Source organism: Pseudomonas sp. LB3P14 (assembly GCF_054898045.1).
Genome location: NZ_CM142714.1, coordinates 5030398 through 5142531, shown reverse-complemented (window position 1 = coordinate 5142531; position 112134 = coordinate 5030398). Strand labels below are relative to the sequence as shown.

Genomic DNA, 112134 nt, shown 5'->3' with positions numbered 1-112134 from the left:
ATGGTGATGCCAATGGTGCCGAACAGCAGCAGGTCGATGACGCCCATGATCGCCACGCCCAGCAGCGGAAAGCGGCTGTACAGGTTGCGTTCGATCCAGTCTTCGGGGCAGTTCTTGCCGTAGATGCGCAGGGTCTCGGGGTTTTCCGCTTCGGCGCGGTACAGCTCGGCGCCTTTGCGCAGAACGGTGGAGAGACCCTTGATGACCGGGCTGTGCGGGTCATCGACGGTTTCGCATTTGGCGTGGTGTTTGCGGTGGATAGCGGTCCACTCACGGGTGTTCTGCGCCGTGGTCAGCCACAGCCAGAAGCGGAAGAAATGTTTCAGGCCAGCATTGAGCTCCAGGGAGCGATGGGCTGAATAACGATGCAGATAGACCGTGACGCCAACGATCGTCACGTGGGTCATCAGCAGGGTGACTGCCACCAGTGACCAGGGCGACAAGCCGAGAAAACCTTCGTACCACATAGGCTATTGGGCCCTCGATAAAGAAAAAAACAGCCGTTGCATTATCACTAAGCCCACAGATAAAACCAGTCGCCCTTTCAGATAAGAGTGGCTGGATGTGTCTTTAAACTATAATTCCATCCTTCTTGAAGGGACATGGACGGCCGAATGTCTGCTACCTATCGCGATGCTCTGCGCGCAGCACTGCTCTACCTCCTGGTTTCCGTAGCTTGGCTGCAGTTCAGTGGCCATTTATTGAACAGTTTCTTCGATAGCTCTGCAGCGCTAATGCGATGGCAACTGATCAACGGTTATGCCTGGGTGGTGTTCAGCGCCGGGTTGATTTTCCTCGCTCGGGTGCGATTGTTCCGTTGCCTGGGGATCGGCGCAACGTTGCGTGAACGCACCGAAGACCGCGAGCGTTTGCGTCAGGCGGCCGCGGTATTCGATTGCACCCGTGAAGGGGTGCTGGTCACTGATTGCAAAGGCTTGATCGTTCATGTGAACCGGGCTTTTATGGAAATCACCGGCTATCAGCGTGAGGAGGTGCTGGGTCAGCTACCCAGTTTGTTCAAGTCCGGTCATCACCCGCCGGGTTTCTACCAGGCGATGTTCGCGACACTCGGCAGCACTGGCGAGTGGAGCGGGGAAATCTGGAACCGCCGCAAAAGCGGCGAGATTTACCCGCAATGGCAAACCATCCGCATCATTCACGACGACCGGCGGCGGGTTAGCCATTACGTCGCGGTGTTTTCCGACATCAGCGCGATCAAGAACTCCGAGCACGAACTGACGCACCTGGCCCATCACGATCCACTGACCGATCTGCCCAATCGACTGTTGTTCACCGATCGTGCCGAGCAGGCCCTGGCGTCGGCGCAGACTCACAAGCGCGGCTGCGCGTTGCTGATGATCGATCTGGATCACTTCAAGATGATCAATGACAGCCTCGGACACACCATCGGCGATCAACTGCTCAAGGCCGTCGCCGAACGCTTGAAAGCCATGTTCGGATCGGGGATCACCCTGGCGCGGCTGGGCGGTGATGAGTTCGCCGTGCTGGCTGAAAGCTGCCCGCAGTTGGTGCATGCCGCGGCGCTGGCTCAGCGGATCATCGAGGGTCTCAAAGAACCGTTCAAGATTGACGGGCATCAGTTGTTTATCAACACCAGCATCGGTATCAGCCTGTTCCCCAGCGATGCTTTGAATGCCGAACAATTGTTGCGCAACGCCGACTCTGCACTGTTCAAGGCTAAAAGTGCTGGCCGCGACGGCTACGCCCTCTACACCGAAGAATTGACCGCCCATGCCCAGCAACGGGTCGAGACCGCATTCGAATTGCGCCGTGCGCTGGAACAGCAGGAATTACGGGTTTATTACCAGCCGGTTCACGACCTCAAGAGCAGTCGCCTGATTGGCGTCGAAGCGCTGGTGCGCTGGGAGCATCCGCAGCGCGGGCTGGTGTCGCCGGCGGAATTCATCCCCATCGCCGAACGCACCGGTTTGATTGCCGAAATCGATGCCTGGGTCATGCAGCAGGCGTGTCAGCAGATGTGCCAATGGCAGGCGGCGGGTGTGCTGTTGTCGTTCGTCGCAGTGAATGTTTCGTCTCGTTTGTTTGCTCGTCGCGAGCTTTACCAGCAGGTGGCGCAGGTGCTGCACGACACCGGGCTGGATCCGGCGTATCTGGAGCTGGAAGTCACTGAAAGTGCGGTGATGGAAGACCCGGAAGTGGCGCTGGAGCAAATGCATCGGCTGCGGGAGCTGGGCGTTCGGCTGGCCATCGATGACTTCGGCACGGGGTATTCGTCGCTGCTGCGCCTCAAGCGATTGCCGGTACAGAAACTCAAGATCGATCAGGGCTTCGTTGCCGGGTTGCCGTGGGATGAGGATGACGCGGCGATTGTGCGGGTGATCATTGCGCTGGCCCAGAGCATGGGAATGCAGGTTCATGCCGAGGGGATCGAGCAGGTCGAGCAGGCGAGTTTCCTGCTCGAACACAGCTGCGATCTGGGGCAGGGGTACTGGTTTGGGCGGCCGGTGCCGGCCGGGCAGCTTGATTGGGATCGTGTTCCACAGATTCTCCAGCACTGATCATTCCCACGCTCTGCGTCACTAGTGTCCGGTAAACATGCTTCATAGCGGAAGGCTGCCTTGGGCAGCCTTCAACTTTTCTCGCTCCTGCCTTCGTCGATCCCTCAATACTGGGGTTTCGGGTCGTTCAAACAGGACATGAACTATGCGAACCGTCAGCTCGAACAACGAGCCGGTAAATCCTGAGCGACGATGGAATATTTGCAGTAACAGATAGCTGATCAAGGCACTGTAAATCTGCAAACGCACCGCATTTTCGGAGTAGGCATAAAAGCGTTTGAGCTTCAGATGTTGTTTGATCCACTTGAAAAATAGCTCGATCTGCCAACGATCTTTGTACAAGGACGCGATTTCTTCAGCTGTCCTCGTGAAGTCGTTGGTCACCAGAACTAATGGGGTCGCATGCCCCTCGCGCTCAACCACGACGCGTCTTACCGACTTTTCCCAGTAGTCGTTCAGGCGTTTGCCGGCCAAATGTTTTTTGCCAAACTGGACAACTTCATCGGTCATGACCGAGCTTTGCTCAGTCACGGTCGAGTGCTCATGCAGCACTTTGATATTGGCGTTTTTCTTCAGGCGGGTGACGAAAAAAGCACCTTTGGTCTGCAACTTGTGCCACCAGTTGTAATCGCAGTAGCCCTTGTCGAAAACATACGTCATGCCGGCCTGGATCGGCATTTCCAGTGCATCGCTCAGGTCGTTGACGTTGGCAGGCGTAATGTTCACGTACACCGGGGCCAGTTGCGCCAGATCCAGCCCGACATGCACTTTGAGGCCTTGGGTGATGCGGGTTTTCGTCGCGGCTGTCCAGCCATCGAAGTGAGGTCCGCGCAAGCTGATCGACGTGGAGTCAATCAGGCTAACCATAGCCCCGACCTCCTTGCGCTGCTGGCGGCTGACGGCGCTCATCAGGTACCCGCAAAGGTCCTGTAATGGCCGGTAGTCACGCTTGTTCAAGGCATCGGACATTGTCGAGCGGGCAATAGGGCCGGCTTTGAGATGGTAGCTATGCGGGCCGAAATTTTCGGAGATAGTCGCCAAGGACCGCAGGCTTGAGGCTTGGGTCAAATGGCCGCTGATCAGTGTTACCAGCAATTGCCAGGTCGTGCAGCGTTTGACGTAGCGATCAGCTTGGTGTGTTTCGATGGATTGCTGGAAAAACTGGCGCGGGATCGCACTGAGTAGTTGGGTTAAACGGGTGCTGGAAAACATAAGTCAAAATCGAGTCTGAAAAGTCCGATTATGCCTCACAGCCGCCAACAGCAAGGGGGAGCAAGCTCCCCCCTCGTGTTTTACCGGACACTAGTGACGCTCTGCGTGGGAATGCATCCTCTGACGCTCTGCCTCACAGGCATGGACGCAGAGCGTCCCGGGCGGCATTCCCACGCAGAGCGTGGGAACGATCAACCTACGATCAGTCTTCTGGTTATATAAACATTCTTAAATAGTCTTTTTAAGAATATCCGCGCTTATCTACTATTGCTCTCACGCCGCAAGCAGTCCCGCCACTGCCAGGCATCTCTAGTCGAAGGAGCAGCACCATGAGCGCATCCCTACGTAGCGTTGACGGCCAGGACGAAGCAACCATTTTGCGTGAGATCCAGAGCGCCTTGCGCGATCTGCGTTTTGGCGCAGTGGAGATCACCGTGCACAACGCCCAAGTGGTCCAGATCGAACGCAAAGAGAAATTCCGTTTGCAGAATCCAAGCAACAAACCAAGTTAAAAAACCGGCAACCCGATTCCAGCACACCATAAGAAAAAGCCAACACAATCAGAATTCCAGGAGCTTTCACCATGTCGTCGATTCGTCATTTCGCTTTGGCCGCCCTGGCCAGTGCCCTTTTTGCTGGTTCCGCGGTTGCCAAGGATTACGAACTGCTCAACGTGTCGTACGACCCGACTCGCGAGCTGTATCAGGACTACAACGCTGAATTCGTCAAGTTCTGGCAGAAAGACCATGCTGGCGACAGCGTGAAAATCCAGCAGTCCCACGGTGGTTCGGGCAAGCAGGGCCGGGCGGTGATCGACGGTCTGCGCGCCGACGTGGTGACCTTGGCCCTGGCCGGTGACATTGACGAAATCGCCAAGCTCGGCAAGACCCTGCCGGCGGATTGGCAGAAGCGTTTGCCGGAGGCGAGCACGCCGTACACCTCGACCATCGTGTTCCTGGTGCGCAAGGGCAACCCTAAAGGCATCAAGGACTGGGGCGACCTGGTCAAGAACGACGTGTCGGTCATCACCCCGAACCCGAAAACCTCTGGCGGTGCACGCTGGAACTTCCTCGCGGCCTGGGCCTATGGCCTGAAAGCCAATGGCGGTGACGAGGCCAAGGCAAAAGAATACATACAAACCCTGTTCAAGCACGTGCCTGTGCTGGACACCGGTGCTCGCGGTTCGACCATCACCTTCGTCAACAACGGTCAGGGCGACGTGTTGCTGGCCTGGGAAAACGAAGCCTTCCTGGCGCTGAAAGAAGACGGCGGCGCTGACAAGTTCGAAATCGTCGTGCCTTCGCTGTCGATCCTCGCCGAACCACCGGTGGCTGTGGTCGACAAGAATGCCGAGAAAAAGGGCAACGAGCAGATCGCCGAAGCCTACCTCAAGCACCTTTACAGCCCGGCCGGTCAGGAAATCGCGGCGAAAAACTTCTATCGTCCACGTGACAAGGATGTTGCGGCCAAGTACGCCAAGCAGTTCCCGACACTGGACCTGGTGACCATCGACAAGGACTTCGGCGGCTGGAAAACGGCCCAACCGAAATTCTTCAACGACGGTGGCGTATTCGACCAGATTTATCAGGCGCAATAATCTGAAATAAGCCATAAAACGAGCCTCGAATTGCGATTCGAGGCTTTGCGCGTTCTCAACCAGGGACTTTTATGTCGCGTCGTATCTCCCCCGTCATACCCGGCTTCGGGCTGACGCTGGGCTACACCTTGGTGTACCTCAGCTTGATTGTGCTCATTCCACTGGCGGCAATGTTCGTCCATGCCGCTCAACTCACCTGGGATCAGTTCTGGGCAATTATCTCGGCGCCACGGGTGCTGGCGGCGTTGAAGCTGAGCTTCGGCACCGCGCTGTACGCCGCGATCATCAACGGCATCATCGGCACGCTGCTGGCCTGGGTGCTGGTGCGCTACACCTTCCCGGGACGCAAGATCATCGATGCGATGATCGACCTGCCGTTCGCGCTACCCACTGCCGTGGCCGGTATCGCACTCACCGCGTTGTACACCCCTACCGGTTTGGTCGGTCAGTTCGCTGCGGACCTGGGTTTCAAGATCGCGTATACCCCCCTCGGCATCACCCTCGCCCTCACTTTTGTGACGCTTCCATTCGTAGTACGTACGGTACAGCCAGTATTGGCCGATATCCCGCGTGAAGTGGAAGAAGCGGCGGCGTGCCTCGGTGCAAAACCGTTGCAGGTATTTCGCCATATTCTGGTACCCGCGTTGTTGCCAGCGTGGCTGACCGGTTTCGCTTTGGCCTTTGCCCGCGGGGTCGGCGAGTACGGTTCGGTGATTTTCATCGCCGGCAACATGCCGATGAAAACCGAGATCCTGCCGCTGCTGATCATGGTCAAACTCGACCAATACGATTACACCGGCGCCACGTCCATTGGTGTACTGATGCTGGTGGTTTCTTTCGTCCTGTTGCTGCTGATCAACTTGCTGCAGCGGCGCATCGAAACCCCATAAGGAGGCGCGAAAATGTCCCAATCGTCTATTAGCGCCGCTTCCTCGGCCAACGCTGCCCGCCGTGGCAGTGCCACTTCGCGGCGAATCCTGATCAGCCTTGGCTGGCTGATTTTTGCGTTGTTTCTGTTTTTGCCGCTATTCATCGTGGTGTCCCAGGGCCTGAAGAACGGCCTCGGTGCGTTCTTCACCGCGATCTTCGAACCCGACGCTTTGTCGGCCCTGAAACTCACGGTGATCGCCGTGCTGATTTCAGTGCCGCTGAACCTGGTGTTCGGTGTCAGCGCCGCGTGGTGCGTGAGCAAGTACTCGTTCCGCGGCAAGAGCATGCTGGTGACCCTGATCGACCTGCCGTTTTCGGTATCGCCGGTGATCGCCGGTCTGGTCTACGTGCTGATGTTCGGCGCCCAGGGCATTTTTGGGCCTTGGCTGCAGGACCACGACATCCAGATCGTCTTCGCCTTGCCGGGCATTGTGCTGGCGACGATTTTCGTCACCGTACCTTTTGTGGCGCGTGAGCTGATCCCGTTGATGCAGGAACAAGGCACTCAGGAAGAAGAGGCCGCGCGCCTGCTCGGGGCTAATGGCTGGCAGATGTTCTGGCACGTCACTGTTCCCAACATCAAGTGGGGCCTGATCTACGGCGTGGTGCTGTGTACGGCGCGGGCCATGGGTGAGTTTGGTGCGGTGTCGGTGGTTTCCGGGCACATTCGCGGGGTGACCAACACCCTGCCGCTGCACGTCGAGATCCTCTACAACGAATACAACCACGTGGCCGCGTTCGCCGTGGCGAGCCTGTTGCTGATCCTGGCGCTCTTCATCCTGCTGCTCAAGCAGTGGAGCGAAAACCGTATTAACCGCCTGCGCGCCAGCGCCGCGGAGGAATAAGTCATGTCGATCGAAGTGCGTAACGTCAGCAAGAATTTTCACGCGTTCAAGGCGCTGGACAACATCAGCCTGGACATTCACAGCGGCGAACTCGTGGCGCTGCTTGGCCCGTCCGGTTGCGGCAAAACCACGCTGTTGCGGATCATCGCCGGTCTCGAAACGCCGGATCAGGGCAACATCTTGTTCCACGGTGAAGATGTCTCCGGCCACGACGTGCGTGATCGCAACGTCGGTTTCGTGTTCCAGCACTACGCGCTGTTCCGCCACATGACGGTGTTCGACAACGTCGCGTTCGGCCTGCGCATGAAGCCGAAAAACCAGCGCCCGAGCGAAAGCCAGATCGCGGTGAAAGTCCACGAACTGCTGAACATGGTGCAACTGGATTGGCTGTCGGATCGCTACCCGGAACAACTCTCCGGCGGTCAGCGTCAACGTATTGCCTTGGCTCGTGCCTTGGCGGTTGAACCGAAAGTCTTGCTGCTCGACGAACCCTTCGGTGCCCTCGACGCCAAGGTCCGTAAAGAACTGCGTCGCTGGCTCGCGCGCCTGCACGAAGACATCAACCTGACCTCGGTGTTTGTGACCCACGACCAGGAAGAAGCGATGGAAGTCGCCGACCGCATCGTGGTGATGAACAAGGGGGTGATCGAGCAGATTGGCTCACCGGGCGACGTCTACGAAAACCCGGCCAGCGATTTTGTTTATCACTTCCTGGGCGATTCGAACCGGCTGCATCTGGGTGAAGACAATCACGTGCTGTTCCGTCCGCACGAAGTGTCGCTGTCACGTCATGAGATGGAGGATCACCACGCGGCCGAAGTGCGGGATATTCGTCCATTGGGCGCGACGACGCGAGTGACGTTGAAGGTCGAAGGCCAGAGTGAATTGATCGAAGCTGAAGTGGTGAAGGATCACGACAGCCTGATCGGGCTGGCGAAGGGCGAGACGCTGTTCTTCAAGCCGAAGGTCTGGCAGAAAGTCCCCAACATCTAAGATCAAAAGCATCGCGGGCAAGCTCGCTCCCACAGTGGACCGGCGTTGAACACAAAATATGTGGCTAACCGGAAACCCTGTGGGAGCAAGCCTGCTCGCGAAAGCGTCCTACACCGCAGCGTTTTTCTGACGTAAACGCACACCACCCACCCGCGCCTCGATCTGCTCTTTGAGGTCATGCCGCAACCCCAGCAAAAACGCCAACTCAACCACCACAAACAACGGCCCGACAATCAACCCCGTCACATCATCGACAAAAGCCGGTTTTCGTCCTTCGTAATGATGACCGACAAACTGAATCGCCCAACCCACCACAAACATCCCGATGCCGCTCGCAAGCCAAACCAGCGTGCTTTGCTGCGCGAGCGCATGACCCAGCCAAACGCAAAGGCCCAGCAACACGGTCATCAGTACGCCCAACCGTAGCTCCAATCGCAGATAAAACCACGCCGAAGCCAGCGCCAAAAGCACCGCCGGTGACACCCAAACGCCGGCCAGCGACCACTCGGGCCGTGACAGCAGCACCGCCACCGCGACGACGATCAGCGGAATACCGATAAAGTGGCTGGCAATATTGCGTGGGTCACGGTGGTAAGCGGCGTATTGACTGAGATGGTCGACGAGGCTTTTCATTGTTGTTCCTCCTGTAGGGTGATGGATCATGCCCCGGGTCCACCTCTCGCTCTGTCAGCCAGGCGACAGTCTTTAGGAGTTTTCATGGATAAGCAGGTCTGGCGTCCACGCCTGATGAGCGGCCAGTGGTTCAGCCATTTACCTGTTCCCTTACAGGATAGTCTGCTGGCCGCCGCCAGGGTGCGGCGGTTGTCGCCGGGCCAGCGGCTGTTCAAGCGCGGCGATCCTGCGTGCGGCCTGTACGCGGTGCTCGAAGGTTCGGTGCGCATCGGCGCGGTGAGCGAGCAGGGCAAGGAGGCGTTGCTGAGCCTGGTGGAATCGCCCCACTGGTTCGGCGAAATCTGCCTGTTCGACGGTCAGCCGCGCACTCATGATGCATTCGGTCTGGGCCATTGCATCCTGTTGCACATCCCTCAAACCGTGCTGCTGGCGTTGCTTGATGAACAACCGGTGTACTGGCGGCAACTGGCATTGTTGATGAGCCAGAAACTGCGCCTGACGTTCATCAATCTCGAACAGCTGAGCCTCATGCCAGCCGCTGCTCGACTGGCTCATCGCTTGCTGATGATCGCCGAAGGTTATGGCGAGATCGATCCGCCACGACGAGTGCTGCAACTGCCTCAGGAACAATTGGCGTCGATGCTGTCGCTGTCGCGCCAGACCACCAACCAGATTCTCAAGGACTTGCAGGGGCAGGGGATTGTGAATCTTAAGTACGGCGAGATCGAGATTCTGGATGCCGAGCGGTTGCGGGCCTTGGTTATTTAGTCGTTTCGCTCACCGAATAAGCGTTAGTGATGGGCTTTGTTCCCCAAGGCGCCTAGCCTGTGATGACGAAAATTGAGGTGTGCCATGCGTGTGCTGTTAGTGGAAGACGAACCCGAGACCGCCAAACTTCTGGCCAAGGGCCTGAGCGAGGCGAGTTATTCGGTGGATGTGGCGGTCAACGGAATGGACGGCCGGCGCTTTATTGAGTCCGGCGAATATGAGCTGATCATCCTCGACGTGATGCTGCCGGGGCTCAATGGCTGGCAGTTGTTGCAACAGATCCGCAAGCTCGGTGACACGCCGGTGCTGCTTCTAACGACCAAAGATGGAATCGAGGATCGCCTGCGCGGTTTGGAGTTGCATGAGGATGATTACTTGCTCAAACCGTTTGCCGTGAGTGAGCTGGTGAAGCGGGTACGCAAGTTGTTGCGGCGTAAACGTTGACGAGCATGTGGTGAATTGACGGACGCCTTCGCGGGCAAGCCTCGCTCCTACAGGTCAACGCAGTACTCACGATTGACGAATATCCTGTAGGAGCGAGGCTTGCCCGCGAAGAGGCGGGACGAGGCAACACACCTCCCGGATCTGTCACCGCAACCCATCCCGAAACTGCCCCGGCGTTATCCCCGTCCAGCGCTTGAACGCGCGGCTGAAGCTGCTCGTATCAGCAAATCCCAGCAGATAGCTGATCTCGCTCAATGAGCATTGCGGATCGCGCAAATGCAGCAGCGCCAGATTCTCGCGGCTTTCGTTGAGCAATGTATCGAACCGGCAACCCTCGTCCGCCAGATGCCGTTGCAGGCTGCGCAAACTCAGGTGCAGGGCCTGGGCGATGTGTTCGGCGCTGGGCTCGCCTTCCGGCAATTGCTCCTCAATGGCGTCGCGAACTTTACGTTCCCAGGTCAGGGGTTTGAGTTGGGCGAGGGTGCGTTTGAGCACGGCTTCGTTGTGCTCGGCCAGTTCCGGGTTGGCGTCGTCCAGGTGGCTGTCGAAGTCCACGACGGCGAATTCCAGTCGATCTTCATCGGCGGCGAAGTACACCGGTGAGCGGAAGACTTTGTGCCATTGATGCGGGTCCGCCGGTTCCGGGCGGCGCAGGTACACCGCCAGCGGGGCGTAATCGCGGCCCAGGCGATTGCGGCAGGTGCGTACGTAAATCGCCGTGAAGGCATCGATGGCTTCGAAGGCCGGGGCCGGATTGCCTGGCGGTATTTTCAGGCGGAAGTGGTAGCGGTCCTCGGCGCGGGTCAGTTCCAGTTCCAGGGCATCGCTGACCACCTGGTGATAACGCACGATGCGCTCGAACACTTCTCGCAGACTGCCGCTGGCCACCAGCGCATAACCGAGCGCATGAAACGTGGTGGGGCTGACGAAGCGCGATACCCGCAAACCAATCGCCGGATCGCCGCTGACTTGCACGGCGATTTCCCACAGGCGCGTGGTGCCGGACAACGGGTAACGGGCGTTCGGGTCGTCCATCAGTCGCGGGTCGAGCCCCGCCTGTTGGCACAGGGCGGTGCTGTCGAGGCCCAGCGCATCGAGTTGCTTGCGCAGGGCGCGGGTCCAGCTGGCGAGGGAGGTCGGTTCAGTCATGCTGATTGGCGCTTCCGGTCAACAGGTTGGCGTTCACGGCTACCGCTTTGCGAGGGTTCACAAGGCAGGATGCGAACATCAATAACCAGAGGATGGAAGCATGCACGGTACTTCTGCAAGTCCCCAGCGACTGAATGCAGCACAACGATCAGCGCATATTCGTGAAGTGGTGCTGGCCAAGGGCGTTGAACTGCGTCAGCGCTACCCGATTCTCAACCATCAGGACGCCCTGGGTGCGGGCATTCTGGCCTTCGCTCTGGTCGGGATGATCGGCTCGGCGACGCTCTACATGACCGGGCACATGGCTTGGTGGCTTTGCCTGTTGCTCAACGCATTTTTTGCCTCGTTGACCCACGAGCTGGAACACGACCTGATTCATAGCATGTACTTTCGCAAACAGCGCGTGCCGCACAACCTGATGATGGGCCTGGTGTGGCTGGCGCGGCCGAGCACGATCAATCCGTGGATTCGCCGGCATCTGCACCTCAATCACCACAAAGTCTCCGGCACGGAATCCGACATGGAAGAGCGCGCCATCACCAACGGCGAACCTTGGGGTATTGCGCGGTTGCTGATGGTTGGCGACAACGTGATGTCGGCGTTCATCCGTATGCTGCGGGCCAAGACCTGGGCTCAGAAGATCAGCATCATCAAGCGCGCCCTGAAGGTCTACGCGCCACTGGCGCTGGTGCATTGGGGCGCTTGGTACATGTTCCTGGGCTTCCATGCGGCCATTGGCATCGCCTATCTGATGGGAACGTCGATCGAATGGTCGGCGACCACGCTGTCGGTGATGCAGGTGATCGACATCGCTGCCGTGGTGATCATCGGCCCGAACGTGTTGCGTACCTTTTGCCTGCATTTCGTCAGCTCGAACATGCACTACTACGGTGATGTGGAGCCGGGCAACGTGATCCAGCAGACCCAGGTGCTGAACCCGTGGTGGATGTGGCCGTTGCAGGCGTTCTGCTTCAACTTCGGCAGCAGTCACGGCATCCATCATTTTGTGGTCAAGGAACCGTTTTACATCCGTCAGATGACCGTGCCGGTGGCGCATAAGGTGATGCGCGAGATGGGTGTGCGGTTCAATGATTTCGGGACGTTTGGGCGGGCGAACCGGTTTGTGCGCAAGGAAACAACAGAGGCGCAGGAGGTTCGTGCCGCTCAGGCTGGATGAATGCGTTCGGAAACTCAAATACAAGAAGGCAGCGAAGGCGCTCGTCATCAATCTGACCCAAAAGGTCGCTACGTTATGACGCGAGCAGTGTTACTCAGCGGTCCCTGTGGTGTGATTGGCATATGTGTTTTTCATCTAACAAAGTAATTAAATATTCCTTTATTAGATAACCGTTTCAGCCAATCATCGCATCCCAGTGATGTTGATCGCGCTAACAGATTTTGAGTTTCCGGGGCCGTCTCCTTGGCAGGGTGCGGTCCCTTTTTTTGCCTGTACCAAACTGCTGTATATGCTTTATAGATCTTAATAAATAGCTTCTTATTCCTTAACGAATATAACTCTCCTCCCTATACTTGCTCAGGAACAGACACGCAGCAGGAGAGTTCCCCCATGCGCAACGAATCAATTCGCTACCTGATTGTGCCGGGCTGGCAAGGATCGCCAGAAGATCATTGGCAAAGCCATTGGCAGAACAGCTTGCCGAACAGCGCGCGGGTGGAGCAGGCCGACTGGCTGACGCCGCGTCGTGAAGACTGGGTGGCGGCCCTTGCCGAGGCGATATCCGCCGACAACACGCCGGTAATCCTGATCGCCCATAGCCTGGGTTGCATCACTGTCGCGCATTGGGCTGCCACTGCGCCCGTGCAGTTTTTGCGTCAGGTTCGCGGCGCCTTGCTGGTCGCCCCGGCGGACGTCCAGCGTGCGGCCTGCGCTCCGGCCCTGCGCAACTTCGCACCGATTCCGACCAACCAGCTGCCGTTCCCGAGTCAGGTTGTCAGCTCCGACAACGACAGTGCCGTGAGCACACCGCGTGCGTTGGAACTGGCACGTCACTGGGGCGCCGAGGCGGGGATTTTGTCGGGTGCAGGGCACATCAATGTGAAGTCCGGTCACCAACGCTGGGAGCAGGGTTTTGCTTATCTCTATCGCCTGCAAAACCGAATGGAACACCACGCCCTGCGACGTGCTTAAACCTTTTCTTTTTTGCTTTTGTTTTTTAAAACAACGCCCCCCGTCTCCCGGCGGTTTTGGGCGGGAGTCTGCCATGAGTTTTGAAGCCTTCGGTCAGCCACTGCTGACTTTCCCCGACGCAGAAAAAAGTCCTCTGAGTATTCGCGCCAAGGCGCTGGTGTTTGTCGATCCGCGTTCGCGTCAGTTACGCCAGGAGCTGGAGCTATTGGCACCGCGCTCGATCTCGGTGTTGATCCGTGGCGAAACCGGCAGCGGCAAGGAGTTGCTCGCGCGGCACATCCATCGTGCGAGTGATCGCGGCGGGTTGTTCGTGTCGGTCAATTGCGGCGCGATCAGTCCGACTTACGCCGATGCGGAATTGTTCGGTTATGCCGCTGGCAGTTACAGCGGTTCGGCCAGCAGTCGCGCTGGCTGGTTCGGTTCTGCCAACGGCGGGACGCTCTATCTGGATGAAATCGGCGACTTGCCGCTACCGATCCAGATCAAATTGCTCGCGGCGTTGGAAAATCACGAAGTCACTCGCGTCGGCGCTCACCAACCAAGCCCGGTGGACGTGCGCCTGGTGGCGGCTACCAGCATCGACCTGGCCCAAGCGGTGGCCGCCGGAAAATTCCATGAGCGTCTCTACCACTACCTCAGCGAAGGCCAGCTCGAACTGCCGGCCTTGCGTGAACGGGTGGGCGATATTTTGTCGCTGTCGGAATATTTCCTCGGCATCTATAGCCAGCGCCTGGACCTGCCGGTGCCGCTGATCAGCGAAGCCGCGCAGCATCTGTTAGAGCAACACAGTTGGCCGGGCAACACCCGGGAGCTGGAGAACGTCATTCACTTTGCGTTGTTGGTCAGCACCGGCGATGAGATTTTGCCGGAGCATTTGAATCTTCCTGAAGCGCCCGCCTCGCTGGCGCAGATCGAGCGGCAAGTGGCTCAGACGATTAAAAACGGCAGCGCTGCGGAGCGATCCGCACTCAAGCATTTGCTCGAAAGCCTTACTCAGACGCTGTCGCGATCTGTATGAACAAAATGGAATATGAAAGTGAATAAAAGATATTGTTCGGGAATAAAAAATCCCGGTATTGTCCGCGTCACGCCAGCGATAGCACTTCACTGGCACTCGTACTAAACAAGCCGTCGTCGATGACGACCGTGATTTTCGATAAGGACACTGCATGAAAAAGGTTCTGTTGTTCACCGCATTGGCGGCTGCCCTGACCGCGGGCCTGGCCCAGGCTGGCGAGAAACTGGTGGTTGCGGCGACCCCGGTCCCACACGCCGAGATTCTGGAACTGATCAAACCCACCCTCGCCAAAGAAGGCGTGGACCTGGAAATCAAAGTATTCACCGACTACGTTCAGCCGAACGTACAGGTCGACCAGAAGCGTCTGGACGCCAACTACTTCCAGACCCTGCCGTACCTGAAAAGCTTCAACGAAGGCAAAGGCACTAACCTGGTGACGGTGATCGGCGTGCACGTCGAACCGTTCGGCGGCTACTCGAAGAAAGTCAAAACCCTGGCTGAGCTGAAAGACGGCGCAACCATCGCGATCCCGAACGAAGGCAGCAACAGTGGCCGTGCCCTGATCCTGCTGCAGAAGGCAGGCTTGATCGAGTTGAAAGACCCGAAAAACGCCCTGGCCACACCGAAAGACATCGCCAAGAACCCGCACAACTTCAAGTTCAAGGAACTGGAATCGGCCATGCTGCCGCGTGTTCTGGACCAGGTCGACCTGGACATGATCAACACCAACTACGCGCTGGAAGCAGGTCTGAACCCGGCTAAAGACGCGCTGGTGATCGAAGGTGCAGATTCGCCTTACGTGAACTTCCTGGTGGCTCGTCCGGACAACAAGGACAGCGTTGCCATCCAGAAACTGGCCAAGGCGTTGACCAGTCCTGAAGTGAAAGCATTCATCGAGAAGAAGTACAGCGGCGCGGTATTGCCGGCGTTCTGATTCGCGAGGTAAACCCCTTCAAGGTTTCGAACGCCGACGGCTGGTAATAGCGTCGGCGTTTTTTTGTGATCGTTCCCACGCTCTGCGTGGGAATGCCTCTAGGGACGCTCCGCGTCCAGTGACGCGGAGCGTCACGGGCTGCATTCCCACGCAGAGCGTGGGAACGATCTACATCTCTCAGGCCACCCTGGCCTTCAACGCCCTGCGCAACGCCACCAACAACTTAACAATGTCCTGCGGATCCAGCCGCTGTGGCACTTTTACGTCAGCCATGTTCTCTTCCTTGTGAGGGTTCGGCCGGGAGAGTCTGGCCAAAAGTTGTCCGTCCTTGGAGGGGTATTTTGAAAAAAAGATCCTTCCTACAACGCAAAGAAAAATAGTCGTCTTCTGCTGCCGCAGCAAATACGCAGGATAGTTTTTTGGGTGATATCAATATGCTTTAACGGTATTTAAATTCTTCTTTTTATACCTTTAAAGTCGGTGCCTGCCGGGTAGTTATCCACTGCCCATGGACTGCACCACCGTCGCTTACCGAGCGGCGTCCAGGATGGTCAATGAACTTCGATTACGCATTTATCCTCGGCACCCTGCCGGCGTTTCTCAAAGCCGTGGGCGTGACGCTGCAGGTCGGCTTCATCGCCATCGGCACATCGCTGCTGGTGGCACTGATCAACGCAACGATTCTGGTGTTTCGCACGCCTTACCTGCAGCGGCTCGTTGGGCTCTATGTGGAACTGGCCCGGAACACCCCGTTGTTGATTCAACTGTTCTTCGTCTACTTCGCCTTGCCGGCGTTGGGCATCAAGCTGTCGGGCTTTGCTGCGGCGATCATTACCATGACCTTCCTCGGCGGCGCCTACCTCACTGAAGTGTTGCGTGCCGGCGCCGACGCGGTGCCTCAGGCGCAGCTCGAGTCCGGCCGCTCCATCGGCCTGTCCCACGGGCAATTGCTGCGCTACGTGATCCTGCCGCAAGCCGGCATCCTCAGCCTGCCGTCGCTGTTCGCCAATTTCATTTTCCTGCTCAAGGAAACCACTGTGGTCTCGGCGGTGGCGGTGCCGGAGATTCTCTACACCACCAAAAGCTACATCGCGCTCTACTACAAAACCTACGAAATGCTCGCCGTGCTGACGCTGATCTGTGTGCTGCTGTTCTTGCCGCTGTCGCTGTTGCTCAGCCGTCTGGAAAGGAGGCTCCAGCATGGCCAGTTCGGGTCTTGAGTTGCTCTGGGTGTCGTTGCCGCAATTGGGCAAGGGCGCTGCGCAAACCCTGTCGATTTCTTTCCTGAGCATCGCCGTCAGCACCGTTGGCGGCGTGCTCTACGGTGTGTTGCGCACACTGGATTCGAAAGTGTTGAACGCGATCCTGCGGGTCTATCTGGAATTGTTCCGGGCGATCCCGGTGCTGGTCTGGCTGTATTTGCTGTTCTTCGGTCTGCCGATTTTCTTTGGCCTGAGCATTCCGAGTTTCTGGTGCGCGGTGCTGGTGTTGTCGCTGTGGGGCGCCAGCGAAGTTGGCGAAGTGGTGCGTGGTGCGTTGCATTCGTTGCCTCGTGGTCAGCGTGAGGCGGGGCTGTCGATCGGCTTGAACGGCCGGCAACTCTACGGCTTTGTGCTGCTGCCCCAAGCGCTGAAGCGCATGACGCCGCCGACCATCAACGTCTACACGCGGATCATCAAAACCAGCTCCCTGGCGGTGTTGATCGGCGTGGTGGACGTGATCAAGGTCGGCCAGCAAATCATCGAACGCACCTACGAATCGGTGCTGATCTACGGCGCACTGTTCCTGTTTTTCTTTTTCATCTGCTACCCGCTGTCAGCCGCCTCGCGCGTGCTGGAGCGGCGCTGGACGCAAGTATGAGCGCATTGATCGAGTTCAAGGGTTTCAACAAGTTTTTCGGCGAGCAGCAGGTGCTCAACGGCATCGACCTGCAAGTGAAATCAGGCGAAGTGATCGTCATCCTCGGACCCAGCGGCTGCGGGAAAAGCACCTTGCTGCGTTGCCTCAACGGTCTTGAAGTCGCCCATAGCGGCAGCTTGAGTTTTGCCGGACGTGAGTTGCTGGACAAAGGCACCGACTGGCGTGAAGTGCGGCAGCAGATCGGCATGGTGTTCCAGAGTTACCACCTGTTCCCGCACATGAGCGTGCTCGACAATCTGCTGCTCGGCCCGGTCAAGGTGCAGAAACGCGACCGCCGCGAAGCCCGTGCCCAGGCGGAAGCGTTACTTGAGCGAGTGGGCCTTTCGGACAAGCGCGACGCCTTCCCGCGTCAGCTCTCCGGCGGTCAGCAGCAACGCATCGCCATCGTCCGTTCGCTGTGCATGAACCCTAAGGTCATGCTCTTTGACGAGGTCACCGCTGCTCTCGACCCGGAAATGGTCAAGGAAGTGCTGGACGTCATCCTGGGCCTGGCCCGCGAGGGCATGACCCTGCTGATCGTCACCCATGAAATGGCCTTCGCCCGCGCCGTGGCTGACCGCATTGTGTTTATGGATGCCGGGCGAATCCTTGAGCAAAACCCACCCGAGATTTTCTTTACGAACCCGCAAACCGCACGAGCGCAGCAGTTCCTGGAGAAGTTCTCCTACGTCGCCGCACTGCCCAAAACGACTCAAACAAAGGAACTGGAACTGCTATGAAAACTGCCAAGTCTTCTCTGCTGCTACTCCCGCTGCTCGGCCTCGCGTTGCTGGCCGGTTGCAACAAAACTGAAGAACCCACCAAGCCAGCGGTCACCCATGCCAGTTATCTGGAAAAAATCAAAGCGCGGGACAAGCTGATCGTCGGTGTCTTCACCGATAAGCCGCCCTTTGGTTTCGTCGACGAAGCTGGCCGCTACGTGGGTTTCGATACCGATATCGGCCGCCAATTTGCCAAGGACCTGTTGGGCGATGAAAACAAGGTCGAGTTCGTCGCAGTGGAACCGGCGAGCCGGATTCCGTTTCTGCAAAGTGACAAGGTCGATTTGATTCTGGCCAACATGACCGTCACCCCGGAGCGCAAGGAAGCAGTGGAGTTCACCAACCCGAACCTCAAAGTTGCCGTGCAGGCGCTGGTGCCACAGGCCAGCTCGGTGAAGAACCTCGATGACATGGCAACCCGCACGACCATCGTCACCATCGGCACTACAGCCGATATCTGGCTGACCAAGAACCACCCGGACTGGAAACTGCTCAAGTTCGAGAAAAACTCCGAGTCTCTGCAAGCGTTGGCCAATGGACGGGGCGATGCGTATGCGCAGGACAATCTGGTGCTGTTCAGCTGGGCGAAGCAGAACCCTGGCTATCGCGTGCTGACCCAGACCTTGGGCGCGGAAGCACCGATTGCGCCGGCGGTGAAGAAGGGCAATATCGAATTGCGTGATTGGGTGAATGCCGAGTTGGCGAAGCTGGGGGAGGAGAAGTATTTGCTGAAGCTGTATGACCAATATGTGCGTAAAGAGCTGAGCGATGACACCAAGCCTGAGAGCGTGATTGTCGAGGGTGGGAAGTGGCAGGGGTGATGAGCCTGAGATGATCGTTCCCACGCGCAGCAAAGGAATGCCGCCCGGGACGCTCCGCGTCCCTTCACAAATCGTGACGCAGAGCGTCACAGGATGCATTCCCACGCAGAGCGTGGGAACGATCGGAGGGGGTTAGTCCGGCCAATACCACGCCGGCTCATCCAGCACCCGCTGCCCGACAATCCCGGTCTGGCCGAGATTCTTCTCCAGCACAATGCAATTACACTCCAGATCCTCCTGCAACGCCGAAATCAACCGCCGCGCATGAGAAACCACCCACACCTGACACTGCTCCGACGCCCGGATAATCAACCGCGCCAACGCCGGCAACAGGTCGGGATGCAAACTGGTCTCCGGCTCGTTCAACACCATCAACGTTGGCGGCCGAGGTGTCAGCAACGCCGCAACCAGTAGCAAATAGCGCAACGTCCCGTCCGACAACTCGGCCGCCGACAATGGCCTCAACAATCCTTCCTGGTAAAACTCGATCGCAAACCGACCACCCTGAAGCGGCGCGATGTTCAATCTCGCGCCGGGGAAGGCGTCACTGATCGCAGTCTGCAAGGCATCCGGATCGCCAATCTCGCGGATCGTCTGCAACGCGGCCGCCAGGTCCCGACCGTCGTGATGCAGCACTGGCGTGCGGGTGCCCAATTGCGGTTGACGCACCGGCGCGTCGGCGTCGCTGCGAAAGTGATCATAGAACCGCCAGCGACGGATGAACTCACGCAGTTGCAAGACTTCCGGCGAAGTGCGAAAGCTGCCGACTTGATCGAACAAACTGTCGAAATTCGGCGTGTGCTGGGCCAGCACTTCCCAACCACGACCGACCCGGGCGCGAATCATCGGGCCATTGCGGTCTATCAGAAGGCTGGCCGGCCGGTAAAACGGGCCAGACCAGATGCATTCCTTCTTGATTTCCGGGTCGAGGGAAAAGTACGACTGTGTCGGCTCCGGCAGACCCAGCGCGATCGAGTAGCTGAAATCTTCCCCGGCAAACCCCAGGCGCAGGCGTTTGGCGCCGTGTCGAACGGTCGCCTCGATCGGGACTTCGCCATTACGCATCCGCCGGCTGATGTGTTCCGGCCCGGCCCAGAAGGTCGAATCCAGTCCACCCTCGCGGGCCAATGCATTGACCACGCCGCCCTGGGCGGTTTCCGCCAACAGGCGCAACGCGCGGTAGAGGTTGGATTTTCCGCTACCGTTGGGACCCGTGATCAGGTTCAACCGGCCCAGCGGAATTACCAATTTATTGATCGAGCGGTAATTGGCCACTGCGAGGGTTTTGAGCATCATCTTCTCACTGATCGTTCCCACGCTCTGCGTGGGAATGCATCCCGTGACGCTCTGCGTCACAGTGATTGCTGCGCGTCCATGGCGGCGTTACCACGCAGAGCGTGGGAACGATCGAGATGGAGTATAAGGATCGCCCGTGCAGACGTGGAACCCTGTTCTAAGCTCACAGTCGTATCGCCATTGGCACGCCCGTACAACGCAAAGGAGTCTGCATGGCTGGTCCCGGATTGAAAATAGTGATTGGCTTGGGCGTCCTTGCCTTGCTGACCGCGTGCGGCGATAAAAAACCGGTCGAGAAAGACCGCCCGCGGGTGTTCGTGCAAGAGGTCAAGTCGGCTGATTACGCAGCGTCTGTGACACTCACCGGCGATGTTCAGGCGCGAGTCCAGACTGAATTGTCGTTCCGCGTTGGCGGCAAGATCATCCAGCGCATGGTCGACGTCAGTGACAGGGTGTCGGCCAAACAGGTGCTGGCCAAGCTCGATCCCAAGGACCTGCAAACCAACGTCGACTCGGCTCAGGCACAGGTCGTCGCCGAGCAGGCCCGAGTCAAACAGACCGTTGCCGCTTTCGTTCGACAGCAAAAACTCCTGCCCAAGGGCTACACCAGCCAGAGCGAATACGATTCCGCCCAAGCCGCCTTGCGCAGCAGCCAAAGCGCTCTGACGGCTGCCCAGGCGCAACTGGCCAATGCCCGTGAACAACTGAGCTACACCGCGTTGTTCGCCGACGCGCCGGGGGTGATTACCGCGCGTCAGGCCGAAGTCGGCCAGGTGGTGCAGGCCACGGTGCCGATTTTCAGCCTGGCCCGGGACGGTGAGCGCGATGCCGTATTCAACGTCTACGAATCGCTGCTGGCAGAGGCGCCGGAAGATAAAACGATCGTGGTCAGCCTGCTCGACAACCCGGCTATCAAAACCACCGGCACCGTCCGGGAAGTCACCCCGGCCGTCTCCGCGCAGACCGGCACGGTACAGGTCAAAGTCACTCTCAACGGACTCCCCGAAGGCATGCAGCTCGGCTCGGTGGTGAGTGCCACGGCCAAGACGCCGGGCAAATCGGCGGTCGAACTGCCCTGGTCGGCGCTGACCAAAAACCTCAGCGACCCGGCCGTGTGGCTGGTGGACGACGAGGGCAAGGCACAGCTGCACACCGTCACTGTCGGTCGCTACCTGACTGGCAAAGTGATCATCAGCGCCGGCCTGAAGGGCGGCGAAAAAGTCGTCATCGCCGGCGGCCAGTTACTGCACCCCGGTGTGAAGGTGGACATCGCCGAAAACACCTATAAGGATTTAGGCGCGGGAGCCCAGCCATGAAACGTCTGTTGCTGGTTTTCGCCGGTGTGATCCTGGTGGCCTGCTCGAAAAAAGAACCGCCTCCGGAGCCTGTACGCCCGGTGTTGTCCATCAAGGTCCAGGCCCTGGACGAGGAGAATCTTGGCCGCTTCGCCGGCAGCATCCAGGCCCGATATGAAAGCAATATCGGCTTTCGGGTGCCGGGCCGCATCGCCAGCCGTAACGTCGATGTCGGTGCCGAAGTCGAGAAGGGTGCCTTGCTCGCAACACTTGACCCCACTGACCAGCAAAACCAGTTGCGCTCGGCCCAGGGCGATCTGGCCCGTGTGCAGGCGCAGTTGATCAATGCCCAGGCCAACGCCCGGCGCCAGCAGGAACTGTTCGATCGCGGGGTCGGTGCGCAGGCACAACTGGACATCGCCCAGACCGATCTCAAAACTACGCAGGCCTCCCTTGATCAGGCCCAGGCGGCGGTCAACCAGGCCAAAGACCAACTCGGCTACGTCGAACTGCGCACCGATCACAAAGCCATCGTCACCGCATGGAACGCCGAAGCCGGGCAAGTGGTGACCGCCGGCCAGCAAGTGGTGACTCTGGCGCAGCCGGACATCAAGGAAGCGGTGATCGACCTGCCCGACACGCTGGTCGACCAGTTGCCGGCGGATGTGGTGTTTCAGGTCGCCGTGCAACTGGACCCGAGCATTACCACCACGGCCATCGTTCGCGAAATCGAACCCCAGGCCCAAAGCGCGACCCGTACCCGGCGCGCCCGTCTGAGCCTGACTGATACGCCACCAGGTTTTCGCCTCGGTACGGCGATCAGCGTGACCCTCAGCTCCGCGATCAAATCGCGCATCGAATTGCCGGTGAGCGTGCTGCAAGAGGTGGATGGCAAATCGCGAATCTGGGTCGTCGATCCGCAGACGCAAACCGTTGCCCCGCGAGACGTCAGCCTGATCAGTCGCACTGACAGCACGGTGGTGCTGGCCGACGGTGTGAAATCTGGTGAGCGGGTCGTCAGTGCGGGTGTGAACAGCCTGAAACCTGGGCAAAAAGTGAAAATCGATGAGGACAGCCCGCAATGAAAGGGAGTTTCAACGTATCCGAATGGGCCCTCAAGCATCAGTCGTTTGTCTGGTATTTGATGTTCGTCGCGCTGCTGATGGGCGTGTTCTCGTACATGAACCTTGGCCGCGAGGAAGACCCGTCGTTCACCATCAAAACCATGGTGATCCAGACCCGCTGGCCGGGCGCGACCCAGGAAGAAACCCTCGAGCAGGTCACTGACCGCATCGAGAAAAAACTCGAAGAACTCGACTCCCTCGACTACGTGAAAAGCTACACCCGTCCCGGCGAGTCGACGGTCTTCGTTAACTTGCTTGACACCACCAGTGCCAAGGACATTCCGCAAATCTGGTACCAGGTGCGCAAGAAGATCAACGACATTCGTGGCGACTTCCCCAAAGGCCTTCAGGGGCCGGGATTCAACGACGAATTCGGGGATGTGTTCGGCTCGGTGTACGCCTTTACTGCCGATGGTTTGTCGATGCGTCAGTTGCGCGATTACGTCGAGCAAGTCCGCGCCGAGATCCGCGAAGTACCGGGGCTGGGCAAGGTCGAAATGGTCGGCGAGCAGGACGAAGTTCTCTACCTGAACTTCTCCACCCGCAAACTGGCGGCGCTGGGCATCGATCAGCGTCAGGTGGTGCAGAGCCTGCAATCGCAAAACGCGGTGACCCCAGCCGGGGTGATCGAAGCCGGTCCCGAGCGGATTTCCGTGCGTACGTCGGGGCAGTTTGCCTCCGAGAAAGACCTGGAAAACGTCAACCTGCGACTCAACGACCGCTTCTACCGCTTGGCCGACGTCGCCGAGATCAGCCGTGGCTATGTCGACCCGGCGACGCCGGAATTCCGCTTTAACGGTCAGCCTGCTATCGGCCTGGCCATCGCCATGAAGAAGGGCGGCAACATCCAGGTGTTCGGCAAGGCGCTGCACCAGCGCATGACTGAACTGACCGCCGACCTGCCAGTGGGCGTCGGCGTGCACAACGTTTCCGACCAGGCCGAAGTGGTGGAAAAAGCCGTCGGCGGCTTCACCAGCGCACTGTTCGAAGCGGTGGTGATCGTGCTGATCGTCAGCTTCGTCAGCCTCGGTGTGCGTGCCGGGCTGGTGGTGGCGTGTTCGATTCCGCTGGTGCTGGCGATGGTCTTCGTCTTCATGGAATACAGCGGCATCACCATGCAACGGATCTCCCTCGGTGCCCTGATCATCGCCCTCGGCTTGTTGGTGGACGACGCGATGATCACCGTCGAGATGATGGTCACGCGCCTGGAAATGGGCGAGACCAAGGAGCAAGCGGCCACGTTCGCTTACACCTCGACGGCGTTCCCGATGCTCACCGGTACGTTGGTGACGGTGGCCGGTTTCGTGCCTATCGGCCTGAACGCCAGCTCGGCCGGCGAGTACACCTTCACGCTGTTTGCGGTGATCGCGGTGGCGATGATCGTGTCGTGGATTGTCGCGGTGCTGTTCGCCCCGGTGATTGGCGTGCACATCCTCAGCGCCAACGTGAAACCTCACGACGCAGAACCGGGACGCATCGGCCGGACGTTCAATTACGGCATGCTCTGGGCCATGCGCAATCGCTGGTGGGCGATCGGCATCACCATTGCACTGTTCGTGGCGTCGGTGTTTGCCATGCAGTTCGTGCAGAACCAGTTCTTCCCGTCCTCCGACAGACCGGAAATCCTCGTCGACCTGAACCTGCCGCAAAACGCCTCGATCGCCGAGACCCGCAAAGCCGTGGACAAGCTTGAAGCGACCCTCAAAGACGACCCGGACATCGTGCGCTGGAGTTCCTACATCGGCGAAGGTGCGATCCGTTTCTACCTGCCCCTCGATCAGCAATTGCAGAACCCGTATTACGCCCAACTGGTGATCGTCAGCAAAGGCCTGGAATCGCGCGAGGCCCTGAGTCAACGCTTGCGTGAGCGGTTGCGCAAAGATTTTGTCGGCATCGGCAGCTACGTCCAGGCGCTGGAAATGGGCCCGCCGGTAGGGCGGCCCATTCAGTACCGGGTCAGCGGCAAGGACATCGATCAGGTGAGAAAGCAGGCCATCGCCCTGGCCACCGAACTGGATAAGAACTCGCACATTGGCGAGATCATTTACGACTGGAACGAACCGGGCAAAGTCCTGCGCATCGACATCGCGCAGGACAAGGCACGGCAATTGGGACTGTCGTCGGAAGACGTCGCCAACCTGATGAACAGCATCGTGGTGGGTGCGCCGGTGACGCAGGTCGATGACGACATCTATCTGATCAACGTCGTTGGCCGTGCCGTGGACGCGGAGCGCGGAACGCCGGAAACCCTGCAAAATCTGCAGATCGTCACGCCGAGCGGTACTTCGATTCCGCTGCTGGCCTTCGCCACCGTGCGCTATGAACTGGAGCAACCGCTGGTCTGGCGTCGCGACCGCAAACCTACAATCACTATCAAAGCGGCGGTGCGCGACGAGATTCAGCCGACCGATCTGGTGAAACAACTCAAACCCGATATCGATAAATTCGCCGCGGCGTTGCCGGTGGGTTACAGCGTCGCCACTGGCGGTACGGTCGAGTCAAGCGGCAAGGCCCAAGGGCCGATTGCCAAGGTCGTGCCGTTGATGCTGTTTTTGATGGCGACCTTCCTGATGATCCAGTTGCACAGCGTGCAGAAGCTGTTCCTGGTGGCCAGCGTCGCGCCGCTCGGGCTGATCGGCGTGGTGCTGGCGCTGATCCCGACGGGCACGCCAATGGGCTTCGTGGCGATCCTCGGCATTCTGGCGCTGATCGGCATCATCATCCGCAACTCGGTGATTCTGGTGACGCAGATCGACGCCTTGGAGAAAGACGGTCATGCACCGTGGGATGCCGTGGTGCAAGCCACGGAGCATCGTCGCCGTCCGATTCTGCTGACGGCTGCGGCGGCGAGCCTGGGGATGATTCCGATCGCCCGGGAAGTGTTCTGGGGGCCGATGGCTTACGCGATGATTGGCGGGATTATTATTGCGACGTTGCTAACGCTGCTGTTTTTGCCGGCGCTGTATGTGGCTTGGTACAAGATTCGCGAACCGAAAAAAGAAGCGCAGTAATTGATGTGCTGATCGTTCCCGAGTGACGTTTGGGAACGGTCCTACTTACATGGCCGGTGCCTTGCTGTACGGTCCCTTTCCAAATGGAGGAGGGACTTCGATGTCACCGATGACCTATTGTCTGCGCTATGTACTGTTGCTCGGCGCTCTGTTGTTTTCACCCTCGACGCTGGCCGGCAGTGTGCTGGAAAATTCGCTGTGGCGCGTCGAGCTCGATCCCGCGACGCTGGCGATCCGCGTCATCCCCGCACAAAATTCGCCAGTGCAAGCCTCGTCGGGCGTTATTGGGTATGAGGTCAGCGACCTCAAGCAAAGCGCCAATCGCATGGACTGGCAGTGGGATGAGGGCGCCTGGACGCTGAGTGCCGCCCTCGATCAGCGTGACCTGTCCCTGTCCATCACGGCCCGCGATCCTGGTGAGCTGATCTTTCTAAAACAGCCCGGCAGTGCCATGGGCAAAGGACTGATCTGGCCGCTGGCCGAGGGGCGGTACGTGCCTGCCGGTGATCCGCTGTGGCAAACCTTTCTGCTCGATCAGGGCGAGTTCAACACCACCCAAGACCTGAGTTTGCCGCTGTGGGGCGTTGATCACGGTGGTTTCACGCTGAACTGGCTGATGACCAATCCTTACAACAATCGCCTGACCTTCAGCGCCGAAAACAACAACACCCTTGCTCTGGCTGTCCATCATCAATTCACGTCCCTTGAGCCCAATGCACCGCTAACCTTCAAGCTGTCGTTGGGTGATGCCGATCTGTTGGCGGGTGCCAAGCGCTATCGGAAATGGTTGGTCGATAACGGGCAATACGAAACCTTGAGCGACAAACTGCTGAAAACTCCCGAAGCCAAAAAGCTTCTAGGGGCCAGTCATGTTTATCTGTGGGGTAACGACCTGCTCGGACCAGACGATGTTCGAAGTTGGCCAGCCTTGTTGAAAGTGTTGCGCGGTAATGGCGTACTCGCCAGCGAGTTGCGAAACAGCTTTGATGCTGAAAGCACGGAGTTACTGGCCCAGGCTGAGCCAACGCTGGATCGGTACCAGCAAGTCTCCTTGCTGCGCAGCCTCAATGCTGCACTCAACAGGAAGGCACGCAGCGGCTGGCAATCTGTCGTCGAACCGGACATGCAAAAATTGGCTGACGGCTACGGCTTGTTACGTGGAGAGCTGGCAGTGGCGTTCTCCGATGCTTTGACAGCAATACCGGAACGCTGGGGCAACACCTTGTCACCAATGACTATCGAACAACTGAAAGCTGCCGGATTGTCGCGATTATGGTTAGGCCTTGGCGAGGGTTGGGAAGGTGGTCTCTGGCACCCTGAAACGGTGCGTCAAGGCGTTGCAGCAGGCTACCTGGTGGCGCCTTATGATTCCTATGAGACGGCGTTGACGATCACTGAAAATCCGGACTGGACCACCGCGCATCTGGGCTCCAGAGCCAATCAGGAATGTGCGATCGTGTTGGAAACCGGGACGTTAAAAAGCGGGTTTCAGCAATCGGGGCATTACACCGATCCGCGTTGTGTTCGGCCATTGCTTGAGGCGCGCATCAGGGCTGTACAGAGCAAGGCCGGGTTCAATAGCTGGTTTCTGGATGCTTACGCCACCGGTATGTTGTTCGACAGCTACCGTGTGGGGGCGACCATGACTCAGGCGCAAAATGCCGAGGGCAACATCGACGCCTCGCGCTGGGTCAACGAGACGTTGAAGCTACCGACCGGTTCCGAGGATGGCAACGCCACCACGGCCCAAGGCGTACTGTTTGCCCACGGGATGCAGACACCGGTGATCGGCTGGGGGGATCCGGAGATGAGCAAAAATCCGAAGTCGCCCTATTACCTGGGCCGCTGGTTTCCCAATGAACAGCCGCAGGTATTCTTCAAAACCGTGCCGCTCAAGGAACCCTACCGCACGGTTCACTTTGCTCCGCAAACGCGCTTGCCGCTTTATCAGGCGGTGTTCCATGGCTCGCTCATCACCACCCATCATTGGCTGTTCGACAGCCTTAAGTTGAGCAATGTGCGCGCCGAGAATGAGCTGACTCAATTGCTCTACAACGTGCCGCCGCTGTATCACCTGAGTGCGGCGACGCTGAAGCAGCGGTTACCGGTGATTGCTCGTCAGGATGTTTTCTTCCGCCCGCTGCATGAGCGTCTGGCGACTCAGGCAATGACAGATTTCCGTTGGCTGACCGAGGATCGTCAGGTACAGCAAACCACGTTTGCAGATGGCACACGATTGGTGGCCAATTTTGATGTACGCGAGCGTGAGGTTGAAGGCCAGCCGCTGGCCAGGCAGAGCATTCACGCCTTTGGCGTGGAGGGGACGGTGATGAGCTATCAGGTTTCTTCGTCGCTCTGAAGACCTTCGCGAGCAGGCTCGCTCCCACAGGAGACCGCGATTGTCCGAACAACTCGGTCAACTGTGGGAGCGAGCCCGCTCGCGAAGACGTCCTGTCAGCTTACGCCGGCTTACGCCAGACACTCGCCAGCCAAGGCTGCTGCTCTCGCGGCAGCCCGGCTGGTCTGTAGTAATGCTCCAGCTCCGCAAACCCCGCCGCGGTCAGCAAGTCCTGCCACGCCTGAAGATCGTGATACGCCCCATACCGCGGCCCATTCCAGCCTTCCTGATTCTCACCACGCGGATTGGAGCTGAACAACACACCACCCGGCCTCAAAGCCCCGTGCAATTGCTTCAACACCCGTGGTAATTCCTGACGCGGAATGTGAAACAGCACCGCATTGGCGAAGATTCCGTCGAAGCGCTCGGCCGGTAGATCAAGCTTCAGAAAATCCTGCTGCCAGACCTCGCAACCGCTGTCTTCGCGCGCCATCTGCGCAAACTTCTCCGAGCCATCAAGCCCGACAGCGGTGTGGCCCATGCGCGTGAAAGTTTGCAAATCACGCCCCGGCCCACAGCCAAAGTCGAGGATGTCGAAAGGTGCTTCACCCTGAATATGCCGCAACAGAGCATCAATGTTCTGGCTGACATCATGATCGCGAGTCCCTTCGCGAAAACCTTCGGCCACCGAGTTGTAATGGCCCAGGGTGGTGGAGGTGATCTGCTCGAGGTCGGCGGGGGTCTGTTTCATGGTCGGCTGCGCAGGCAATTGGGATTTGCCGAATATACGCCAAGAGCCTAGGGGCTTGCCTCCTCGTCACAATAAGCGTTCGCAACTTGCCTAGCGCTTATTCAATCCACGCGCCAACCGATCCCCGCCCAATTGAATCACTGCCACCAACACCACCAGCAACACAATCACCGTCAACATGATCTGGCTATCAAAGCGCTGATACCCGTAGCGATAAGCGATGTCGCCCAACCCGCCGGCACCAATCGCCCCGGCCATGGCCGACGAGTTGATCATCGTCACCAACGTAATCGTGAAACCGCCGACAATCCCCGGCAGCGCTTCAGGCAGCAACACATGCCAGACGATGTGCCAGCGCCGGCAACCCATCGCTTGCGCCGCTTCGATCAGCCCGTGATCGACCTCACGCAAACTGACTTCGGCGATGCGCGCAAAGAACGGCGTGGCAGCGATGGTCAGCGGCACCACGGCGGCCCAGACACCGTACGTGGTGCCGACGATCAGCCGGGTAAACGGAATCAACGCCACCATCAAAATCAGAAACGGGATCGAGCGGAACAGGTTCACGAACGCGCCCAACGCGCGGTTCAGCGCCGGTGCTTCGTAGATCCCGCCCTTGGAGCTGGTGACCAGGATCACCGCCAGCGGAATGCCCGCCAGCAGTGCGATCAATGACGACACGCCGACCATCAGGAAGGTGTCGATGAAGCCTTGCAGCAAGCGATCAAACCACATAACCCAGCACCTCCACCTGTTGCGCCCAGTTGCCGGCGCGTTGGCGTAACTCCTCTGCACCGAGGGACGAGCCGGTCACCGCCAGCAGCAGTTGCCCGAGCGCATGGCCCTGAATGCGTTCCACGCCACCTTGCAGCAAGCGCACACGACCACCGAGGGCACTGAACAGCGCCGCAAGATCTGGCTCGTCGTGAGCCGCACCAGTGAATTGCAGTCGCAGTACCACCGCGTCATCCGAGGACTGCGGCTGCACACGCAAACGGCTTTGCAGCTCTTCCGGCAAACCGTATTGCAACGGCGCCAGCAGGGTTTTGCTGACCTCGTGCTGCGGGTTGCCAAAGACTTCCCAGACCGGCCCTTGTTCGACAATTCGCCCGTGTTCCAGCACCACGACTCGGTCGCAGATATCGCGAATTACCGCCATCTCGTGAGTGATCAGCACGATGGTCAGGCCCAGACGCTGATTGATCTCGCGCAGCAGGCCGAGGATTGATTGCGTGGTTTCCGGGTCCAGCGCCGAAGTGGCTTCGTCGCACAGCAGAATCGCCGGGTCATGCACCAGTGCCCGGGCGATGCCGACGCGTTGTTTCTGCCCACCGGAAAGCTGCGCCGGGTAGGCCTTGTGCTTCTCTTGCAGACCCACCAGTTCCAACAATTCGCGGACTTTCTGCTCGCGCTTTTCCTTCGGCACACCGGCCACTTTCAGCGGCAACTCGACGTTCTGCCAAACCGTCTTGGCCGACATCAGGTTGAAGTGCTGGAAGATCATGCCGATGCGCCGACGCAGCGTCACCAAGCGGTCTTCATCGAACTCACCGATGTCGACCTGATCGATCAGCACGCGGCCCGTACTTGGTTGTTCCAGGCGGTTGATGGTGCGGATCAGCGACGATTTGCCGGCGCCGCTGCGGCCGATGATGCCGAACACTTCGCCGCGCTGGATCGCCAGGTCGATGCCGTGCAGCGCGGCCACCGGACCTTGCTGACCGTTGTAGGTTTTGCCCAGGCCGATGAAGCGCACGTGGGCGCGATTCAGGTCCGGGTGCAGTTCGGTGTGTTCAGCTTGCTGAGGCTCCGGAATTTCCAGTCGCCGTTGGATCGCGGCCGTCATATTCAGCTTTCCCAACCGGCTTGGTAGAGCTTGCCGTGGGCTTTATCCAGGGCTGCGCGGACGGCAGGCGAATGCTGGTAGATGTCGACGAACTTGATCAGGCGCGGGTCGGTTTTGCTTTTCGGCTGGATCACGAACTGGATCACGTATTCCTTGTGATCGAGGCCGTCGAATAGCAGGGCAGAGCCGGCGTCGAAGGTCTTCGACAGGCGAATGTAGGCCGGGTAGCCCTGGACCAGATCGGCGTCGTCATAGGCGCGTACCAGTTGCACGGCTTCGACCTGAAGAATTTTGATCTTCTTCGGATTGGCGATGATGTCTTCTTCGGTGGCTTTGTAGCCGACACCCGGTTTGAGCGTGATCAGTCCGGCCTTGGCCAACAGTTGCAAACCACGACCGCTGTTGATCGGGTCGTTGGCGATCGCCACGCTGGCGCCTTCTGGCAGTTCGTCGAAGCTTTTGTATTTCTTCGAGTAGAGGCCAACGTTGTTGATGATCCCCGGCGCGAACGGCACGAGGTCAAAACCGGCGGCGGCCTTGGCGTTTTCCAGGAACGGGATGTGCTGGAAGTAGTTCACGTCGATGTCACCGGCGGCGAGGCTGACGTTAGGCGCGATCCAGTCGCTGAACTCCACCAAGTCGACTTGTAGGCCCTGTTTTTTGGCTTCTTCGACGGCGGCTTCCAGGGGAATGGCGAAGGCGGCGGTGGTTCCGATTTTCAACGCTGCGTCGGCGGCGAAGGTGGCGGAACTGAAAAGGCCGAGGGCCAGGGCCAGTGCTTTGACTGGGTTAGAGAGGTAGTTTTTGGTCATGATGGTTATTCCAGTCAGTGCATTAAATGTGTGGTGTTTGGTCGGGCCTCTTCGCGGGCAAGCCTCGCTCCTACAGGTTTTGCGTTGTGCCGGACATTTGTGAACGACCCGATACCTGTAGGAGCGAGGCTTGCCCGCGAAGCTTTTAACGGCGAAACGCAGAACCCGTGTGTTGCTCAGGCAAATGCGCTTCACCGTGAAACAGTTTTTCCCGCAGGCTGCCTGTGTCGTAAGCAGTCTTGTACGACCCTCGACGCTGTAACTCGGGAATCACCAGTTCAATGAAGTCCACGTAACTTTCCGGCGTGACAATCCGCGTCAGGTTGAAACCATCCAGCCCGGTTTCTGCGATCCACGATTCCAGCTCATCGGCCACTTGTTCAGGCGAACCGACCACGGTGATGTAGCGTCCTCCGAGGGCGTGTTGCTCCAGCAATTTGCGGCGGGTCCAGTCGTTGTTTTGCAGGTTCTTGGTGGCGGACTGGATCGCGTTGCTCTTCACGTACTGGATCGGTTCGTCGATGGCGTATTCGGAGAAATCGATCCCGGTGGACGCCGAGAAATGCGCCACGCCGGCCTCGGCACTGGCGTAGCTCAGGTACTCGGCATGCTTGGCCCAGGCCGCCTCTTCGGTTTCGCCGACGATTACGTTCAGCCCCATGAACACCTTGATGTGCTCGGGGTTGCGCCCGGCCTCGACGGCACTGGCGCGCACCTTGTCCACCTGAACTTTGGTCGATGGCTTGTTCTGGCCGCTGATGAACACACACTCGGCATGTCGCCCGGCGAACAGCAAACCGCGATCCGAACTGCCAGCCTGGAACAGCACCGGCGTGCGCTGCGGCGAGGGTTCGCAGAGGTGATAACCCTCGACCTGATAGAACTCGCCCTTGTGCTCGACCTTGTGCACTTTCTCGGGCTGCGCGAAGATCCGCTGCTGCGGATCGTTAAGCACCGCGCCGTTTTCCCAACTGCCTTCCCAGAGCTTGTAGAGCACTTGCAGGTATTCATCGGCCTGATCGTAACGACGGTCGTGTTCCACCTGTTCGCTCAAGCCCATGGCCTTGGCGGCGCTGTCGAGGTAGCCGGTGACGATATTCCAGCCAACCCGGCCGCGACTCAGGTGATCGAGCGTGGACATGCGACGGGCGAACAGATACGGCGGTTCGTAGGTGAGGTTGGCAGTGAGTCCGAAGCCGAGGTTTTTGGTGACCGCAGCCATCGCCGAAACCAGCAGAAGTGGGTCGTTGACCGGCAGCTGAATTGACTCTTTCAGCGGCACATCCACTGAGTTTTGGTAGACGTCGTAAACCCCGACGATGTCAGCGATGAACAGGCCGTCGAACAGTCCGCGCTCCAGCAGTTGCGCCAGTTCGGTCCAGTATTCGATCGTTTTGTACTGAGTGGAGTTGTCCCGTGGATGCGTCCACAGACCATGGTTGATGTGCCCGATGCAGTTCATGTTGAACGCGTTGAGCAGGATCTTCTTTTTGGCATCGACCATCAGATGGTCCCCCGCAGTGGCGGGTTTTCATCGTTGAGGTAGTAATTGCCGACCGCGTGATACTTCCAGCGCACAGGGTCGTGCAGCGTGTGTACCCGAGCGTTGCGCCAGTGGCGATCCAGACCATGTTCGATCAGGGTTGCCTGGCTGCCGGCCAGTTCGAACAGCGTGCTGCCAGCGGCGAGGGAAATCTCGGTGCTGATGGCACGGGCTTCGGCGACGGCAATTGAGGCAGCGGCAACGGTCTCGGCGTTGGTCTTGGCCTGAGCCTTGTCGAGGAATTCGCCCGAGCGTTCCAGCAAGGCTTCGGCGGCGTGCAAACGAATGCTCAAGTGACCGAAGCTCTTGATGGTCAGCGGGTCTTCGGTGGCTTTGTCGTTGCCGGAATCGATCCACGGCCGGGTTTTGGTCCGCACAAAATGCAGTGCATCTTCGTAAGCAGCGCGGGCGATGCCGGTGTCGATGGCGGCGTGAAGAATCTGCGCCAGCGGGCCGACGGTGGTCGGGCGCTCGAATGCGCTTTGAAACGGGATCACGTCTTCGGCGGCGACATAGACATCTTCAAACACCACCGAACCGCTGCCGGTGGTGCGCTGGCCGAAGCCGCTCCAGTCGTCGATCACCGTCAGGCCTTTGCTGTTGCGCGGAACGAACGCCAGTTGCTGCACGCCGTTTTCATCCACCACCGAAGTCGGGATGCGCTGGGCATAAATCGCGCCCGTGGCGTAGAACTTGCGGCCGTTGATGCGATAGCCGTCACCGTCGCGGCTCAGGCTGGTGACGCGGTCGTGGGCGGTTTTGGTGCCGAGTTCCGCGAGGGCATTGCCGAAGCGTTGGCCTGCCAGCACTTCCGCGTACAAGCGTTTTTTCTGCTCTTCGCTGCCATTCACACGCAACACTTCGAGCGCGTAGAAATGGTTCTGCGGGATCTGGCCGAGGGAGCCGTCAGCCTGGGCGATCAGCGCGATCACCTTGGCCAGGGTGACGTTGGAAACCCCGGCGCCGCCGTATGCTTTTGGCACGCTGATGCCCCAGAGCCCCGAGCGGGAAAACACGTCCAGTTCCGGGTGCGGCAAACGGCGTTCACGGTCGCGCAGGGCGCTGTCGCGTTTGAAATCTTCGGCCAGGTCACTGGCGACGATCAGGGCTTGCTCATCGCTGGTTATGACCGCGACGTGGTGAGAAAGAGTCATGTGTTTCTCCAGAGATCTGGTCAAAAGTGTTCTGGTCGTTAAATCCAGGAGTGCCGGGCGGGCAATGTGCCGTTCAAGTGGTAAGTCCCGACCGCGTGATACTTCCAGCGCACCGGGTCGTGCAGCGTGTGCACGCGGGCGTTGCGCCAGTGACGGTCGAGGTTGAATTCGGCGAGGGTGGCGCGGCTGCCGGCCAGTTCGAAAAGCTTTTCGCTGGCCAGCAGCGAGATCTCGGTGGTCAGCACTTTGGCTTCGGCCACGGCAATCGAGGCGCGGGCGGCAGACTCGGCGGTGAGCGGCGCGGCGTTGACCTGATCGAGCACTTGCCCGGCCTTGCGCAGCAGCGCTTCGGCCGCGTGCAGTTCGATTTTCAGTTTGCCAATGTCGGCGATCACATACAGGTCGTCGCTGGCCCGTTCGACCTTGGCGTCGATCCACGGCCGTGCACGGGTTTTCACGAACGCGATGGCGTCGTCGATGGCGCCCCGGGCGATGCCGGCGTCAATGGCCGCTTGAATCAGCTGCGACACGGCACCCTGAATATTCGGGTTGTCATTGATCTTCCAGTTATCCACCACCAGCTCGGCGTCGACCTGCACGTTGTTGAGCAAAATGGTGCCGATGGCGGTGGTGCGCTGGCCGAAGCCCGACCAGTCATCCACGATGCGCAGGCCTGGTGTACCGCGGCGGACGAAGGCCAGCACTTGTTTGCCGTCGTCGTTCAGCGCCTTGACGGCGACCCAGTGGGCGAACAGGGCGCCGGTGGAATAGAACTTCTGCCCGTTGAGGACGAAGCCGTCGCCGCTGGCGGTGATTCGCGCCTTGAGTTCAAGTGTGTTTTTGGTGCCGCGCTCAGGTCCTGCGTTACCGATCCGCCAGCCGTCGAGCACGCTTTTGAACAGCTGTTTTTTTTGCGATTCGGTGGCGCTGCCGAGCACCAGATTGAGAATGCCGAACTGGTTCTGCGGGATCTGTCCCAATGCCGGGTCGGCCGCGGAAATGATCGCGAATACTTCGGCAAGGGTGACGAATGAAACCTGCGGTCCACCGTACTCACGCGGGATGGCAATGCTGCCCAAACCGCTGCGGGTGAATTGTTCGATTTCCGACCACGGCAGCTTGCGCTGCTGGTCGCGTTTGGCTGCTTGCAGACGGGCGACTTGCGCCAGCTCATGGGCAGCCTTGATGGCTTGTGCGTCGTTGCGCAAGACCTGCGCGGGCAACAACAGCGGGGCGATGTCCAGATCACTCTGGACGATTGCATCTGCCAGACTGGACATCAGTGCCGCTCCTTGGCTGCACGCAATGCCCTGGCGATCTGCACTGGGGTGATTGTGTTCCGGACCATACCTACCTCACATCTCAAGGAAACGCCGCGAGGGGTTGCGACGAACGAAAACAAGAATGTCCGGTGGTCCGGTGTATATACCCTAAACGCGTGTAAATAATTAATAAACCAACTTTTGGGAATATGCATAGAAGGGTGTCTGTCTGCACAGCAACACTTGTTTATGTAGCAACAGCCGAAGCCTGGGTTAGCTCGGATGTTGCTGCATGAGCCTCAACGTTTACGGGTTTCAGCTGCCTTGAGCTCTTCTTTCAACGGCACCTTCAGATAAGGATTGGCACACCCTATCTTCAACATCCGCGGTGGTGCCCAACGGGAGTTGTTACCCACCCGGTCGAGGATGCAGTAAGTCACTTCCAGCCGCAGGTCTTCGCCGGCTTCGAGAATGATCGCCGGCGGTACCCAGACCTGGATCGGCTGGCCGACATCGCCTGCCTTGAGTCGTGGCAGATCCATACGCACATCGCCCCAGCGCAGAGTGATTTCGTCGTCGGCGGCCATGTTCAGGTAAGGCTCGATGGTCAGCGGAACCCCGCGCTTGATCTGGTTCGGATTGACCCCCTGACGGCGAATGGTCTCGGGGATGTTCACCGGTTCCAGACTCTGGTTTTCATCGCCGCACAGCGCAGACGGTTGGCCACCGGGGCAGTCGAGTTTGATCTGCACCCGTCTGGCGGCTGACAGGGTTGGCCCTTGCCCGATCTGCATGATCCGGTAGTGAACGCGCGAGGTGCCATTGGCGATAAAGCTCTCGGGCACACGCAGTTGGACCGGTTGGCCGACATCGTTGGCCGTAAGCACCCTGGAGGCCACGTAGCAGTTATCCCAGAACAGTTCGATCAGGTCGCCTTCGTCCATGCCGGGGTAGGGCGCCACGTCGATCAGCAGGTGAGCCGCCGAGGTGATGTTGATGCAGGTCTTGTGAGATTGCGCCAGGGTCGGGGCCGCAAGTTCGGGTTTGTTCGAAGTGCTTGTCATGGGGTTTCTCCTTGAAGCCTGCAGCGAAGTCCGTTTCTGAAAGTTCGAAAGGCGTGAATTGCCGAGCAACAAAATTGTTCACTGTTTGCCAATTAAATAGTGAATGAGTTCGAGATTCGACGCCTGTTGGAGACTAGATAAGAGTGCGCTTGAATAGGTGTCAATAGAGCTGGCTAGTTAAGTTTTGGATCTAGTGTTATTCAGAAAAATCCTACGCGTTGAAGTTAATAAGCTGCACCGCTCTGTCGAACTTGACCGCGACTTCCTGGGCTTTTAGTGCGTTGTAGGCGGTGGGGTCAGCCCGGTGGGAAGGCTGGTTTTGACGGATTTTAGGCGAGATTATTCTGTTGCAGGACATATATATGTACCGCACGTAGCGTTGAGTAGATATCTATTGTTCGGAAGGGCCGAGAGATTTTATTAGCGGGGGTAGTTGTCACTTCCATCCATGGAAGTTGACAAGTAGTGAGGCGACGTCTCAGTGGTGAGCGTTATTCAAGAACTTACTGAGGAACTGTTTAGTCCGTTCTTCTTTCGGATTGGCAAACAGCGCCTTGGCTTCGCCTTGCTCGACGATCACACCCTTGTCGAAAAACACCACGCGGTTCGCCACGTCCCGGGCAAAACCCATTTCGTGGGTGACGATGACCATGGTGCGCTTCTCCTCGGCCAGGCTGCGGATGGTCGCCAGCACTTCACCTACCAACTCTGGGTCGAGTGCTGAGGTCGGTTCATCAAACAGGATGACTTCCGGTTCCATCGCCAGTGCACGGGCAATCGCCACACGCTGTTGCTGACCACCGGAAAGGCGTCGCGGGTAAGCGTCTTCCTTGCCCGCCAGGCCAACCCTGGCCAACAGCTTTTTGCCCAAGGCAACGGCTTCGGCATGTGGGATTTTTTTCACCACGATCGGGCCTTCGATGACATTTTCGAGGGCGGTGCGATGAGGAAACAGGTTGAAGTTCTGGAACACGAAACCTACGTGCTGGCGTAACCGTCGCACCAAGCCTTGCTGCTGGTTCAGCGGACGACTGCCATCGATCTCGATGTCACCGACCATGATCCGGCCGCTGGTGGGTTCCTCCAGAAAATTCAGGCAACGCAGGAACGTGGTCTTGCCCGAGCCACTCGGCCCGATGATTGCGACCACCTCGCCTTCCTTCACTTGCAGATCGATGCCGTTGAGCACCACTTGACCCTTGAACTGCTTTGTCAGTTTTTCCACGACAATCATTGGGTCAGGACTCCAGGTCGTGCCGATTGACCCGTGCTTCCAACTGGTTCTGCAGGTGCGAAAGCATCGTGGCCAGAATCCAGTAGATCAGCGCGGCGGCAAGGTACATGGTGAAAATTTCAAAGGTTCGGGCGGTAATCAGTTGCGCCTGACGGAACAGTTCCGGCACCTGAATGGTGGCCGCCAGCGCGGTGTCCTTGACCAGCGAAATGAAGCTGTTGCCCAGCGGTGGCAGAGCCGTGCGCATCGCTTGCGGCAGGATGGCCCGGCGCAGGGTCTGCGCGCGGGTCATGCCGATACTCGCGGCGGCTTCCCACTGGCCACGCTCGATGGAGCTGATCGCGGCACGCAGGATTTCGCAGGCGTAGGCAGCCATGTTCAGCGAGAAGCCGATCAGGGCTGCTGGCAGCGGATCAAGTTCGATGCCCAATTGCGGCAAGCCGTAATAGATCACGAACAATTGCACCAGCAACGGCGTGCCGCGAAAGAACGACACGTAGATGCGGGCAAGCCAGCTCACCAGTTTGAAGCGCGACAGGCGCATCAACGCCAGGCCGAAGCCCATCACCAGGCCGAAGAACATCCCGCCCAGGCTGAGGATAACCGTGTAGTACGCGCCCTTCAGCAGGAAGGGCGCGGAGTCCAGCGCGAGTTGGAAAGCTTCTTCCATTATTTAGTGACGTCAGCGCTGAAGTATTTTTCCGAAAGCTTTTTCAGCGTACCGTCGGCGCGCAGCTTGTCGATGGCCTTGTTTACCGCAGCCAGCAGCTCAGGCTCGCCTTTGCGCAGGGCAATGCCGGCTTCCTGGCGGGAGAACGCTTCGCCGGCGGCGGAGGTGTCCTTGGCCTTCTTGGCGTATTCCAGCGCGGCGAGGCGGTCGATCAGAATGGCGTCGGTGCGGCCGTTACGCAGGTCTGCGAACTTGCTCGGATCATCTTCATAGGTGCGCACGTCAGCGGTCGGCACGTTGGCTTTCACCCATTGCTCGTAGTTGGTGCCCAGGCCTACACCGACTTTCTTGCCACCCAAATCGGCGGCAGTCTTGATGTTCAGCTCCGCAGCCTTCTTGGTCAGCACCAGCGCCTGAATCCCGGAAACGGTGTACGGCTCGGAGAAGTCATACTTCTTCTTGCGCTCTTCGGAGATCGTTACCTGGTTGATCACCGCGTCCAGACGCTTGGATTCCAGCGCTGCGAGGATGCCGTCCCATTTAGTCGGTTGCAGTTTGACCTTCACGCCCAGCTCTTTGGCCAGGGCTTCGGAGAACTCGACTTCGAAGCCAGCCAGCTTGCCGTCGGCGTCGACGAAACTGAACGGTGGGTAAGTGCCTTCCAGGCCGACGTTGATCACGCCAGCGTCTTTGATTTTTTGCAGCTGCTCACCGGCAACTGCTTGCCCCAACAGGCCGGCGCTGAGTGCCAGCCCCAGCGAGCCCACCAGCAGATTTCGACGTAGTGCGGAAAAATTCATGACAAGCCCCTGTGTTTTCTTATGGAAGACGCTTTAGGAAAGTTGGCAAATTCGGGATTTGAACGACTGCGATATCCTGCCCTAAAGCAGCGTATGCGTCTCGCTGCAAATTCGCCTGCGGCGCGACTATATGACGGTGCCGTTAGATAGGAAAATACTAAATATGCAGTTTGTTATTCTTTTATTGAATATAAGGTCGGAGATCTAGATCGTTCCCACGCTCTGCGTGGGAATGCCTCTAGGGACGCTCCGCGTCCAGTGACGCGGAGCGTCACGGGCTGCATTCCCACGCAGAGCATGGGAACGATCGCTTATAAAAAGTCTTTATAGGCAAACAGTGCCGGCGCCCCACCGGTATGCAGGAAGATGATCGGGCCATCATTGAAGCGCTGGCGGCCGATGCCATCGAGCAAACCCGCCATCGCCTTGCCGGTGTAAACCGGGTCCAGCAGCAAACCTTCCTGACTCGCCACCAGCTTCACGGCTGCCAACGTCCCGGCATTCGGCTCGCCGTAGCGCGGGCCGAAATACTCGTCCCACAACTCAACCTTGAAACTCGCCGGCAGGCTCACACCCAACAACTCTGCAGTGCGCTCGGCGAGGCCCTGGACTTTCGGTCGCTGATCTTCATCGCTACGTGAAACCGTGACGCCAATCACTGGCAAATCCGGCAGAGCCTCACTCAACGCCAGCGCCAGACCGCTGTGGGTCCCGGCGCTGCCCGAGGCCAGAACCACGGCGGCGAATGTCAGCCCGGTGTCCTTGATCTGCTCAGCCAGCTCCAGCCCGGCGCGCACATAACCCAAAGCACCCAGCGCATTGGAACCACCAATCGGTACCAGATACGGCTTCTTGCCGTTGTTGCGTAGACGGTCGGCCAAGGCCTGCAATTGCTCGTCGGCGTTGTCGAGGTTTTCCACCAACTCAACCTTGGCATCGAACAGGTCCAGCAACAGTCGATTGCCATTGCCGACATAGTTAGCGTCGTCGGTACCCAAGGGGTTTTCCAGCAGCGCTATGCAGCCCAGGCCAAGCTTGGCCGCAATGGCGGCAGTCTGGCGCACATGGTTGGACTGAAGCGCACCCGCGGTGATCAAGGTGTCGGCACCTTGTGCCAGCGCATCGGCCGCCAGGTATTCGAGTTTGCGCAGCTTGTTGCCGCCCATGGCCAGCGGCGTCAGGTCATCGCGTTTGACGTATACATCGCGGCCCAGCCAGGTCGACAAGCGTTCGAGTTTTTCCAGGGCGGTAGGGTGACCGAGCAGGTCGAGACGGTTAAAGCGGGCAAGCTGTTGTTTGATCATGGGGTCCGTACTGGCGGAGGGAGATGACAGGACTATAGGCACGCCTATTTAGCGGGGCAACTGCCAATCGCCTTATGCCCAAAAGTGCTGAGCACAGCACAATCGGTTCTTAATTCGGCTTCCAGACCATGCCGTACAGTAATCGCCGATAACGCGGCCAGACAGTCCGGCCGCCCGTGAGGAGTTTTTACCGTGAGCGAGCGTTCCAGTCATTGGCAACTGCAGACCATCGTCAGTCAACTGCGCACGGCGCGTGACCAGTGGCGCGTACAAAATGGCCGCGCCAGCACCGAACAGGGCGGTCGCGAGTTGCCTTCCCGAGCGGCCATGGCAGAGATTCTCGAAGCCCTCTGTGGCGCGTTGTTCCCGATGCGCCTGGGACCGGTGGATTTGCGCGAGGAGAGTGAAGACTTCTACGTCGGCCACACGCTGGACGTTGCGTTGAACGCGTTGCTGGCCCAGGCGCGACTCGAATTGCGCTACGCCGCTCGCCACAGTGCCCAGGCCGATACTGAGGTCGAGGCCAAGACCATTCAGATCATTCAGGACTTCGCCCTCGCATTGCCGGGGCTGCGCAGTTTGCTCGACACCGACGTGCTGGCGGCCTATCACGGCGATCCGGCGGCTCGCAGCGTCGATGAAGTGCTGCTGTGCTATCCGGGGATTCTGGCGGTGATTCACCATCGCCTGGCCCATCATTTGTACCGCGCCGGATTACCGTTGCTGGCACGGATCAGCGCGGAAATCGCCCACTCGGCCACCGGCATCGACATTCACCCTGGCGCGCAGATTGGCCGTAGTTTCTTCATCGATCACGGGACGGGCGTGGTGATCGGCGAGACGGCCATTATTGGTGAGCGCGTGCGGATTTATCAGGCCGTGACGTTGGGCGCCAAGCGCTTCCCGGCGGATGAAGACGGTCAGTTGCAGAAGGGGCAGCCGCGACATCCGATTGTCGAGGATGACGTGGTGATCTATGCCGGTGCGACGATTCTGGGCCGAATCACCATCGGCAAGGGTTCGACCATTGGCGGTAATGTCTGGCTGACCCGCAGCGTTCCGGCGGGGAGCAACCTGACTCAGGCGAATCTGCAGCATGATGATGGGACGCAGAAGTAGGTCCCCCACCTGATCATTCCCACGCTCCCGCGTGGGAATGCCTCAAGGGACGCTCCGCGTTCCGGGGCCACCGCCGATGCAGTGCCTGGCACCGATGTGACGCAGAGCGTCACGGGCTGCATTCCTACGCAGAGCGTGGGAACGATCATCCTCCAAACCCCACGTCATACCCATCCTTGAGCTAGCGTACGAAACAGACCGCCGAGCCTTGCGATTAGTCCTTAGCGCCCTATCCATGTTTAACTTGAACGCTCATTCAAGTTAAACCGCCGGTTTGCTGCCCGCTCACAACAGGAGGCTTGCCTTTGCCGAGTCCGTTACTGATTGCCCTGTTTCACCCCCTCGAGGTGCACGCTTCATGAGTGCCTCGTCCCTCCCTCCAAGCGGCCAGGTCCGCATGAATCCGCCGGTGTTTTACTTCGCGGCGAGTTTCATTCTGTTGTTCGGCATTGTGGTGATAGCCATGCCGGAGCAGGCCGGTGCCTGGTTGCTGGCGGCGCAAAACTGGGCGGCCAATACGGTCGGCTGGTACTACATGCTCGCGATGACCCTGTATCTGGTCTTCGTGGTGGTCACCGCCTTGTCCGGCTACGGCAAGATCAAGCTCGGTGCCGACCACGACGAGCCCGAGTTCAGTTACCTGTCCTGGGCCGGCATGCTGTTCGCCGCCGGGATCAGCATCACGCTGTTTTTCTTTTGCGTGTCCGAACCTCTGACCCATTTGGCGCAACCGCCGCAAGGCGAGGCCGGCACGGCGGATGCGGCGCGTCAGGCGATGCAGATTCTGTTTCTGCACTGGGGCCTGCACGGCTGGGGCGTGTTCGCCTTCGTCGGCATGGCGCTGGCCTACTTCGCTTATCGACATAACCTGCCACTGGCCCTGCGTTCGGCGCTCTACCCGCTGATCGGCAAGCGCATCAACGGCCCGATCGGCTACGCAGTGGACGGCTTCGGCATCATCGCCACGGTGTTCGGCCTCGGCGCCGACATGGGCTTTGGCGTGTTGCACCTCAACTCGGGTCTGGACTACCTGTTCGGCATCGCTCACACCCACTGGATTCAGGTCGGCCTGATCACACTGATGATGGGCGCGGCGATCATCGTTGCAGTGTCTGGCGTCGATAAAGGCGTGCGGGTGATGTCCGACATCAACATGCTGCTGGCCTGCGCGCTACTGCTGTTCGTGCTGTTCGCCGGCCCCACTCAGCACCTGCTCAACACCCTGATCCAGAACATCGGCGACTACCTCGGCGCGTTGCCGATGAAGAGTTTCGACCTGTACGCCTACGACAAACCCAGTGACTGGCTGGGCGGTTGGACGGTGTTCTACTGGGCCTGGTGGATCGCGTGGTCGCCGTTCGTGGGCCTGTTCATCGCACGGATTTCCCGTGGCCGGACCATTCGCGAATTCGTATTCGGCGTGCTGTTGATTCCGCTCGGTTTCACCCTGGCGTGGATGTCGATCTTCGGTAATAGTGCCATCGATCAAGTCCTCAACCACGGCATGACCGCTCTCGGTATGTCGGCCATCGACAACCCTTCGATGACCCTCTACCTGCTGCTGGAAACCTACCCGTGGAGCAAAACCGTGATCGCGGTGACGGTGTTCATCAGCTTCGTGTTCTTCGTCACCTCGGCCGACTCCGGCACGGTGGTGTTGTCGACGCTGTCCGCCAAGGGCGGCAACCCGGATGAAGACGGGCCGAAATGGCTGCGAGTGTTCTGGGGGGCAATGACGGCGCTGGTGACCAGTGCGCTGCTGTTCTCCGGCAGCATCGATGCATTGAAGTCGGCGGTGGTACTGACCTCGTTGCCGTTTTCGATGATCTTGCTGCTGATGATGTGGGGGCTGCACAAGGCGTTTTATCTGGAGTCGCAGAAGCAGATCGCGCAACTGCATTCCTTGGCACCGGTGTCTGGCTCGAGACGTGGCGGCTGGCGTCAACGCCTGAGTCAGGCCGTGCATTTCCCGTCACGGGATGAGGTCTATCGATTCCTCGACACGACGGTGCGCCCGGCGATTGAAGAAGTCTCGGCGGTGTTCGTCGAGAAGGGCTTGAACGTGATTGCTCAACCCGATCCGGTCAACGACAGCGTCAGTCTGGAAATCGGTCACGGCGAACAGCATCCGTTCATCTATCAAGTGCAAATGCGCGGCTACTTCACGCCGTCCTTTGCCCGTGGCGGCATGGGTTCCAAGGAACTCAACAACCGTCGCTACTACCGGGCTGAAGTGCATTTGAGCGAGGGCAGTCAGGACTACGATCTGGTGGGTTACACCAAGGAGCAAATCATCAACGACATCCTCGATCAGTACGAACGGCACCTGCAGTTTTTGCATTTGGTGCGTTGATCGAGAACCGGTGGCGCCGGGCCCTTTTCAGGTCTCGGCGCTCAACACCATGAACAGCACCATCGCCGCCACCGGCACGCCGAATACGGCGCTGCCGACCACCAGTTCCGTGCTCAGGGGCTGGCCTGCGTTGACCATGCCGACTGCACCGTTGATCAACGTCAGCGCGAACCACAGCACGACAAAGCTGTAGGCCAGGGTCTGGCGGCTGAAACCGATTTTCTCGCCGATGAACAGCATCAGCGCCAGCAGGATCAGGCCGAAGGTGATGATGATCGTGGTGTGCATGGTGTGTTCCGCCCTTCAAATGTGTGTGATCGTTCCCATGCTCTGCGTGGGAATGCCTCAAGGGACGCTCCGCGTCCAGTGACGCGGAGCGTCACGGGCTGCATTCCCACGCAGAGCGCTCATCGTTCTACACAACTCTCGATGAGCGCACGCTGGGCGTCTAATGCGATAACAAACTCACGTATTCGTTGCATCCCTATCCACATGGCCTTGGGGCCGGGAGGTCCGTCATTTTTACGCCCCAAGTAGCCTCCCAGGCTCGTGACCAGTAAAACCATTTCTCCTAAAGAAGGGGGCGCAGTGGGCGGTTGGCACCGTTTGACCACGATATAGGCTGCTTTCCACTCCGAAGCCTCAAACACCATCTCGCAGCTTAGATCGGGACAAGCACGTCCCAGCATCAGGCTGTACAGCACACGCCAGGTCGTGATCAGGTACAAACCAATGCAGGGCAACAACCGTTCCTCGGTCTCCAGCTGCAATCGACTGACCTGACAACCATTCTTCAGCACATTGAAAAACACTTCGATAGACCAGCGTACCCCGTACCACTCAACCACGGTGCTCGCCTGCTCCAGGCTAGTGACCGGCAGACTGGTCAGCAGCAGCCACTCCAGAGGTTCAACACCGTCTATGGCGTTTTCTTCACGGGCCAACACAGCATTGATCGAGACACTGGGCAATTTGTAACCCGACCTGTCGGGGGCACGCAGGGTCACGGTTGCCGCGCGCAAGGTGACATCAGCCAGTCGGGCGGGGCGCTGGGGACGAGCTTTGACTTCAACCTTGAGTGTTCCCAAGGACGGTGCCTGATCCAGTGCCGACCACAACTTCCCGTTGTCAGCCCCCAGCAAGCGCCTGTCTTGAGCCGCCCGCACGATCCATTGGGCCCGGGTGTCTGGACTGAACTCTTGATGATCAACAAACCATTCGTACAGATCGCCCTCAGCATCGGCGAGGTTGACCACCAGGGTCTGCGGTAGCTGCCCCTGAATCGCGCAACTGGTTTGATAACTGTCAATCCAGCGCTGACTCTCTTTCTCATCAATCCCTTTATCTCGGCGCTCATGGCGGGGGCTCGGTTTATCGCGGCTCCACCACTGAGCATCGACGACGCCCAGACAAATACGTTCGGGGGTAAAGGCAATGGTTGGGTGCAGACGTCGAGAAAACTTCTTCTGCGCCTTGATCGTGCCCATTCCTTTGGGACCGAGATTGACCCATTTGTCCATCTCGGTCGTGTCTTGCGCCAACAGCACCACGGGACTGCTTTGCATCCGTTGCAGGGTCGCGTCCTGATGGGGCCGCAACACCTTCTGGAACGTGACTTTCTCATTATCAAGAAATCGATAAGCCGCCGTGGTTTCTGCCAGCCCTCGACAAGCGGTCGGGATGCTGTTGCCGGGATGATCGGCTAGGCGTCCTAAAAAGCTGGCGAGCCTGGCATTTAAACGGCCATCACCCAAGTCGGCGGTTTTCATTTCGTCCTGTGCCCAATTCAATCTTCGTTCTCCATTTCTTCGAGTTTCAAAAATACTTGAAAACAGAGTTATGTAGAACGATGAGCGCAGAGCGTGGGAACGATCAAGACTGCGGTATCAGTGTGGGCCTAGTTAAACCAGCCCGCCATTAACCCGCAAAATCTGCCCGTTGACCCAGGCCGAATCCGGGCCGACCAAAAAGGACACGACGCGGGAGATGTCTTCTGGCTGAGCCAGACGTTCCAGCGGTGGCATCTTGGCGAAGGCCTGGATCTGCTCTTCGAACTTGCCGTGCAGGAACAGATCGGTGGTGACCGGGCCTGGCGCGACGGCATTGACGGTGATGTTGCGACCGCGCATTTCCTTGGCGAACACCTGGGTCAAGGACTCCACAGCCGCCTTGCTGGCGATGTACACCGCATAGCCCGGCAGGTTCATGCCGACGGTGCTGCTGGAGAAGTTGACGATCCGCCCGCAAGCGTTCAGGCGCGTCGCCGCTTCACGCAGTGTGTTGAAGGTGCCGCGAGCGTGGGTGTTGAAGGTGGCTTGATCCTGTGTCCGCATTACCGAACGGAGACACAGATTGCCCAAGGCCTGGTGCAAGAAATCCTCATCGACACGCCGCCACCGCCGATGCCGGTTTCAGTGCTGTATCCCCACAACCGACACATGTCGCCACGGGTTCGGGTGTTTGTGGATTGGTTGGGGGAAGTGTTTGCGGATGCTCATTAACTGCCGGCCAACCGATTGCTGATCGTTCCCACGCTCCGCGTGGGAATGCATCCCGTGACGCTCCGCGTCACTTCCAGAAGCGGAACGCGGAGCGTCCCTGGCGGCATTCCCACGCAGAGCATGGGAACGATCATCTGTGAAACGTTTCAGCATTTTCTCGTGTCCGAGGTTTATCGGCGTTTGTCTGGGCGTATGCTGGGCAACTTGCGAAGCAGTCGATACCAAATTCAAGACAGACAAGAGAGGATTCGATGACCTACACCGCTGCCGAAAACCGCTATGACTCCATCCCTTACCGCCGCGTGGGGCGCAGCGGGCTGGTGCTGCCAGCACTGTCGCTGGGCCTGTGGCACAACTTTGGAGACAGCACGCCGATCGACACTCAGCGTTCATTGCTGCGTACCGCGTTTGATCTCGGCATCAACCATTTCGACCTGGCCAACAACTACGGCCCGCCGTATGGCAGCGCCGAGATCAATTTCGGTCGTTTGCTGCGCGAAGACTTCAAGCAGTATCGCGACGAGCTGATTATCTCGAGCAAGGCCGGTTGGGACATGTGGGCCGGCCCTTATGGTCAGGGCGGCGGTTCGCGCAAATACGTGCTGGCCAGCCTTGATCAGAGCCTGCAACGCCTGGGTCTGGACTACGTGGACATCTTCTACTCCCACCGCTTCGACCCGGACACGCCGCTGGAAGAAACCGCCAGCGCACTGGCCTCCGCCGTTCAACAGGGCAAGGCTCTGTACATCGGCATCTCGTCCTACTCGGGAGTTAAAACCCGTGAAATGGCTGCGTTGCTGAAAGAGTGGAAAGTCCCGTTGCTGATTCACCAACCGGCTTACAACCTGCTCAATCGATGGGTGGAAAAAGACCTGCTGGATACGACGGACGAACTCGGTACGGGCGTGATTGCGTTCACGCCGCTGGCTCAGGGTTTGTTGACTGACAAGTACCTCAACGGTGTGCCGGCGGATGCGCGGGTCAATCGTCCGGGCGGTGGTTCGTTGCAGACATCGCACCTGTCCGAAGCCAACATCGCTCATGTGCGTGCGCTGAATGAGATCGCCAAGCGTCGTGGCCAGAGTTTGGCGCAGCTGGCATTGGCCTGGACGTTGCGCGATCCGCGCGTGACTTCGGCATTGATCGGTGCGAGCCGTCCGGAGCAGATTATCGAGAACGTCGGGGCGTTGAAGAATTTGAGCTTTAGCGCGGAGGAATTGGCGGAGATTGACCGGTTTGCCCAGGAGGGCGGGGTTAATCTTTGGGAGAAACCTTCGACGGCTGAGTAATCGAGCACTGATCGTTCCCACGCTCCGCGTGGGAATGCCTCAAGGGACGCTCCGCGTCCAGTGACGCGGAGCGTCACGGGCTGCATTACCACGCAGAGCGTGGGAACGATCGGGTTACCGAAAAAACGGCACATCCCCCAACACCGTCGCCCGCTGCATCACCCGCCGCGCCGGCCGGTAATCATCCACGGCGTAATGCTGTGTCACGCGGTTATCCCAGAACGCCACGTCGTCCTTCTGCCAACGCCAGCGAATCGTAAATTCCGGCCGAGTCGCGTGTGCAAACAAAAACTTCAGAATCACCTCGCTTTCGGTCTCCGACAGCTCATTGATTTTCGACGTGAAGCCTTCATTGACGAACAACGACCGGCGCCCGCTCACCGGGTGCGTGCGGATCACCGGGTGTGACAGCGGTGGATTTTTGCGGCGCGCTTCTTCCCATTGGGCCAACGCTTCAGGCGTGTTGCCATAACGCTCCAGCGGAAACGAGCGAGTAAAGTCGTGGGTAGCCGTCAGCCCTTCGAGCAAGTTTTTCATCGGTGCGGACAACGCTTCATACGCCGCGATGCCGCTGGCCCACAGTGTGTCGCCACCGAACTCCGGCAGCAGCTTGGCGCTGAGTATTGCGCCCATGGCCGGGGTCGGCAGGAAGGTCACGTCGGTGTGCCAGATGGCGTTGTCGCGCACGTCGGTGACAGCGGTGTCGAGGATCAGCACTTCGGGCTGTTCCGGCACATTCGGGTAGATCGGGTGAATGTGCAGGTCGCCGAAATTGGCGGCGAATCGCGCTTGTTGCTGTGGCTCGATTGGCTGGTCGCGGAAGAACAGCACCTGATGCTTGAGCAACGCCTGCTCGATGGCGTCGCGCTGTTCCAGGTTCAGCGGTTGGCTGATGTCGACGCCGCTGATTTGCGCGCCGAGGGCCGAGCTAAGGGGGACGATTGTCAGGATGCTCATGGTCTTTCTCTTCAATCCGGGGCGCCGACTGTGGGAGCGAGCCTGCTCGCGAAAGCGATTCATCAGTCAAAGCAATGTTGCCTGACACACTGCATTCGCGAGCAGGTCGGATCGCCGCACCGTCGCTCCCACAGGGTTATTTAGTGAGCCTGGCCATGCCACGGCACCAGTTTGCGTTGCAGGGCGCGCAAGCCCATTTCCATGGCGAAGGCGATCAGTGCGATCACCAGAATCCCCAGCACCACCACATCGGTGACCAGGAACTGCGCGGCCGACTGCACCATGAAGCCCAGCCCGCTAGTGGCGGCGATCAATTCGGCAGCGACCAGCGTCGACCAACCCACACCCAGGCCAATGCGCACACCGGTCAAAATGTCCGGCAACGCGCTCGGCAGAATCACATGGCGAATCAACTGCGCCCGGGTCGCACCTAACGACTGCGCCGCGCGCAACTTGGCCGGGTCGACGGTGCGCACACCGGTCGCGGTAGCGATAGCGATCGGGGCGAAGATCGCCAGGTAGATCAGCAAGACTTTCGACAGCTCACCGATGCCGCACCAAATCACGATCAGCGGCAGATAAGCCAATGGCGGGATAGGGCGGTAGAACTCGATCAGCGGATCGAGAATGCCGCGAGCGATACGGTTGTGGCCGATGGCGATGCCGACCGGCACGGCGGTCAGCACCGCGAAGCCCAGGCCCAGACCGATTCGGCTGAGACTCGCGCCCAAGTGCTGCCACAAGGTCGAATCCATGTAGCCGGTGGTCACCAGCAGCCAGCCTTTTTGCAGCACGGCGGAGGGGGGTGGCAGGAACAGCGGTTCGATCATTTCAGTGGCGGTGACGGCCCACCAAATGACAACGAGCGCGACCAGCGTCAGCACGCTGATCCACCGAGTGCTGAGGCTGCGACGTACCGGAATGACCACCGATTGGCCGTTGGTTTTTACCGTCGCGGCCGGAATTTCATAGCTGCTCATGCGCGCTCCTGCCGCTGGGCGGTGCTGCGTTGGGAGAACACTTTGGCGAGCACGTGTTCGCGGGTTTCGATAAAGCGCGGGTCGGACTTGATCGATCGAGCCGACTCACCAGCGGCGTAACGCTGACCGAAATCCAGGCTCAGGCGCTCGACGATTTGCCCAGGGTTTGGCGCCAGCAGGATCAGGTCTGTGGCGAGGAACACCGCTTCTTCAATGTCGTGGGTAATCAGAAATACCGGCTTGGCGGTGCGCTGCCAGACTTGCAGCAGCAGCTCCTGCATTTGTTCACGGGTGAAGGCATCGAGGGCGCCGAAGGGTTCGTCCATCAGCAAAACCCGAGGGTCGGCGGCGAGGGCGCGAGCCAGACCGACACGTTGTTTTTGGCCGCCCGAGAGTTGCCAGATTCGGCGACTTTCGAAACCGGAAAGGTCCACCAGGGCGAGCATTTCCCGAGCACGGATTTCGCGTTTGTCCCGTGAAATGCCGGCCAGTTCCAGACCGAAACCGACGTTGGCTAGCACGTCCTGCCAAGGGAGCAGCGCGTCGTCCTGGAACACCACGCCGCGTTCGGCGCTCGGGCCTTTGACCGGCACGCCATCGAGGGTGATCCGCCCAGCGCTAGGCTCGACGAAACCGGCAATCAGGTTCAACAGCGAGGTCTTGCCACTGCCGGACGGGCCGAGGGCGACCAGCAATTGCTGGGGCCCAAGACTCAGGGAAATATCCGCCAGTACCGGTTCAGAGGCACCGGGGTACTGTGCGCTGATGCGCTCCAGCTGTAGCAAAGCCATCGCAGTTAACTCCCGATCAGTTGGTGATGTACTTGGCGCTGACGTAGGGGGCGTAATCCGGCAGCACGGCCTCGACCTTGCCCTGTTCCTTGAGGAACGCGGCGGTGTCGGTGATGGCCTTGGTGGTCGGCGCGCCGAGGGTGATCACCTGATCAGCCGCCAGCGGGTAGACGTTGCCTTGCAGCAGCAATGGAATATCGCTGGCTTTGGCGCCGGAGAGTTTCACCAGCTTGTCGACGTTGCTTTGGTTGGCGAGCCAGGCTTTCGGGTCTTTGCGGTAGTCGGCGTAGGCATCCAGGGTCACTTTAGCGAACGCGGTCACGATTTCCGGGTGCTTCTCGGCGAAGTCTTTACGCACGATCCAGGCATCGAAGGTCGGCGCGCCGAACTGGGCCAGTTCGCCGGAGGTGATCAGTACTTTGCCGTTTTCCTTGGCCACACCGAGCGCTGGGTCCCAGACGTAAGTGGCGTCGATGTCACCGCGTTTCCATGCGGCGATGATTGCGGGCGGGGCGAGGTTGAGGACGGTGACTTTCGACGGATCGATGTTCCAGTGCTTCAGCGCGGCCAGCAGGCTGTAGTGGCCGGTGGAAACGAACGGCACGGCGATTTTCTTGCCGATCAGGTCCTGCGGAGTTTTGATCCCGGAACCGTCGCGAGCGACCAGGGCTTCAGCGGCGCCGATCTGGGTGGCGATGAGAAAGGTTTCTACCGGGACTTTGCGAGTGATTGCCGCCGTCAGAGGGCTGGAACCGAGGTAGCCGATCTGCACGTCGCCGGAAGCGATGGCGGCGATGATGTCGGCCCCGTTGTCGAATTTGCGCCAATCGATTTTAGCGTTGGTGGCTTTTTCGTACGCACCGTCGGCCTGGGCGACTTTCGCCGGGTCAACGGTGGTCTGGTAGGCGACGGTGACGTCAGCCGCCTGGGCAAAGAAACTCACCGCAGCCAGAGACGCGGCCGCCAGCAGGCGAAGGGGGAAAGTCAGTTTCATTGAGAAGCTCCTTTTCAGACGACCGAGAGTCGGCGTGAAAGGAGACTAAATGATCTAAGAATACGAAAATAAATAACTTTTTCGAATGAGCTTATGAGCGGAAAATTCTAAGCAGGTAACCTGATCGTTCCCACGCTCTGCGTGGGAATGCAGCCGGTGACGCTCCGCGTCACCTGGACGCGGAGCGTCCCTTGAGGCATTACCACGCGGAGCGTGGGAACGATCGGTCTTACGCGGGAAGTTTAGTTACTGATGGCTAAAATACTCGCCTGATACGACCCAACAAACACATCGAAATCGCCCACCTCGTTCTGCTCCAGCTCAACCTGTTGAGCCAGCGAAGAACGCGCCCGCTCTTCAAACTTCGCTTGCTCCTCAGTATTCAACGGCTCACTACGGAAAAACTCCGCATGCACCTGGCTCTGACGCAGGGAGAACTGACTGAAGCTCTCCTTGTGCTCAGCCATCGCCACCAGCACCTGGGCGGATGGCGTCAGGGAAGGATCCTTGACCTTGGCCAGCTGCGCATCCAGCGCCTTGCTATGTGCATCGCCGCCATGGCTCTGATCCAGCATCGCCGCCAGTGGTGCAATCTTCTCCAGCAACTCGCTGGCCCACTCTTTGAGGTCCACCGGATGACCGTCGCGTTGCAGTTGCAGGCCCGGACGGCGTCCTTCCTTGACCACGCTGAGGAAGTTCGAGGTCGCGTTGCCGCAAGTGGTATTGGTCAGCAGCGGGCTGTCGTTCAGCGCGCAATACAGCAGGAACGCGTCGAGGAAGCGCGACTCTGGCAGATCGATGCCCATCGGCAGGAACGGGTTGATGTCCAGGCAACGCACTTCGACGTACTGAATGCCACGGGCCACCAGCGCCTGGATCGGCCGTTCGCCAGTGTAGGTCACGCGTTTCGGGCGGATGTTGGAGTAGTACTCGTTTTCGATTTGCAGGATGTTGGTGTTGAGCTGTACCCACTCACCGTCCTGATGCGTACCGATTTCGACATACGGCGCATACGGCGTGGCCACTGCTTTACGCAAGCTGTCGGTGTAGCTGGCCAAATCGTTGTAGCACGGGGTCAAACCGGCCTGGGCGTTGCTCTGGTAACCCAGGTCACTCATGCGCAGGCTGGTGGCGTACGGCAAGTACAAAGTGTCCGGGTCCAGTTGTTCCAACTGATGCGAACGACCGCGCAGGAAACCGGCGTCCAGCGCTGGCGATGCGCCGAACAGGTACATCAGCAGCCAGCTGTAGCGGCGGAAGTTACGGATCAGGGCGATGTAGGCCGACGACTGATAGTCGCGGTCGGTGCCGACAAAACCTTCAGCTTCCTTGAGCAGCGGCCAGAGCTTTTCCGGCAGGGAAAAATTGTAGTGAATCCCGGCGATGCACTGCATGGTCTTGCCGTACCGCAGGGCCAGGCCTTTGCGGTAGACGTATTTGAGCTGACCGATGTTGGAGGTGCCGTAATAGGCGATCGGGATATCTTCCTCGGCCGGCAACGGGCACGGCATCGATGGACTCCACAGGTACTCGTTGCCGAGCTTGCTGTAGGCAAAACGGTGAATCTTGTCCAGGCTCGCCAGGGTGTCTGACGGGTCGGGCAGGGCGGGCGTGATGAACTCCAGCAGCGACTCGGAATAGTCGGTGGTGATTTGTTCGTTGGTCAGCGCGGAACCCAATTCTTCCGGGTGCGGCGTTTGCGCCAGGCGACCTTCGCCGGTCACGCGCAGGCATTCACGTTCGATGCCGTGAAGGCACTGTTCGAGCAGAGAGAGGTTAGCGCGCTCGCCGAGCAGAGCCAGGCGGCGGTTGAGAAGTTCGCTCAAGTTGGATTCCTTCACGCGTCAGTCGCCCCAATATGGGGGTGGGCAAGACGGTCTACAAGGGTGAAGTTGAAACTGGCGTTTTCGCCTCGTTGTCGAGCCGTAATGACCCACTCGCAAGTGCCAATACTCCATCCCTGAATCTGGCTGTCGCGCACGGAAAACTCCGGCGCAGCTTTCGTAGCGCCGAAATTAACTCAAATTGATGACCACTAGCTACAGGACAGCGAACGTGCCTTGTGCTTTTGCGACCAGTTTGTCGCCCTGCATCACGTCGGCTTCGACCACCAACGTGCGGCGGCCCGGGTGAATGACCCGCGCCGTACACATCACTTCACCGTCAGAAACGGCGCGAATGTAGTTGATCTTGCACTCGATGGTCGCACTCTGCTGGTCAAAGCCGTGGGTGCTGGAACAGGCCAGCCCCATGGCAATGTCCACCAGACTGAACAAGGCCCCGCCGTGCAGCTTGCCGGCGCGGTTGCGCAATGGCGGCTCCAGAGCCAGGGCGACTTGCGCCACCCCGGTTTCCAGGCTGTGCAAGCGACACCCCAGCAGCTTGAAAAAAGCGCTTTCGGACAGCCCGGCAGGGATGTCCATCAGCGTTTCTTCAGCTGCTTGGCGTTGGCGAACAGCGAAGCCATGGCGTTGTTGGCCGGAGCCGCCGCCGTGGTTTCTTTACGCGGTGCGGTGTTCTGGGATTGGCGGGGAGCCGAACCCGGACGCGCGCCACGTGCGCCGTCGATTTTCTCGCCCGGGGTGTCGCTCATGCGCATCGACAGGCCCACGCGTTTGCGTGGAATGTCGACTTCCATGACTTTCACTTTCACCACGTCACCGGCCTTCACCGCTTCACGCGGATCTTTGATGAACTTCTCCGAAAGCGCGGAGATGTGCACCAAACCGTCTTGATGCACGCCGATGTCGACGAACGCGCCAAAGTTGGTCACGTTGGTGACCACGCCTTCGAGGATCATGCCCAGTTGCAGGTCCTTGAGGTCTTCGACACCTTCCTGGAACTCGGCGGTCTTGAACTCAGGACGTGGATCGCGGCCAGGTTTTTCCAGCTCTTGCAGAATGTCGGTGACCGTTGGCAGACCGAACGTCTCGTCGGTGTACTTCTTCGGATCGAGGCGCTTGAGAAAGCTGGCATCGCCGATCAGCGAGCGAATATCACGGTCGGTCTCAGCGGCGATGCGCTGGACCAGCGGATAGGCTTCCGGGTGAACCGCGGACGAATCCAGTGGGTTATCGCCGTTCATCACGCGCAGGAAACCGGCAGCCTGTTCGAAGGTTTTTTCGCCCAGACGCGCGACTTTTTTCAACGCTGCACGGGTTTTGAACGCGCCGTGCTCGTCGCGGTGGCTGACAATGTTCTGCGCCAGGGTCGCGTTGAGGCCGGAGATACGGGCCAGCAGCGCCACGGAGGCAGTGTTGACGTCGACGCCCACGGCGTTTACGCAGTCTTCGACCACGGCGTCCAGGCCGCGCGCCAGTTTCAGCTGCGACACGTCGTGCTGGTACTGGCCGACGCCGATGGATTTCGGATCGATCTTCACCAGCTCGGCCAGTGGATCCTGCAGGCGACGGGCAATCGATACCGCGCCACGGATCGACACGTCGAGGTCCGGAAATTCCTTGGAAGCCAGTTCCGACGCCGAGTAAACCGATGCACCGGCTTCGGAGACCATGACTTTGGTCATCTTCATGGCTGGGTATTTTTTGATCAGTTCAGCGGCTAGCTTGTCGGTTTCGCGGCTGGCGGTGCCGTTGCCGATGGCGATCAGGTCCACTGCATGCTTGGCGCACAGGGCGGCGAGCACGGCGAGGGTCTGATCCCATTTGTTGTGCGGCACGTGCGGGTAAACCGTGGCGTGATCCAGCAGCTTGCCGGTGGAATCGACCACGGCGACCTTGCATCCGGTGCGCAGACCCGGGTCTAGGCCCAGCGTGGCGCGCGGCCCGGCCGGTGCCGACAGCAGCAAGTCGTGCAGGTTGTGCGCAAACACGTTGATTGCTTCGGTTTCCGCGCCATCGCGCAGTTCGCCCAGCAGGTCGGTTTCCAGGTGGGTGTAGAGCTTGACCTTCCAGGTCCAGCGCACCACTTCGCCCAGCCATTTGTCGGCAGCGCGGTTCTGGTTCTGGATGCCGAATTGCTGGCCGATCATGCCTTCGCACGGGTGCATGGTGCCCGGCAGTTCGTCGCCGACTTTCAGCGCAGAACTCAGAATGCCTTCGTTGCGACCGCGGAAAATGGCGAGCGCGCGGTGCGACGGCATGCTTTTCAGTGGTTCATCGTGTTCGAAATAGTCGCGGAACTTGGCGCCTTCCTCTTCTTTGCCAGCGATGACGCGGGCACTCAGAGTGGCTTCCTGCTTGAGGTAGCTGCGCAGTTTGTCGAGCAAGCCGGCGTCTTCGGCGAAGCGCTCCATGAGGATGTACTTGGCGCCTTCGAGGGCCGCCTTCACGTCGGCCACGCCTTTTTCGGTGTCGACGAAGCGCGCGGCTTCAGCATCGGGCGTCAGGGTCGGGTCGTTGAACAGGCCGTCGGCCAGCTCGCCGAGGTCGGCTTCCAGGGCGATCTGGCCCTTGGTGCGGCGCTTCTGCTTGTACGGCAGGTACAAGTCTTCGAGGCGGGTTTTGGTGTCGGCGAGTTTGATGTCGCGTTCAAGTTGCGGGGTCAGCTTGCCTTGCTCCTGAATGCTGGCAAGGATGCTGATACGCCGTTCGTCGAGTTCTCGCAGGTAGCGCAGACGCTCTTCCAGATGACGCAACTGGATGTCATCGAGGCTGCCGGTCACTTCTTTCCGGTAACGGGCGATGAAGGGCACCGTGGAGCCTTCATCGAGTAGCGCGACGGCCGCTTCGACCTGTTGTGGGCGGACGCCGAGTTCCTCGGCGATGCGGCTGTTGATGCTGTCCATAAAACCACCTGACAAATTGTGAAAGCAGGCTCGCAGGCGCAGAGATAAGGGCTCGGCGAGTCTGGTTGAGCGGCCTGGCCTGCGCCGCTACCTGGATCAACAGGCATTCCGTTGACCCGTGAAATCGAACAATTACTGCCGCGACCGTGAAAATAAATATCGGCCACTCGCAGCAATGATCAGACGTTGCCTGACACAAAAGGCCGCGCATTATAACCAGCGTTCTGTCATTCGGGGGCATCGCAGGCTGTAGGCAGAAAGGCCGGATTTCTGGCGATGAAGGAAAAATCTGCTAACAATGCACACGGTGCGTATAACGGCAGCTACGCCATAATGCGCGCCGAGATCAAAGGAGCATCTAATGAGCAGCACTGCAAACATTGCTGAAGGCGAAAAAATTCTTATTGTTGACGACGATCCAGGGCTCAGCAGCCTGTTGGAACGCTTTTTCGTCAGCAAGGGCTACCGCGCCCGCGCCGTGCCGAACACTGAACAAATGGATCGCCTCCTGGCACGTGAAGTGTTCAACCTGGTCGTCCTCGACCTGATGCTGCCCGGTGAAGACGGCTTGACCGCCTGCCGCCGCCTGCGCACCGCGAACAACCAGATTCCAATCATCATGCTGACCGCCAAAGGCGATGAGCTGAGCCGCATCAAGGGCCTCGAACTGGGCGCCGACGATTACCTGGCCAAGCCGTTCAACCCGGATGAGCTGATGGCTCGCGTCAAAGCGGTCCTGCGTCGTCAGGCAGCGCCAGTGCCGGGTGCTCCGGGCAGCGAAGACGAAAGCGTGACCTTCGGTGACTATGAACTGTCCCTGGCCACCCGCGAACTCAAGCGCGGCGACGAAGTGCACATGCTCACCACCGGTGAGTTTGCGGTGCTCAAGGCATTGGTGATGAACGCCCGCCAGCCACTGACCCGCGACAAGCTGATGAACCTGGCCCGTGGCCGCGAGTGGGATGCCCTGGAGCGGTCCATCGACGTGCAAATCTCGCGTCTGCGCCGGATGATCGAGCCCGATCCATCCAAGCCGCGTTACATCCAGACAGTCTGGGGCGTGGGTTACGTGTTCGTTCCGGATGGCGCCGCCACCAAGTGATCGGTGATTTGTAGGAGCGGGTCTTGCGGGCAACGGGTCAGATGACCTTGTCCGCAGACTCGCGATCCGCAATATGCGAGCATCGCTCGCTCCTGCAAGTGTGTAGCGGTTATCCATGAAAACCCCCGTTTGGTTCCCCCAGAGTTTTTTCGCCCGCACCCTTTGGCTGGTGCTGATCGTCGTCCTGTTTTCCAAGGCGTTGACCCTGGTTTATCTGTTGATGAACGAAGACGTGCTGGTGGACCGCCAATACAGCCACGGCGTCGCCCTGACGCTGCGTGCTTACTGGGCGGCCGATGAAGAAAACCGCGCCAAGATTGCCGATGCCGCGACCCTGATCCGGGTAGTGGGCGCTGGCGTGCCGGAAGGCGAACAACACTGGCCTTACAGCGAGATCTACCAGCGGCAGATGCAGGCGGAGCTGGGGGCCGACACCGAAGTCCGATTACGCATGCATTCCCCGCCGGCGCTGTGGGTGCGGGCGCCAAGCCTGGGTGATGGCTGGCTGAAAGTGCCGCTTTACCCACATCCGTTGCGCGGCCAGAAAATCTGGAACGTGCTCGGCTGGTTCCTCGCCATTGGCTTGCTGTCCACTGCGTCGGCATGGATTTTCGTCAGCCAGCTCAATCAACCGTTGAAACGTCTGGTGTATGCCGCGCGGCAACTCGGCCAGGGCCGCAGTGTGCGCCTGCCGATCAGCGACACGCCGAGTGAAATGGCCGAGGTCTATCGCGCCTTCAACCAGATGGCCGAAGACGTCGAACAGGCTGGTCGCGAGCGCGAACTGATGCTCGCCGGGGTCTCCCATGACTTGCGCACACCCTTGACCCGTTTGCGGCTGTCTCTGGAGTTGATGGGCGACCATAGCGACCTGACAGACGACATGGTCCGCGACATCGAAGACATGGACGCGATTCTCGACCAGTTCCTGGCGTTTATCCGTGATGGCCGCGACGAGTCGGTGGAAGAGGTGGACCTGAGCGATCTGGTGCGCGAAGTCGCGGCGCCATACAACCAGAACGAAGAGAAAGTGCGTCTGCGTCTTGAGCCGATTCAGCCGTTTCCGTTGCGTCGGGTGTCGATGAAGCGGTTGCTGAACAACCTGATCGGCAACGCCTTGCATCACGCTGGCAGCGGGGTTGAGGTGGCGGCTTATGTGTCCGGGGATACCAGCGCGCCGTATGTGGTGCTGAGTGTCATGGACCGTGGGGCGGGGATTGATCCGTCGGAGCTGGAGGCGATCTTCAACCCGTTTACTCGTGGTGATCGTGCCCGGGGTGGCAAGGGGACAGGGTTGGGCTTGGCGATCGTGAAGCGGATTGCTTCGATGCATGGTGGGAATGTTGAGCTGCGAAATCGGTCTGGTGGCGGGCTGGAAGCTCGGGTGCGGTTGCCGCTTGGGTTGATGCTGCCGAGGGATGCGGTCTAACTCGATCGTTCCCACGCTCTGCGTGGGAATGCCTCTTCGGACGCTCCGCGTTCGGCTCTGGAGGGGACGCGGAGCGTCCCGGGCTGCATTCCCACGCAGAGCGTGGGAACGATCACCGAGTCAGCTTTAGCCCTTGCCTTTGGTTCGCGTCATATTCGGCCCACCATTCTTCTCCAGATGCTCAATGATGATCCCCGCCACATTCTTGCTCGTGGTGGTTTCAATCCCTTCCAGTCCCGGCGACGAATTCACTTCCATCACCAGCGGGCCATGATTGGAACGCAGGATGTCCACGCCCGCCACCGCCAAACCCATCACCTTCGCCGCACGCAATGCCGTCATGCGTTCTTCCGGCGTGATCTTGATCAGGCTGGCGGTGCCACCACGATGCAGGTTGGAGCGAAACTCCCCAGGCTTGGCCTGGCGCTTCATCGCCGCGATCACCTTGTCGCCCACCACGAAGCAGCGAATGTCCGCCCCGCCGGCTTCCTTGATGTACTCCTGAACCATGATGTTCTGCTTCAGGCCCATGAACGCCTCGATCACCGACTCCGCCGCCGTCGCCGTTTCACACATCACCACGCCAATGCCCTGAGTGCCTTCCAGCACCTTGATCACCAGCGGCGCGCCGTTGACCATCTCTATCAAGTCGGGAATGTCGTCCGGGGAGTGCGCAAAACCAGTGACCGGCAAACCAATTCCCCGGCGCGACAGCAATTGCAGGGACCGCAGTTTGTCCCGCGATCGGGCGATGGCCACCGATTCGTTGAGTGGAAAAACGCCCATCATTTCGAACTGGCGCAACACCGCGCAGCCATAAAACGTCACCGACGCGCCGATCCGCGGGATCACCGCATCGAAACCTTCCAGCGGCTTGCCGCGGTAGTGGATCTGCGGCTTGTGGCTGGCGATGTTCATGTACGCGCGCAGGGTGTCGATCACCACCATTTCATGGCCACGCTCGGTACCGGCTTCGACCAGACGACGAGTGGAATACAGACGCGGGTTCCGCGACAGCACAGCGATCTTCATGCAACACCTGTGGAGAAGGTAGATACCGGGAACACCGGCTTGTCTTGTACGTATTTAATGCCCGGATTGACCACCAACTGGCCGTCGATCAAGGCTTTGGAACCGAGTAACAGGCGATAACGCATGGACTTGCGGCAGGCGAGGGTGAACTCGACCCGCCAGACCCGATCACCGAGGGCCAGGGTGGTGCTGACCACGTAACGCATCTGCGCGTGACCGTTAGAGCTTTTGATAGTTTTCATTGTCACCAGCGGTGCTTCGCAGCGCCGGTGACGCAGTTGCACCACCGTGCCCAAGTGCGCAGTAAAGCGCACCCACTGTTCGCCGTCGCGCTCGAATGGCTCGATATCGGTCGCATGCAGGCTGGAGGTGCTGGCGCCGGTGTCGATTTTTGCGCGCAGGCCAGCGACTCCCAAATCCGGGAGCGCCACCCACTCGCGCAGACCGACAACGGTCAAATGGTCAAATGTCTTCAATAGGAAAAACCGGCGATTAACGCGTCCAGGTCCCAGGCGTTACCTGGGCCAACGCTTTGAATGCAGGCTTGGCGAACCAGTAACCCTGCATCAGAAAAATTCCACAGTCCGCCAGGAAATCCCGTTCTCCGGCGCTTTCGATCCCTTCGGCAATGACTGTAACGTTCAGCTCCGCACAGATTGTGACAATCCCTCGAACGATAGCCTGACGAACACGATCGCGGTCGACATCGCGGATCAGTGCCATGTCGAGTTTGATCAGGTCCGGTTGGAAATCAGCAAGCAGATTGAGCCCCGAGTAGCCCGCGCCGAAATCGTCGATGGCGGTCTTGAAGCCGAATTCGCGGTATTCACGCAGAATATTGGTCAAATGGCGATAGTTATCTACGTGCTGGCTTTCCAGTGTTTCGAAAATCAGCCGATCGATGGGGAAGTTGTGTTTTTTCGCGGCTTCCAGCGTGCTTCGAATACACAGTTCCGGGCGGTACACCGCGTTGGGCATGAAGTTGATCGACAGATGCGTCTGCATCCCTAGATTCGCCGCGCCTTCAATGGCTCGAGTCCGACAGAGCTGGTCGAAGCGGTAGCGGTTGTCCTCGGTGATCTGATCGAGAACCGACAGTGCACCCTCACCCTTTACACCGCGCACGAGTGCCTCATGGGCGAAAATCGACTGATCTCGCAAATCAACGATCGGTTGGTAAGCAAAGGAAAAATCGAAGCCCAGCGGCTCGCTTTGCTGGCAACCCTGGCAACCGCCCTTGGGCGAGGTCAATGAAGATGGAAATATTGTCACTCGATCACTCCATGCCGGTGAGCCGGCCAAGATCACATTCTATCTGGAGGGCCGAGTTCTTGCGCCCGACAGAAACGGTAGTACAGTTCCGAGTATTCACCGAGAGAGGAATTCCAGTGGCACAAAAACAGGAAGAGGACGACAAGGTCCGTCTCGATAAATGGTTGTGGGCCGCGCGTTTTTATAAAACACGCGCCTTGGCCAAAGCGGCGATAGAGAGCGGCAAGGTGCATTGCCGGGGCGAGCGCTGTAAACCGGGCAAGGAACCGAGGATCGGCGACGAGTTTCAGATTCGCGCAGGGTTCGAGGAGCGCACGGTGGTGGTTCAGGCGTTATCGATCGTACGCCGAGGCGCGCCAGAGGCTCAGGCGCTCTACGCCGAAACCGAAGCCAGCATCGCCAAGCGCGAGGCGGCTGCGGCCATGCGTAAGGCCGGTTCACTGGGCGTGAGCACCGATGGCAAACCGAGCAAGAAGCAGCGACGGGATTTGTTCAAGTTTCGTGGAAGCAGCAACGACGAGTAAGTCAGTTGCTTCTGCGTTACCTGAGAAACAGCCATTCGTCGAAAAACACACACAGTTTCTGACCCGTAGGCCATAACCAGAAGGCCAGCATTCAGAGGCAAAAAGTGCATAAGCCAACCAGCGTACGTTCCACCTTGCTTGGAACAAACCCGGATTGTTCATAAAATGCCTCCCATGGCTGAACATCGCGCACCGAAAGGGTGCTGCTGAGGCGCAATTTTCACTTTTGAAATCATTTTGTTATTACTTCAGATACCCAGACCTATGACCGATTTACCGGATACCGACTACACCCAACGCTTCATCTTTGATGACAGCGACACCCGCGGCGAGCTGGTTGCGTTGGAGCGTAGCTACGCCGAAGTCCTTGCTAAACACCCGTACCCGGAGCCGGTTGCACAACTGCTCGGCGAGCTGATGGCGGCGGCGTCGTTGTTGGTCGGCACCTTGAAGTTCGATGGCTTGCTGATTCTCCAGGCCCGTTCCGAAGGCCCGATCCCGCTGCTGATGATCGAGTGCTCCAGCGAGCGCGAAATCCGTGGCCTGGCCCGATACGAAGCCGACCAGATCGCCCCTGACGCGACCCTCGCCGACCTGATGCCCGATGGCGTGCTGGCGCTGACCGTCGACCCGACCCAGGGCCAGCGTTACCAGGGCATCGTCGACCTCGATGGCGAAACCCTGTCGGAGTGCTTCACTAACTACTTCGTGATGTCCCAACAAGTCGGTACGCGTTTCTGGCTGTACGCCGATGGTCGTCGCGCCCGTGGCCTGCTGCTGCAGCAACTGCCCGCCGACCGTCTGAAAGACGAAGAAGAACGCGCCGCCAGCTGGCAGCACATCACCGCGCTGGGCAGCACCCTGACCGCCGATGAATTGCTGAGCCTGGACAACGAAACCGTACTCCATCGCCTCTACCACGAAGAGCAGGTTCGTCTGTTCGATGTGCAGAAACTGCGCTTCCGTTGCAGCTGCTCTCGCGAACGTTCTGCCAATGCGCTGGTCAGCTTGGGTCTGGAAGATGCCCAGTCGCTGGTGATCGAACACGGCGGCCACATCGAGATCGATTGCCAGTTCTGCAACCAGCGCTACCTGTTTGATGCCGCGGATATCACTCAATTGTTCGCTGGTGCGGGTGTCGATACGCCGTCAGATACCCGGCACTAAAACGGTTCAGCGCAGGTAAATTCACTGCGTAACGCCGGAATAACGCCGTTACGACGGGAGGGCCCTACTATTTTTGGGCGTTTCTGGCATAATCCGGCCCACTTTTTGTCGCGGTAGTAGTGCACGACTTTCTACTACAAAACGTTTGGAGCACACTCGGCCACTGGCCGACGGGGAATCTCATGACGCAAGCCAATAACGCCGTGTACACCGATCTGAGTGTTGATGATCTGGTAAAAGAAGCCCTGAGTCGCGGTGAGGGCGAGCTTGCCGATACCGGCGCGCTGGTTGTTCGCACTGGTCACCGTACCGGTCGCTCGCCAGTCGATCGTTTCATCGTAGAAGAGCCTTCCACCCAGGCAGCCATTGCCTGGGGCCCGATCAACCGCAAGTTCCCGGCCGACAAGTTCGACGCCCTGTGGGCTCGCGTCGAGGCGTTCAACAACGCGCAAGAGCATTTCGTTTCCCACGTGCATGTAGGTGCGGCTGAAGACCACTACCTGGCCGTGAAGATGACCACCCAGACTGCCTGGCAGAACCTGTTCGGCCGTTGCCTGTTCATCAACCCGCAAAAGTACAACCCGGCTGGCCGTGATGAGTGGCAAGTGCTCAACGTTGCCAACTTCGAGTGCGTGCCAGAGCGTGACGGCACCAACTCCGACGGTTGCGTGATCCTCAACTTCGCTCAGAAGAAAGTACTGATCGCCGGCATGCGTTACGCCGGTGAAATGAAGAAAGCCATGTTCTCGGTGCAGAACTTCCTGCTGCCGGCTGCCGACGTGCTGCCAATGCACTGCGCCGCCAACATCGGCGAAGAGGGCGACGTGACCCTGTTCTTCGGTCTTTCCGGCACCGGCAAGACCACCTTGTCCGCCGATGAAAGCCGTTACCTGATCGGTGACGACGAGCACGGCTGGGGTGAAGGCGTTGTCTTCAACATCGAAGGCGGCTGCTACGCCAAGTGCATCGACCTGTCCGAGAAGAACGAGCCGGTCATCTGGAAAGCCATCAAGCACGGCGCAGTCCTGGAAAACGTCGTTATCGATGACGCCAAGCACGCCGATTACACTGATGTCAGCCTGACCCAGAACAGCCGCGCAGCCTACCCGCTGGAGCACGTTGCCAAGCGTTCCGAGAAAAACCTCGGTGGTGAGCCAAACGCTGTGATCTTCCTGACCTGCGACCTGACCGGCGTGCTGCCGCCAGTGTCGATCCTCAGCGAAGAACAAGCGGCCTACCACTTCCTGTCCGGCTACACCGCACTGGTGGGCTCGACCGAAATGGGTTCCGGCAGCGGCATCAAATCGACTTTCTCCACCTGCTTCGGCGCACCGTTCTTCCCGCGCCCGGCCGGCGAATACGCAGAACTGCTGATCAAACGCATCCGCGGCTTCGGCTCCAAGGTCTACCTGGTTAACACCGGCTGGACCGGCGGCGGCTACGGCGTCGGCAAACGCTTCAACATCCCGACTACTCGCGGCGTGATCGCAGCGATCCAGAGCGGCGCGTTGATCGGTGCTGAAACCGAACACCTCGACACCATCAACCTGGACGTGCCTTTGGCTGTGCCGGGCGTTGAGACTGGCCTGTTGAACCCACGTAACACCTGGGCTGACAAGGCTGCTTACGAGGAAGCGGCTAAAGCACTGGCCGGGTTGTTTGTTGAGAACTTCAAGAAGTTTGAAGTGAGCGACGCGATCAAGGCTGCTGGGCCGAAGTTGTAAGCGTTGGTTTGATGGAATGAAAAAGCCGCCCTTTGGGGCGGCTTTTTTGTGGGCGCTCGGTTTAAACCGTCAAACACACAACTGCCATTATTCCAGCTGATCAGGCGCTAAACGACCAGAATAATGGAACTTATGCGCGTGGCTCGATGCCTTCCAATCGCTGCGTATCCCACCGTTGCATCTTGATCGCTTGGTAGAGCATTCCGACGGTCAGCGGGATTTTGTCGCCGCGACCTTTGGCGCGGCGCTTGAGGAATACGTCAAAGCCTTCGGGCTGGAAGTAGCGATAGGCGTCGTAGTCCACGAAGTCGATCCCAAATTGTTCTTCCAGTGCTTCCATCAAATGCCGCGCATCAGCGCCGTCGCAACCCAGGTCGAAGTTGATCGAGGTGGTAAGGCCGATGGTTTTGCGTTCGGGCAGGCCGAGTTCTTCGTGCAGCAGATGCATGAGCAGGTGCATGGTGTGGTCGTCGGGGAAGTTGGGGGCGAGGTTCATAGAGGGCATATCCGATACACAGACAGAATGGTCAACTCAGCGGTGGTGGCATATTCAACTGATCGCCAATGCAACGTTCGAAGATAGCTTCGAGGCCACGATAATCGCACGTTACCGCATCGATATTCGCTGGAACCCATGCGGTGTCTTTGATCAGCCACCAGTCAACTGCAAATCCTGCATTAATGATGATCTGCTCAAACAAGATTCGTTGAGCTCGACCGTTACCTTCGCGAAAAGGGTGAATTACATTTAGGTCACCGTACGTTTCAGCAATTTTAGCGACGAGCTCTGCTTTACTGGTGCCTACGAACCAAGCAGCACTTTCCATGACCCGAAAAATTTTCTCGGCTTCAGGGGCGATTCGGTCTGCTGTACAGAAAAGAGTGTCTCCTTTCTGGATATTCACTGTCCTCAACAGTCCCGCCCATTCGTAGAGATCGGAAAACAAGGAATTATGAATATGCTGTAAAAGGCTGAGGTTGTACGGAGGGGGGAGGAGGCGGAGTTTGCTGACGGCGATTTCTGAGAGTTCTCGCTCCGCTTTTTGTAGTTGCTCTTCATCATGAATGTTGAGCAGGTTACGCAGAACGTCGCTACCAGGGTAGCAATAGGGGTCTTGGCCGACCCCGTATTTATCCACCATTAACGTGAATTCTGACGATATTTGTTGAGTACCGACTCCCGCGTTGGGAGCGGCTTTTCAGCATCGGTACGCGAAGTGTCGAAGCCTTCAAGACGCAAACTCGCCAAGTAATTTGAACGGCGTACCTTGTCGTAATAATCCTGTTTTTGCTGAAAAGTCAGTTCGCTCATGACATCTGCCTCTTTGTGCAATGCCCAAGTGTAGCTCAAACGGTCTGGTCGATAGATTTGTATTTTTGATGCTTCGCCGAGGATGATCGTTCCCAAGCTGGGCGTGGGAACGGTCTTCCACGTATCACCATGGAATTCGCGGGAAGGCTGGCGTTCACCCCGTACGATCTCGTTCATTTGTCGCACGCTTTCCATTAGCTCATAAAAAAACCTGCTCATGGTTATCTCCAGTGTTCGATGACGGCTTTTAACGCTTTGTGTTCATTTGATTGTTTCCCACGCTCTGCGTGGTAACGCCTCCCGTGACGCTCTGCGTCACAGTGGACGCGGAGCGTCCATGGCGGCATTCCCACGCAGAGCGTGGGAACGATCCGGGTGCGTCTGGCCTCAGGCGGGGGCTTTCCAGCTCATCATGCGTTGTTGAGCAACTTTCAGCAGGTCGCAACCGTCCTGGGTCAGCAGGTAGAGGGCGTGGGTGATATGCGGGATGTCTTCCACGTCACCGTTTTTGAAGCATTGGCAATGTAGGGTTTTGAGTAGATCGCTGGACGCTCGGATGCGCTGGAGGGCGGCTTCGAGGATGTCCTGGGGGTTGGCCTCTGTGTCGATGATCAGGGGCGGGGAATCGGTGAGGTTGGTTTGGAGGGGGCGGTAGCGGTTTGGAAACGGATTTAATGCGGTCACTGAAGAACACCTCTACTTAATTGGGAATGTGCGCTCTCTTTGTCGAGTGACCAAGCCCGAGTCGCTGAATTGGCAGCGACAGCCCGACTATAGGTGTGAGCAGCCGGGCAGCGATAGCCGACAAAGAGTCCCCGCTTGTAGGACCGGGATGAACCTCGGCTAGGCCATTTCTATAGGACTTTTCTGCGACGCAATTTCTCGCGTTTTTCCGCCATCAGTTTTCTCGCGTTCTCATCAGAAATTGCCGAACCCCGCGCCCATCAGTTAACCAATATGCTGATACGACGCCACATCCAGCAGGCCAGTGTTCAGCCCGGTCGCCGGCGCGTAGATCGTGCCTTTCACTGCCGAGAACTTGACCCCATTGCTGCCCAGCGAAACGTAGCGCTCGCCCTGGTCCAGCTCGGTGAAGTAGGTGTACGAGCACTTTTCCATCGCTTTGTACTTCGCGGCGGCGCTGGCCATGGTGTTGTGGTGGTTCTGCAGGTCGGCCGGGATCAGGTTGAGGGTTTTGTTCAGCGGCACGCCCCAACGCTTCAGGCACCCTTCGGCAAAGTGGCGGACGATCAGGCCGGGTTCGGCCAGCGCTTTAGGGCCGCTGACACCATCTGCTGCGGCGTTGCCGACCAGCGTGCCGTGGCGGCCGGGCATGGGATAAATGTGGGTTCGGGTGCCGGTGGCCGTTTGCGGGATGACACAGCTGAAGCCTTTGGAGCGCTCGTCGCGGGCGTAGAAGCCGACGTATTCTTTTACGTTAGCATTCAGTTTTACTTTGTCCTCCTGAAAGTTACCGATGCCCGGTACCGGATCAATCGCAAAGATATTCACCGGGATGTTCTTCAGTGCGCTGTCCTTGAACATGGCATTGGCCAGCATATGGCAACTAATACCGCCTCGGCTCCAACCCACCAAGTTGACCTTGGTTGGAATAACGCCGTCCTTGCGAAACGTTTTAATGATTTGTTCTTGCAACTTTTGCTGGGTCACACTGCGGTCACCGTAGTTATATTTACGCCACAGCCAAGAGCCTTCGACGATCACGTCTTCAATTGGAATGCCGGCAGCCTTGAGGCGTTTGTATTCGGTCTCGGTCAGTTTTTCACGCTGCCAGTCACACTGGCCTTTGATGATGTTGACGGCGTGCTTTACGTTCTCTTCCCAGCCCTTGCCGAACAACGTTCCGCTGAGGCCGTAGTCCTTGGATTGGGTAAACAGTTCATCAGCTTGCAGGTTGCTGGTACCGGGGCCATCGACCACGATCCATTCGGCAAACTCCCGGCCACCATGATGGGATGCCAGTGTCGAAACCAGTTCACCATTCCAGTAAGTTGGGTTTTGGTTATCGAATTTGGTCGAGCCGGTGCCGCAGAAGAATATAGTTAGTGTAGTCATTGTATTGCTCTTTATTGGTTTAAGAGCTTGCAGGCTATCGTGTGTTACTTATGTATTGAAGTGCTTGGTTGTTTCTATATTTGTAAGTTGCGTGTGAGTGGGCTTATTGTTCTATTTTTTGTTTTGCAATGTCTAGAAGTTCGCAGCCATCCTGGGTCAATAAGTAAAGCGCATTCACTATATTAGGAATGTCTTTCACGTCGGCTTGTTTAAAGCACAGGCAATAAAGTGTTTCGAGTAAGTCGCTGGCCGCGCGCAGGCGTTGCTGAGCGGCATCGAGGACGGCACCGGTGCTGGCCGCGGTGTCGATGACGAGGACAGGCGTTTCGCTGTAACTGGTTTTGAGTGGGCGATAGCGGTCTTGCATTTAGGTGAGTCCTGTACGAAATCGGGAGGTGGCTCCCAGCAGGCCGAGACACTGTTTTCAGCCGCGCCGCAGACTATAGAAGGGCACGACGCCGTGCGGCAATACGGCTTCGATGGACAGGTTTTGTAGGAGTTTTACCTGCCTTTTCGGACCGGGCCTACGCGTTTCCCGAGGTTTTTTACGCCTAAACTCTTCGACGGCAAATTTCCTACGGGCTTGTCAGGCGCGACGCGGTAGACCTCTGTATGGGGCGCGCCAGAATCAGTAGGACGTTTCGAAACGTCCGTCCAACGCTTAAAGGGAATTGACTGATCGTTCCCACGCTCCCGCGTGGGAATGCCTCAAGGGACGCGCCGCGTCCAGTGATGCGGAGCGTCACGGGCTACATTCCTTTGCGGCGCGTGGGAACGATCGCCGACAACACGCTGTATCATCCCGTATCGTTTTGGTCCCGACCTTTTCTCGACTCGCTGCGTTTGCCGGCTAGGCTTTGGGCTTCGCAGCGGTCAACGGAGTGACAGCTTATGCACAACACCCTGGAACAGGTTTTCGGTTATCCACAGTTTCGGCCCGGCCAGGAAGCGGCGATCAGCGCGGTGTTGGCCGGGCGTTCGGCGGCGGCGATTTTCCCCACCGGTTCAGGCAAGTCCCTTTGTTATCAGTTGCCGGCGTTGTTGCTACCGCACCTGACGCTGGTGGTCTCGCCGCTGCTGGCGTTGATGCAGGATCAGTTGGCGTTCTTGCAGCGCCACGGCATTGCGGCGGGCAGTATCGATTCGGCCCAGAGCCGCGATGACGCCAGCGACGTGATGGCTCGGGCCAAGTCAGGCGAGCTGAAGATTTTGATGATCTCGGTGGAGCGCCTGAAGAACGAGCGTTTCCGCAATTTCTTGCAGCAAGTGCCGATCTCGTTGCTGGTGGTGGATGAGGCGCACTGTATCTCGGAATGGGGCCACAACTTCCGTCCCGACTACCTCAAGCTCCCCGACTATCAGCGCCAGTTCAACATCCCTCAGGCGCTACTGCTGACCGCCACCGCAACACCCAAGGTGATCGCTGACATGGAGGCCAAGTTCGCCATCGCCCCCGAAGACGTGGTGACCACCGGTTTCTATCGGCCGAACCTCAATCTGTTGGTCGAGCCGGTACGCGGTCAGGACAAACGACGACGCCTTGTCGAATGGATGAGTCAGCGTCCCGACCAGCCGAGCATCGTCTACGTCACCCTGCAGAAAACCGCCGAGCACATTGCCGAACATCTGGCCCGCAACGGCATTCAGGCCGAGGCCTATCACGCCGGTCTGCCCCATGAACAACGCGAAGCAATCCAGCGCCGGTTCATGGGCGGGCAGTCCAATTGCATCGTTGCCACCATCGCGTTCGGCATGGGCATCGACAAGAGCGACATCCGCAACGTGGTGCATTTCGACCTGCCCAAATCGATCGAAAACTACAGCCAGGAAATCGGCCGCGCCGGGCGTGACGGGCAGCCATCCGACTGCCTGGTGTTGGCCAACCGCGACAGTCTCAACGTGCTGGAAAACTTCGTTTACGGCGATACGCCTGAGCGGGATGGCATCCGCTACGTGCTCGACGAGTTGCAAGCCGCCGCGCCCGAGGGGCAGTGGGAGTTTCTGTTGGGGCCGCTGGCGGACCACAGCAACATCCGACAATTGCCGCTCAAGACCTTACTGGTGCAGTTGGAACTGCGCGGGATCATCGCTCCGCGTTACGCCTATTACGCTGAATACCGCTTCAAGTACTTGCAGGAGCCCGAGGCCTTGCTGGCCCGCTTCGAGGGTGAGCGCAAAGACTTCGTCGCGGCGATCATCCAGACCTCAAGCCGCGCACGGACCTGGGCCACGGTGAACTTCGACGCACTGTATGAACAGCATCAGGCTGAGCGCAATCGGGTGGTCAAGGCGCTGGATTATTTCCAGGAAAAGGGCTGGGTCGAGCTCGAAAGCAAGCAGATGACCGAGGTCTATAGCCTGCTGCAAACGGACTTCAGCAGCCAGGCCCTGAGCGCCGAGTTACACGCCTATTTCACCCGGCACGAGCGCACCGAGATCGCGCGGATTCACGCCATGCTGGATCTGTTCGCCACCGACCATTGCCTGGGTTATCGCCTGGCCGAGTACTTCGGCGATGAAAACGCGCCGCAGCAGTGCGGGCATTGTTCGGTATGTCACGGGGACGTGGCGCGACTGCCTGCGCCGCCGGAGTTGCCGGCGCTTGTGGATAAAAACTTCGAGGCGTTGTGCGGTGATTTTATCCACAGGCATGAGCAGCACACCGGCAACGTTCCGTCGGCGGAGCGCGTGACACGGTTTTTATGCGGTATCAGCGTGCCGCTGTTTACCAAGCTCAAGGCACGGTCGATTCCCGGGTTTGCGGCGCTGGAGGATTATCCGTATGGCGAGGTGCGGGAGTGGGCCGAGGCGCATTTACTGGCGTAGATCCATCCGCTGAATGCTGCTCATCACAGGAATAAATTTCAAAAATGCGCGGTGGCTGACTATGGTGAAGGCTGTCTTTGGATCGCCAATAAGAGAACAACAACTATGAGCCAGACATCGTTCACTATTCAGCGCGCCGCCGTCATTGGCGCGGGCACCATGGGCCGTGGCATTGTCATGTGCCTGGCCAACGCCGGCGTCCCGGTGCAGTGGGTCGATAACAATCCACAGATGCTTGAACAGGCGCTGGCCACCGTGGCGGACACCTACGCCCACAATGTGCGTCAGGGACGGATCGATCAGGCCGAGGCGGACGCTCGTATTGCGCGGGTCACGGCGGCTGCTGACTACGCGGCGATCCGCGAGGTCGATCTGGTGATCGAAGCGGTGTACGAAAACCTCGAACTCAAGCAGAAAATCTTTCGTGAACTGGACGGTTTGCTCAAACCTGAAGCGATGTTGGCCAGCAATACTTCGGCGCTGGATATCGATGCCATCGCCACGGCCACTCGCCGTCCGGAACAAGTCCTGGGCCTGCACTTCTTCAGCCCGGCGCACATCATGAAACTGCTGGAAATCGTTCGCGGTGCCCAGACTTCACCGGCGGTGCTTGAGGCAGCCCTGGCGCTGGGCAAACGCATGGGCAAGATCAGCGTGGTGTCGGGCAACTGCCATGGTTTCATCGGCAACCGCATGCTGCATCCGTATGTACTTGAAGCGCGCAAGATGCTGCTCGAAGGCGCTTATCCACATCAGGTCGATGAGGTGCTGCAAGGTTTTGGTTTCGCCATGGGGCCGTTCTGCATGTACGACGTGGTCGGCATCGATCTGGAGTGGCGTGCTCGGCAGCTGGCCGGCAAAGGGCAGGATGCGCCTGAGGTTCAGGTGGACAATCGTCTGTGCGAATTGGGTCGTTTCGGCCAGAAGAGTGGCAATGGGTATTACCACTATGAACCGGGCAGTCGCCAGGCTGAGCACGATCCGGAAGTGGATGCGCTGGTACTGAAGGTCAGCGAAGAGCTGGGGTTCCAGCGTCGCGAGATAAGCCCCGAGGAGATTCTTGAGCGCTGTTTGCTGGCACTGGTCAATGAAGGGGCGAAGATTCTTCAGGAAGGAATCGCCGAGTCGGCGCACGACATCGATCTGGTGTACCTCAATGGCTACGGCTTCCCGGCGGACAAGGGTGGGCCGATGGCCTGGGCGGATCAACAAGGGCTGGCGGATATCCACCAGCGGTTGCTGGCGCTTGAGACGAAGCAGGGTGATCAGTGGAAACCGGCGCGGTTAATTGGGGAGTTGGCGGCGGTGGGTAAAGGGTTTGCGCAGCGATAGACTCTACGGCGGGTGATCGTTCCCACGCTCTGCGTGGGAATGCAGCCCGGGACGCTCTGCGTCCCAACTGCGGACGCAGAGCGTCCATTGAGGCATTCCCACGCAGAGCGTAGGAACGATCTTTCGAAACGGGAAGCTCCCATGAATCAACGCACCGACTACCCTCACTTCCAACCCATCACCACCCGCTGGCACGACAACGACGCTTATGGTCACGTCAACAACGTCACTTACTACAGCTTCTTCGACACGACGGTGAACACCTACCTGATCGAAGTCGGCAGTCTGGATATCCATGACGGTGAAGTGGTGGGCTTTGTGGTGAGTTCGGCTTGCGATTACTTTGCCTCCATTGCCTTCCCCGATCGGATCGAGATCGGTTTGCGGGTGGGCAAGTTGGGCAACAGTTCGGTGCAATACGAGCTGGCAGTGTTCAAGGCCGGGGAAGACGAAGCCTGCGCGGCGGGGCGCTTCGTGCATGTGTTTGTGGATCGGGCGTCGAATCAGCCGGTGGCGATTCCTGTCGGGTTGCGCGGGGCGTTGGAGCGATTGGTAGTTTGACAGGCAAAAAAAATCGCAGCCCGATGGCTGCGATTTTTTGATCTATCGGTAAACGAGGGGATTCAAGCCTCAGTCGCGATAGCGATGTTTATGCTTGCGATGGCCGTAGTGGTGGCCGCGATCATGGTGGCCATCACGGTAGTAGCGGCGATCGCCGCGGCCGCCGCGACGATCATTATCGTCGTCATCGCTCTTGTTGCCCATGTAGTTACCCAGCGCGCCACCGGCGCCGCCGCCTGCTGCGGAGCCGATCAGGCTGCCGGTGGTGCCGCCCATGCTGCGGCCGACCACGTTACCGCCTGCTGCGCCCAACGCACCGCCAATGGCTGCTTCGCCACGGCTGCGTTTGTCTGCGCCAACAGCACTACCACCCGCGCCGCCCAGGGCTGCGCCAATGGTGGAACCTGTATTGCCGCCTAATGACTGACCGACGACCGAGCCCAGAACCCCGCCCAATGCGCCGCCCACACCTGCTTCGGTGGTGCCGCCGGCAGAAGCGATGCCACTGACCAGGCCAAGGGACAACAAGAGAATCGAGGAGAACTTCATTAGAGGAACCTCAAGGGGATGACGGCGCGATCCTGAGGCTGTGTCATGGTTGTGACAATCGAAATCCGACGAGTAACACGACTTCACCACATTTCTATAAGTTGCTGTTTTTTAGGTGGAACTTAAGGGTTTTTCGCCGGTCTTTAGCTACTTCGGATAGGCCGTTTTAATGCAAAAACGGCCTTTTTTGTGGGCGTTTGGACAGTGTCCCAATGATCGTTCCCACGCGCAGCAAAGGAATGCAGCCCGGGACGCTCTGCGTCCCAAAGCGGACGCAGAGCGTCCATTGAGGCATTCCCACGCAGAGCGTGGGAACGATCAGGGTCAGGCCGATTTGGCGATGATGAGCTGGCTCTCACTCGCCGCTTCCAACCGGATCGCCACAAACTTCGACGTCGGTGTATGGCTGCCATCCCCTATGCTTTCCAGCGGCACCAGCGGATTCACTTCCGGATAGTAAGCCGCCGCTTGCCCGGCAGGAATATCAAACGCCAGCAGCGTAAAGCCTTTTACCCGACGCTCACGGCCATCATCCCAGATCGAAACGATGTCAGCCTTTTGCCCCGGCTTGAACCCCAGGCGAATGATGTCGGCTTCATTGACGAACAACACATCACGCTGACCTTTCACTCCGCGATAGCGGTCATCGAGCCCATAAATCGTGGTGTTGTACTGATCGTGAGAGCGCATCGACTGCATGATCAGGTCCGGCAATACGCCAGTGGCGCGAGTGCGTTCGTGCACCAGATCTTTGGGCAGGATGTTCGGACGGAAATTGGCGCGCCCCGACGGCGTGTTCCAGCGTCGCGCGCCGGCGCTGTTGCCCAGGTGGAAACCACCCGGGTTTTTGAGCCTCTCGTTGAAGTCGCGAAAGCCCGGGATGGTCTCGGCGATCAGGTCGCGGATGCGGTTGTAATCGGCCACCAGCCAGTTCCAGTCCACCGGTTTGCTGCCCACGGTCGCGGCGGCGATGCCGGCAATGATCGACGGCTCTGAGCGCATCTGGTTCGACAGCGGCTGCAACTGGCCGTTGGAGGCGTGAACCATGCTGAACGAGTCTTCGACGGTCACCGCTTGCGGGCCTTCGGTCTGGATATCGATGTCGGTGCGGCCCAGGCACGGCAGGATCAGCGCGTCTTTACCGTGAGCCAAATGGCTGCGGTTGAGCTTGGTGCTGATTTGCACGGTCAGGTCGCAGTTGCTCAGGGCCTGGAAAGTCCGTGGGCTGTCCGGGGTGGCTTGGGCGAAGTTGCCGCCCAGCCCGATAAAGACTTTCGCCCGACCGTCGGCCATGGCATGAATCGCCTCGACCACGTTGTGGCCGTTTTCGCGTGGCACCTTGAACTGGAAGCGGCGCTCCAGGGAATCGAGGAACGCCACCGGCGGACGCTCGTTGATGCCCATGGTCCGATCGCCTTGCACGTTACTGTGGCCACGCACTGGGCACAGACCCGCGCCCGGCCGGCCGATGTTGCCGCGCAGCAGCATCAGGTTGGCGATTTCCTGGATGGTCTGCACCGAATGGCGATGCTGGGTGATGCCCATGGCCCAACACATGATGACGTTCTTGCTTTTGGCGTACATGCGCGCCGCTTGCTCGATCTCCACCAGCGGCAGGCCGGACTGCTCGACGATCTGTTCCCACGGGGTATCGTCGATGGCGGCAAGATAGTCCAGCACGTTGACGCTGTGTTCATTGAGGAAGTCGTGATCGAACACCGCTTCAGCGCCAGTCTTCTGCGCCTCGCGCTCCCATTGCAGCAGGAATTTCGCCATGCCGCGCAGGATCGCCATGTCGCCACCGAGGGCCGGACGGAAGAACGCGGTGTTGGTCGGTTTGTCGCCGTTGGTGAGCATTTCGAACGGGTGCTGCGGATGCTGGAAGCGTTCCAGACCGCGCTCCTTGAGCGGGTTGATGCATACCACTTGAGCGCCGCGTTTCACCGCTTCGCGCAACGGTTCGAGCATCCGAGGGTGGTTGGTGCCCGGGTTCTGGCCCCAGACGAAAATCGCATCAGCGTGCTCGAAGTCGTCGAAGGTTACCGTGCCTTTGCCGACGCCGACACTTTGCGCCATGGCCACACCGCTGGCCTCGTGGCACATGTTCGAGCAGTCGGGGAAGTTGTTGGTGCCGTAGGCGCGCACGAACAATTGATACAGGTACGCCGCTTCGTTGCTGGCGCGGCCCGAGGTGTAGAACTCGGCCTGATCCGGGCTCGACAGGCCGCGCAGATGCTTGGCGATCAGGGTGAAGGCATCATCCCAGCTGATGGGTTGGTAGCGATCGGTTTCGGCGTTGTAGCTCATCGGCTCGGTCAGGCGGCCCTGATATTCAAGCCAGTAGTCGCTCTGTTCCAGCAGCGAGCTGACGCTGTGCCTGGCGAAGAACGCACCGTCGACACGGCGTTTGGTCGCTTCCCAGTTCACCGCTTTGGCGCCGTTCTCGCAGAACATGACCATGCCCTTTTCCGGAGAATCGCCCCAGGCGCAACCGGGGCAGTCGAAGCCGCCGTTCTGGTTGGTCTTGAGCATTATGCGGAGGTTTTTCAGCGCGTTATCGCTGGTCAACCAGGCCTGGGCGACGCTGATCAGCGCGCCCCAGCCACCGGCTGGGCCTTTGTAGGGCTTGTAGCGGGGGACGGGTTTCTGGTCGGCTTGACGATGTTGACTCACGCTTGGTTCTCCGTCGCAGGGCTGTAGACCCGCGGCGCACTTTTCTGCGGCAGGTGGATAAGATTGAGGTTGTGACGACGGGCCCATTGCACGGCAAGGCCCGTGGGGGACGACAGGCTGACGAGGGTCTGGATGCCGGCGCGCAACACTTTCTGGATCAATTCGAGGCTGCAACGGCTGGTGACAATCACCAGCCCGCCGGTAGTCGGGATCTTCTGCCGGATCAGCCCACCGATCAGCTTGTCGAGGGCGTTGTGTCGGCCGATGTCTTCGCGACCCAGCAGTAATTGGCCCTGACTGTTCATAAACACGGCTGCGTGCACCGCGCCGGAGTACTGGCCAAGCGGCTGGAACGCACCGATGCGCTGACGCAAACCATCGAGCCATTCGGCGGGCGGCAAGGGTGCGCCGGGCAAGACCTTGAGGTCTGGCAACGCCTGTTCCACCGCTTCCACACCGCAAAGCCCGCAACCGCTGGTGCCAGCCATTTGCCGACGTTGCTGCTTGAGGTTCCAGAAGGCGCGGTTGGTGATGGTCACTTGCGCGTACTGCGACGACCCCGAGCCGCTGAGTTGCAGGTCATAAATGTCGCAAGCGTCTTCGATGATGCCGCTACCGAGGCTGAAACCGACGATGAAGTCTTCCAGATCCGTCGGCGTCACCAGCATCACAGCCTGGCTGATGCCGTTATAGGCAATCGCCAACGCAACTTCCTCGGCCAGCGCCGTGCTGTCCGATTCGGCGCTTTGCGTTTCGGTGTGGCGAAGATCGCAGTAACTGTAGGTCTGGCTGGCAGCGGGCGCTGGCGTTTCGAGGGCAGGCGCCGCGCAGGCAGGGCGCTTGGCGTTCATGGCATCACCGACGGTTTGATTAGCTTTAAGCCTAGGCGTGTCAACTTGTCGCGTCTAATCGCTAATACTGATCTACCGATAGATGGCGTCGATCAAGAGCTCGGCAGCGATTGCTGAAGTATCGCGAAACAGGCTTCCGCGAGCGCCGAACGCGGGGCGCTTCGACGCATGATCAGCCCCAGCCGGGAGAGGGTTTGGGCGTTTTCAATGGGGTGCAGGCGCAAATGATCGGTGAGGCTTTCGAGGCCACCCTCCAAAGGCATCACTGCGCAGCAGAATCCGCCGTGCACCGCTTGTAACAATTGGTGGACGGCATCGGTCTGCAACAAGGGTTGTGGGGTGAGGCCGCGGCTGTGGAAGTTGTGGTCGATGGACTGCCGGAAATGCATGCCGCTGGTAAGCATGCCCAGCGGCAGTTCGATCAGCGATTCCCAGCTCAGCGGCGCCTCGCCGAAACTGAAGAAGCGCTGATCGTAGAGCAGACCCATGCGGGTTTCGCTGAACGCCAGGGAATCGAAGCGTTCGCCGTCCAGTCGCTCCAGGTACGACACGCCCAGATCCAGGCGATTGTTCGCCAGTTGTTCGAGGATCTGTTCGGAACTCAGTGCTGAGAGTTCGAAGCGCAGGTTCGGGTGCTCGGCGTGCAGGCGTTGCATCAGCGGCAGCGGATCGAAGCTCGACAGTGGCACCACACCCAGACGCAACGTACCGACTAGATTGCCGCGACAGGCAGCCGCTTCGGCCTGCAAGCCGTCGCAGGCCGCCAGCACGGTGCGCGCCCAAGCCAGCACCCGTTCACCCGGTGCGGTGAAACCCTCGAAGCGCTGACCACGATTGACCAGTGGCAACTCGAGTTCTTCTTCGAGGCTGCGCAGGCGCATGGACAGGGTCGGTTGGGTGATGTGACAACGTGCGGCGGCCTGGCCGAAATGCCGGGTTTCGTCGAGGGCGATGAGGAATTTCAGTTGCTTGATGTCCATCTTCGCTCCAGGGCGCGGTGTAGGCGGGGATTCTAGCGCTTGCACCGGATCAACGTCATTGGTCGGGTTGAAACCGGGGTTCTCAGGCTTGGTCTAGTCTTTTGCGTCTGGACACCTAACCCCATGGAGAGCACACGATGAGCCTTTTCAGTTTTTTAAAAGAAGCCGGTGAAAAAATCCTCGATGCGCTGACGCCGGACAAGGCCGAAGCCAATAGTGAAGCGTTGACCAAGCACGTGAGGGATGCGCTGACGGGAATCGACACTTCCAAAATTCAGGTAAAAGTCGAAGGCGATAAAGTCATCGCCACAGGTGAAGCGGCGAGCCAGGAAGAGAAAGAAAAAATCCTGCTGGCTTTGGGCAACGTCGCGGGGGTCAGCGGTGTTGACGATCAGATCACCGTGACCGGGCCGGTGGCTACGGCGGCCAAGTTTGTCGTGGTCGAGAAGGGCGACACACTCAGTGCCATTTCCAAGCGCGTGTATGGCGATCCCAACAAGTATCAAAAGATCTTCGAGGCGAACAAACCGATGCTGAAGGATCCGAACAAGATCTATCCGGGTCAGTCGTTGCGGATTCCTGAGTAACACTCAAGACCGCGTTTGATCGTTCCCATGCTCCGCGTGGGAATGCCTCAACGGACGCTCTGCGTTCGGCTCTGGATGGGACGCAGAGCGTCCCGGGCTGCATTCCCACGCGGAGCATGGGAACGATCAGGGCTCTAGACTCGGTCTAGAGCCCTGCGATGAGCTCCCGATAATCCCCCACCGCCGCAAACTCCGCCGTGTCCTTCGGCCCTTTGCGGCTGTCCGGTTCACTCACGGCCAACAAATGCGCCACACCAAAATTCCGCGCGCTACGCAGGATCGGCAAGGTGTCGTCGATAAACAGACTGCGCGCCGGATCAAAGCCGATGTCCGCCTGCAGGGCATCCCAAAATTGCGGGTTTTCCTTGGCGAAACCGTAATCATGCGAGCTGATCAATCGCTCGAAGTACGGCGCGAGTTCGATTCTTTCCAGCTTCAATGACAGCGAATCGCGGTGTGCATTGGTGATCAGCACCACGCGCTTGCCGGCCTGTTTGATCGCCGCCAGAAAAGTGTCCGCATCCGGACGCAGGGCAATCAAATGCGCGGTTTCCAGTTTCAGTTCGCGCACCGGCAGTTTGAGCTCGGCGCTCCAGAAATCCAGGCAATACCATTGCAACTGGCCGGCGTTGCGCTCGAACAGCGGCTGCAATTCCATCTCGGCCATGGCCCGGCTCACCCCGTGCAACTCGGCGTAACGCTGGGGCAGGTGCTCCATCCAGAAATGGTTGTCGTAGTGCAGGTCCAGCAGCGTACCGTCCATATCCAACAGAACGGTGTCGATGTCGCGCCAGGGCAGCAGGGACATAAATAACTTCTCCAGCGGTAAAAAAGATATCCGAGGTAAACAATCAGGATAGGCCGGGTAAAGGCTGGTTTGAAAGCGTCGCGAGCGAAGGGAGTGCAAGGAAAAAACAGGCGAGGACGGGCCGGGGTCGCGCTCGACTTTACGAGCTGTAAATGACCCGTCCGAGCCTGTTTTTGACGCAGCAATCCCGAGCGCAGCAGCTTTCAATCAGCCTGTATAGTAACGCGTTCACGCCAAGGAGCTTCTTATGCGCCAGAAACCCACCATCCTCGCCCGCGAGATTGTCGCCACCAGCCGTTTGTTCTGCGTCGAAGAGCTGAAGTTGCGCTTTTCCAATGGCGTGGAGCGCACGTATGAGCGACTGGTGGGCAAGGGCGCCGGTTATGGCGCGGTGATGATCGTGGCGATGCTGGATGCGGACCACGCGGTGCTGGTTGAAGAGTATTGCGGCGGCACCGATGAATACGAGTTGTCCTTGCCCAAAGGCTTGATCGAGCCGGGCGAAGACGTGCTGGCGGCAGCCGAACGGGAACTCAAGGAAGAGGCCGGGTATGGCGCGCGGCAACTGGAGCATCTGACGGAGTTGTCGTTGTCGCCCGGTTACATGAGCCAGAAGATCCAGGTGGTATTGGCCACTGATCTGTACGAAGAAAGCCTTGAAGGCGATGAGCCCGAGCCAATGGGCGTGGATAAAATCAACCTGCGTGAGTTGTCGGCCCTGGCCCAGAACCCACGATTCACTGAGGGCCGTGCGTTGGCAGCGCTTTATCTGGCCCGTGATCTGCTGACTCAGCGTGGAGTGTTCCAGCCATGAATTTCCCCCATCCGTTAATGGCGCCTGTTGTTGAACTGGCGCTGAAAGCCGGTGAAGCGATTCTGCCGTTTTGGCGTGCCAACGTCGCCGTGACTGCAAAATCCGATGACTCTCCGGTGACGGCCGCCGACATGGCCGCTCACCATGTGATCCTGGCCGGGCTGACGGCGCTGGACCCGAGCATCCCGGTGCTGTCCGAAGAAGACGCCAACATTCCCCAGAGTGTGCGCGCCGGGTGGCGGCGTTGGTGGCTTGTCGACCCGCTGGACGGGACCAAGGAGTTCATTTCCGGTAGCGAAGAATTCACCGTCAACATCGCGCTGATCGAGCAGGGGCGAGTGGTGTTTGGCGTGGTGTCGATGCCGACCAACGGGCGCTTCTACGTCGGTGGTGCTGGCTTGGGCGCGTGGCGTGGCGATAAAGGCGCGGAGCCTTTGCCAATTCAGGTGCGCGACGTGCCAGCGGCGGGCGAGGCATTTACCGTGGTTGCCAGTCGTCGGCATTCAAGTCCTGAGCAGGAGCGCTTGCTGGCCGGGTTGAGTGACAGTCTGGGTGAGCTGCAATTGGCCAATATCGGCAGTTCGTTGAAGTTTTGTTTGCTGGCGCAAGGGACGGCGGATTGTTATCCGCGGTTGGCGCCGACTTCGCAGTGGGACACGGCCGCTGCGCAAGGCGTGCTGGAAGGGGCTGGCGGTGAGGTGCTGGATTTGAGCGGTGCGCCGTTTTGTTATCCGGCGCGGGAATCGTTGTTGAATGAGTTTTTTGTGGCGCTACCGGCGAAGGCGGCTTGGCGCGAAAAACTGCTGGAACTCGCCCGTGGCTAAGATCGTTCCCACGCTCTGAGTGGGAATGCAGCCCGTGACGCTCCGCGTCACTGGACGCAGAGCGTCCCTAGAGGCATTACCACGCAGACGGTTCGACGCCTCGACGTGGGAACGATCACCGGTGGAGGACGTACTGTCCGGTAAACGTCACCGCATCCTCCTCACTCCCCACATTCACAATCCTCGAATGCAACGTCAACCGCGCCCTCCCATACCGCTCATACATCGCCAAAAACTTCTTCCACACCGCCGCACTCGGCGCCTGGCAAATCGCTGTCGCATCCATGGTAACCGGCAACGGATAGCTGATATGCCCTTCATGAATCACGATGTGCCCGCCTTTAACCCCTTCTTCACGCAATCGCAAATGCAGCCAGCCCCAACCCGCCAGCACCGCGCCGCAATACAGACTGCCGCCGAACATGGTGCTCTTGTGGTTGACGTTGGCCTCCAGCGGCAAGTGCAGGCGCAGTTGCTGATCGTGCCAGTCGAGCACCTTGAGGCCCATGTCCCGCGTAAGGGGAATGTCGCGATGGAGGACTGATTCCAGGTGACGACTGTCGCGGTTCATGCAGGGGTCTCTTGTATGAAGATGATGATTTGACGGTAGCTCAATCGAGTTCGTCGGTGTGGCTGCTGGCACCACCGTCGGCGAAGTTCAACCCGTGCTTGCGCAGTTTGTCGTGCAAGGTTTTGCGCGGGATACCGAGGGCTTCGGCGAGGCTGCGCACGGAGCTGTGAGAGCGCGCCAGTTCGGCGGCGATCAGGCTCTTCTCGAAGTTTTCCACTTGCTCGCTGAGACCGCCGCTGACCACTTCGACCGTCATGCCGGCAGCGCCCTGCGGCGCGCTGTTGTCCAGCGCCAGTTCCAGGCCCAGGGCAAAGCGTTCGGCGGCGTTTTGCAGTTCGCGCACGTTGCCCGGCCAGGTGTGGCGCAGCAGCAGGGCGCGTTGTCCCGGTTGCAACTCGTGGGGTGGCAGACCGTGTCGAGTGCTGGCTTCGTCGGCGAAATGCTGGAACAGCATCAGCGCATCTTCGCCGCGCTCGCGCAGCGGAGGAATACGCAGCGGTGCGACGTTCAGGCGGTAATACAAGTCGGCACGGAAGCGGCCCTGATCGGCGGATTGACGCAGGTCTTCCTTGGTCGCAGCGATGATGCGGATGTCCAGCGGGATCAGCTGATTGCCACCCAAACGCTCGACGACGCGCTCCTGCAGCAAGCGCAGCAATTTCACCTGTACATCCAGGCTCATGCTTTCGATTTCATCGAGGAACAACGTGCCGCCATTGGCGAATTCGAACTTGCCGATGCGACGCTTTTGCGCGCCGGTAAAGGCGCCTGGCTCGTGACCGAACAGTTCGCTTTCTACCACCGACTCGGCCAGGGCGCCGGCATTGATCGCCACGAACGGACCGTTACGACGGCTCGACAGGTCGTGCAATGCACGTGCGACCACTTCTTTACCCGCACCGGTTTCACCCAGGATCAGCACATCGGCCTTGGTTGCCGCCAATGCACCGATCTGCTCGCGCAGGCGCAGCATTGGTGCCGATTGCCCGACCAGTCGGGTACTCAGTTCATTGCGATCGCTCAGGGCCAGACGCAGGCTGCGGTTGTCCAGCACCAGCCGGCGCAAGGCCAGGGCGCGGCGCACACTGTCGAGCAGGGCGTCGCTGGCGAAGGGTTTTTCCAGAAAGTCATAAGCCCCGGCGCGCATTGCTTGCACGGCCAGCGGCACATCGCCGTGACCGGTAATCAACAGCACTGGCAGCTCCGGGTCCTGGGCATGCAGATCGGTCAGCAGTTCGAGACCGTCCATGCCCGGCATGCGGATGTCACTGACCACCACGCCGGGCCAGTCGCGCTCCAGTTGCGCGGCCAGGCCCTTGGCTTCGGCCAGTGGCAGAATTTTCAGGCCGGCGAGGTCCAGGGTCTGGCTCAAGGCCTGACGCAGGTGCGGATCGTCGTCGATCAGCACGACCTGGATGCGGTTGTCGATGGTCATGCACTTCGGTCCTCGGACGGTTGCAGGCTCACACCCGGTGCGCCTGCACGCAGCTTCAGGGTAATCAGGGCGCCGCCTTCCTTGTGGTTGACGAACGACAGTTCACCACCGAAGGCACGCATCAGGGTTTCGCAAATCGCCAGCCCCAGACCCAGCCCCTGAGTGCGGGTCTTGGTGGTGTAGAAAGGCTCGCTGGCACGACCAAGGGCTTCCATGCAAAACCCGGGGCCATTGTCGCGAATGTACAGATTGACGCCGTCGGCGGTGGATTGGGCACTCAACCAGAGCTTACGCGGCGGGCCCTTTTCCGTCAGGGCGTCCAGGGCGTTCGCCAGCAAATTGCCGAGCACCTGACGCAGACGGGTTTCCCCGGCCTCGACCCACAGGGTGGCGGCCGGCAAATCGCGGATCAGTTCGACCTCCATGCCGCGCCGACGCTTGGCCAGCAGCGCCAGCGCGTCGTCCAGCGCCGGTTGCAGGGCGACGCTTTCCGGGGCGTGGCGATCGCGCCGGGCGAAGGCGCGCAGGTGGGCGATGATTGACGCCATTCGCCCGGTCAATTCGCTGATCAGCTTGAGGTTGCCACGGGCATCGTCGGTGCGCTGATGATCGAGCAGCACTTCGGCGTTTTCTGCGTAGCTGCGGATCGCCGCCAGCGGTTGATTCAACTCGTGGCTGATGCTCGCCGACATGGTGCCAAGGGCCGACAGTTTGCCGGCCTGCACCAGATCATCCTGAGCACGAACCAGCTCTTGCTGGGCCTGTTCGCGCTCCAGCACTTCCTGTTTCAATCGACGGTTGAGCCCTTCGAGGTCGCTGGTCCGCTCGGCTACCCGGCCTTCCAGTTCACGACGGGCCTTGGCTTCGAAGGCGATCCGTTCGAGGTAATGCCGGCGGCGCTGCATCATCAGACCGAGCAACAACATCAACACCAACAGCGTCGCGCCACCGATGGCGACGACCGTGCGCACCGGGCGATCGATCAAGGTGCGTGGAGCGAGGATGCTGGCGTTCCAGCCGGTTTCCGCGATTGGCTGGGTCTGTGTCAGCCAGGCGCTGGGGTTGAGTTCCAACGGTTTCGGATCGCGGGTCGGATAGGGTTGAATCGCCGTAATAGCCTTGCGTTCTTCTTCGCCCAACAGGCGGGTCGAGCGGAATCGCCACTCGGGCCGCGACGTGAGAATGACCACGCCGTTATGGTCAGTCAGCAGCAGTTGTTCCGGGGTTTTGCCCCAGAGGCTTTCGGTATGGTCCAGGTCGACCTTGACCACCAGCACACCGATGATCTTTTCGCCGTCACGCACGGCGGCGGCGAAGAAATAGCCGCGCTTTGCCGATGTCGTTCCCAAACCGAAAAAACGCCCAAGCCGCCCGGCCATGGCTTCGCTGAAATATGGCCGGAAGGAAAAATTACGCCCGACGAAACTGTCGTGTTTGTCCCAATTGGACGCGGCCAGGGTCTTGCCCGTAGTGTCCATCAGGTACATGACTTCAGCGCCGGTCTGGGCGCTGATGTTTTTCAACAAACGGTTGGCGTTGCCCTGAGTGACGCCATCGTCGGGCGCGCCGAGGACCGCTCGTAGGGCCGGCAGATCGCCGAGGATCTGCGGCAACACTTCATAACGGTGCAGGGTGCCCAGCAGGTTGGCGACGTAAAGGTCGAGCGTCTGACGGTTCTGCCCGGCCAGTTCGCTGCGGTAATAACGCTCGGCCAGATGCTCCAGCGGCCACAGCAACGGCGCCAGGCACAGCGCAAGCAGTGCCAGGCTGCGCCAGCGGGGTCTGCGGGGGAGGGTCGGAGTCATGAGCATCGAGCGCCTGTGGGTACAGGCGCATTATGCCTAGGCTTGCGGGCGCAGTCTGCGCACCATGGGTGTTTCAGGAAAAGACGTCAGCGTCCTTGAAGAACGCCGCAGCCTGATCTTTGCCAGACAGTTGCGGTGCTTCGTCCAGTTGCCAATCAATGGCCAGGTCCGGGTCGTCCCAGCGAATGCTGCGCTCGGCGGACGGGGTGTAGTAGTCGGTGGTTTTGTAGAGGAATTCGGCGAACTCGCTCAGCACCACGAAACCGTGGGCGAAACCCTCCGGGACCCAGAGCTGGCGATGGTTCTCGGCGGACAGGCGCACGGCCACCCATTTGCCGAAATGTGGCGAGCTGCGGCGAATGTCCACGGCAACGTCGAGTACTTCACCGACTGTGACGCGAACCAGTTTGCCCTGAGTGTTTTCCAGTTGGTAATGCAGGCCGCGCAGCACACCTTTTTGCGAGCGGGAATGGTTGTCTTGAACGAAATTCGTCTCCAGGCCCGTCGCTTCTTTGAAAGACTTGGCATTGAAGCTTTCATAGAAGAAACCGCGCTCGTCACCAAATACCTTGGGTTCGATGATCAGAACACCGGGCAGGTCGGTGGTGACTACTTTCATGGTCTTTCTCCAGCAATAGACGTTGATGGGCGACATTCTTGCGCAAAGTGCCGGCCGGTGCGAGGGGCGCGGTTGTTCAGGCGATAAAAACCTCGAAGTCGCGGTGGTTGATCAATAAAAGGGTTGGCGATCTCCAGTCTGTTAGTCAACCTCACCGAAATACCACTGTTCAACCTCATAGGGTCGCCCATCAGAATCTTCAGAGGTATAGCGCAATCCTCTTTCCTTCATTTCGGCTGGAAGCACCAAGCCCCATTCTGCCGCCAGGCTTTTGTCGGTTCGGCAGTGCTCACTGTCGAACGACGGGATATGCCCTTTGTGGTATTCCAGATCGGTGTAAATGCAGATTTCGCTGCTGAACATTTCAGGCAGGCAAATGACCGCAATTACCCGACAGTCGATGGCATTTTCTGGCCTTGCCTGAAGCATGTTGTGGGCTGCGTTGATCATCTGCTGGGCGCATTCTTTGCGTATGGCAGCTGTAGCTTGTTTCCCCTCTACCAGTGTCGTGATAACCGGAATCTTCCAGTTGCTATATTTCTGTTCGAGAGTCAGATCGTCTGGGAAATACCCCTCAAAGCGACAGGTCCAGGCTGCAAGGGCTTTCAGTCGACGTGGAATGTTGCGAATTTTTTTGTTTGAGAGTGCAAGGCGCCGCATTGTCATGGTGTTCGTTTCTACCTTGAAAGGTGGGTGGATCCATTTCGGTCATAGGTTGGAGTCAGGTTCAGTTAAAGGCAATCCGAGAGTTGCGTAGGAAAGTTCAACTGAGAGGTTGCTGGCTTGAAAGGGGGTTGCGTATCGCCCCAAGCAGTGGCGATATAAGCGCCTAATAAAATTTCAGGGGTCGCTGTATGCCGCTTGCCACGTTGATTCATCGCGCCAGTTTGCCCAGCCCGCAAGTGTCTGCGGAGCAAGCGCTTGGGCTGTTGAAGGAGCATTACGGGCTGAGTGGAAGGTTGCAGGCCCTCGGCAGCCAGCAGGATCTTAACTATCGGGTCGACAGCGACCAGGGGCGTTTTGTCCTGAAAATCTGCCGTGGCGACTACTCGGCGCTGGAGCTGCACGCCCAGCACGCCGCGCTCAAGCATTTGGGTGAACACCCTGATGTGCATGTGCCGCGGGTGATTGCGGCCAAAAACGGTGCAGACCTGCTCTCTCTGGAAGTCGGCGGCCAACCGGTGCATGTGCGCCTGCTCGATTACATCGAAGGCCAGTCGCTTACACACCTTGATCATCTGCCGGGTGCAGTGGTGGCCGGATTTGGTCGGCTCTGCGGTGAAATGGATCTGGCCCTGGCCGGTTTCGACCATCCGGGTCTCGAGCGCACCCTTCAATGGGACGCCCGCCACGCCAACGCGTTGATCGCGCATTTGCTGCCGGTCATCAAGGATGACCAGCAACGCCGGCTGATCGCCGATGCGGCTGAACGGGCCGAGCGTCATTTGCAGCCGCTTGTGGATAAGCTGCCGGTGCAGGCGATTCACATGGACATCACCGACGACAACGTGGTGTGGCAGCGAGATTCGCAACGCCAGTGGCAATTGCAGGGCGTGATCGATTTCGGCGATCTGATTCGTACCTGGCGCATCACCGATCTGTCGGTGACGTGCGCGGCGCTGCTGCACCACGCCGATGGCGATCCTTTCTACATTTTGCCGGCGGTGCAGGCCTATCACGCTGTCAATCCGCTCACGCATGAAGAGCTACTGGCGCTCTGGCCGCTGATCGTCGCCCGTGCGGCGGTGTTGGTGCTCAGCGGCGAACAGCAGGTCAGCATCGATCCTGGTAACGCGTACAGCCGCGACAATCTCACCCATGAGTGGGAGATTTTTCGCGTCGCTACATCGGTGCCGTTGGCGTTGATGGAAGCGGCGATCCTTACCTCGGTCGGCCAGAGTCTGCCGAGCATCGGCAGCGAAGGCTTCGCGCCGCTGTTGCCGAGTCTGGTCGGGCGTGAGTTTGCGTTGATCGATTTGGGCGTGCTCAGTCCGCATTTCGAGGCCGGTAACTGGGAGCTGGAGGGGATCGATCAGCGTCTGCTGAACGAGGCTGCCGCGGCTCACGGTCTGGCGGCCAGTCGTTATGGGCAATATCGCTTGTCCCGCACCCGGCCGGACAGCGCCACTGAGCCGGACACTTGCCCGTTGCACGTCGAGTTGCGAGTGCCCCACGGCACGGCAGTCGAATCGCCGTTTGCCGGCGTGGTCCACCAACCGGCGGTGGGTGTGCTGCAATTGGACGGCCCGCAACTGAGCCTGCGTCTGTGGGGCGTGACGCCGTCGCTGCACACGGGCGCAGCGCTGGTCAAAGGTCAGGTGCTGGGTTCGGTCCACGGGCCATTGGTGGTGCAGTTGTGCCGAGGCGCTTCGTTCAATGCTCCCTTGTTTTGCACACCGTCTCGCGCTGCGGCTTGGCAAGCGTTGTGCCCGTCGCCGGCGGTGCTGCTGGGACTGGCCTGTGACGCCGAAGAGGAACTCGATTCGCAGACGTTGCTGGCGCGCCGTGACGCCAGTTTCGCCCGGACCCAGAAGCACTATTACGTCGACCCACCGCGCATCGAACGTGGCTGGCGCAATCACCTGATCGACATGCAGGGCCGCTCTTACCTCGACATGCTCAACAACGTCGCGGTGCTTGGCCACGGTCACCCGCGTATGGCCGCTGTCGCCAGTCGTCAGTGGTCGCTACTCAACACCAACTCGCGTTTTAACTACGCGGCGATTGCCGAGTTTTCCGAACGTTTGCTGAAACTGTCGCCGGACTCCATGGACCGAGTGTTCCTGGTCAACAGCGGCACCGAGGCCAACGACCTCGCGATCCGTTTGGCGTGGGCCTACAGCGGCGGTCGCGACATGCTCAGTGTGCTTGAGGCGTATCACGGCTGGTCGGTGGCAGCCGACGCGGTCTCGACCTCGATTGCCGACAACCCGAAGGCCTTGAGCAGCCGTCCGGACTGGGTGCATCCGGTCACCGCGCCGAACACCTATCGTGGTGAATTCCGTGGACCGGGCAGCGCGCCGGACTACGTGCGCAGCGTCGAACACAACCTGGCGAAAATTGCCGAGCAGAAACGTCAGCTGGCCGGTTTCATCTGCGAACCGGTGTACGGCAATGCCGGCGGTATCTCGTTGCCGCCGGGGTATTTGAAGAAGGCTTACGCGTTGGTTCGTGCCCAGGGCGGCGTTTGTATCGCCGACGAAGTGCAGGTCGGCTACGGGCGCATGGGCAAATTTTTCTGGGGTTTTGAAGAGCAAGGCGTGGTGCCGGACATCATCACCATGGCCAAAGGCATGGGCAACGGTCAGCCGCTGGGCGCGGTGATCACCCGCCGAGAAATCGCCGAAGCGCTGGAGGCCGAGGGCTATTTCTTCTCGTCGGCTGGCGGCAGCCCGGTCAGTTGCCAGGTCGGCATGGCGGTGCTGGATGTGATGGAAGAAGAAAAGCTCTGGGAAAATGCTCAAGTCGTGGGCGGGTATTTCAAGGAGCGGCTTGAAGCGCTAATCGATATTCATCCGCTGGTGGGCGCGGTGCATGGTTCCGGCTTCTATCTGGGCGTCGAGTTGATCCGCAATCGCGAAACCCTGGAGCCGGCAACTGAAGAAACCACGGCGCTGTGTGATCGCTTGCGCGAACTGGGGATCTTCATGCAGCCGACCGGCGATTACCTGAATATCCTCAAGATCAAACCACCGATGGTGACCTCGCGTCAGAGCGTGGATTTCTTCGTGGACATGCTTTCCAAAGCCTTGGACGAGGGGCTCTAGACACTGATTGTTCCCACGCTCCGCGTGGGAATGCCTCACTGGACGCTCTGCGTCCGCTCTTGGGACGCGGAGCGTCCCCGGCTGCATTCCCACGCGGAGCGTGGGAACGATCAGTAAGGGGGCTAAAACATCGATTGTTATCGAGTTAAATTGAGATATTTTCGACAGATGGATTATTTGTAGCTTTAAAAGCCGATTTTTATCGGTTATAAAGTCGCCACTGCCCCGGTGTGGCCTCACCACGCCCGGTGCTTCCCATTTCTGTCATCGGTCGATGCCACACTCGACCCTCAAGCAATTGCCCCGGAGATGATCCATGAGCCGTATCGTTACCGTCGCCGCCACCCAGATGGCCTGTTCCTGGGACCTTGAAGCCAACATCGAGACCGCTGAGAAGCTGGTCCGTGAGGCCGCGGCGAAAGGCGCGCAGATCATCCTGATCCAGGAACTGTTCGAGGCTCCGTACTTCTGCCAGAAGCCGAACCCGGATTACTTGCAGTTGGCCACGACCGTTGAAGACAACGTCGCCATCAAGCACTTCCAGAAAGTCGCCAAAGAACTGCAAGTGGTTCTGCCGATCAGCTTCTACGAACTGGCGGGCCGCGCACGTTTCAACAGCATCGCGATCATCGATGCCGACGGCAGCAACCTCGGGATTTATCGTAAAAGCCACATCCCGGACGGTCCTGGCTACCACGAAAAGTACTACTTCAACCCGGGCGATACCGGCTTCAAAGTCTGGAACACCCGTTACGCGAAAATCGGCGTGGGCATCTGCTGGGACCAGTGGTTCCCGGAATGTGCGCGCAGCATGGCGCTGCAAGGCGCGGAAATCCTGTTCTACCCGACCGCGATCGGCAGCGAGCCACACGACAAGACCATTTCCTCCCGTGATCACTGGCAACGCGTGCAACAAGGCCATGCCGGCGCCAACCTGATGCCGCTGATCGCCAGCAACCGCATCGGCAACGAAGAGCAGGACGGCTACGACATTACGTTCTACGGTTCATCGTTCATCGCCAATCAGTTCGGCGAGAAGGTTCAGGAACTCAACGAGACCGAAGAAGGCGTACTGGTTCAGCGTTTCGACCTCGACGAGTTGGAGCACATCCGCAGCGCGTGGGGTTCGTTCCGTGACCGTCGGCCGAACCTGTACGGAGCAATCAAAACCCTCGACGGTTCCCTGGAGTCCTGATCGCCATGACCACTTTAAACAGCACGCCTCGCGCCGACGGCTTCTACATGCCAGCCGAATGGGCGCCGCAAACCCAGACCTGGATGATCTGGCCCGAGCGCCCGGACAACTGGCGCCTGGGTGGCAAGCCGGCGCAAGCCGCGCACGTCGCTGTAGCGAAAGCCATCGCACGTTTCGAACCGGTGACCGTGGCGGTTTCCGCCGGCCAATACGAAAACGCCCGTGCCCGTCTGGACGTGCCGAATATTCGTGTGGTGGAAATGTCCAGTGACGACGCCTGGGTTCGCGACACAGGCCCGACGTTCGTCATCAATAACGGCGGTGAAGTCCGTGGTGTGAACTGGGATTTCAATTCGTGGGGCGGTTTCGACGGTGGTCTGTATTCGCCGTGGAATCGCGATTCGCAGGTGGGCGGCAAGATCCTCGAAATCGAGCGCAGCCAGCGCTACCGCACCGAAGGCTTCGTGCTCGAAGGCGGTTCGATTCACGTTGATGGCGAAGGCACGCTGATCACCACCGAAGAATGCCTGCTCAACCGCAATCGCAATCCGCACATGAACCGTGCAGAAATCGAAGCGGTACTCAGCGCGAATCTGGCTGTGGATAAAATCATCTGGCTGCCGGACGGTTTGTTCAACGACGAAACCGACGGTCATGTGGATAACTTCTGCTGCTACGTGCGTCCGGGTGAAGTATTGCTGGCCTGGACCGACGACCCGCAAGACCCGAACTACCCGCGTTGCCAGGCGGCGATGAAAGTGCTGGAAAGCAGCACCGACGCCAAGGGGCGCCCATTCACGGTGCACAAAATGCCGATTCCGGGGCCGCTGTATGCGACCGAAGAAGAGTGCGCCGGTGTTGATCCGGTGGACGGGACGCAGGAGCGTAATCCGACGGTGCGTCTGGCCGGTTCCTACGTGAACTTCCTGATCGTTAACGGCGGCATCATCGCGCCGAGCTTCGACGACCCGTTGGATGGCCCGGCAAAAGAGATTTTGCAGAGTCTGTTCCCACAGCACGAAGTGGTGATGGTGCCGGGCCGCGAACTGTTACTGGGAGGCGGTAACATCCACTGCCTTACCCAACAACAGCCAGCGCCGCACAAGGAGTGAGTGGGGTTGTAACAGCTTGAGTTGATTGCAGAATCGGCCCGGCAACCGTTTTCCCTTCCCGCGTTATAGGAAGCCCGCGGCCCTTCAGGACCGCGGGCTTTTTTGTATCCGCTTGTCGACAGTTCCGAAACCTTGGCACAGCTCTTGTATCTCTCATGGTGCAAAACAGGGAGGGGAGAACTGTGATGTTCTGTCATAAACCTTGGATAAGTTAGCCGCTCACAAACCAGGAGAGAGCGTGGAAATGAACGCCGAAATGAATGTGGTGAGCGAGCGGGCGTTGCATCCCCTGGCAGTAAACAGCGAATCGCTCCAGGTTCTGGCGCACTGGTTGAAGTCCAATGGAACGCGTCAAATCAGAGAACCTGATCCGCGCCGGATGTTGATCGAGCGCTACCCCGCTGGTTTATTCAGCGAAGCGGAGCTGGAAGCGTTGTGGGATGTGATGGAAGGATAAGAAGAAAAACAAACAACGGATTGGTAAAAGCGCTGCCGGGATGGCGGCGCTTTTTTATGGGCGACGGTTTTCGGGCTTTCGATGATCGTTCCCACGCTCCGCGTGGGAATGCCTCAACGGACGCTCTGCGTCCGCTCTTGGGACGCGGAGCGTCCCGGGCTGCATTCCCACGCAGAGCGTGGGAACGATCAGTCGGTGGCGGCCGAATCTGTGTGATCTACGCCGCCGCGGGGTCATTCGACCGATTCATGAAACAGACTGAAAGCCATTCCAGCGTTTTTCAAAAACGTGTGGAACTCTAATCTACCGGCATCCAGTTTTCCTACGCTTTTGCCGGAGTCTTCCCATGATCCTTCACTACATTTACGACCCATTGTGCGGCTGGTGCTACGGCGCAAAACCGCTCGTGCAAGCCGCCCAGGTTGTGTTGCCAGTGATTGCCCACGGCGGCGGCATGATGGCCGGCGCCAACCGCCAGACCGTCTCGCCACAACTGCGCAATTACGTGATACCCCACGACCGGCGCATTGCCGAGTACACCGGCCAGCCGTTTGGCGAGGTATATTTCGAAGGTTTACTGCGCGACGAGACGGCGGTTTTCGATTCCGCACCGCCGATTGCCGCTGTGCTGGCTGCCGAGCAGATCGCCGGCCGCGGGCTAGAGTTGCTGGGGCGTTTGCAGAGTGCTCACTACGAGAACGGTCGACGCATTGCCGATGAAGCGGTCCTGTTTGAACTCGCGCAAGACATCGGTCTGGAGCCCCAAGCGTTTCAGGCTGTTTTCAAAGAAGCGGAAACCGATCGCCACATCAAGGACAGTCGAGCACTCCTGGCCAAGATCGGCGGCCAGGGTTTCCCGACCTTCGCCCTGGAACACAACGGCCAATTCACCCTGATCGATATCGGCCCGTGGCTCGGCAAGCCGCAAGCCTTTGCGGCATGGCTGAATCAGTCGCTTGCGCCAACCGAGTCGTCTTCTACCGGCCAAGCCTGTGGACTGAACGGCTGCGCCCATTGAAGTCGACAAGTAATTTCTTAGACGTTTTTCGCCTATTTACAGACGATTCATGAAATTGACACAGGGTTAATGGCGCGACTAGGATTCGCCCCAACGCCTGTGGCTGACCGCCATGACTCATAAAATAACAAAAAGGCCCGCCACGATTTGCTCGTGGGCGGGCCTTTTTGTTTGGGGTGAAAAAAGAGTGCGATAGCGCCGTTTCAGCCGTTCGACGCAGCGCGTATCAACCGGTAATAAGGAAAAAAACAAAATGTTGAACAAGCGAATCAGCCTGATCGCTCTGGGGATGTTGAGCGCTACACAGGCCATGGCTAACGACCAGGCCGAATCCAAGGGTTTTGTTGAAGACAGCAGCCTCAAAGTGCTGCTGCGCAATGCTTACATGAACCGTGATTTCAAAGATGGCAACCCGGATAGATCCGAGTGGGGCCAATCGGCTATCGGTACGTTCTCGTCCGGCTTTACCCAAGGCACCGTTGGTGTGGGTGTGGATGCTTTCGGTCTGTACGCACTCAATTTGGAGCGCAGTGAGGACCGTAGCGGCGCACAAGGTATCGATTTTTTCAAAAAAGGTGACAGCGGCCAACCGGCTGACGACCTGTCCAAGGGTGGCGCAGCAGTCAAATTCCGTCTGTCCAGCACCACGCTGACCTACGGCGACCAGATGCCGGTCCTGCCGGTGTTGAGCTACGACAACGGGCGTCTGCTGCCGGAAAGCTACACCGGCACCCTGATCACCTCCAAGGAGATCAAAGGCCTGGAGCTGAACGCCGGTCGCTTCACCGCCGAATCGCGCAAAAGTGCTGAAGGCCGTGACAGCGGTGGCCTGAAATCGATCAACGTATTGGGCGGTAGCTACCAGTTCACCGATCAGTTCAAGGCTGCCGTTTACGCGTCCGACGTCGAAGACGTGCTGAAGAAGCAATACGTGAACGCCAACTACGTGTTCCCGATCGACAAGGATCAGTCCCTGACCCTGGACTTCAACGGCTACCGCACCAAGCTGGACGATTCCTACGTCCGCGAAAACGGTATCACCGGCGACGACAACAAAATCTGGAGCCTGGCCGCCACCTTCGCCACCGGCCCACACTCGTTCACGCTCGCCCACCAGCGCAGCACTGGCGACAGCAACCTGGGCTACCCCTACGGCGGCTACCAGAAAGATCAAAACCGCGTCGGCGACGGCGGCAATACCATCTACCTGGCGAATTCCTACTGGTCCGACTTCAACGCCGAAGACGAACGCAGCTGGCAGCTGGGCTACGGCCTCGACTTCAGCACCTTCGGTGTTCCAGGCCTGAGCTACAACTTCGCCTACGTGCGCGGTGACAACATCACCACGTCCACCAGCGAAGGCGGTACCGAGCGCGAAATCTTCAACCAGTTCAAATACGTCGTGCAAAGCGGCCCGGCCAAAGACCTGAGCGTGAAACTGCGTAGCTCGATCCTGCGTGTTTCGCAGAAATCCAGCGAATACAACGTCAGCGGTAATGAAGTGCGTGTGTTCGTGGATTACCCGATCAACATTTTCTGATGATCGGTTGCGTTATCGAGGCCTGATGCACTGAGAAAAAAGAAGCCCCGACTGGTTCGGGACTTTTTTTGGGGTGCGATTTAGATCGGAACGGCGTTATTTGCTCGGTTGTTACCCGGCGCATCGAGCACCTTCGCCACGTCATCAATGATTGCCTTGCTCATATCCTGCAAAAAATGCGACGCCCAAGCATGTCGATCGGAGTCTCGAATCATGGCGGCGTCTGATGCTAGAAGTTTGGCGACGTGGAGTAGATCGGAGGCGTGGGAGAGGGCCTGGATGACCGGGACGCCAGCGTTGATGCGGAACAGCGGTTGGTTGGCGTGGTAGGAGAAAGGGGTGAGACCGATGGTTTTCAGGTCTTGGGGGTTGGTCATTGGGCACCTCCGGTTTTTGGGCGATGGTAGGTGGTGACCAGTGAAGCGGGAACGCAAATTTTGGGCGGATCGATAGCGGGCATTAGCAAACTCCTACATTAAGTTAGCGCTACCACGTTCGTTCTCAGGCGAATGGGTGACAGCTGTGCGCAGGCTGAGAACCGGAAATGTAGGAAACCGGCAGACCCGAGGGTCTCCCACGCACAGCCGCCATTACACGGAAATGCAGGCACAAAAAAACGCCGACAATCGTGATTTGGGGGCGCTCGTGCGCCTACATATTACCCAGGTTCTCAGGCCCGGTCGCTGAATTGGCAGCGACGGTTTGAAGGTAGCTTGAGGAGGGAGGATGCGCAATCGTGGCTAGGTGGTGGCGTAGTTTGAAAAATGCAGCGCATACAAAACGGATTACTTAAAAAGGGGATGAGTCCTACTGCAGAAGAAGCCAGCGATGACTACTAAACAGCACCCCATCAATCGTCTACTGAGACGTTCGGAGGGCATCGACTGTTCCAGGTAGGAATCCATCATTTGAAGAGATTTGCTTTTGTAAGTGAAGCTGCAACACGTGAGTACAGGGACTTACCGGGCTGGGTTCAGGATGAGTTTGGGAAAGACTTGATGCGTGTGCAGTACGGCGGGGATCCAGAGCTGGCAATAAAGCAGCTGAGTTCAGTCGGGGCGGGGGCGATTGAGTTGATCATTAATGGCAGCCCGGCATACCGATGCATCTACATCGCGAAGTATGCGGACACCATTTTCGTCCTTCATTCGTTCGTGAAAACGACGAATCGAACTGATCGTCACGCAATGGCAATTGCGGAAGATCGGTTGAAGGAGCTCAAAAGGGAGCTTCGGAAAATGGGATGTAATGTCTAGCAGGCGTGAGCTTGTGAAATGACGATCTGAGGTAACGCGCCGGCATCGTTGGATGGCAACGTAAAAGTGGTACGAAAGCCAAGTTTATCCAGCATGTCCAGCATTGCATCGATCGTAAATTTTTCGATCTTGCCAGTGGTCAGCTCTGAAACGCGAGACTGAGTTACGTTCAACCGGGCTGCAGCCTCGCTCTGTTTCAGCCCCAGTTTTTTGATGCATTCAGTGATGAATATCGATAGCTCCATTTTCAAAGCCATTTTGCTGGCGACTTCTTCGTCATGTGTGACATGGAAGGGGCTATCGAAGAATTGAACTGGCATGGTTATTTACCTTCTTGGGTGGTATCTAAAATTTAAGATAAATGAAGGTTAGCCGATTGATCATTTGATGCAAATGTTTTTCTGTCTGCGCGACTGAATCAATTACACCAAGTAACTAATGATGTTCCCGCCCCCACCTTTATCCCCCCCAGCTAACTCCATACATTGAGCTCCAACGCCTCCCCATCATCCCGATGAGAAGGTCACTGGAGATTCCTCATGCCTTTCGTAAGCGTACGCATCACCCGCGATGGCGTTACCTCAGAGCAGAAAGCTCAGGTGATCGCCGAAATCACTGAAACCCTGGAACGCGTCCTCAACAAGCGCCCCGACCTGACTCACATCGTGATCGAAGAAGTCGACACCGATAACTGGGGTTACGCCGGCATCACCACCACCCAGTACCGCAAGCAACTGGCTGAGGCGGAGGGGCAGTCATGACCGCGTCGGTTTCCATCGATTTCATCTCCGACGTGGTGTGCCCGTGGTGCGCCTTGGGCGCGACGGCGCTGGAGCAGGCGATCGAGAACGTGGCCGGTGAAGTCTCGGTGGCGCTGACCTATAAGCCGTTCGAGTTGAACCCGGACATGCCGGCGGTCGGCGAGAAAGCGGTCGAGCATTTGATGCGCAAATATGGACGAACCGCCGAGGACGTCGCCGCCGGTAAAGCGATGCAGATTGCTCGCGGTGAGGCCATCGGTTTCAAGTTCGATCTGGAGAAGCGCAGCCACTTCTACAACACCTTCGATGCTCACCGTTTGCTGTCATGGGCGTTGCAGGAAGGGCGCCAGGTCGAACTGAAGAAGACTCTGTTGCGCGCTTACTTCAGCGAAGGCCAGAACCCGAGTGATCGCGAGACGCTGGTTCGTCTGGCCGCTGAAGCGGGACTGGATGCAGCGGCTGCTCAAGAGGTGCTGGCGTCCGGAGCGTTCGCCAACGAAGTGCGTGAGCTTGAAGAGTTTTACCGCCAGCGTGGCATCAATTCGGTACCGGCCATGATCCTCAACGGTCGTCACCTGGTGTCCGGTTCGCAGTCGGTCGAGTACTACGAACAGATGTTGAGACAAATGGCGAAGGCCCCCGCCGAAGCCTGATTAGTTACTTTTTTAAACCATCATTTATGAGTAGAGGTTCATCATGAGCAATTCGAAAAAAGTCATCGTTATTACTGGCGCCTCCCAAGGTCTCGGCGCAGGCATGGTCAAGGCTTTCCGTGATCTGGATTACAAAGTTGTCGCCACTTCGCGTTCGATCAAGCCGTCCACCGACCCGGACATTCTCACCGTGGCGGGCGACATCGGCGACCCGGCGGTCGCTCAACAAGTCATTCGTGAAGCGATCGCCCGTTTTGGCCGCATCGATTCCCTGGTCAACAACGCCGGGATCTTCGTCGCCAAGCCGTTCACTGCCTATACCCAAGAAGACTACGCCGCGGTGCTGTCGGTCAACCTGAACGGCTTCTTCTACATCACCCAACTCGCGATCACCGAGATGGAAAAACAAGGCAGCGGCCACGTCGTCAACATCACCACCAGCCTGGTGGACCACGCCATCGACGGTGTGCCGTCGGTACTGGCCTCGTTGACCAAAGGTGGCCTGAATGCGGCGACCAAATCCCTGGCCATCGAATACGCCAAGCGCGGTATTCGGGTGAACGCGGTCAGCCCCGGCATCATCAAGACTCCGATGCACGGCGAAGAGACTCATGAAGCGCTGGGGAATTTGCACCCGGTCGGGCACATGGGCGAGATCAGCGACATTGCTCAGGCGGTCGTTTATCTGGACAGCGCCAACTTTGTCACTGGTGAAATCCTGCACGTTGATGGTGGGCAGAGCGCCGGTCACTAAGACCTGACCTGTCCGCAGCGCCGTCGATCAATGTCGACGGCGTTTTCATTGGAGAGCGCACCATGAATACCCACGTTCACAAGGTTTTCCTGATCACCGGGGTCAGCTCAGGTTTCGGCCTGGCCTTTTCGCAAGCAGCGCTGGCGGCAGGGCATACGGTGATTGGCACGGTGCGGCGCGAATCAGAGCGTGCTGTGTTCGAAGCGCTGGACACCCATCGCGCTAAAGCGTTCGTGCCCGACGTCACCGATTTTTCGGCGATTGAACCGCTGGTGGCCGATATCCTGCGCGAGGTGGGCCGGATCGATGTGTTGGTGAACAACGCCGGGTATGGTCATGAGGGCGTTCTCGAGGAGTCACCTCTGACTGAGATGCAGCACCAGTTCGACGTTAATGTGTTTGGCGCGGTGGCAATGATCAAGGCGGTTCTACCCGGTATGCGTGAGCGGCGCAGCGGGCATATCGTCAACATCACCTCCATGGCTGGCTTCATCACCTTGCCGGGTATCGCCTACTACAGCGGCAGTAAATTCGCCCTGGAAGGTGTCAGCGAAGCGTTGGCCAAAGAAGTGCAAAGTCTGGGCATCCACGTGACCGCCATGGCGCCGGGCTCGTTTCGTACTGAATGGGCGGGGCGTTCGATGATTCGTTCGGGTCGCACGTTGAGTGAGTACGACGCGGTATTCGATCCGGTCCGCAAGGCGCGGGAAGAGAAGAGTGGCAAGCAGGCTGGTGATCCGCACAAGGCGGCGCAGGCCTTATTGACTCTGGTCGCTGCGGATAAGCCGCCGATACATCTGTTGCTTGGCAAGGATGCGGTGAGGCTGGTGCGCGAAAAGATTGCGCACCTTCAGGCGGAAATCGACACCTGGGAGCACCTTTCGGCGTCGACGGAGTTCGACTGATCGAAACCCTCGCCGCATAGAAATTCAAACGCCGGAAACAACAAAGCCCTCGTATTTCTACGAGGCTAAATCAGCTAGTTATGACGCTCAGTAGAGTCGAGCCCGGAATTTATAGCGCATCAGCACGCTTTACCTGCACGTGCATCATCCAAAGTCAGCTAATGCTCAGGTAACGTCGAGGAATTAAATCACGACGCCCTCTGTATCGTCTCTGAGCCAGCCCGCCAAGTTTGATAACTCCAGATTCTTAGTGGTACGTCATTGCGCCTAAAAAAACTAAATCCATCCTATTGTTTCTACGATGTTTAAGAATTCATTGCTGGAGTCGTCCTTCTGCCGGCTCTGGCATGGCCACCAGCGAACTAAACTAGTTGTATCTGTGTAGAGCTGATGTCTCTAGAGAGGCAAGGAGGTGTCAAATGGCTATTCGTGATACCTATCGGGAAATTGAACAGACCCTGGGTCAGGTGCCGGAGTGGATTAAGCAGATGCCGGAAGGCGGAGCGATCGGATTCTGGGGCGTGGCCCGGGATTTCTGGCTGGCGGACACCAAGATTCCTAATAAGTACAAGGAGTTGATAGGTCTGGCGGTGTCTGGGGCGACCCGTTGTAAGTATTGCGCCCTGTTCCATACCGAAGCCGCGCGCTTGTTTGGCGCGAGCGACGAGGAAATTTCCGAAGCCAGCTTTATGGGCGCGCTGACCATGATGGGCAGCACCTTTATTAACGCCCAGCAGATCGACTACGAGCAGTTCCGGCAGGAGACACTGAGTATCGTCCGGTATGTCAAAGACCACTCGCAACCCAAAGCCGCTTAAGCCGTTGCGGGAACCAGTCCTTCGCCAGCTGACGAAGGATAAGTTGATTGCAATCACCAGCGATGGTCCTAGGACCACCGCTCGGTGGCAAGCGGCTGTGCTGCGAGCCATCGGCGAACTAATGCAATACAGCGATACCGCCCGCGAAGAAAGCCAAGACCTGCGCATTCCCTTCGCCAAAGCACTCCATGACCTCTATGCGGGACAGAAGTCCGACGCCGAGTTGACGGAAATGGTGTTGCTGATGCTGGAAGTGGAAACCGCCCCCTTGCTCGGCAAAGGGCCCCAGGCAGGAGCGGCATCTGGGAACAATGACCTCTGAGGAGTGGAAAAGGGAAAACATTATTTTCCCAAATGGAAACCGTCGTTTATCCCCTGGTTTTGAGCAAAAAAGCCCCGCACGATTTGAGCATGCTGATTACGTCAACCTAGGCTTGGCGGGTGTATTGGCGTGCGTTTTAGGTGGGTGCAGTCGCTCGTCAACGTCACGCTGAAGCGAATGTGTAACGGCAGGGGGCGCAAGCGAATTTGGTGGGAGCTATCAAGGTCGAGTGGAAGCAGATTCTCCAACCCCAGAAACAACAAAGCCCTCGTATTTCTACGAGGGCTTTGTTTTGTATGGTGCCGGCACCAGGAGTCGAACCCGGGACCTACTGATTACAAGTCAGTTGCTCTACCAACTGAGCTATACCGGCGTGTTGGGCGACGATTATAGCGATTGGATTGGTTCTGTAAACCCCTGAATCCAGACTATTTTTGCACAGGCCTCAACTGAAGTTTTCTGGCAGCCCTTGCAGTCATCGCGCGTTGTAAAACGTCGTCCCTTCAGGAATGTCTTTGTTGACGAACGACATGGCCCCAATCGTGACGTTATCCCCGATACGCAGGGTGTCCGCGATGATGCAACTGTTGGCCCCCACACTAACATTGTCACCAATGATCAGGTCGTATGTGTCCAGCCCAAGGGTCTTGATGCCAATTGTCGTGTTTTGCCGGATGAAAAAATTCTGCCCGATTTTGACGCTGCCGGTGATAACCACGCCCGGCAGGTGGCCGATACGAAAGCCAGGCCCTATCTGGGCGTCGATACTGATATCGACTCCGTACTTGAGATTGAGCTTTTTCTCCAGGCGCTTGGCATAGCGGCGCGCAAAACCGTTTCCGGAATAAAGATACTGGGCCAGTCGGAACATGAACAAATATCGGAGCGTGTTGTTTTTTCGGGCTCGCTTGAGAATGTTGCTGGCGAGGCCTATGCGGCTGCCACGTTTTTTCTTGTTCGATACTTCGGACTGCCAATGCAATATCAAGGTGTCGAGATTCAAAACGTGGCCCCTGTTGAACCCTACGGCGGTGAGATGCGGCGGATTGTAGCGGCTGCTTTATACGCTGCATACGAGGCGCAAATTAATACTCGGTTTCGGTGGTTATGCTCTTTTGATTGAAATGCTTATGCACAACGGACCGACAGAAGCGAGCGCTTACATCCGTTTGTGTAGACCCATTCTCAATTTGCTCGCAAATGCCTGTTTTTCCGGTTTTTTATTCATGTGTACGAAAATTGAACAGTAGTGTTTCAACCCCGAAACAGGCGTGGATATTGGATCCACGATAATTTCATCAACAGAGTTATCCACAGGCTGGGGCAATTTAAGGGCGTTCGGCCAAGAGTAGAAAATTACGCGGTGTGAGTGGGGTTTTGCAAAAGGTGCCGAGGCGAACGGCATAACCCTGCTCGAACAGGAAAAGTGCCCGATCGAGTACCAGCCAAAGCTCCAACGGCCGTCGGAAAAGACCGCGCAACAGCTCCAGATTGCGCACTTCGGCCAATCGCTGCCAACCAGCGGCTTCGAGTGCTGACCAATCCTGCGGGCCGATTGTGGATAACTCTTTAAGCGCGGCCAAATGATGGCAGTAATCGGCGAAGGATTTATCCAGCCAGGCACTGGGCAGGGACGGGGTGGGCAGGTATTCGTCCATGCCGCGCAGTTGCCGCTGAAGTAGGTCGAAGGCCAGGCGTCGGGCCATGGAGGTGTCGCGTTGACGTCGGACGCGAGCGCCGGCGGTGACGGTTTCGCTCATCGGTAGCGAAAGATCTTCGAGGGACAGCCGTAGGTCGGAGCGCTCGGCCAACGAGGAAAGCGGCTGATACTCGCTCAGACTGGTCCGGTTGTAGCAGCAAGGCGCGATGGCCAGTTGTTTGCAGCCTGCCGCACTGGCGAGCTGGATCAGCCGCACATGCAGATCACCGCAGGCGTGCAGCGCTACCGGCGTGTGATCGGCATTCAACATAGACGCTGCATGTGCTGATAGCACATCTTGTTGGACATGCAGCGCATGCATTTGATGACGTTGGCTGAGTGCTTGTCCGCTGGAAACCAGCGCCGGGTCGTATTCCAGGCAGGTCAGTTGTTGCCCGGTTTGCAGCAGACGTCGTCCCAAGTGTCCTTTGCCTGAGCACCAGTCCAGCCAATGACTCGGCGCGTCAGCAAACTGCAAGCGACTGGCGAAGGCTTCGATCTGCTGCCACTTGCGCCCCGGCACATCGACATTCAACCGATGGCCTGCCGCTTCAAGCGCTTGAACCGGCAATTCACCCACTGCGCTCAGTTCAAGGGACAATGCCGCCAGTGAGGCAAAAGGCTCCGGCGCATCCAGCAAGCAAGGTTGGTTGTGGTTATGTTCCGCCTCTTCCAGCGACCGCCCGCGTAGCGATTCGGCCAGCTCCGGGTAGGACGCTTCCCAAGGAAGCTGCAGATGAGTAAACGGCCGAGGCTTCCACAGCGCCTGGTGCTCGATCAGAAAAGCATCCAGCGCCGCGAAACGGGCGAGTAGGGTCTCGCCCGTCAGCACGCAGGAATCAACGTCCTTGGCAGGCATCGACGCGCAGCCAGCGCTCCAGCAGCTTGAAACCGCGTACCAGCACATAAGCCATCAGCAGATAGAACATGCCCGCCGCGAAGAAGATCTCCACCGGCAGGTAGGTCCGGGCAATGATGGTGCGGGCCATGCCGGTCAGTTCCAGCAGGGTCACGGTGCTGGCCAGGGCACTGGCCTTGAGCATCAGGATAACTTCGTTGCTGTAGGCCGGCAGGCCGATGCGGGCGGCACGGGGCAGGATGATGTAGAACAGCGCCTTGGGCCGGGACATGCCCAGCGCCCGCGCTGCTTCGATCTCGCCCGGTGGAATTGCCTGGATCGCGCCGCGCAGGATCTCGGCGATGTAGGCCGCGGTGTGCAACGTCATGGTCGCCGTGGCACACCAGAACGGATCGCGCAGGTACGGCCACATCGAGCTGTTACGGATCGCGTCGAACTGCGCCAGGCCGTAGTAGACCAGGAACAGCTGAACCAGCAACGGTGTGCCGCGGAAAAAGAAGATGTAGCCGTAGGGGAATGCCCGCACGTACCAGAGTCGCGATGAGCGCGCGATGCCTAGCGGAATTGCCAGCAGCAAACCCGCGATCACGGCGATGGCCACCAGCTCCAGGGTCAACGTCGCGCCCTGAGCCAGTTTCGGCAGCCACTTGATGACGATTTCCCAGTTCATTGGGTGCTCCTCGCGAAGCCGCGAGCGGCACGTTTTTCCATGAAGTACATGCCCGTCATGGCGAGAATCGTCAGACCCAGGTACATGAACGCGGCCACCATATAGAAGGTGAACGGCTGTTTGGACACGGTCACGCCGATTTGCGCGTGACGCATGATTTCTTCCAGGCCGATCACCGACACCAGCGCGGTGTCTTTCATCAGGATCATGAACAGGTTGCCCAGGCCGGGCAGGGCGATGCGCCACATCTGCGGCATGATCAGTTTGGTGAAGATGCGAAATTTCGACAGGCCCAACGCCACACCCGCTTCACGGTGACCTTTGGGGATGGCCAAAATTGCACCGCGAAAAACTTCCGTGGCATAGGCGCCGAAGCACAGTCCCAGCGCAATCACACCCGCGGCAAAGGCATTGAGTTCGAGGTCGGGGTTGCCGAAGAACTCGCCCAAGGCACGCATCAGGTTGACTGTGCCGAAGTAGATCAACAGCACCCAGAGCAATTCCGGGATGCCGCGAACCAGCGTCGAGTAAGTGCCACCAAGCCATTGCAGCGGCTTGTACGGGGAAGTCTTGGCCAAGGCGCCGAGCAGACCGAGCACCAGCCCCACGCACAAAGCCGAGAGTGCCAGTTTCACAGTCATCAGCGCGCCAGCGGCGAGCGCCGGGCCGAATCCGTAGAGATCGATAGTCATGGATTTCTTTTCAAATCGCGGCAGGCAACACCAGGGACTGGCGCCGCCAAAAAGCGGCGCCAGTCAGGCAAGTCAGAATCAATAGATGCTGAACGGGAAGTACTTGTCGTTGATCTTCTTGTAAGTACCGTCCTCGACGATTTCCTTCAGGGCAAGGTTCAGCTTCGCGCGGAGGGTGTCGCCTTTACGTACAGCGATACCGATCTTGTCGCTTTCTTCCACCGGATCGCCCTTGAACTCGTAGGACCGACCGGCGTCGCTTTTCAGCCACTCGTAGTTGACGTACTTGTCCGCCAGGATGCCGTCCAGACGACCGGAGGTCAGGTCCAGGTAAGCGTTTTCCTGAGTGTCGTAGAGCTTTGTTTCAACGCCTTCCATGTGGTCTTCCATCCAGGTGCCGGCGAGGGTCGCACGTTGTGCGCCGATCACTTTGCCTTGTAGGGAGTCCTTGTCGGTTTTGAAGTCGACGTCTTTCTTGGCAATGAATTGCAGCTTGTTGGAGTAGTACGGGTCGGTGAAGTCCACCGCTTGCTTGCGCTCGTCGGTGATCGACATCGAAGAGATCAGGAAGTCGAACTTCTTGGCGTTCAGGGCCGGAATGATGCCGTCCCAGTCGGACGTGACCACGGTGCAGTCGACTTTCATCTTGGCGCACAGGGCGTCGCCAATTTCCTTGTCGAAGCCGACGACATTGCCACTGGCATCTTTATTGTTGAACGGCGGGTAGGCCGCTTCGATGCCCATCTTCAAGTTCTCGGCGACGGCACCGGCGCTGAAGGCCAGGGTGACGGCAGCAGCCAGGAAGATTTTTTTGTAGTTCTGCATGCGGGTAGCTCCGTTAGCGGTTGCTGGACATGAATTGTTTGCAGCGCGCCGAAAGCGGGTTTTCAAACACCTGCTGTGGCGATCCTTGCTCTTCTACCAAGCCCTGGTGGAGGAACACCACTTCGCTGGAAACCTGACGAGCGAAGCCCATTTCATGGGTGACCAGCAGCATGGTGCGGCCTTCTTCGGCCAATGCGCGGATGACATTAAGTACTTCCTGGACCATTTCCGGGTCAAGGGCGGAGGTGGGCTCGTCGAACAGGATCACCTTGGGTTGCATCGCCAGTGTCCGGGCGATGGCCGCGCGCTGTTGCTGACCGCCGGAGAGTTGCGCCGGATAGGCGTGGCGTTTGTCAGCGATGCCGACCTTGGCCAGCAAGGCTTCGGCGACTTCGATGGCCTCGGCTTTGCTTTGACCGAGCACCCGGCGCGGGGCTTCGATGATGTTGTCGAGCACGCTCATGTGCGGCCAGAGATTAAAGTTTTGAAACACAAAACCGATCTCGCTGCGCAGGCGATTGATCTGCTTGCCGTCGGCAGCGACCAGTTCGCCGTTTTTTGCGGCTTTGAGCTTGAGTTCTTCGCCCGCCACCAGGATTTGGCCCTGATGCGGGTTTTCCAACAGGTTGATGCAACGAAGGAATGTGGACTTGCCAGAACCGGAAGAACCCAGGATCGAGATCACGTCGCCGTCGCGGGCGGTCAGCGAGATGCCTTTGAGCACCTCAAGCTGTCCGTAGCGTTTGTGCAAGTTGCGGATTTCAAGCGCGGGCGTGGCCTCAGCCATGTGCGTTCCTCATAGTGTTTCGCTCCTGCTGTTGGCGGCCTTCCTGGCGAGGCGGCCAAGCTAGCATAGCGTTCGAGTGGCAGCCAACAGCGCTACGGGCGGTAAACGGGTGGCCTGTGGCAGGTTGTCGCATCGGTGCAGCAGACTGTCGCCCTGCTATCAACCGAACAGCCGTTTGAACCAGCTGCCCCGCGGGTGTCGCGTAAAAAAGGGCGCGATGTTGCCAGCTTTGGCGGGGTGTTGGAAGCGCTAACCGGCCAAACGTTCCTGATCCGCACTTTAATTGTGCGTCCGCACATTATTGGGTGTGTTTCCGGTGCGCGGGTTCGTCCTTGAAGTGGGTCGCAGGGTAACGCTCTGGCGAATTGCCATTATTCTCAATGACTTGCGATGACTGTCCGGTCAGGTCGAGATCGCCGTGGTAGACGGTTTTGAAATATTTTGGCGCAATTATTGCGTGCAGATTCCGGAACGCCCCGTTGGTTTCTTTTTACAGAAGAGAATTTCAAACGGGATGCACGCATTCGCTTTTCCTTACAAAGGTAGTTTCAATGAGCAATACCCAAAGCTCTAACGGCCTCGAACAGGGGCTTAAACCGCGTCATGTGACCATGCTGTCGATCGCCGGGGTTATTGGCGCCGGCCTGTTCGTTGGCTCGGGCCACGCTATCGCTGCCGCAGGCCCAGCCGTGCTGTTGGCCTATGCCGCCGCCGGTATGCTGGTGGTGCTGGTTATGCGCATGCTCGGTGAGATGGCCGTCGCGTCGCCAGATACTGGCTCCTTTTCGACGTACGCCGATCGCGCGATCGGTCACTGGGCCGGCTTCACTATCGGTTGGCTCTACTGGTGGTTCTGGGTTTTGGTGATCCCGCTGGAGGCCAACGCCGCCGCGACCATCCTGCATGCCTGGTTCCCGAATGTGGCGATCTGGGCCTTCACATTGATCATCACCTTGCTGCTGACAGTGACCAACCTGTTCAGTGTGAAGAACTACGGTGAATTCGAATTCTGGTTCGCCCTGGTCAAAGTCGTGGCGATCATCGGTTTCATTGGCCTCGGCATTCTGGCGATCTTCGGCTTCCTGCCGAACAGCCAGGTCAGCGGTGTTTCGCACCTGTTCGACACCCAAGGCTTCCTGCCAAACGGCATGGGCGCGGTGCTGGGCGCCATTTTGACCACCATGTTTTCCTTCATGGGTACCGAGATCGTGACCATCGCGGCCGCGGAATCGAAGAACCCTGGCCAGCAAATCTCCAAGGCCACCAACTCGGTGATCTGGCGGATTGGTTTGTTCTACCTCGTGTCGATCTTCATCGTTGTGGCCCTGGTGCCATGGAACGACCCGATTCTGGCCAGCGTCGGCTCTTACCAGACCGTGCTTGAGCGCATGGGCATCCCGAATGCCAAGCTGATCGTCGACATCGTGGTGTTGGTTGCTGTGACCAGCTGCCTGAACTCGGCGTTGTACACCGCCTCCCGCATGATGTTCTCCCTGGGCAAGCGCGGTGATGCACCGGCCGTTTCACAGCGCACCAACAAGAGCGGCACGCCGTATTGGGCCGTCATGTTGTCCACTGGTGCTGCGTTCATCGCGGTTTTCGCCAACTACGTGGCCCCGGCCGCGGTGTTCGAATTCCTGCTGGCCAGCTCCGGCGCTATCGCGCTGCTGGTGTATCTGGTGATCGCCATCTCGCAACTGCGTATGCGCAAACAGCGCATGGCTCGTGGCGAGAAAATTGCCTTCAGCATGTGGCTGTTCCCGGGTCTGACCTACGCAGTGATCGTGTTCATTGTTGGCGCGCTGACGATCATGCTGTTCCAGGAAGCCCACCGCGTGGAGATCCTCGCGACCGGCCTGCTGAGCGTGTTGGTGGTGGCTGCCGGTTTGTTTGTGGCTCGTCGTCGCAAACTGGAAAAGCGTGGCGCGGTGGTGCTGAACTGATTCACACCGCGTAACGCAAAACGGCCGCTGTCAGTGATGACAAGCGGCCGTTTTTGTTTCTGAGGCGAGTGTTTACTCAGCCTTTTCTTCCTGGGTATCCAGCGACTCGCGATAGCTGTCGAGTGCATCGCCGAAGTCAGTGATGAACTGCGGGTCTGTCAGCCAGGCCTGGGCGGCGTCGCGGTCCATGCCGTCGGCCCACATGCGATAGTCGATCAGCATGTCGGCGGCCAGGTGAGTGGCGGCCATGGCTTCGTTATCGGCGTTTTCCATGTCCAGCAGTTCTGGATGGTCGCTGATGATCCCGGCGAGGTTCGATAGCAAGGTCAGCAGCATGTCGTTGCGGCTGATGGCTTCCGCGTCACGCATTTTGCTAAACATCGCCAGGGTGTATTCCGGGATCGGTTCGCCGATTTCACCCAGATCATCGTCCAGTGCGGCGGGTTTTCTGCCGTGGATATTGATTTGCTTGGCTTTGATCTTGGCGCGTTTGGCGCGTTTTTGTTGCTTGTTCAGGGATGCCATGGGAACTCAGTTTGCTTTCGGTTGGTTTTGGGCCGCGATGGATTCGGACGCCGCCACGTAATCAATCTGGAAGGTCGGGGATTCGATCCACGCCAAGGCGCCGGCTTCGTCCTCTTCGGTGGACCATTGGCGATACTCGATCAGCGCGGCGATGATGAAGTCTGTCGCTGTTTCTTCGCCTTCCTGCTCCAGCACCAGCGCGATAAGCGGGTGCTCCAGAAAGGCCACGCACATGGCTTGTTGGCTGATCTTTTGCGCATCGATCATTTCTTTGAACATGTCGGTCAGGTCCACCGATTCGAAGTCGATTCGATCGTCGTTCGGATCCAGCTCGACCGGCGCGGCAGCCCGTTGGGTGCGGTTCTGCTTGGCCTTTGCTTTGGCGCGTGTGGCGCGTTTGTTCTGCTTGTTGGCGGAGGCCATGGGCGTCGTTCCGTATTTCGTTGAGTGGGCAAGTCAATCAGCTGCGTGGCACTAGCCGCCCGGGTGTGTCGGGGGCCAGTTCGCCGGTCTGCAACCAGGACAATGCAATGGGCCATAGTGTGGCTTGGTATGGGCTACGAAAAAAGGCGAAATGTCCGACTTCTTGTTCGCCGATGTCTTCGGGGGCGATTCGCAGATGGCTGGTCGTTGCGCCGGTGAAGTAACCGAGCAGGCGTTCGATGGCTGGAATCGTGCCGTAAGGATCGTCGCTGATGCTGATGGCCAGGGTTTTCGCGGTGACTTTGGCGAACGGGAGCTGGCCATGTTTTGCGTGGATTATGCGGCCGCTGGGGCGCTTCTCGTATCGGGCCGTGGGCGTGCTCCAGTCGTGTACGACACCCGTGGGCGTGTCTTCCAGCCAGCCGAGGCGTTTACCGGGGAAGTAGCCGTAAACCATCGTCAACAACGGCATCACCAGGTGCCACTTGCCGAACATCCGGCAGCGAAGGGCAGGGGCGTAATCGCGCCAGTAAGCGAACTGAGCACCTACGGTGACCAGGCGCCGGATAACCTGCCCGGAGGCTCCCAGCCCCGCTGCACAGCCTCCAAAGCTGTGACCGACGACGTCGATGGGCTGGCCGGGGAATTCCCGCTGAGCGCGATTGAGCATCGCCTCAAAGTCCAGCGCGCCCCAATCGGACCATGAGGCCTGAAGCCCTTTCAGCGATGCCGGACGCGACTCGCCGATGCCGCGGTAATCAAAAGTGATCACGTCGAAGCCGTTGGCGAACAGGTATTCGGCGAAACGAGAATAGTGGCGGCAGCGGACAGAGGTGGCAGCGTTGATGATAACGACTGGGCGCGTTGAGTCCGATAGCGCCTGCCGCCAGGTGAATCCGCCAAGAATGAAGCCGTCTGCGGCGGTCTCCTTGAACGGTTCGCCGGGAGCGTAGGCTGGCAGCCGCAACTCCATTTGAGCGGAGGCCAACGAGGACGTGTCCTGCAAATTCATCGGTTTTTGACCTTTGCGGGTAGTTGCCAACAATAGTCTTCACGCTGCCCATGAACAATCCATCCATGATTATCTGGGGATCTGGTTGAACAACCGCTCCTCAAGCACTGCCCGTTCCCGATCCAGTTCGAGCAGGAAGGCCTGAAGCTGATTGATCAGTGCTTGTTCGAGATCGGTTTCTTGGGTTAAGCCCGCATTGGGCAACCCAAGAAACTCCAGGATTACCGGATCCCTGATGAAGTCCCGAGGGTTGGCCTTCATTTGCTGAATGTGGGTGGCAGCTTCCTGCTTGACGGCGCAGCGGTCTCGGCTCGCCAGCAGGCGTTCGTAGTAGAGCGTGTTGATCTGGCGTTCCAGGGCGCGACTTGACCAGTTCTGAAGAGCTGATTCGTTCATGTACCAGTGGCGAGCGTGGTCGTTGTCGACGCGCAGCAGCCTGCGGTAGTGAGTCCAGCTCAATTCGGAACGCACTGCGTTCCAAATTGGAAAGGTCTGATAAAAATCACGCATGTATCGCAGATTGCGTTCATCAAAGCCTTTCCCGAATTCTGCTGTAAGCATTTTCGCCAGCGTCGACAACAACTGCTTGCCATAGCCCGCCCGCCGAGCCCCCTCCTGCTCGAACTCCACAATATGCCGTCCGATCTGCCAGCAGGTTTGCACTTGGACGGTATCGACCGCTCGTAGCACCTTCTGCCGTGCCTGACGGATCAATTCGCCAAGATTGCCAAGCAGTGAGGCGAGTTGTGGATCTTGGGTGTTATCGGGTTTGAGTGCGCTCATGAGTCTTCCGCGGCAGGATGAACAGGCAGAAGAGGATTGCAGGGGTGGGGTGGTCGACGATGCCGGGCGCGGCTGGTAAATCGGAAGGAAAGTCCGATTGGTTTTGCGGGATCGCGCCGACGGCAATCCGCGCTTGAGGAATACAACGTGTAGTCCGATTCGCAGTGAACCCAAGTACTAATCAATCTAAAACTTGGTCATTCAGCCGGAAATCTAACAGGAGAAACGATTGGGTTCTGCGCAGCCCGGGGAGTCGCCACCATGAAGTACCTCCGTTCACTCCTGTTGCCCATCGCCGCTGTCGGCGTATTGATGTTTCCCGTCATGCTGAGCGCTGCCAGCCTTGAACCCATCGACAACTCAGGCGTGCAAGTCCAGCCGCAACAGCAAGGCGGGATTAGTTACCTGTCCGGGGGGATTGGCGAGGATGAGTCGAAGGCCATCCAGCAAGCCCAGGGCTACAACCTGCACATGACCTTCTCCATCGGTCCGGAGAACAAATACGTTCCCGATGTGGATGTGGTCATTCAGAAAGAACCAGGGCAGTCAGTACTGACGCTGAGTCAGGCTGGCCCGCTGGTGTACGTTCAGCTACCTCCCGGCAAGTACACCGTGGTGGCGACGCGTAATGGCGAGGCGAAGCATGACACTACGGATGTCGGAAGCGGCACCGCTCGCAATCTGGTTTTCCACTGGAATGGTGATGAATAGTTGCGAAGGGGAGAAGCAAATGGCTTGCGAGTTGGACGGCGTAAGCCGGGCATGATCAAATCGCAGGCATAAAAAAACCCTGAATCTTGCGATTCAGGGTTTTCGGTATTTGGTGCCCAGAGACGGAATCGAACCGCCGACACGGGGATTTTCAATCCCCTGCTCTACCGACTGAGCTATCTGGGCAACGGGGCGCATTAAACTGGTTTTTCAGGGGGTCGTCAAGAAAGTTTTCAAAAAAATTTTAATTATTACCGTCGCTTACGTTCCGACCCTCGAAAATGCGGGATTATTCAGCCGGCGGAACGTAGCCGTCAGCCTTGGCGTATTCCTCGCCGGAAAAGAACTTGTCCATCTCGCCTTGAAGATATTTGCGGTCTTCGGCGTTCATCATGTTCAGGCGTTTTTCGTTGATCAGCAGAGTCTGGTGCTTTTGCCAGTCTGCCCAGGCTTTGGCCGAGACGTGGTCAAAAATGTCCTGACCTTTTGCGCCTGGAAATGGAGCGCGCTCCAGGGCGGGCAATTCTTCTTTGTACTTGCGGCACATGATGGTGCGGGTCATGACGACTCTCCTGCGTTCAATACGGCGGCCGCGCGTTCGAGCAAGGTTTTGACCGGGGCGGCAAGGCCCAGGCGCGGCGGGGTGGCGAGGTTATACCAGAGCCAGTCGGCCTCGGCCACGTGATAGCCGGCCTCCTGGACCTGAACCAGCCAGGGTTCGATGGACAACTGAAAATGACTGAACGTGTGTACCAGGCTCGGCAACGCCTGTTGGCTGCCAAGCTCCAGCGAGTGCTGCGAAGCCAGATGTTGCAGGTCGTCGAGGTCGTCGAGCTCCGGCAGGCTCCATAAACCGCCCCACAAGCCCGTGGAAGGGCGACGGTAAAGCAGAATCGCGCCGTCGCCGTTGGCGAGCATCGGCATCAGCGTGCGTTTCTGTGGCACGGTTTTACGCGGTTTGGGGATCGGGTAGCGCGTCTCCAGGCCGAGCATGTGCGCTTCGCAACCCTTTTCGAGCGGGCAGAGCAGGCAGCTCGGCTTGCTACGGGTGCAAAGCGTGGCGCCCAGATCCATCATCGCCTGGGTGTAGGCGTTGACCCGATCATGCGGCGTAAAGCGCTCAGCGTTCGCCCACAGCTGTTTGGCGACCTTTGGCTCGCCCGGATAACCCTCTTGCGCGGTAAAGCGCGCCAGCACCCGTTTGACATTGCCGTCGAGGATCGGCGCCCGTAGACCCATGCTCAGGCTGGCGATGGCGCCCGCCGTGGACAGGCCGATGCCCGGTAGATCAACCAGCTTTTCCACATCGCGGGGAAACTCGCCACCGTACTGCTCGACGACGATCTTCGCGGTCTTCTGCAGATTGCGTGCACGGGTGTAGTAACCGAGGCCGGTCCACAGGTGCAGGACTTCGTCTTCCGGCGCAGCGGCCAGGGCTTCGACCGTCGGCAACGAGGCCATGAATCGGTCGAAGTAGTTCAGCACGGTGCTGACCTGGGTTTGCTGCAGCATGATTTCCGAAACCCACACCCGATACGGTGTGATGCCCTGTTGCCAGGGCAAATCGTGACGGCCGTGGCGGTCGTACCAGTCCAGCACCGCCGTTGAAAACTGCTCGGCTCTCATCGCTTGAACAGCCCCTTCAACGCGTTTTTCAGTTCCGGGCTGACCTTGTCGCCAAGCTTCTCGTCGATTTTTTCGCTGATCCGTTCGCCGGCCAGTTTGCTCGCGACCTGGCCCATGCGTTCGTTATCGAGGCGGCAAGCCTTGGCGCCCAGTTCCAGCGGGCCACGGCAGCGCAGTGGCCACTCGATGCCGATGAACT

General features: G+C 58.8%; 108 protein-coding genes, 2 tRNA genes and 5 pseudogenes (2 of these 115 cut by a window edge). 50 read left to right on the top strand and 65 right to left on the bottom strand.

Annotation, left to right across the window (positions count from 1 at the left end; all coding sequences use genetic code 11):
• Positions 1–467, bottom strand: partial view of a delta-9 fatty acid desaturase DesA gene (gene desA / locus ACYZT5_RS23545; RefSeq protein ID WP_462047620.1) — the beginning only. 718 nt of this gene lie to the left of the window's left edge; the window shows 467 of its 1185 coding nt (coding positions 1–467); it begins with the start codon at positions 465–467; the stop codon falls past the left edge of the window.
• 147 nt (positions 468–614) lie between these two features.
• Here desA and dibA point away from each other — a divergent pair, with 147 nt between their 5' ends.
• A complete protein-coding gene (gene dibA, locus ACYZT5_RS23540; protein WP_462047619.1) occupies positions 615–2540 on the top strand; it encodes a phosphodiesterase DibA in 1926 nt (641 codons plus the stop codon).
• A gap of 42 nt (positions 2541–2582) precedes the next feature.
• On the opposite strand, the gene ACYZT5_RS23535 is transcribed toward dibA, so the two are convergent.
• The gene (locus tag ACYZT5_RS23535; protein ID WP_462046742.1) at positions 2583–3752 is read right to left on the bottom strand and encodes an IS4 family transposase; all 1170 of its coding nucleotides are present in this window, start codon (positions 3750–3752) and stop codon (positions 2583–2585) included.
• Between the two features lie 329 nt (positions 3753–4081).
• Here ACYZT5_RS23535 and oscA point away from each other — a divergent pair, with 329 nt between their 5' ends.
• From oscA to ACYZT5_RS23510, 5 genes are all read left to right on the top strand, one after another.
• The gene (oscA, locus tag ACYZT5_RS23530; RefSeq protein WP_007945260.1) at positions 4082–4264 is read left to right on the top strand and encodes a sulfur starvation response protein OscA; all 183 of its coding nucleotides are present in this window, start codon (positions 4082–4084) and stop codon (positions 4262–4264) included.
• A 71-nt stretch (positions 4265–4335) separates the two neighbouring features.
• Positions 4336–5349: a sulfate ABC transporter substrate-binding protein gene (locus tag ACYZT5_RS23525; protein ID WP_462047618.1), complete on the top strand. Its 1014-nt coding sequence runs from the start codon at positions 4336–4338 to the stop codon at positions 5347–5349.
• Between the two features lie 71 nt (positions 5350–5420).
• A complete protein-coding gene (gene cysT / locus ACYZT5_RS23520) occupies positions 5421–6239 on the top strand; it encodes a sulfate ABC transporter permease subunit CysT (protein ID WP_030131597.1) in 819 nt (272 codons plus the stop codon).
• A gap of 12 nt (positions 6240–6251) precedes the next feature.
• Positions 6252–7124 carry a sulfate ABC transporter permease subunit CysW gene (gene cysW, locus ACYZT5_RS23515; RefSeq protein WP_449642874.1) on the top strand — a complete coding sequence of 291 codons (873 nt, stop codon included), beginning with the start codon at positions 6252–6254 and terminating at the stop codon, positions 7122–7124.
• A 3-nt stretch (positions 7125–7127) separates the two neighbouring features.
• Positions 7128–8117: a sulfate/molybdate ABC transporter ATP-binding protein gene (locus ACYZT5_RS23510; RefSeq protein ID WP_462047617.1), complete on the top strand. Its 990-nt coding sequence runs from the start codon at positions 7128–7130 to the stop codon at positions 8115–8117.
• 108 nt (positions 8118–8225) lie between these two features.
• On the opposite strand, the gene ACYZT5_RS23505 is transcribed toward ACYZT5_RS23510, so the two are convergent.
• The gene (locus ACYZT5_RS23505; RefSeq protein ID WP_462047616.1) at positions 8226–8750 is read right to left on the bottom strand and encodes an Mpo1 family 2-hydroxy fatty acid dioxygenase; all 525 of its coding nucleotides are present in this window, start codon (positions 8748–8750) and stop codon (positions 8226–8228) included.
• Between the two features lie 84 nt (positions 8751–8834).
• Between ACYZT5_RS23505 and ACYZT5_RS23500 the strand changes: the two genes are divergently transcribed.
• Together ACYZT5_RS23500 and ACYZT5_RS23495 are read left to right on the top strand one after the other, a co-directional pair.
• Complete coding sequence (locus tag ACYZT5_RS23500; protein WP_462047615.1) at positions 8835–9518, top strand: Crp/Fnr family transcriptional regulator; 684 nt, start codon at positions 8835–8837, stop codon at positions 9516–9518.
• An 84-nt stretch (positions 9519–9602) separates the two neighbouring features.
• Positions 9603–9962 (top strand): response regulator, encoded by a 360-nt coding sequence (locus tag ACYZT5_RS23495; protein WP_462047614.1) that lies wholly within the window; start codon positions 9603–9605, stop codon positions 9960–9962.
• 144 nt (positions 9963–10106) lie between these two features.
• On the opposite strand, the gene ACYZT5_RS23490 is transcribed toward ACYZT5_RS23495, so the two are convergent.
• A complete protein-coding gene (locus tag ACYZT5_RS23490; protein WP_462047613.1) occupies positions 10107–11111 on the bottom strand; it encodes an AraC family transcriptional regulator in 1005 nt (334 codons plus the stop codon).
• Between the two features lie 100 nt (positions 11112–11211).
• On the opposite strand from ACYZT5_RS23490, the gene ACYZT5_RS23485 reads away from it, so the two are divergent.
• The 8 genes from ACYZT5_RS23485 (at position 11212) to ACYZT5_RS23450 (ending at position 18714) form a co-directional block, all read left to right on the top strand.
• Positions 11212–12288, top strand: a complete 1077-nt coding sequence (locus tag ACYZT5_RS23485; RefSeq protein WP_462047612.1) for a fatty acid desaturase — start codon at positions 11212–11214, stop codon at positions 12286–12288.
• 390 nt (positions 12289–12678) lie between these two features.
• The gene (locus tag ACYZT5_RS23480; protein ID WP_462047611.1) at positions 12679–13260 is read left to right on the top strand and encodes an alpha/beta hydrolase; all 582 of its coding nucleotides are present in this window, start codon (positions 12679–12681) and stop codon (positions 13258–13260) included.
• 73 nt (positions 13261–13333) lie between these two features.
• On the top strand, positions 13334–14278 hold the full coding sequence (locus ACYZT5_RS23475) for a sigma 54-interacting transcriptional regulator (protein WP_462047610.1): 945 nt from the start codon (positions 13334–13336) through the stop codon (positions 14276–14278).
• A gap of 151 nt (positions 14279–14429) precedes the next feature.
• Positions 14430–15212 carry a MetQ/NlpA family ABC transporter substrate-binding protein gene (locus ACYZT5_RS23470; RefSeq protein ID WP_010464830.1) on the top strand — a complete coding sequence of 261 codons (783 nt, stop codon included), beginning with the start codon at positions 14430–14432 and terminating at the stop codon, positions 15210–15212.
• A gap of 554 nt (positions 15213–15766) precedes the next feature.
• A complete protein-coding gene (locus ACYZT5_RS23465) occupies positions 15767–16432 on the top strand; it encodes an amino acid ABC transporter permease (RefSeq protein ID WP_462047609.1) in 666 nt (221 codons plus the stop codon).
• On the top strand, positions 16413–17072 hold the full coding sequence (locus ACYZT5_RS23460) for an amino acid ABC transporter permease (RefSeq protein ID WP_462047608.1): 660 nt from the start codon (positions 16413–16415) through the stop codon (positions 17070–17072). The genes ACYZT5_RS23465 and ACYZT5_RS23460 overlap by 20 nt, the downstream gene beginning before the upstream one ends.
• Positions 17069–17851: an amino acid ABC transporter ATP-binding protein gene (locus tag ACYZT5_RS23455; RefSeq protein WP_462047606.1), complete on the top strand. Its 783-nt coding sequence runs from the start codon at positions 17069–17071 to the stop codon at positions 17849–17851. Before ACYZT5_RS23460 ends, ACYZT5_RS23455 begins: the two co-directional genes overlap by 4 nt.
• Positions 17848–18714 carry a transporter substrate-binding domain-containing protein gene (locus ACYZT5_RS23450; protein ID WP_462047605.1) on the top strand — a complete coding sequence of 289 codons (867 nt, stop codon included), beginning with the start codon at positions 17848–17850 and terminating at the stop codon, positions 18712–18714. Before ACYZT5_RS23455 ends, ACYZT5_RS23450 begins: the two co-directional genes overlap by 4 nt.
• 132 nt (positions 18715–18846) lie before the next feature.
• Here the strand turns inward: ACYZT5_RS23450 and ACYZT5_RS23445 are convergent, their stop codons facing one another.
• On the bottom strand, positions 18847–20007 hold the full coding sequence (locus ACYZT5_RS23445) for an AAA family ATPase (protein ID WP_462047604.1): 1161 nt from the start codon (positions 20005–20007) through the stop codon (positions 18847–18849).
• Positions 20008–20222: 215 nt separating this feature from the next.
• On the opposite strand from ACYZT5_RS23445, the gene ACYZT5_RS23440 reads away from it, so the two are divergent.
• From ACYZT5_RS23440 to ACYZT5_RS23425, 4 genes are all read left to right on the top strand, one after another.
• Positions 20223–21326 (top strand): efflux RND transporter periplasmic adaptor subunit, encoded by a 1104-nt coding sequence (locus ACYZT5_RS23440; RefSeq protein WP_462047603.1) that lies wholly within the window; start codon positions 20223–20225, stop codon positions 21324–21326.
• Positions 21323–22390 (top strand): efflux RND transporter periplasmic adaptor subunit, encoded by a 1068-nt coding sequence (locus tag ACYZT5_RS23435; RefSeq protein ID WP_462047602.1) that lies wholly within the window; start codon positions 21323–21325, stop codon positions 22388–22390. The genes ACYZT5_RS23440 and ACYZT5_RS23435 overlap by 4 nt, the downstream gene beginning before the upstream one ends.
• A complete protein-coding gene (locus ACYZT5_RS23430) occupies positions 22387–25440 on the top strand; it encodes an efflux RND transporter permease subunit (protein ID WP_462047601.1) in 3054 nt (1017 codons plus the stop codon). The genes ACYZT5_RS23435 and ACYZT5_RS23430 overlap by 4 nt, the downstream gene beginning before the upstream one ends.
• A 100-nt stretch (positions 25441–25540) precedes the next feature.
• Positions 25541–27799 (top strand): glycoside hydrolase, encoded by a 2259-nt coding sequence (locus tag ACYZT5_RS23425; RefSeq protein ID WP_462047600.1) that lies wholly within the window; start codon positions 25541–25543, stop codon positions 27797–27799.
• A gap of 100 nt (positions 27800–27899) precedes the next feature.
• Here the strand turns inward: ACYZT5_RS23425 and ACYZT5_RS23420 are convergent, their stop codons facing one another.
• The 12 genes from ACYZT5_RS23420 to ACYZT5_RS23365 form a co-directional block, all read right to left on the bottom strand.
• Positions 27900–28529, bottom strand: a complete 630-nt coding sequence (locus tag ACYZT5_RS23420; protein WP_462047599.1) for a class I SAM-dependent methyltransferase — start codon at positions 28527–28529, stop codon at positions 27900–27902.
• 90 nt (positions 28530–28619) lie between these two features.
• Positions 28620–29264: a methionine ABC transporter permease gene (locus tag ACYZT5_RS23415; protein ID WP_030128490.1), complete on the bottom strand. Its 645-nt coding sequence runs from the start codon at positions 29262–29264 to the stop codon at positions 28620–28622.
• The gene (locus ACYZT5_RS23410) at positions 29254–30375 is read right to left on the bottom strand and encodes a methionine ABC transporter ATP-binding protein (protein ID WP_462047598.1); all 1122 of its coding nucleotides are present in this window, start codon (positions 30373–30375) and stop codon (positions 29254–29256) included. The genes ACYZT5_RS23415 and ACYZT5_RS23410 overlap by 11 nt, the downstream gene beginning before the upstream one ends.
• Positions 30376–30377: 2 nt before the next feature.
• Positions 30378–31187, bottom strand: a complete 810-nt coding sequence (locus tag ACYZT5_RS23405) for a MetQ/NlpA family ABC transporter substrate-binding protein (protein ID WP_462047597.1) — start codon at positions 31185–31187, stop codon at positions 30378–30380.
• Between the two features lie 145 nt (positions 31188–31332).
• Complete coding sequence (locus ACYZT5_RS23400; protein WP_462047596.1) at positions 31333–32691, bottom strand: LLM class flavin-dependent oxidoreductase; 1359 nt, start codon at positions 32689–32691, stop codon at positions 31333–31335.
• Entirely contained in the window at positions 32691–33884 is a 1194-nt protein-coding gene (locus tag ACYZT5_RS23395) for an SfnB family sulfur acquisition oxidoreductase (RefSeq protein WP_462047595.1), read from the bottom strand. The genes ACYZT5_RS23400 and ACYZT5_RS23395 overlap by 1 nt, the downstream gene beginning before the upstream one ends.
• A 38-nt stretch (positions 33885–33922) precedes the next feature.
• Positions 33923–35164, bottom strand: a complete 1242-nt coding sequence (locus ACYZT5_RS23390; RefSeq protein ID WP_462047594.1) for an SfnB family sulfur acquisition oxidoreductase — start codon at positions 35162–35164, stop codon at positions 33923–33925.
• Positions 35165–35445: 281 nt separating this feature from the next.
• Complete coding sequence (locus ACYZT5_RS23385) at positions 35446–36210, bottom strand: hypothetical protein (protein WP_462047593.1); 765 nt, start codon at positions 36208–36210, stop codon at positions 35446–35448.
• A 478-nt stretch (positions 36211–36688) separates the two neighbouring features.
• Positions 36689–37444 carry an L-cystine ABC transporter ATP-binding protein TcyN gene (gene tcyN, locus ACYZT5_RS23380; protein ID WP_462047592.1) on the bottom strand — a complete coding sequence of 252 codons (756 nt, stop codon included), beginning with the start codon at positions 37442–37444 and terminating at the stop codon, positions 36689–36691.
• A gap of 4 nt (positions 37445–37448) precedes the next feature.
• Entirely contained in the window at positions 37449–38114 is a 666-nt protein-coding gene (gene tcyL / locus ACYZT5_RS23375; protein ID WP_462047591.1) for a cystine ABC transporter permease, read from the bottom strand.
• Complete coding sequence (tcyJ, locus tag ACYZT5_RS23370; RefSeq protein WP_462047590.1) at positions 38114–38914, bottom strand: cystine ABC transporter substrate-binding protein; 801 nt, start codon at positions 38912–38914, stop codon at positions 38114–38116. Before tcyJ ends, tcyL begins: the two co-directional genes overlap by 1 nt.
• Before the next feature lie 311 nt (positions 38915–39225).
• Positions 39226–40218, bottom strand: a complete 993-nt coding sequence (locus ACYZT5_RS23365; RefSeq protein WP_462047589.1) for a D-cysteine desulfhydrase — start codon at positions 40216–40218, stop codon at positions 39226–39228.
• Between the two features lie 192 nt (positions 40219–40410).
• Between ACYZT5_RS23365 and epsC the strand changes: the two genes are divergently transcribed.
• Together epsC and betT are read left to right on the top strand one after the other, a co-directional pair.
• Positions 40411–41337, top strand: coding sequence for a serine O-acetyltransferase EpsC (gene epsC, locus ACYZT5_RS23360; RefSeq protein WP_046045486.1), 927 nt, complete (start codon positions 40411–40413; stop codon positions 41335–41337).
• 397 nt (positions 41338–41734) lie between these two features.
• Positions 41735–43690: a choline transporter BetT gene (gene betT, locus ACYZT5_RS23355; RefSeq protein WP_462052300.1), complete on the top strand. Its 1956-nt coding sequence runs from the start codon at positions 41735–41737 to the stop codon at positions 43688–43690.
• Between the two features lie 27 nt (positions 43691–43717).
• Here the strand turns inward: betT and ACYZT5_RS23350 are convergent, their stop codons facing one another.
• The 3 genes and pseudogenes from ACYZT5_RS23350 to ACYZT5_RS23340 all read right to left on the bottom strand — a co-directional run.
• Entirely contained in the window at positions 43718–43978 is a 261-nt protein-coding gene (locus ACYZT5_RS23350; RefSeq protein WP_462047588.1) for a hypothetical protein, read from the bottom strand.
• A 119-nt stretch (positions 43979–44097) separates the two neighbouring features.
• Entirely contained in the window at positions 44098–45459 is a 1362-nt protein-coding gene (locus tag ACYZT5_RS23345; RefSeq protein WP_462047587.1) for an IS4 family transposase, read from the bottom strand.
• Between the two features lie 132 nt (positions 45460–45591).
• Positions 45592–45999 (bottom strand): annotated as a pseudogene (locus ACYZT5_RS23340) (SDR family oxidoreductase); the annotation flags it as partial.
• Between ACYZT5_RS23340 and ACYZT5_RS23335 the strand changes: the two are divergent.
• Positions 46000–46191, top strand: a pseudogene (locus tag ACYZT5_RS23335) (LysR substrate-binding domain-containing protein); the annotation flags it as partial.
• Positions 46192–46442: 251 nt separating this feature from the next.
• Positions 46443–47480: an L-glyceraldehyde 3-phosphate reductase gene (gene mgrA, locus ACYZT5_RS23330; protein ID WP_462047586.1), complete on the top strand. Its 1038-nt coding sequence runs from the start codon at positions 46443–46445 to the stop codon at positions 47478–47480.
• A 114-nt stretch (positions 47481–47594) separates the two neighbouring features.
• On the opposite strand, the gene tauD is transcribed toward mgrA, so the two are convergent.
• The 7 genes from tauD to ACYZT5_RS23295 all read right to left on the bottom strand — a co-directional run bounded on the left by tauD (position 47595) and on the right by ACYZT5_RS23295 (position 55949).
• Positions 47595–48437 carry a taurine dioxygenase gene (gene tauD / locus ACYZT5_RS23325; RefSeq protein ID WP_462047584.1) on the bottom strand — a complete coding sequence of 281 codons (843 nt, stop codon included), beginning with the start codon at positions 48435–48437 and terminating at the stop codon, positions 47595–47597.
• A 140-nt stretch (positions 48438–48577) separates the two neighbouring features.
• Complete coding sequence (tauC, locus tag ACYZT5_RS23320) at positions 48578–49417, bottom strand: taurine ABC transporter permease TauC (RefSeq protein WP_462047583.1); 840 nt, start codon at positions 49415–49417, stop codon at positions 48578–48580.
• Positions 49414–50208, bottom strand: coding sequence for a taurine ABC transporter ATP-binding subunit (gene tauB / locus ACYZT5_RS23315; RefSeq protein WP_462047582.1), 795 nt, complete (start codon positions 50206–50208; stop codon positions 49414–49416). The genes tauC and tauB overlap by 4 nt, the downstream gene beginning before the upstream one ends.
• Positions 50209–50224: 16 nt before the next feature.
• Positions 50225–51202, bottom strand: a complete 978-nt coding sequence (tauA, locus tag ACYZT5_RS23310) for a taurine ABC transporter substrate-binding protein (RefSeq protein WP_462047581.1) — start codon at positions 51200–51202, stop codon at positions 50225–50227.
• Between the two features lie 242 nt (positions 51203–51444).
• Complete coding sequence (gshA, locus tag ACYZT5_RS23305; RefSeq protein WP_462047580.1) at positions 51445–53028, bottom strand: glutamate--cysteine ligase; 1584 nt, start codon at positions 53026–53028, stop codon at positions 51445–51447.
• A 213-nt stretch (positions 53029–53241) separates the two neighbouring features.
• Complete coding sequence (locus ACYZT5_RS23300; protein WP_462047579.1) at positions 53242–53625, bottom strand: PaaI family thioesterase; 384 nt, start codon at positions 53623–53625, stop codon at positions 53242–53244.
• Positions 53625–55949, bottom strand: coding sequence for a Tex family protein (locus ACYZT5_RS23295; RefSeq protein WP_462047578.1), 2325 nt, complete (start codon positions 55947–55949; stop codon positions 53625–53627). Before ACYZT5_RS23295 ends, ACYZT5_RS23300 begins: the two co-directional genes overlap by 1 nt.
• Before the next feature lie 361 nt (positions 55950–56310).
• On the opposite strand from ACYZT5_RS23295, the gene ompR reads away from it, so the two are divergent.
• Both ompR and ACYZT5_RS23285 read left to right on the top strand, forming a co-directional pair.
• The gene (gene ompR / locus ACYZT5_RS23290) at positions 56311–57051 is read left to right on the top strand and encodes an osmolarity response regulator transcription factor OmpR (RefSeq protein ID WP_007903084.1); all 741 of its coding nucleotides are present in this window, start codon (positions 56311–56313) and stop codon (positions 57049–57051) included.
• Between the two features lie 115 nt (positions 57052–57166).
• On the top strand, positions 57167–58480 hold the full coding sequence (locus tag ACYZT5_RS23285) for an ATP-binding protein (RefSeq protein WP_462047577.1): 1314 nt from the start codon (positions 57167–57169) through the stop codon (positions 58478–58480).
• 126 nt (positions 58481–58606) lie between these two features.
• Here the strand turns inward: ACYZT5_RS23285 and rimK are convergent, their stop codons facing one another.
• The 3 genes from rimK to rimA are packed head-to-tail and all read right to left on the bottom strand — an operon-like array spanning position 58607 to position 60784.
• Positions 58607–59512, bottom strand: a complete 906-nt coding sequence (rimK, locus tag ACYZT5_RS23280; RefSeq protein ID WP_134419496.1) for a 30S ribosomal protein S6--L-glutamate ligase — start codon at positions 59510–59512, stop codon at positions 58607–58609.
• On the bottom strand, positions 59509–59988 hold the full coding sequence (gene rimB / locus ACYZT5_RS23275) for a retropepsin-like aspartic endopeptidase RimB (protein ID WP_074872557.1): 480 nt from the start codon (positions 59986–59988) through the stop codon (positions 59509–59511). The genes rimK and rimB overlap by 4 nt, the downstream gene beginning before the upstream one ends.
• A 16-nt stretch (positions 59989–60004) precedes the next feature.
• The gene (gene rimA, locus ACYZT5_RS23270) at positions 60005–60784 is read right to left on the bottom strand and encodes a S6 modification regulatory phosphodiesterase RimA (RefSeq protein ID WP_462047576.1); all 780 of its coding nucleotides are present in this window, start codon (positions 60782–60784) and stop codon (positions 60005–60007) included.
• Between the two features lie 116 nt (positions 60785–60900).
• Between rimA and ACYZT5_RS23265 the strand changes: the two genes are divergently transcribed.
• Complete coding sequence (locus tag ACYZT5_RS23265) at positions 60901–61308, top strand: RNA-binding S4 domain-containing protein (RefSeq protein WP_149631725.1); 408 nt, start codon at positions 60901–60903, stop codon at positions 61306–61308.
• A 25-nt stretch (positions 61309–61333) separates the two neighbouring features.
• Here the strand turns inward: ACYZT5_RS23265 and ACYZT5_RS23260 are convergent.
• A pseudogene (locus ACYZT5_RS23260) lies at positions 61334–61470 on the bottom strand (phosphatase PAP2 family protein); the annotation flags it as partial.
• A 102-nt stretch (positions 61471–61572) separates the two neighbouring features.
• On the opposite strand from ACYZT5_RS23260, the gene hslO reads away from it, so the two are divergent.
• A complete protein-coding gene (hslO, locus tag ACYZT5_RS23255; RefSeq protein ID WP_462047575.1) occupies positions 61573–62475 on the top strand; it encodes an Hsp33 family molecular chaperone HslO in 903 nt (300 codons plus the stop codon).
• Positions 62476–62657: 182 nt separating this feature from the next.
• The gene (locus ACYZT5_RS23250; protein WP_462047574.1) at positions 62658–64199 is read left to right on the top strand and encodes a phosphoenolpyruvate carboxykinase; all 1542 of its coding nucleotides are present in this window, start codon (positions 62658–62660) and stop codon (positions 64197–64199) included.
• A 130-nt stretch (positions 64200–64329) separates the two neighbouring features.
• On the opposite strand, the gene ACYZT5_RS23245 is transcribed toward ACYZT5_RS23250, so the two are convergent.
• From ACYZT5_RS23245 to ACYZT5_RS23215, 7 genes and pseudogenes are all read right to left on the bottom strand, one after another.
• Positions 64330–64695: a DUF1493 family protein gene (locus ACYZT5_RS23245; protein WP_462047573.1), complete on the bottom strand. Its 366-nt coding sequence runs from the start codon at positions 64693–64695 to the stop codon at positions 64330–64332.
• Between the two features lie 31 nt (positions 64696–64726).
• Complete coding sequence (locus tag ACYZT5_RS23240; RefSeq protein WP_462047572.1) at positions 64727–65341, bottom strand: putative adenosine monophosphate-protein transferase Fic; 615 nt, start codon at positions 65339–65341, stop codon at positions 64727–64729.
• Entirely contained in the window at positions 65341–65511 is a 171-nt protein-coding gene (locus tag ACYZT5_RS23235) for a YhfG family protein (protein WP_462052299.1), read from the bottom strand. Before ACYZT5_RS23235 ends, ACYZT5_RS23240 begins: the two co-directional genes overlap by 1 nt.
• Positions 65512–65634: 123 nt before the next feature.
• Positions 65635–65730: pseudogene (locus ACYZT5_RS23230) on the bottom strand (transcriptional regulator); the annotation flags it as partial.
• 168 nt (positions 65731–65898) lie between these two features.
• Positions 65899–66195, bottom strand: a complete 297-nt coding sequence (locus ACYZT5_RS23225; protein ID WP_462047571.1) for a hypothetical protein — start codon at positions 66193–66195, stop codon at positions 65899–65901.
• Positions 66196–66459: 264 nt separating this feature from the next.
• Positions 66460–67587 carry a hypothetical protein gene (locus ACYZT5_RS23220; protein WP_462047570.1) on the bottom strand — a complete coding sequence of 376 codons (1128 nt, stop codon included), beginning with the start codon at positions 67585–67587 and terminating at the stop codon, positions 66460–66462.
• 103 nt (positions 67588–67690) lie between these two features.
• A complete protein-coding gene (locus ACYZT5_RS23215) occupies positions 67691–67954 on the bottom strand; it encodes a hypothetical protein (RefSeq protein WP_462047569.1) in 264 nt (87 codons plus the stop codon).
• A gap of 524 nt (positions 67955–68478) precedes the next feature.
• Between ACYZT5_RS23215 and ACYZT5_RS23210 the strand changes: the two genes are divergently transcribed.
• The 3 genes from ACYZT5_RS23210 (at position 68479) to ACYZT5_RS23200 (ending at position 72306) form a co-directional block, all read left to right on the top strand.
• Entirely contained in the window at positions 68479–70413 is a 1935-nt protein-coding gene (locus ACYZT5_RS23210; protein ID WP_462047568.1) for a RecQ family ATP-dependent DNA helicase, read from the top strand.
• Positions 70414–70518: 105 nt separating this feature from the next.
• Positions 70519–71745, top strand: a complete 1227-nt coding sequence (locus tag ACYZT5_RS23205; protein ID WP_462047567.1) for a 3-hydroxyacyl-CoA dehydrogenase — start codon at positions 70519–70521, stop codon at positions 71743–71745.
• A 141-nt stretch (positions 71746–71886) separates the two neighbouring features.
• The gene (locus ACYZT5_RS23200) at positions 71887–72306 is read left to right on the top strand and encodes an acyl-CoA thioesterase (RefSeq protein WP_462047566.1); all 420 of its coding nucleotides are present in this window, start codon (positions 71887–71889) and stop codon (positions 72304–72306) included.
• 69 nt (positions 72307–72375) lie between these two features.
• Here ACYZT5_RS23200 and ACYZT5_RS23195 read toward each other — a convergent pair whose 3' ends face one another.
• The 4 genes from ACYZT5_RS23195 to ACYZT5_RS23180 form a co-directional block, all read right to left on the bottom strand.
• Positions 72376–72855 carry a glycine zipper domain-containing protein gene (locus tag ACYZT5_RS23195; RefSeq protein WP_462047565.1) on the bottom strand — a complete coding sequence of 160 codons (480 nt, stop codon included), beginning with the start codon at positions 72853–72855 and terminating at the stop codon, positions 72376–72378.
• 324 nt (positions 72856–73179) lie between these two features.
• Positions 73180–75528, bottom strand: coding sequence for an FdhF/YdeP family oxidoreductase (locus ACYZT5_RS23190; protein ID WP_462047564.1), 2349 nt, complete (start codon positions 75526–75528; stop codon positions 73180–73182).
• Positions 75525–76379: a formate dehydrogenase accessory sulfurtransferase FdhD gene (gene fdhD, locus ACYZT5_RS23185; protein WP_462047563.1), complete on the bottom strand. Its 855-nt coding sequence runs from the start codon at positions 76377–76379 to the stop codon at positions 75525–75527. Before fdhD ends, ACYZT5_RS23190 begins: the two co-directional genes overlap by 4 nt.
• Positions 76380–76471: 92 nt before the next feature.
• The gene (locus tag ACYZT5_RS23180) at positions 76472–77359 is read right to left on the bottom strand and encodes a LysR family transcriptional regulator (RefSeq protein ID WP_462047562.1); all 888 of its coding nucleotides are present in this window, start codon (positions 77357–77359) and stop codon (positions 76472–76474) included.
• 137 nt (positions 77360–77496) lie between these two features.
• Here ACYZT5_RS23180 and lysM point away from each other — a divergent pair, with 137 nt between their 5' ends.
• The gene (gene lysM / locus ACYZT5_RS23175) at positions 77497–77946 is read left to right on the top strand and encodes a peptidoglycan-binding protein LysM (RefSeq protein WP_462047561.1); all 450 of its coding nucleotides are present in this window, start codon (positions 77497–77499) and stop codon (positions 77944–77946) included.
• Between the two features lie 145 nt (positions 77947–78091).
• Here the strand turns inward: lysM and yrfG are convergent, their stop codons facing one another.
• The gene (gene yrfG, locus ACYZT5_RS23170; protein WP_076029028.1) at positions 78092–78754 is read right to left on the bottom strand and encodes a GMP/IMP nucleotidase; all 663 of its coding nucleotides are present in this window, start codon (positions 78752–78754) and stop codon (positions 78092–78094) included.
• 247 nt (positions 78755–79001) lie between these two features.
• On the opposite strand from yrfG, the gene nudE reads away from it, so the two are divergent.
• On the top strand, positions 79002–79568 hold the full coding sequence (nudE, locus tag ACYZT5_RS23165) for an ADP compounds hydrolase NudE (RefSeq protein ID WP_033058385.1): 567 nt from the start codon (positions 79002–79004) through the stop codon (positions 79566–79568).
• Complete coding sequence (gene cysQ / locus ACYZT5_RS23160) at positions 79565–80392, top strand: 3'(2'),5'-bisphosphate nucleotidase CysQ (RefSeq protein WP_462047560.1); 828 nt, start codon at positions 79565–79567, stop codon at positions 80390–80392. Before nudE ends, cysQ begins: the two co-directional genes overlap by 4 nt.
• Positions 80393–80507: 115 nt before the next feature.
• Here cysQ and ACYZT5_RS23155 read toward each other — a convergent pair whose 3' ends face one another.
• The 5 genes from ACYZT5_RS23155 to ACYZT5_RS23135 form a co-directional block, all read right to left on the bottom strand.
• Positions 80508–80963 (bottom strand): thioesterase domain-containing protein, encoded by a 456-nt coding sequence (locus ACYZT5_RS23155; RefSeq protein ID WP_462047559.1) that lies wholly within the window; start codon positions 80961–80963, stop codon positions 80508–80510.
• 40 nt (positions 80964–81003) lie between these two features.
• Positions 81004–82398 carry a sigma-54-dependent transcriptional regulator gene (locus ACYZT5_RS23150; protein ID WP_462047558.1) on the bottom strand — a complete coding sequence of 465 codons (1395 nt, stop codon included), beginning with the start codon at positions 82396–82398 and terminating at the stop codon, positions 81004–81006.
• Entirely contained in the window at positions 82395–84203 is a 1809-nt protein-coding gene (locus ACYZT5_RS23145; RefSeq protein WP_462047557.1) for a sensor histidine kinase, read from the bottom strand. The genes ACYZT5_RS23150 and ACYZT5_RS23145 overlap by 4 nt, the downstream gene beginning before the upstream one ends.
• A 73-nt stretch (positions 84204–84276) precedes the next feature.
• Positions 84277–84822 (bottom strand): dTDP-4-dehydrorhamnose 3,5-epimerase, encoded by a 546-nt coding sequence (gene rfbC, locus ACYZT5_RS23140; protein ID WP_134419556.1) that lies wholly within the window; start codon positions 84820–84822, stop codon positions 84277–84279.
• A gap of 141 nt (positions 84823–84963) precedes the next feature.
• Complete coding sequence (locus ACYZT5_RS23135) at positions 84964–85488, bottom strand: DUF3916 domain-containing protein (protein WP_462047556.1); 525 nt, start codon at positions 85486–85488, stop codon at positions 84964–84966.
• Between the two features lie 188 nt (positions 85489–85676).
• Between ACYZT5_RS23135 and ACYZT5_RS23130 the strand changes: the two genes are divergently transcribed.
• From ACYZT5_RS23130 to ACYZT5_RS23105, 6 genes are all read left to right on the top strand, one after another.
• Positions 85677–88589 (top strand): aminotransferase, encoded by a 2913-nt coding sequence (locus ACYZT5_RS23130; protein WP_462047555.1) that lies wholly within the window; start codon positions 85677–85679, stop codon positions 88587–88589.
• A gap of 316 nt (positions 88590–88905) precedes the next feature.
• Positions 88906–89784 (top strand): N-carbamoylputrescine amidase, encoded by an 879-nt coding sequence (gene aguB, locus ACYZT5_RS23125; protein ID WP_462047554.1) that lies wholly within the window; start codon positions 88906–88908, stop codon positions 89782–89784.
• A gap of 5 nt (positions 89785–89789) precedes the next feature.
• Positions 89790–90896, top strand: a complete 1107-nt coding sequence (gene aguA / locus ACYZT5_RS23120; protein ID WP_462047553.1) for an agmatine deiminase — start codon at positions 89790–89792, stop codon at positions 90894–90896.
• Between the two features lie 244 nt (positions 90897–91140).
• Complete coding sequence (locus ACYZT5_RS23115) at positions 91141–91353, top strand: hypothetical protein (protein ID WP_462052298.1); 213 nt, start codon at positions 91141–91143, stop codon at positions 91351–91353.
• 346 nt (positions 91354–91699) lie between these two features.
• Entirely contained in the window at positions 91700–92371 is a 672-nt protein-coding gene (locus tag ACYZT5_RS23110) for a DsbA family protein (RefSeq protein WP_462047552.1), read from the top strand.
• Positions 92372–92624: 253 nt separating this feature from the next.
• Positions 92625–93911 (top strand): OprD family porin, encoded by a 1287-nt coding sequence (locus tag ACYZT5_RS23105; RefSeq protein WP_462047551.1) that lies wholly within the window; start codon positions 92625–92627, stop codon positions 93909–93911.
• Positions 93912–93991: 80 nt separating this feature from the next.
• Here ACYZT5_RS23105 and ACYZT5_RS23100 read toward each other — a convergent pair whose 3' ends face one another.
• Entirely contained in the window at positions 93992–94288 is a 297-nt protein-coding gene (locus tag ACYZT5_RS23100; RefSeq protein WP_462003573.1) for a DUF3077 domain-containing protein, read from the bottom strand.
• Positions 94289–94819: 531 nt separating this feature from the next.
• On the opposite strand from ACYZT5_RS23100, the gene ACYZT5_RS23095 reads away from it, so the two are divergent.
• Positions 94820–95167 (top strand): type II toxin-antitoxin system RelE/ParE family toxin, encoded by a 348-nt coding sequence (locus tag ACYZT5_RS23095; protein WP_462047550.1) that lies wholly within the window; start codon positions 94820–94822, stop codon positions 95165–95167.
• Here ACYZT5_RS23095 and ACYZT5_RS23090 read toward each other — a convergent pair.
• Positions 95164–95487 (bottom strand): helix-turn-helix domain-containing protein, encoded by a 324-nt coding sequence (locus ACYZT5_RS23090; RefSeq protein ID WP_462047549.1) that lies wholly within the window; start codon positions 95485–95487, stop codon positions 95164–95166. The two genes, ACYZT5_RS23095 and ACYZT5_RS23090, sit on opposite strands and share 4 nt — an antisense overlap.
• Positions 95488–95706: 219 nt before the next feature.
• Between ACYZT5_RS23090 and ACYZT5_RS23085 the strand changes: the two genes are divergently transcribed.
• The 6 genes from ACYZT5_RS23085 (at position 95707) to ACYZT5_RS23060 (ending at position 99380) form a co-directional block, all read left to right on the top strand.
• A complete protein-coding gene (locus ACYZT5_RS23085) occupies positions 95707–95928 on the top strand; it encodes a tautomerase family protein (RefSeq protein ID WP_007939483.1) in 222 nt (73 codons plus the stop codon).
• Positions 95925–96581: a DsbA family oxidoreductase gene (locus ACYZT5_RS23080; RefSeq protein WP_462047548.1), complete on the top strand. Its 657-nt coding sequence runs from the start codon at positions 95925–95927 to the stop codon at positions 96579–96581. The genes ACYZT5_RS23085 and ACYZT5_RS23080 overlap by 4 nt, the downstream gene beginning before the upstream one ends.
• A 43-nt stretch (positions 96582–96624) precedes the next feature.
• Positions 96625–97335 (top strand): SDR family NAD(P)-dependent oxidoreductase, encoded by a 711-nt coding sequence (locus tag ACYZT5_RS23075; protein WP_462047547.1) that lies wholly within the window; start codon positions 96625–96627, stop codon positions 97333–97335.
• A gap of 62 nt (positions 97336–97397) precedes the next feature.
• Positions 97398–98240, top strand: coding sequence for an oxidoreductase (locus ACYZT5_RS23070; protein ID WP_462047546.1), 843 nt, complete (start codon positions 97398–97400; stop codon positions 98238–98240).
• A gap of 419 nt (positions 98241–98659) precedes the next feature.
• Complete coding sequence (locus ACYZT5_RS23065) at positions 98660–99058, top strand: carboxymuconolactone decarboxylase family protein (protein ID WP_462047545.1); 399 nt, start codon at positions 98660–98662, stop codon at positions 99056–99058.
• Between the two features lie 121 nt (positions 99059–99179).
• Complete coding sequence (locus tag ACYZT5_RS23060; RefSeq protein ID WP_462047544.1) at positions 99180–99380, top strand: hypothetical protein; 201 nt, start codon at positions 99180–99182, stop codon at positions 99378–99380.
• A 297-nt stretch (positions 99381–99677) separates the two neighbouring features.
• Here ACYZT5_RS23060 and ACYZT5_RS23055 read toward each other — a convergent pair.
• The 7 genes from ACYZT5_RS23055 to ACYZT5_RS23025 form a co-directional block, all read right to left on the bottom strand.
• Positions 99678–99753 (bottom strand) — tRNA-Thr (locus ACYZT5_RS23055).
• 102 nt (positions 99754–99855) lie between these two features.
• Positions 99856–100383 carry a serine acetyltransferase gene (locus ACYZT5_RS23050; RefSeq protein ID WP_462047543.1) on the bottom strand — a complete coding sequence of 176 codons (528 nt, stop codon included), beginning with the start codon at positions 100381–100383 and terminating at the stop codon, positions 99856–99858.
• 325 nt (positions 100384–100708) lie between these two features.
• A complete protein-coding gene (locus ACYZT5_RS23045; protein ID WP_462047542.1) occupies positions 100709–101938 on the bottom strand; it encodes a methyltransferase in 1230 nt (409 codons plus the stop codon).
• Positions 101919–102608 carry an ABC transporter permease gene (locus ACYZT5_RS23040; RefSeq protein WP_462047541.1) on the bottom strand — a complete coding sequence of 230 codons (690 nt, stop codon included), beginning with the start codon at positions 102606–102608 and terminating at the stop codon, positions 101919–101921. The genes ACYZT5_RS23045 and ACYZT5_RS23040 overlap by 20 nt, the downstream gene beginning before the upstream one ends.
• A complete protein-coding gene (locus ACYZT5_RS23035) occupies positions 102605–103300 on the bottom strand; it encodes an ABC transporter permease (protein ID WP_282377354.1) in 696 nt (231 codons plus the stop codon). Before ACYZT5_RS23035 ends, ACYZT5_RS23040 begins: the two co-directional genes overlap by 4 nt.
• 78 nt (positions 103301–103378) lie before the next feature.
• Positions 103379–104125: an ABC transporter substrate-binding protein gene (locus ACYZT5_RS23030; RefSeq protein ID WP_462047540.1), complete on the bottom strand. Its 747-nt coding sequence runs from the start codon at positions 104123–104125 to the stop codon at positions 103379–103381.
• A gap of 13 nt (positions 104126–104138) precedes the next feature.
• Positions 104139–104912, bottom strand: coding sequence for an ABC transporter ATP-binding protein (locus tag ACYZT5_RS23025; protein ID WP_007897462.1), 774 nt, complete (start codon positions 104910–104912; stop codon positions 104139–104141).
• Positions 104913–105463: 551 nt separating this feature from the next.
• Here ACYZT5_RS23025 and gabP point away from each other — a divergent pair.
• A complete protein-coding gene (gabP, locus tag ACYZT5_RS23020; RefSeq protein ID WP_462047539.1) occupies positions 105464–106855 on the top strand; it encodes a GABA permease in 1392 nt (463 codons plus the stop codon).
• 72 nt (positions 106856–106927) lie between these two features.
• Here gabP and ACYZT5_RS23015 read toward each other — a convergent pair whose 3' ends face one another.
• The 4 genes and pseudogenes from ACYZT5_RS23015 to ACYZT5_RS23000 all read right to left on the bottom strand — a co-directional run.
• The gene (locus tag ACYZT5_RS23015) at positions 106928–107380 is read right to left on the bottom strand and encodes a hypothetical protein (RefSeq protein ID WP_462047538.1); all 453 of its coding nucleotides are present in this window, start codon (positions 107378–107380) and stop codon (positions 106928–106930) included.
• Between the two features lie 6 nt (positions 107381–107386).
• Entirely contained in the window at positions 107387–107803 is a 417-nt protein-coding gene (locus ACYZT5_RS23010; protein ID WP_462047537.1) for a hypothetical protein, read from the bottom strand.
• Positions 107804–107840: 37 nt separating this feature from the next.
• Positions 107841–108815: an alpha/beta hydrolase family protein gene (locus tag ACYZT5_RS23005; RefSeq protein WP_462047536.1), complete on the bottom strand. Its 975-nt coding sequence runs from the start codon at positions 108813–108815 to the stop codon at positions 107841–107843.
• Between the two features lie 117 nt (positions 108816–108932).
• Positions 108933–109598 (bottom strand): annotated as a pseudogene (locus ACYZT5_RS23000) (DUF1016 N-terminal domain-containing protein); the annotation flags it as partial.
• A 261-nt stretch (positions 109599–109859) separates the two neighbouring features.
• On the opposite strand from ACYZT5_RS23000, the gene ACYZT5_RS22995 reads away from it, so the two are divergent.
• Complete coding sequence (locus tag ACYZT5_RS22995; protein WP_462047535.1) at positions 109860–110309, top strand: carboxypeptidase regulatory-like domain-containing protein; 450 nt, start codon at positions 109860–109862, stop codon at positions 110307–110309.
• 110 nt (positions 110310–110419) lie between these two features.
• On the opposite strand, the gene ACYZT5_RS22990 is transcribed toward ACYZT5_RS22995, so the two are convergent.
• From ACYZT5_RS22990 to ACYZT5_RS22975, 4 genes are all read right to left on the bottom strand, one after another.
• Positions 110420–110495: transfer RNA gene (locus ACYZT5_RS22990), tRNA-Phe, on the bottom strand.
• 103 nt (positions 110496–110598) lie between these two features.
• A complete protein-coding gene (locus ACYZT5_RS22985) occupies positions 110599–110871 on the bottom strand; it encodes an oxidative damage protection protein (protein WP_008149405.1) in 273 nt (90 codons plus the stop codon).
• On the bottom strand, positions 110868–111935 hold the full coding sequence (gene mutY / locus ACYZT5_RS22980; protein ID WP_462047534.1) for an A/G-specific adenine glycosylase: 1068 nt from the start codon (positions 111933–111935) through the stop codon (positions 110868–110870). Before mutY ends, ACYZT5_RS22985 begins: the two co-directional genes overlap by 4 nt.
• Positions 111932–112134, bottom strand: partial view of an AsmA family protein gene (locus tag ACYZT5_RS22975; RefSeq protein WP_462047533.1) — the 3' portion only. 2014 nt of this gene lie beyond the right edge of the window; 203 of the gene's 2217 nt are visible here — the last part of the coding sequence; the start codon falls outside the window, past its right edge; its stop codon occupies positions 111932–111934. Before ACYZT5_RS22975 ends, mutY begins: the two co-directional genes overlap by 4 nt.

Excerpts from the sequence above, each read along its gene's own strand:
- dibA (WP_462047619.1), top strand. The coding sequence starts at position 615 with ATGTCTGCTACCTATCGCGATGCTCTGCGCGCAGCACTGCTCTACCTC.
- ACYZT5_RS23535 (WP_462046742.1), bottom strand. The coding sequence starts at position 3,752 with ATGTTTTCCAGCACCCGTTTAACCCAACTACTCAGTGCGATCCCGCGC.
- oscA (WP_007945260.1), top strand. The coding sequence starts at position 4,082 with ATGAGCGCATCCCTACGTAGCGTTGACGGCCAGGACGAAGCAACCATT.
- ACYZT5_RS23525 (WP_462047618.1), top strand. The coding sequence starts at position 4,336 with ATGTCGTCGATTCGTCATTTCGCTTTGGCCGCCCTGGCCAGTGCCCTT.
- cysT (WP_030131597.1), top strand. The coding sequence starts at position 5,421 with ATGTCGCGTCGTATCTCCCCCGTCATACCCGGCTTCGGGCTGACGCTG.
- cysW (WP_449642874.1), top strand. The coding sequence starts at position 6,252 with ATGTCCCAATCGTCTATTAGCGCCGCTTCCTCGGCCAACGCTGCCCGC.
- ACYZT5_RS23510 (WP_462047617.1), top strand. The coding sequence starts at position 7,128 with ATGTCGATCGAAGTGCGTAACGTCAGCAAGAATTTTCACGCGTTCAAG.
- ACYZT5_RS23505 (WP_462047616.1), bottom strand. The coding sequence starts at position 8,750 with ATGAAAAGCCTCGTCGACCATCTCAGTCAATACGCCGCTTACCACCGT.
- ACYZT5_RS23500 (WP_462047615.1), top strand. The coding sequence starts at position 8,835 with ATGGATAAGCAGGTCTGGCGTCCACGCCTGATGAGCGGCCAGTGGTTC.
- ACYZT5_RS23495 (WP_462047614.1), top strand. The coding sequence starts at position 9,603 with ATGCGTGTGCTGTTAGTGGAAGACGAACCCGAGACCGCCAAACTTCTG.
- ACYZT5_RS23490 (WP_462047613.1), bottom strand. The coding sequence starts at position 11,111 with ATGACTGAACCGACCTCCCTCGCCAGCTGGACCCGCGCCCTGCGCAAG.
- ACYZT5_RS23485 (WP_462047612.1), top strand. The coding sequence starts at position 11,212 with ATGCACGGTACTTCTGCAAGTCCCCAGCGACTGAATGCAGCACAACGA.
- ACYZT5_RS23480 (WP_462047611.1), top strand. The coding sequence starts at position 12,679 with ATGCGCAACGAATCAATTCGCTACCTGATTGTGCCGGGCTGGCAAGGA.
- ACYZT5_RS23475 (WP_462047610.1), top strand. The coding sequence starts at position 13,334 with ATGAGTTTTGAAGCCTTCGGTCAGCCACTGCTGACTTTCCCCGACGCA.
- ACYZT5_RS23470 (WP_010464830.1), top strand. The coding sequence starts at position 14,430 with ATGAAAAAGGTTCTGTTGTTCACCGCATTGGCGGCTGCCCTGACCGCG.
- ACYZT5_RS23465 (WP_462047609.1), top strand. The coding sequence starts at position 15,767 with ATGAACTTCGATTACGCATTTATCCTCGGCACCCTGCCGGCGTTTCTC.
- ACYZT5_RS23460 (WP_462047608.1), top strand. The coding sequence starts at position 16,413 with ATGGCCAGTTCGGGTCTTGAGTTGCTCTGGGTGTCGTTGCCGCAATTG.
- ACYZT5_RS23455 (WP_462047606.1), top strand. The coding sequence starts at position 17,069 with ATGAGCGCATTGATCGAGTTCAAGGGTTTCAACAAGTTTTTCGGCGAG.
- ACYZT5_RS23450 (WP_462047605.1), top strand. The coding sequence starts at position 17,848 with ATGAAAACTGCCAAGTCTTCTCTGCTGCTACTCCCGCTGCTCGGCCTC.
- ACYZT5_RS23445 (WP_462047604.1), bottom strand. The coding sequence starts at position 20,007 with ATGCTCAAAACCCTCGCAGTGGCCAATTACCGCTCGATCAATAAATTG.
- ACYZT5_RS23440 (WP_462047603.1), top strand. The coding sequence starts at position 20,223 with ATGGCTGGTCCCGGATTGAAAATAGTGATTGGCTTGGGCGTCCTTGCC.
- ACYZT5_RS23435 (WP_462047602.1), top strand. The coding sequence starts at position 21,323 with ATGAAACGTCTGTTGCTGGTTTTCGCCGGTGTGATCCTGGTGGCCTGC.
- ACYZT5_RS23430 (WP_462047601.1), top strand. The coding sequence starts at position 22,387 with ATGAAAGGGAGTTTCAACGTATCCGAATGGGCCCTCAAGCATCAGTCG.
- ACYZT5_RS23425 (WP_462047600.1), top strand. The coding sequence starts at position 25,541 with ATGTCACCGATGACCTATTGTCTGCGCTATGTACTGTTGCTCGGCGCT.
- ACYZT5_RS23420 (WP_462047599.1), bottom strand. The coding sequence starts at position 28,529 with ATGAAACAGACCCCCGCCGACCTCGAGCAGATCACCTCCACCACCCTG.
- ACYZT5_RS23415 (WP_030128490.1), bottom strand. The coding sequence starts at position 29,264 with ATGTGGTTTGATCGCTTGCTGCAAGGCTTCATCGACACCTTCCTGATG.
- ACYZT5_RS23410 (WP_462047598.1), bottom strand. The coding sequence starts at position 30,375 with ATGACGGCCGCGATCCAACGGCGACTGGAAATTCCGGAGCCTCAGCAA.
- ACYZT5_RS23405 (WP_462047597.1), bottom strand. The coding sequence starts at position 31,187 with ATGACCAAAAACTACCTCTCTAACCCAGTCAAAGCACTGGCCCTGGCC.
- ACYZT5_RS23400 (WP_462047596.1), bottom strand. The coding sequence starts at position 32,691 with ATGGTCGATGCCAAAAAGAAGATCCTGCTCAACGCGTTCAACATGAAC.
- ACYZT5_RS23395 (WP_462047595.1), bottom strand. The coding sequence starts at position 33,884 with ATGACTCTTTCTCACCACGTCGCGGTCATAACCAGCGATGAGCAAGCC.
- ACYZT5_RS23390 (WP_462047594.1), bottom strand. The coding sequence starts at position 35,164 with ATGTCCAGTCTGGCAGATGCAATCGTCCAGAGTGATCTGGACATCGCC.
- ACYZT5_RS23385 (WP_462047593.1), bottom strand. The coding sequence starts at position 36,210 with ATGACAAGCACTTCGAACAAACCCGAACTTGCGGCCCCGACCCTGGCG.
- tcyN (WP_462047592.1), bottom strand. The coding sequence starts at position 37,444 with ATGATTGTCGTGGAAAAACTGACAAAGCAGTTCAAGGGTCAAGTGGTG.
- tcyL (WP_462047591.1), bottom strand. The coding sequence starts at position 38,114 with ATGGAAGAAGCTTTCCAACTCGCGCTGGACTCCGCGCCCTTCCTGCTG.
- tcyJ (WP_462047590.1), bottom strand. The coding sequence starts at position 38,914 with ATGAATTTTTCCGCACTACGTCGAAATCTGCTGGTGGGCTCGCTGGGG.
- ACYZT5_RS23365 (WP_462047589.1), bottom strand. The coding sequence starts at position 40,218 with ATGATCAAACAACAGCTTGCCCGCTTTAACCGTCTCGACCTGCTCGGT.
- betT (WP_462052300.1), top strand. The coding sequence starts at position 41,735 with ATGAATCCGCCGGTGTTTTACTTCGCGGCGAGTTTCATTCTGTTGTTC.
- ACYZT5_RS23350 (WP_462047588.1), bottom strand. The coding sequence starts at position 43,978 with ATGCACACCACGATCATCATCACCTTCGGCCTGATCCTGCTGGCGCTG.
- ACYZT5_RS23345 (WP_462047587.1), bottom strand. The coding sequence starts at position 45,459 with ATGAAAACCGCCGACTTGGGTGATGGCCGTTTAAATGCCAGGCTCGCC.
- mgrA (WP_462047586.1), top strand. The coding sequence starts at position 46,443 with ATGACCTACACCGCTGCCGAAAACCGCTATGACTCCATCCCTTACCGC.
- tauD (WP_462047584.1), bottom strand. The coding sequence starts at position 48,437 with ATGAGCATCCTGACAATCGTCCCCCTTAGCTCGGCCCTCGGCGCGCAA.
- tauC (WP_462047583.1), bottom strand. The coding sequence starts at position 49,417 with ATGAGCAGCTATGAAATTCCGGCCGCGACGGTAAAAACCAACGGCCAA.
- tauB (WP_462047582.1), bottom strand. The coding sequence starts at position 50,208 with ATGGCTTTGCTACAGCTGGAGCGCATCAGCGCACAGTACCCCGGTGCC.
- tauA (WP_462047581.1), bottom strand. The coding sequence starts at position 51,202 with ATGAAACTGACTTTCCCCCTTCGCCTGCTGGCGGCCGCGTCTCTGGCT.
- ACYZT5_RS23300 (WP_462047579.1), bottom strand. The coding sequence starts at position 53,625 with ATGGACATCCCTGCCGGGCTGTCCGAAAGCGCTTTTTTCAAGCTGCTG.
- ACYZT5_RS23295 (WP_462047578.1), bottom strand. The coding sequence starts at position 55,949 with ATGGACAGCATCAACAGCCGCATCGCCGAGGAACTCGGCGTCCGCCCA.
- ompR (WP_007903084.1), top strand. The coding sequence starts at position 56,311 with ATGAGCAGCACTGCAAACATTGCTGAAGGCGAAAAAATTCTTATTGTT.
- ACYZT5_RS23285 (WP_462047577.1), top strand. The coding sequence starts at position 57,167 with ATGAAAACCCCCGTTTGGTTCCCCCAGAGTTTTTTCGCCCGCACCCTT.
- rimK (WP_134419496.1), bottom strand. The coding sequence starts at position 59,512 with ATGAAGATCGCTGTGCTGTCGCGGAACCCGCGTCTGTATTCCACTCGT.
- hslO (WP_462047575.1), top strand. The coding sequence starts at position 61,573 with ATGACCGATTTACCGGATACCGACTACACCCAACGCTTCATCTTTGAT.
- ACYZT5_RS23250 (WP_462047574.1), top strand. The coding sequence starts at position 62,658 with ATGACGCAAGCCAATAACGCCGTGTACACCGATCTGAGTGTTGATGAT.
- ACYZT5_RS23245 (WP_462047573.1), bottom strand. The coding sequence starts at position 64,695 with ATGAACCTCGCCCCCAACTTCCCCGACGACCACACCATGCACCTGCTC.
- ACYZT5_RS23240 (WP_462047572.1), bottom strand. The coding sequence starts at position 65,341 with ATGGTGGATAAATACGGGGTCGGCCAAGACCCCTATTGCTACCCTGGT.
- ACYZT5_RS23235 (WP_462052299.1), bottom strand. The coding sequence starts at position 65,511 with ATGAGCGAACTGACTTTTCAGCAAAAACAGGATTATTACGACAAGGTA.
- ACYZT5_RS23220 (WP_462047570.1), bottom strand. The coding sequence starts at position 67,587 with ATGACTACACTAACTATATTCTTCTGCGGCACCGGCTCGACCAAATTC.
- ACYZT5_RS23215 (WP_462047569.1), bottom strand. The coding sequence starts at position 67,954 with ATGCAAGACCGCTATCGCCCACTCAAAACCAGTTACAGCGAAACGCCT.
- ACYZT5_RS23210 (WP_462047568.1), top strand. The coding sequence starts at position 68,479 with ATGCACAACACCCTGGAACAGGTTTTCGGTTATCCACAGTTTCGGCCC.
- ACYZT5_RS23205 (WP_462047567.1), top strand. The coding sequence starts at position 70,519 with ATGAGCCAGACATCGTTCACTATTCAGCGCGCCGCCGTCATTGGCGCG.
- ACYZT5_RS23200 (WP_462047566.1), top strand. The coding sequence starts at position 71,887 with ATGAATCAACGCACCGACTACCCTCACTTCCAACCCATCACCACCCGC.
- ACYZT5_RS23195 (WP_462047565.1), bottom strand. The coding sequence starts at position 72,855 with ATGAAGTTCTCCTCGATTCTCTTGTTGTCCCTTGGCCTGGTCAGTGGC.
- fdhD (WP_462047563.1), bottom strand. The coding sequence starts at position 76,379 with ATGAACGCCAAGCGCCCTGCCTGCGCGGCGCCTGCCCTCGAAACGCCA.
- ACYZT5_RS23180 (WP_462047562.1), bottom strand. The coding sequence starts at position 77,359 with ATGGACATCAAGCAACTGAAATTCCTCATCGCCCTCGACGAAACCCGG.
- lysM (WP_462047561.1), top strand. The coding sequence starts at position 77,497 with ATGAGCCTTTTCAGTTTTTTAAAAGAAGCCGGTGAAAAAATCCTCGAT.
- yrfG (WP_076029028.1), bottom strand. The coding sequence starts at position 78,754 with ATGTCCCTGCTGCCCTGGCGCGACATCGACACCGTTCTGTTGGATATG.
- nudE (WP_033058385.1), top strand. The coding sequence starts at position 79,002 with ATGCGCCAGAAACCCACCATCCTCGCCCGCGAGATTGTCGCCACCAGC.
- cysQ (WP_462047560.1), top strand. The coding sequence starts at position 79,565 with ATGAATTTCCCCCATCCGTTAATGGCGCCTGTTGTTGAACTGGCGCTG.
- ACYZT5_RS23155 (WP_462047559.1), bottom strand. The coding sequence starts at position 80,963 with ATGAACCGCGACAGTCGTCACCTGGAATCAGTCCTCCATCGCGACATT.
- ACYZT5_RS23150 (WP_462047558.1), bottom strand. The coding sequence starts at position 82,398 with ATGACCATCGACAACCGCATCCAGGTCGTGCTGATCGACGACGATCCG.
- ACYZT5_RS23145 (WP_462047557.1), bottom strand. The coding sequence starts at position 84,203 with ATGACTCCGACCCTCCCCCGCAGACCCCGCTGGCGCAGCCTGGCACTG.
- rfbC (WP_134419556.1), bottom strand. The coding sequence starts at position 84,822 with ATGAAAGTAGTCACCACCGACCTGCCCGGTGTTCTGATCATCGAACCC.
- ACYZT5_RS23135 (WP_462047556.1), bottom strand. The coding sequence starts at position 85,488 with ATGACAATGCGGCGCCTTGCACTCTCAAACAAAAAAATTCGCAACATT.
- ACYZT5_RS23130 (WP_462047555.1), top strand. The coding sequence starts at position 85,677 with ATGCCGCTTGCCACGTTGATTCATCGCGCCAGTTTGCCCAGCCCGCAA.
- aguB (WP_462047554.1), top strand. The coding sequence starts at position 88,906 with ATGAGCCGTATCGTTACCGTCGCCGCCACCCAGATGGCCTGTTCCTGG.
- aguA (WP_462047553.1), top strand. The coding sequence starts at position 89,790 with ATGACCACTTTAAACAGCACGCCTCGCGCCGACGGCTTCTACATGCCA.
- ACYZT5_RS23115 (WP_462052298.1), top strand. The coding sequence starts at position 91,141 with ATGAACGCCGAAATGAATGTGGTGAGCGAGCGGGCGTTGCATCCCCTG.
- ACYZT5_RS23110 (WP_462047552.1), top strand. The coding sequence starts at position 91,700 with ATGATCCTTCACTACATTTACGACCCATTGTGCGGCTGGTGCTACGGC.
- ACYZT5_RS23105 (WP_462047551.1), top strand. The coding sequence starts at position 92,625 with ATGTTGAACAAGCGAATCAGCCTGATCGCTCTGGGGATGTTGAGCGCT.
- ACYZT5_RS23100 (WP_462003573.1), bottom strand. The coding sequence starts at position 94,288 with ATGACCAACCCCCAAGACCTGAAAACCATCGGTCTCACCCCTTTCTCC.
- ACYZT5_RS23090 (WP_462047549.1), bottom strand. The coding sequence starts at position 95,487 with ATGCCAGTTCAATTCTTCGATAGCCCCTTCCATGTCACACATGACGAA.
- ACYZT5_RS23085 (WP_007939483.1), top strand. The coding sequence starts at position 95,707 with ATGCCTTTCGTAAGCGTACGCATCACCCGCGATGGCGTTACCTCAGAG.
- ACYZT5_RS23080 (WP_462047548.1), top strand. The coding sequence starts at position 95,925 with ATGACCGCGTCGGTTTCCATCGATTTCATCTCCGACGTGGTGTGCCCG.
- ACYZT5_RS23075 (WP_462047547.1), top strand. The coding sequence starts at position 96,625 with ATGAGCAATTCGAAAAAAGTCATCGTTATTACTGGCGCCTCCCAAGGT.
- ACYZT5_RS23070 (WP_462047546.1), top strand. The coding sequence starts at position 97,398 with ATGAATACCCACGTTCACAAGGTTTTCCTGATCACCGGGGTCAGCTCA.
- ACYZT5_RS23065 (WP_462047545.1), top strand. The coding sequence starts at position 98,660 with ATGGCTATTCGTGATACCTATCGGGAAATTGAACAGACCCTGGGTCAG.
- ACYZT5_RS23060 (WP_462047544.1), top strand. The coding sequence starts at position 99,180 with ATGCAATACAGCGATACCGCCCGCGAAGAAAGCCAAGACCTGCGCATT.
- ACYZT5_RS23045 (WP_462047542.1), bottom strand. The coding sequence starts at position 101,938 with ATGCCTGCCAAGGACGTTGATTCCTGCGTGCTGACGGGCGAGACCCTA.
- ACYZT5_RS23040 (WP_462047541.1), bottom strand. The coding sequence starts at position 102,608 with ATGAACTGGGAAATCGTCATCAAGTGGCTGCCGAAACTGGCTCAGGGC.
- ACYZT5_RS23035 (WP_282377354.1), bottom strand. The coding sequence starts at position 103,300 with ATGACTATCGATCTCTACGGATTCGGCCCGGCGCTCGCCGCTGGCGCG.
- ACYZT5_RS23030 (WP_462047540.1), bottom strand. The coding sequence starts at position 104,125 with ATGCAGAACTACAAAAAAATCTTCCTGGCTGCTGCCGTCACCCTGGCC.
- ACYZT5_RS23025 (WP_007897462.1), bottom strand. The coding sequence starts at position 104,912 with ATGGCTGAGGCCACGCCCGCGCTTGAAATCCGCAACTTGCACAAACGC.
- gabP (WP_462047539.1), top strand. The coding sequence starts at position 105,464 with ATGAGCAATACCCAAAGCTCTAACGGCCTCGAACAGGGGCTTAAACCG.
- ACYZT5_RS23015 (WP_462047538.1), bottom strand. The coding sequence starts at position 107,380 with ATGGCATCCCTGAACAAGCAACAAAAACGCGCCAAACGCGCCAAGATC.
- ACYZT5_RS23010 (WP_462047537.1), bottom strand. The coding sequence starts at position 107,803 with ATGGCCTCCGCCAACAAGCAGAACAAACGCGCCACACGCGCCAAAGCA.
- ACYZT5_RS23005 (WP_462047536.1), bottom strand. The coding sequence starts at position 108,815 with ATGAATTTGCAGGACACGTCCTCGTTGGCCTCCGCTCAAATGGAGTTG.
- ACYZT5_RS22995 (WP_462047535.1), top strand. The coding sequence starts at position 109,860 with ATGAAGTACCTCCGTTCACTCCTGTTGCCCATCGCCGCTGTCGGCGTA.
- ACYZT5_RS22985 (WP_008149405.1), bottom strand. The coding sequence starts at position 110,871 with ATGACCCGCACCATCATGTGCCGCAAGTACAAAGAAGAATTGCCCGCC.
- mutY (WP_462047534.1), bottom strand. The coding sequence starts at position 111,935 with ATGAGAGCCGAGCAGTTTTCAACGGCGGTGCTGGACTGGTACGACCGC.